Consider the following 111,898-nt stretch of genomic DNA (forward strand, 5'->3'; position numbering starts at 1 on the left):
ATCATCCATCAGGCCGTTTCAGCGGCCTGGCTTCAGAGGCGGGTACCGGGCGAAGATCGCTTCTCAGAAGTTTTTCTTCGTTGCCCCGGCGCGAGACATAACTATACCCATGTTCCACGGGAGTGCCAACTCGAAACGGTGTGTGCCCGGTCTCAGAGTCCGAGGGGGTCGATCCGGGGCCTCGAGCGGGGTCTCGAGCCGTGCCCGGCCGTCGGCCGCAGAGGGTCCGAGCCTCCTCCCCCGTCCCTCCTCTCTCCGCTCCCCTCTCTCTCCGCTCCCGCTCCCCTTCTGCACCGAGCCCCCTTCCGCCACCGCCCCGGTCCGTCCCGCCCCGCCTCGGCCGGACCGCTCGACGGTTCCGGTGCTGCCGCGGCGTCGCGGCGTGGGGTCGATCAGCGTCGGGAGCCGTCGGCGGAGAGAAGGCATCCGGTGAGGAGCGGAGGAACCCCCGGAGCAAGGTCGCCGAGCGGCCGCACGCGGGGAGACCGAGCTGCGGCGCGGCCGCGCCTCGATGCGCCTCTCTCCTCTACCCCTCACTTCACCTCTCCCCTCCTCTCCCTCTCTTCCCTCCTCCTCCCCGAACGACGACGACGGCCGCCGACTGTGCAGTGCGCACAGCCGACGGCCGTCGGACGAGAAGGGGCGGACCCGAGCATGCAGCCCGGACCCTCCGCCGATCAGATGACGCCGAAGGCGATCATCGCGTCGGCGACCTTGCGGAAGCCGGCGACGTTGGCGCCGACGACGTAGTCGCCGGGGCGCCCGTACTCCTCCGCCGTCTCGAGGCAGGTGGAGTGGATGTTCTTCATGATCTGGGTGAGGCGCTCCTCGGTGTAGGAGAAGCTCCAGGCGTCGCGGGACGCGTTCTGCTGCATCTCCAGGGCGGAGGTGGCCACGCCGCCGGCGTTGGCCGCCTTGCCGGGGCCGAACGCGACGCCGGCCTCGCGGAAGACCTCGACGGCCTCCGGGGTGCAGGGCATGTTCGCGCCCTCGGAGACGGCGAGGACGCCGCTCTTGACGAGCGACTTCGCGTCGTCGCCGGAGAGCTCGTTCTGCGTGGCGCAGGGCAGGGCGATGGTGACAGGGGCGTCCCAGACGCTGCCGTCGGCGACGAAGCGGGCCTTGCCGCCGCGGCGCTCGGCGTACTCGGCGATGCGTCCGCGCTCGACCTCCTTGATCTGCTTCAGCAGCTCGAGGTCGATGCCGTCCTCGTCGATGACGTAGCCGGAGGAGTCCGAGGCGGTGATGGCGACGCCGCCGAGCTGGGAGACCTTCTCGATCGCGTAGATCGCGACGTTGCCGGAGCCGGAGACGGCGACCTTGCGGCCCTCGATGGAATCGCCGCGGGCGGCGAGCATCTCCTTCGCGAAGATGGCCGCGCCGTAGCCGGTGGCCTCCTTGCGCACGAGCGAGCCGCCCCAGTCGAGGCCCTTGCCGGTCAGGACGCCGGCCTCGTAGCGGTTGGTGAGGCGCTTGTACTGGCCGAAGAGGAAGCCGATCTCGCGGGCGCCGACGCCGATGTCACCGGCGGGGACGTCGGTGTACTCGCCGATGTGGCGGTGCAGCTCGGTCATGAAGGACTGGCAGAAGCGCATGACCTCGCCGTCGCTGCGGCCGCGCGGGTCGAAGTCGGAGCCGCCCTTGCCGCCGCCGATGGGCAGGCCGGTCAGGGAGTTCTTGAAGATCTGCTCGAAGCCGAGGAACTTCACGATGCCCAGGTTGACGCTGGGGTGGAAGCGCAGGCCGCCCTTGTACGGGCCGAGGGCGGAGTTGTACTCCACGCGGAAGCCGCGGTTGATCTGGACGGTGCCCTGGTCGTCGACCCACGGGACGCGGAAGATGATCTGGCGCTCGGGCTCGCACAGGCGCGTGAGGATGCTGTGCTCGGCGTACTCGGGATGCTTGCCCTGGATGACCTCGAGCGACTCGAAGACCTCGCGGACGGCCTGATGGAAGACGGGCTCTCCAGGGTTGCGGTGGAGCACCTGGTCGTACGTAGCCTGCAGAGTCGAATCGAGCATCGACGGCCTTTCTGGGACCCCGGAGGAGGGGTCGGTAATGGCCCCTTACGGAGGGGTCAACCGGACACGAACCTCGGCCAGGGTACGGACCGCTCCCTGGGCGCACGAGGGACGTCCGGCATGAGGACGCCCCTGAGACGCCTGCGAGGCGCCTGCGAGGCGCCGGGAAGCCTCGCGCGGGCGCGACGAGCGCGAGCCTCGCGCGCGCCTCGTCAGGGCCGTCCCGCCGCCTCGCCACCCCACGATCCGCATGCGTACACTCGTACGCATGAATGGCTCCTCCTCGCCGTCGCCGGGCCTGTCCGCTACCCGCCGTCCGCCGTCCGTCGTCGACCGCCGGGCGCGCGGCGCCGTCGCCGCGATGTTCCTGACCAACGGGGCGCTCCTGGCGAACCTCATCCCCCGCTACCCCGAGATCAAGGAGTCGCTCGGGCTCGCGAACTCGACCTACGGCCTCGCTCTCGCCGCGTTCCCCGCGGGCGCGATCCTTGCCGGACTCGGCGCCGCGACGCTGATCCGCCGCATGGGCTCGGGACGGCTCGCCGCCGCCGGCACGATCCTCACCGCGATCTTCCTGTTCGCCGCGGCCTGGGCGCCGTCGGCCGCGCTGCTCGCGCTCGCCCTGCTGGCCGCGGGCGCCTTCGACGCCATCACCGACGTCGCGCAGAACGCCCACGGCCTCCGGGTCCAGCGCCGCTACGGGCGCTCCATCATCAACTCCTTCCACGCCGTGTGGTCGATCGGCGCGGTCCTCGGCGGCTCGATGTCGGCCGCGGCGATCGCGCTCGGGCTCCCGCTGCGCGTGCATCTGGGGATCTCGGCGGTGCTGTTCGCGGTGGTCGCGCTCGTCGCGCTCCGCTTCGCGCTGCCCGGCACCGACGACGAGGCGGCCGACGGTGCGAACGCCGGTGCCGGTGCCGACGCCAGAGCCGGTGCCGACGCCGGTGCCGCCGACGTGGGCATCGAGGTCGGGACATCCGCGGAGGGCGCCTCCACGACGCCCGCGAGCTCGGCCGCGCCCGGCCTGTCGGCGACGCCCGCGCGCCTCCCCCTCCTGCTCGCAGCCCTCGTCCTCATCGCGATCGGCGGGACGCTCGTCGAGGACGCCGGGAACTCGTGGGCGACCCTCTACCTGGGACGGGACCTCGGCGCGAGCGCGCAGATCGCCGCCGCCGGGTACATCTCCCTCGTCGGCGCGCAGTTCGTCGGCCGCATTCTCGCCGACGGGCTGGTCGACCGCTTCGGCCAGCGCGCCGTCGCGCGCGCGGGCGGCGCGATCATCGCCGTGGGCATGGGCGCCGCGCTCGCGGTGCCGACGGTGCCCGGCACGATCGTCGGCTTCGCGCTCGCGGGCTTCGGCAGCGCGAGCCTGGTGCCCGCGGCGATGCAGGAGGCCGATGACCTCCCCGGTCTGCGCCCCGGCACCGGGCTGACCGTGGTCTCCTGGCTCATGCGGCTCGGCTTCCTGGTCTCGCCGCCGATCGTCGGCCTCGTCGCCGACTCCGTCGGCCTCCGCGCCGGCCTGCTCGTCGTGCCGCTCGCGGGGCTGCTGGTGGTGCTGCTCGCCGGGGTCCTGCGCGGGCGCGCGGCATCGTCGGCCGACGATGGGTCCTCGCGCTCCGCGGCCGTCGAGGCCCACGCGGACGCGGTGGTCCGGGCCGACGCGGCCGCCGAGCCCAGCGCCGCTCCGGCCGTCGAGCTCAGCGGGGATCCGGCCGGCGCCGACCGCTGAGGCGATCGACCGCCTCGCTCGCGAGCCCGGGCTCCGGGACCGTGAGGTGGAGGGCCCGATGGATCGTGAGGCCCTCGATCATGGCGTCGAGGAGCACGGCCGTCGTCGGGTCCAGGTAGGGCGCCATCGTGGCGCGGGTGCGCCCCATCCAGGTCGACGTGATGTCGCGGAACTCGGGCCGACGCGCGGCGAGGGTGTAGAGCTCGAGGGTCAGCACGAGGTCGCGCTGCGAGGCGAAGACGTCCTGCTCGATGTTCGCGGCGAAGGCGTCGAGGGCCCCGTCGCGGTCGACGGCGTGGGCGAGGCGCTCCTCCGCCCGCGTCGCGACCTCGTCGGCGAACCGCTGGAAGGCCTCCCGCAGGAGCTCGTCCATCCCCCGGAAGTGATAGGTCATGGACCCCAGCGGGACGTCCGCCGCGGCGGCCACCCGACGATGCGAGGTGCCCGCGACGCCGTGCTCGGCGATGACGTCGAGGCAGGCGTCGATGATGCGGTCGCGGCGATCGGGATCGTGGCGACGGGGCCGAGGGACGGTCATCGTCCGAGCGTAGCGGGCCGCGCGGAGCTCGCAGCCGATCGTCTCCGACGGTCAGTCGCGCAGCGGACGGAGGTGGACGGCGGGGAGATCGAGCGTCCGGGCCGCCGTCATGTCCGCCGTGAGCGCGACATGCACGGAGCTCGAGGCGACGGCGGGGGCGACCGTGACGCTCCCGCTCGCGATCTCCACGATGCGCACGCGCACGGGCTCCTCTCCCGGGAGCGCCAGGAGCCAGTCCTCGGCGAGCATGCGCAGCCCGATCTCGTCGAGGACCGCCTCGGCCGCATGGAGCTCCATCGGCTCCCCGCGCTGCACGCGCAGGAGGTCGAAGGGGATGAAGAGGTCGTCGTCGGTCATCTCGAGGTAGCCGACGTGCTCGCCGTCATCGCTGCGCCGGTGGTCGAAGACCGTGGGCCCGACGGGCTCGACGGGCGTCGTGCCACGCGCCGGGTCAAGGGCCGGCACGACCGCTCAGCCCTCCTGAGCCCCGCCCCGGGCGTCCAGCTCGAGCTGCACCCAGGCGGGGTCGTCGGTCGTGATGGTGTCGGCGCCGCAGGCGAGCGCCACGGCGAGCTGCTCGGGCCGGTTGATCGTCCAGGGGTTCAGGCGCAGTCCCGCCTCCTTCACGGCGGCCGCGGCGGCGAGGCTGAGGCCGTCGATCGCGGGGCCGATCCCGTCGGCGCCGATCCGGACGGCCGTGCGGACGTCCTCCTCGGTGATCTGCCCGACGAGGTACGAGATCGGGGTGGCGGGGCTGCCGCGCCGGATCGCCTCGAGCGCCTCGGCGTGGAAGGAGATGACCGTCGACGCCTTCGCCGGGGAGTCCTCGGGCAGCTCCGCGAGGAGCGCGGCGACGGCCTCGCCGGCGGCCGCGACCTTGACCTCGACGAACAGCGGCACCGTGGTCGCCGCGAACAGCTCGGTGAGGTCGGGGACCCGCTCGCCGCCGTCGAGGACGACCTCGTCGAGCTGCGCCCGCGTGAGGTCGGCGAGGGCTCCGGTGGTGATCGGTGAGGAGGCGTCCGCGGTGCGGTCGATCGTCTCGTCGTGCATGACGACGACATGCCCGTCGGCGCTCAGGTGCACATCGCATTCGAGCAGCAGCGCGCCGTCCTCGAGGGCGCGGCGGAACGAGCCGAGCGTGTTCTCCGGGGCGTGGGCGGCGGCGCCGCGATGGCCGACGATCGTCGGCCGAGCGCCCGGGACTGCGGCGTCGGCCGGGGCGCTGGTGCCGGCCGGGGCGGGGGCGGTCTGCTGCGAGGACATGCGGGGCTCCTGACGGATGGAGGGACGGGCGAGGCTGCGGGGCGAAGGGGCTGCGGGGAGAGACGACGGGGCGGGAAGCGGGCTGTGCGGCGGGACGGGAAAGCGCTGCGACCACCGACGGTCGACGGGGCCGGTGCCCTCCGTCACACTAGTCGGAGGCGTCTCGACGCCGAGGCGCCGGAAGGGGAGGAGCCGACATGGACGGCCACCGGAACCATGACCACCGCGACGACCTCGCGATGACGGACCCTGCGCGCGGGGTGCGCGGGCGTGCGCTCGCCGCGGCCGCCGCCCTCGCACTCGCCGGCTCCCTGCTGGCGGGCTGCGGATCCGACGCGGCGGACGAGGCCGACACCGGCACGACGACCGTCGGCCAGGGCGAGGACGCCACGACGCCCGAGGAGGAGGGCACAGCCTCGGACGGGGCCGACGACGCGACGGACGACGACGCGTCGGACGACGACGCGGCAGAGGACGACGCGGACGGCGACGACACGACGGATGACGACGTCGCCGACGACGCGACCGACGACGCAGCGAGCGACGATGACGATGCGGACGACGCGGATGATGCTGGGGACGATGCGGACGACGGCTCGTCCGCCGGCACCGTGAACCTCTTCGAGGGCAGCTGGGGCTTCGGCCATGACACGAAGGTCCTGACCTCCGACGAGCTCGCCGACGTGGTCGAGGAGGCCGCCGAGGAGCGCGGGCCCGCCGAGATGTCCCTCGAGGTCGAATGCCAGGACGGCGTCGACACCGCGGCCGGGGACGACGAGGCCGAGTGCATCGCCTTCGCCGACGAGGGCGTCCAGCACCTGTGGAGCATCAGCGTCGGCCCCGCTGACTCCGGCCTCGAGATCGAGGTGACGAACGGCTGAGCCGACGGGCGCGCGCACGACCGGGCCAGCGGGCGGGTGCAGGAGCAGGCGCGGGACGGGCGCGCCGACGGGCATGCGCTCATGCCCCGCTGAGGTGCTCCTCGACGACGCGACGGGCGCGCGCCGGATCGTCGGCGCCGATCTCGGGGGCGCCGAGGTCGACGGCCCGTCGGACCTCGTCGTCGGTGCGGGCGACCCAGGCCGACGGCACCAGGCCGACGCCGCGGATGCGGTCGAAGTCCCCGTCGCGCAGGTCGCTGAGCCGCACGCCGAGGATCTCCGCCTTCGTGCGCATGGCGTCGTCGAGCGCCTCCTCGGTCAGCGTGGTCGCGATGAGCCCGCGGGGGATCTGCGGGGCCGTCGCGAGGGCGATGTCGAGCGCCTCGGGATGCGGGGAGATGATCCGCGCGGGGGCCGGGCCCTCGCTCCCCCACAGATCGGGGTCGAAGGCGTCCAGCAGGATCCGCGCGGCGAGCTCGGCGGCGGCCGGGGCCTTGATCTCCACCAGCACCGGCAGCCGGGTCCCGTCGGGCCGGACGGCGACGTCGAGGACCTCGCCGAGGGTCGGGATGTGCTCGCCGTCGCCGACGAGCACCTGGTCCAGCTGCGCGCGCGTCAGGTCGGCGACCTCGCCGCTGCGCAGCGGGGAGGCGTCCTCGGCGGTGCGGTCGATCGCGGTGTCGTGGATGACCACGTCCCGGCGGTCCCGGCTCAGGTGCACATCGCATTCGAGCTGGTCGGCGCCGGCGGCGACGCCGCGACGGAACGCCTTGAGGGTGTTCTCGGGGGCGAGGGCGGCGGCGCCGCGATGCCCGATGATCATCGGCTTCAGCCGTCGGGGGCGGATCACGCGGAACCTCCTGCAGGGGTCGTGAGGAAGGGGTCGATCGGGGCGGAGCCGCCGGTCAGGGCGGGGCCGGACGCTGCGGGGCCGGTCGGAGGGAGGAAGGCCGACGGGCCGTCCTCGAGGGGCCCGGAGAAGGCGACCTCGTCGGCCGCGATCTGCGCGAGGCGATCCCGCGCCCAGGCGGGATCGTCGACGGTCAGGGTGTCGCAGCCGAGCTCGAGGGCGCGCTCCAGCTCCTCCGCGCTGCGCGCGGTCCACAGGTTCAGCTGGAGGCCGAGCCGGGCGCAGGTCTCGACGTCGGCCTGACGGGCATCGGCGATCCGCACGCCCACCTGCGTCGCGCCGACGGCGACCGCGGCCTCGAAGAACTCCGGGGTGGTCGACGTCGTCGTCAGGCGCCGCGGGATGTGCGGGGCGCGCTCCGCCGCGATCCGCAGCACCTCCGGATGGAAGGAGATGATCCACGCCGGGGCGACGGGCGCGGGCGGAGCGGCGGGGGCGTCGCTCGCGGGGCGCTCGGCGGGCTCGGCGACGGGCTCGGCGGCGGGCTCGGCGCCGGCCGGCTCGGTGATGCCGAAGCGGTCGCCATCGCCGAAGCGGTCGGCGAGGATGCTCAGCACGCGCTCGGTCACGGCCTCGACCTTGACCTCGAAGAGCACGGGCACCCGGGTGCCGTCCTCGCGGACGGCCTCGTCGAGGACCCGCTCGAGGGTGGGGATGTGCTCGTCGGCCCCGACGAGCACCCGATCCAGCTGCGCGCGGGACAGATCGGCGACCGCGCCGGTGCGCAGCGGGGAGTCCGCCTGGGCGGTGCGATCGATGGTCGCGTCATGGATGACGGCGTCCAGCCCGTCGGCGCTCGGGTGGACGTCGCACTCGAGCAGCGCGGCACCCTCCTCCACCGCGCGACGGAACGCCGCGAGCGTGTTCTCCGGAGCCAGGCCCGCGGCCCCGCGATGGCCGACGATCGCCGGCATCGGACGCTGCGCGCGCTGGAAGCCGCGCACACCGCGCACACCGATCCCCCGACGCCCCATCGAACCGCTCACCGCCCGCCGTCGACGGCGAGGGCCGAGCCCGCACCGGACCCGGCATCCGCACCGACCGCAGCACTCGCGACGGCCGCAGAGCTCGCGACGACCGCTGCGTTCGCCCCGGCTGCAGCGTTCGCACCCGCGCAGAGGCCGACGACCGTCCGCGGCGAGCGGCAGCGGGCGGAGGAGGGGGGCGGGGTCATGGATGCTCCTGGGGTGGGGAGGCGGCGTCGCGGCCGACGTGAGCGCACCCATCGCCGGAGGTTCGCGTTCATGCCGACGGCCCCACCGTAGGGAGCTTCCCCGCGCCCCGCCAGGTCCCTGCACTGCAGGTGAATGGATCATGAACGCCCCCTATCCCTGCAGGTCGGGAGGCTTTTCGCGACGAGGAGGCACCCGTGCTCGCCGATGGCACCTGCACGCGTCAGACAGCGCCGTCCGGGCGTTCACGATGTGTTCCCCGTACGTACAGGAAACGTTCCCCCTCCCCTGTCCGCGGCCATCCGAGTCGTCCCGAAACTTCATCCTGGCGTCACCTCGACGCGACAGAACGGGCATCTTCCTCCGCTAGTCTCCCCGGCCCGCTGGGCTGGCGGGTCTGGCGGCTCGGCGGGCCTCGCGGACCTGGCGGGCCGGAGGTTCGTGACCTACGCTCCGCGCCATGGCTCGCTCACCGAAGACCGGCCCCACCGACGTCGACCCCGCGGAGTACTGCGCCGGCCTGCCCGCCGCCCGGCGCCGCAGCGAGGGCGCACGCCTGCTCGCACTCTTCGGGGAGGTCACGGGCACGACGGCGGTGATGTGGGGGCCGAGCATGATCGGCTACGGCGCCGACGAGAACGTCTCCGCGTCCGGCGGCTCCCGCGGCACCTGGTTCCGCGTCGGCTTCGCGCCGCGGGCCTCCGCCCTCTCGCTCTACGGCCTGCAGTGCCACGACGGTTCCGCCGCCCTCCTGGACCGCCTCGGGAAGCATCGCCTCGGCGCGGGCTGCGTCTATGCGAACAGCCTCGCGGACGTCGACGAGCAGGTGCTGCGGGAGCTGGTCGCCCTCGCCTGGGCGTCGGCGCCCGACGGCCGCGGCTGACCGGCGGCGGGCGCGGCGCTGATGGGCGGAGAGTGCGGCGCCGACAGGCGGGAACAGGTTCCGCCAACCACCCGGGGGCGTATCCATTTGCGACGAAAGCGCAGGTGAGGCTTCACTTTTCACGATTTCTGAGGGAAGCCTCGCCATGGCTGACAAGTCCGCCGAAGGGGTCTACCCTCGCTGGCATGAAGCTCTCCAACGACCTTGAGAAGAAGTTCCAGGACCAGATCACGCTCGAGTTCGCCGCGTCGATCACCTACCGCCAGCTGGCCATCGAGGCCGACGAGCAGGACCTCCCCGGCATCGCCGCGTGGCTCCGCCACCAGGCCGACGAGGAGATCGTCCACGCCAACAAGTTCATCCAGCACGTCTCGGACCGCGGCAACCACGCCTCCATCGGCACGATCAACGCGCCGGCCGTGAAGCCCGGCCTGTCCGTGCTCGAGATCTTCGAGGCCTCCCTCGCCCACGAGGAGAAGGTCTCCGAGTCCATCCGCGAGCTGTACCGCAGCGCCGACAAGGAGGGCGACTACGACTCCCGCCCGCTGCTGAACTGGTTCGTCGACGAGCAGATCGAGGAGGAGGCCACCGTCTCCGAGATCATCGGCCGCGTGAAGCTGATCGGCGACGACGGCTCCGGCATCCTGCGTCTCGACGCCGAGCTGGGCCAGCGTCCCGCCGGCGGCACCGAGGCCGACGACGAGTGACCCACGGCGGGGGCCCGGCGATCACGCCGGGCCCCGCTCTCGCCGGGCCCCGCCCCGGGTGGACAGCAGGACCCGCCTGTTATAACTTTGGTTATGAACGGAGGTGGTCGGTGTGTCCATCCAGCGCGAGAGCACGCACGGGGGGTCGGCCCTGCATGAGCTGATGGTGGCCCGGTCGCGCGTCGAGGTCGCCGAGCTCCAGTACAAGCGCCATCTCAAGAAGCTCCGGCGCACCCCGGACAAGCTGGTCTCGCAGTCCGTGGTCGCACGCCGCCTGCACATCTCTCAGCCCGCCCTGTCCAAGGCGCTCAAGGGCTCGGAGGACATCGCGGATGTCCCGGAGGGGTTCTCCGGCGCCTCACCTCGCGAGATCTGCCAGCTCTACGCGATCGGCGAGCTCAGCCGGGAGCAGCTCATCGACGAGCTCTCGCGGTGGCCCTACCCCGCGCCCGTCACGCTCGACGACGCGTGGGACGCCCTGAGCTTCTCCCCGCCCGGCTCATGGGATGAGGTCGAGCGTGCAGCCGATGATGGCCTGATCGACGACGACCTCCTGGATGACGTGATCGACGCACTTCCGGAGGACGACTGACCACGACGATCTCGGGGGAGACACCACGTGGACGACGCAACGCAGCGGCACATCGATCTCGTCCGTGAGCTCTCGCGCCCAGGGCGGCCGCTCGCGACCGACTCGCCCTACGCCACCGTCAACCATCCCGAACGGTTCAAGCGCAGCGGCGGAGGAATCGTCAAGCCGCTCGGGGCGCATCGCCGGATGCATCGAGAGATCCGCACCGAGTACCGCGAGAAGTTTCCCGATGCCCGAGTCGACGGGAAGGCCATCGTCCTGGCCGGCCCTCCCGGCGCCGGCAAAGGCAGCATCCTCACGTCGGTGCTCGGCGAGGCGGAGCGCGACTACCTCCGCCTGGACGCCGACCGGGTCAAGGAAGCTCTCCTGCTGCGGCACGTGCACGGCGGCGAGACCTATGGGGCCGCCATCAAGCCTCCGGAGATCCGGGACCTCGAGCGCTCAGGCGAGACGATCCATCCCCTGGAGATGGCCCCTCTGGTGCATGAGGAGTCCTCGATGATCATCCGCCGGCTCCGCGACTCCGCCATGTCCGACGGCACCAACCTCATCATCGACGGCGTCCTGGCCAATCCCGAGGGCGCTCGGCGGCTCGGAGAGGAACTCGCCCGTGCCGGCTACGACATCACCATCGTGGATGTCGAGGTTCCCTACGCGGTCTCCGAGGAGGCCATCCGCCGGCGCTGGGCGGAGAAGCACATCCAGGCCCGCGATGGCCAGGCAGGCGCTCTGGGCGGCCGATGGGTTCCCAGCAGCCTCGTGCGCGACCTCTTCGACGGCCCCGACGGTCGCTCCCGCTCCGAAGCCGTCGCCCGCGAGCTCGCTCAGGACAACGGCTCCGTCAGCAGCTACCAGGTCTGGCGTCGCGGCTCCGCCGCTGAAGCAGCCCACCGCGACACCCATCTCGGTCGCCCGCACCGGGATGGACCCCTGATGGCCTCCGAGGCCGCCGAGGCGCTCCGTGCCGCATCCCGGGATGCGCAGAGACGCGAACAGAGCTGACTTGAGGCCGTCCGCGTCCCGCCGGCGGTCGGACCTCCCGCCGCGCCCTGCCCGTGCGGAGCTCCGCGCCCCGTGCCACACTGTGCGCGGCGGCAGGATCGCCGCCTGTCGACGTCAAGGGAGACCGACCATGGCCGCACCGCAGTTCAGCCCCTACATCAGCTTCCCCGGGAATGCCGCCGAGGCGTTCGAGGAGTACCGCGAGCTCTTCGGCGGGGAGCTCGAGATCATGACCTATGACCGGTTCGGGGATCTCTCGGGTTTCCCGTTCACGCCGCCGCCCGGGGCGGTGGCGCATGCTCAGCTGCACGGCGGCCTGGTCACCCTCGCCGGGGGCGACGGGATGGCGGCGGCAGGGGATGAGCTGCCGCCGCTGGGCTCGGACGTGTACTCGTTCCTCATCGGTCTGGACACGGTCGAGGAGGCGCGGGCGCTCATCGAGAAGCTCGTCGCAGCGGGCGGGGGCGTGGCCATGCCCTTCGAGCTGGCGCCCTGGGGCGACCACTACGGCCAGGTCAAGGACCGCTTCGGAGTGCTGTGGGCGATCGTCGTGGGCGGACAGCAGCAGGGCTGACACCTCTGCACCGACACCCCGACGCGATCGCCCCTGCGCCGACGCCCCGACCCCGCTGCCCGTGGGTCGGCCCCGACCTCAGTCGCCCGATGCCGCCGCGTCGTGCAGGCGGGCGAGCATGCGCGCCGCGGCGCGCTCGCGGCCGGCGGCGGTGCGGGCGGAGAGCACGGGGTGCAGCACGCTGTAGCGGGCGCTCCCCCGCAGCGCGTCGAAGGCGGCGCGCGCGGCGGGGTCCCGGTCGAGGAGCGCGGTGAGCTCGGCGGGGACCTCCGCGGTGGCGGCGCCGGGGTAGGCGGCGTCCCAGCGGCCGTCGGCCCGGGCCCTGTCCACCTCGGCGCGTCCGCGTTCGCGCATCCGACCCTCGGCCTCGAGGCGGGCGATGATGCCGACGTTGCGCGCGGACCAGATCGATCGCGGCCGACGGGGCGTGAAGCGCTGCAGGAAGGTGGCGGCGTCGCGCGAGCGCTTCTGCCCGTCGATCCAGCCGCTGCACAGCGCCTCCTCGAGCGCCTCCTGGTAGGAGAGCGTCGTCGGCTCGTGCGTGCCCTTCTTCGCGAGCACGAGCCAGATGCCGTCGCTGGTGCCGTCGTGCGCTCGCAGCCATGCCGACCAGGCGGCGCCGTCGGCGACGACGAGGGGGTCCTGCGGGGTCGTCCCGTTCATGGGGGCAAGCGTCCCACACCCCACCACTGGTGCAACTTTCAATCATCGCGTACTGTGAAGCCATGCGAGCCTTCGGATTCCTCAGCTTCGGCCACTACGGCGGCAGCCCCGCCCAGGGCGGCATCAGCGCCCGGCAGATGCTCCACGACGCCATCGACATCTCCGTCGGCGCCGACGAGCTGGGCGTCAACAACGCCTCCTTCCGCGTCCACCACTACGCCCGCCAGTCGGCGTCGCCCATGCCGCTGCTGTCGGCCGTGGCCGCGCGCACGCAGCGGATCGAGGTGGGCACGGGCGTGATCGACATGCGCTACGAGAACCCCCTCTACCTCGCCGAGGAGGCCGCCGCGCTGGATCTCATCGCCGACGGCCGCGTCGCCCTCGGCATCTCCCGCGGCGCCCCCGAGGCGGCCGAGCGCGGCTGGGAGTCCTTCGGCTACACGGGCTCCACCGACCCGCGCGGCGCGGACATCGCCATGGCCAAGTTCGAGACCTTCCTGCAGGCCATCCAGGGGCATCCGATGACGCGCGCGGCCGCGCAGCCGTACATGTCCGACGCCGCCCCGCATGCGCCGCTCGCGATCGAGCCGCAGTCCGCGGACCTCATCCGCCGCATCTGGTGGGGCGCCGGCTCTCGGGCGACGGCCGAGCGCACGGGCGCGCAGGGCCTGAACATGATGAGCTCGACCCTGCTCACCGAGGCGACGGGCGCCGCCTTCGGCGACCTCCAGGCCGAGCAGATCGACGCCTTCCGCACCGCCTTCCGCGAGGCCGGGCACACGCACGCCCCGCGCGTGTCGGTCTCCCGCAGCGTCTTCCCCATCGTGACCGAGCAGGACCGGATGCTCTTCGGGGCCCGACCCGGCGAGGGCTCCGACCAGATCGGCATCATCGACGGCACCCGCTCGACCTTCGGCCGCACCTACACGGGCGAGCCCGATCAGCTGATCGAGCAGCTGAAGGCCGACGCCGCCGTGCAGTCCGCCGACACCCTCATGCTCACCATCCCGAGCCAGGCCGGCGTCGACCTGAACCTCCACATCCTCGAGTCCTTCGCGCAGCACGTGGCGCCCGCGCTCGGCTGGAAGCCCAACACGGAGGGGCCGGCCCAGGGGGACCCTGTCCGCTGAGACCCGCTGGGCGGACGGGACCGACGGGGTCGACGAGCCGGCCGGCTCAGCCGGGCACGACCTCACAATCCGACGACGGCGCCGCCCCCGGGTCCGTCGTGCGCGCCGCGCGGAAGACGCGCGGCGAGGTGCCGGTCTCCTCGCGGAAGCGCCGGTTGAAGTTCGAGAGGTTCGAGAAGCCCGCGGCGTAGCAGACGTCGGCGACGGCGAGTTCGGTCCGCTGCAGCAGGCGGCAGGCCTCGGAGACCCGCAGCCGGATCACCGTGCGGGCGAAGCCGACGCCCGTCGCGCGCGTGAACAGCCGCGAGACGTGCGTGGGGCTCAGGTCGAGCTCAGCGGCGACGTCCTCGAGCCGCAGCGGATCCTGCAGGCGCTCGTGGACGAAGGCGATCGCCCGATCGAAGACCTCGGAGTCGTGCTGGCCGAGGGAGGAGTCGATCGCCCGCTCACTCAGCAGCTCGCGCTCCGCCGGAGGGGCCGTGACCAGCACGTCCAGCAGGTCGAGGAGGCCGGCGAAGCGGGCGGCGCCGCGCCGTCCGGCGACGTCCATCAGCACTTCGGCGGCCCGCTCGCGGGTGCGCCCGTGGTACTGGATCCCGTGCCGGGCCGCCTCCAGCAGCGGCGGGATGTCGGCGAGGTCGGGGACCTGCTCGGCGAGCCGCACGAGCAGCGCCGGATCGGCCTGGATGAGCGCATCGCGGCCGACGACCGTCTCCCCCGGCGCGATCGAGGACACCCAGTTGTGCGGGAGCCCCGCACCGATGAGATAGAAGTCCCCGGGCCCGAAGGCGCGGGCCGCCCCGCCGATCTGCGCGATCCCCGAGGAGCCCGTGATCAGGTGCAGCTCGATCTCCGGGTGGTGGTGCCAGCGCGCGAGCGGATGCGGATAGTCGTGCTGGAACCAGCGCAGCGCGCTCGAGCGATCCATGACGATGAGCTCGCGCACGGCCACGGAGGGATCCGATGCACCGACCATGGCCCCTCCGCCCTCCGCTCCTCGCCAGCCCCTCGCCTGCCCGCCGACTATAGACCGGGGCCGACGCCCGCCCGTCGACCCCGGTCGACAGCCCGCCCGTCGACCCCGGTCGACAGCCCGCCCGTCGGCCGGATCAATCCTCGCCGACGACGATCTGCAGCTTGGTGTCCGTCGGGCGCCCCTCGGCGCCGCGGTCGAAGGCGGCGAGTGCGTCCTCGAGGGCGAAGGTCTCGGTGACCAGGGGCGAGAGGTCCACGCCGGAGCCCGCGGCGAGGTCGATCGCCTTCTGGTAGACGTTCGCGTAGCGGAACACGGTCTCGATGCGCAGCTCCCTGACCTGGGCCTTCGTGGTGTCGAAGGAGACGGGCCCGCTGGGCATCCCGACCACGACGAGCACGCCGCCGGGGGCGGGGACGTCCCAGATGGTCCGGTAGGAGCCGGCCGCGCCGGAGGCCTCGAACACGGCCTGCGGGCCCCAGCCGCCGGTCTCGCGGCGCACGCGCTCGCCGAGGTCCTCCTGGGAGGCGTCCACGGGGATCAGGCCCGGGATGTCCTCGATCAGCGCGAGCTTCTCCGGGGAGATGTCGGAGACGTAGACGCGGGAGGCGCCGCCGGCGAGCGCGGCCAGCGCGATGACGATCCCGATCGTCCCGCAGCCGACGACCGCGGCGATGTCGCCGGGCTTCAGACGGGCCTTGGTCGCGGCCTGCATGCCGACGGCGAACGGCTCGATGAGCGCGCCCTCGGCGTAGGAGAGGGAGTCGGGCAGGAGGTAGGTGTACTCGGCGGGGTGGATGACCTCCTCGACGAGGCAGCCGTCGTACGGCGGGGTCGCCCAGAAGCGCACTGCCGGGTCGACGTTGTAGATGCCCTCGCGGGCGGCGCGGGAGCGGGGGTCCGGGATGCCGGGCTCCATGCAGACGCGGTCGCCGACGGCCAGGTGCTCGACGCCCTCGCCGACGGCGACGACGACGCCGGAGCCCTCGTGGCCGAGGATCATCGGCGCCTCGACGACGAAGTCGCCGATGGATCCGTGCGTGTAGTAGTGCACGTCGGAGCCGCAGATGCCGACGGTGCGCATCGAGATGCGGACCTCGCCGGGGCCGGGCTCGCCGGGCCGCGGCACGTCCTCGAGGGTGATGCGGCCCTTCTCCTGGAGCACGACGGCGCGCATCGTCGCAGACGCAGCAGACGCAGCGGGCGCCGCAGCGTCAGAAGCAGCGTCAGAAGCAGCGGCGGGCGCAGCGGCACCCGTGGCAGCGGCGGAGGCAGAGGAGCCGGGGGTGGTGGTGGACATGGGCACTCCTTCGTGCGGCGGGGAGACGACGGCCGGACGACGCCAGCGTGGCAGGTCGGCGCGGGGCCGGTCCAGCACGATCGATGCCCCGAACCGATACTTTCCTGCGCTCGCACCAGCTGCATCGACCTCTGCGACCAGGCCGGGCACCCGAACGTCACCACCCGTGCACGCCGCAAGGTATCGGCCGACGATCGGACTGCTCGCCCCATCGACACCCCTCTACGCTCGGGGCATGCTCCGCATCGCCACCGCCAACGTCAACGGGATCCGCGCCGCGCACCGCCGGGGGTTCGGCGACTGGCTCGCCGGGCGCGACTGCGACATCGTCGCGCTGCAGGAGGTGCGCGCGCAGGCCGACAGGCTGCCGGCCGGCGCCTTCGGCGACTTCCATGTCGCCCTGGACACCGGCACGCTCCCCGGCCGCAACGGCGTCGCCGTGCTGACGCGCCGGGCCCCGCAGGCGGTGCGCACCTGGAGCGGCACCGCGCTCGTCGGCCGCCCCGAGGGCGAGACCGATGCCGAGCCGGCCGACGGCGGCACGGTCGACGGCGGCACGGCCGTCGGCCCCGGCCTCGTCGAGATCCCCGCACAGGACCGCACGGCGCTCGCCCGCGGGCTCGGCCCCTTCGTCCGCGAGGGCCGCTACCTCGAGGTCGATCTCGCCGACGCGCCGCTCACGATCGCCTGCCTCTACCTGCCCAAGGGCGGTCTGCCCGCGCACCTGCAGCGTCCCGAGCGGATGCGCGAGGCGCCCGACGGCGGGGCCCGCTACGAGCGCAAGATGCGCTTCCTGGCCGGCTTCTCCCGGTATCTGACGCGGACGCGCCGCGCGGCCGCCGCCGACGGCCGGGAGTTCCTCCTCATGGGCGACCTCAACATCGCGCATACGCGCCAGGACCTCGCCGCCTGGCGCCGCAACCAGCAGACCGACGGCTTCCTCCCCGAGGAGCGGGAGTGGTTCGGGGAGCAGCTCTCGCCGCGCACCCTCGTGGACGTGGTCCGCCGCCTGCACCCCGAGGAGGACGGCCCCTACTCGTGGTGGTCCTGGCTGGGGCAGTCCTTCGCGAACGACTCGGGCTGGCGCATCGACTACCACCTCGCCACGCCCCGCCTCGCGCGCAGCGCGGTGAGCGCCGAGGTCGACCGCGAACACCGCGGCACGCGGCTGTCGGACCACTCGCCCGTCGTCGTGGACTACGACCTCGGAGGCCTTGAGAACCCTCGGATGTGATCCAGCACGCATAGGCGCCCGCGTGTCGAGTGCGCAGGTCACGTACAGTGTGTCCGACGGGCGCCGAGGGGTGCGCCTGCGCCGCCTCGCCCTGTCCCGGAGGACGCCGATGCCCACGCCGCGACTCGCCGCCGTCCCGGCAGCGCCCGCGGCACCCCTGCTCGCCAGCCCCGACGCCACCGTCTCGGCGACCCCCGGCATCGCAGCCCCAGCAGCTCCGGTCATCGCAGCCCCCGCGGCCCCCGGCATCACGGCGCCCGCCGCCCCTGACGTCGCCGCGACCGCTGCCCCGTCGTCGGCCCGGACCGGCTCGTCGGCCGCGCGCAGCGCCTTCACCCCCGACGCGCCCGAGCAGGCGATCACGCTGTGGGGCTCCTCCTCGATGAACTCCGAGGGCGGCGCCGACGGCACCCCGCTGCCGATCCGCATCCACGAGCATCTGGCGCTCGCCGCGGATCCGGCGATCGTCCACGCGTACGGCGTCGGCGCGACGCGTTCGCAGCACACGGTGCTCATGCGCGGGCTCGACACGCCCCTCGCGTCCCCGGTCGAGGACCCGGATCCGGAGACCGGCGCGGTCGCCGTCTCCCTCGACTCGGGCCTCGCCCCCTACGGGCCGATCAACGTGCCGGGCACCCTCGGCGCTGTCGCCGGCACGCTCGACGGCACCTCCGGGACCTGGATCTTCACGCCCTCGACCCCGGAGACGGAGGTCGTCGAGGGCACCTTCGTCTCCGCCCTGCGGGAGATCGCCGCGGGCGCCCGCCAGATCCTGTGGGTCGGCAAGAACAACATCGGCGACGTCGACCGGGTCCTCGCGGACACCCAGCGGATCTGGGATGCGGCCGACGACCCCGAGCACGACACCATCGTGCTGGGCCAGTGGGCGACGGAGAACGACCCCGTCGGCTCCACCACGGCGACCGCCCTCGCGCGCGTCAACGCCGAGCAGAAGGAGCGCTACGGCGACCGCTTCCTCGACGTCCAGACGCTCCTGACCAGCGAGGACGGCCTCGGCTGCTCGCCCATCGCCGGGCTGGCCGTGCTCGAGCAGGGCGCCTCCCAGGACGCCCTCGAGCGCGGCGTCGTGCCGCCGATGCTGATCGCCTCCGATGCCATCCACCTCAACGGCTGGGGCAACCTCGCCGTCAGCTGGGCGCTCGTGCGCCGGATGCGGGAGCTGAGATGGCTCTGAGACGACCCGTGGCCCCGCGCCTCACCCCGCAGGATGCCCCGGAGGCCCCCGCGCCGGACGAGCCCGCGCAGAGCACCCCGGCGCAGGCCGCGGAGCCGACGCCCGCTCCGGCTCCGGTCCTCCCGCCGTCTCCGCTCCCGCCGCTCCCCGCGCCCGCCCCGGATGCCGCTCCCGCCGCCTCCGCCGCTGCCTCCGCCGCCGCCCCGGCCGCCGCACCCGACGCCGCCGCCCGCCGGTCGCATCGGCCCCGTCGGCGCGCCGTCCTGGCGGCCGGCGCCGCGGCGGCGGTCGCGGTCCCGGCCCTCGCACTGGTGTGGCTGAAGCTCGACCCGGCCGGGGTGTCCGCGCTGGCCGCGCTGGGCATCGGCGGGTCCGGGGACAGCGAGTTCCCCGATGTCGACACCGACGATCCGGCGCTCGAGGCGATCCGCTGGGCGCACGAGACCGGCGTCCTGCCCGCGCTCGACAGCGGCATCTACGATCCCGACGGCGTGCTCGCGCGCACCGACCTGCTGCTCGCCCTGCACCGGCTCGCGGGCGCGCCCGAGGTCGACGTCGATGCCGCGCCGCAGGTGTTCGTCGACCTCGAGGACTCCGATCCGTGCCGCGAGGCGGCGCTGTGGCTGCACGGCCGCGCCGTCCTCTGGGGCGACACGGAGCTGCGCATCCGCACCGCCGACACCGCCACGGGCGCCCAGGCCGCGGCGATGCTCGCGGATCTGGTGCGTCCGGCGCTCGTGTCGCTGGGCGGGGACTGGGACGAGGTCGCCCCGAGCATCGTGCTCGACGGCGCGGAGCTCACCCGCCGGGCCCTCGCCGCCGCGCTGCACACCGCCGACGCCGCGATCTCCGACGCCCTGGGCTGAGTCGCACCGGGAGCGCTCCCGTCTCCCGCCGTCATCTCCATGACGCCCGTCACGCCCCGGGATTACCCTGGCAGGCATGACCTCTGCTGCGCTCCCCGCCCATGCCGCCTACCTCCGCCACCCCGATGTCCACGGCGGCAGCGTCGTCCTCACCGCCGCGAACGACCTCTGGATCGTGCCGCTGACCGGCGGGAACGCCTGGCGGCTGACGAACGAGGGAGCCCCCGTCGCCCATCCGCGCTTCTCCCCCGACGGGTCGCTGATCGCCTTCACCTCCCGCGCCTCCGGCAGCCCTGAGGCATGGGTCGTCGCCGCGGACGGCTCGACCGCTCCGCGCCGCCTGACGGTCTGGGGCAAGCCGTCGACGAAGACCGTCGGCTGGCTCCCCGACGGGCGGGTCCTCGTCGCCTCGAGCTACCTGGCGCCCCAGTCCCGCGACCTGCAGATCTGGGCGGTCGACCCCGGGGACGACGCCGAGAGCGCCTCCGAGCTGCTGCCGCTGGGCCGCTCCCGCGAGGTGGCGTTCCATCCCTCGGGCGCGACCGTCGTCGGCACCCCGTACAACCGCGACCAGGCCGGCTGGAAGCACTACCAGGGCGGCACCGCCGTGAAGCTCTGGATCTCCCGCGAGGACGTGCCGCTGGACGCCCCGGCGTCGGCCCACGGCGAGCGCCGCTGGGAGCCGCTGCTGGACGAGCTGCTCGCCTCGAAGACGCGGATCGCCTGGTACGGGGACCGTCTGATCTTCGCCTCCGACACCCCCGGCGCCGGCGCCGCCCGCACGGACCGCGCCACCGCGAACCTCTGGTCCGTCGCCCTCGACGGCTCCGACCTGCAGGTCCATACGCATCTGCGGTCGGAGGACGGCTACCTGCGGGAGCCCGCGACCGACGGCACGACGATCGTCTACACCTCCCGCGGGCGCCTGTTCGCCCTCGACTCCCTCGATGCGGAGCCCCGCGAGGTCGAGGTCCGCACGACCGGCGTCGGCGCCGCCCGGCTCCCGCGGACCTCGCCGCCCGCGCGCCGTCTGCTGTCGATGCGTCCGGTGCACGACGCCCGTGCGAGCATCGTCGAGCTGCGCGGCAGCGTCCATCTGCTGACCCATCGCGGCGGTCCCTCGCGCCTCCTCGGCGGCACCTGCGGGCTGCGCCTGCGCGAGGCCCGTCCCCTCGGCCGCTCCCCCTTCGCCATGTTCATCAGCGACGTCGAGGCGGGCCACGACGTGGTCGACGGCGGCGTCGGCTCCGACGTCCTCGTGCTCCGGCGCCTCGACGCGGGCGCCCCGGAGATCCGCTACGACCTCGGCGAGATCGGCCGCGTGCTGCACGCGATCCCCTCGCCCGACGGCTCCCGCATCGCGCTCTCCACCTCCGACAACACGGTGCGCCTGGTGACCCTGCGCGGCCTCGTCGACCCCGCAGGCACCTCCGCCGCGGGATCGTCGGCCGACGAGCCGGCCGCGCCCGTGCTCGACTCGGTGCGCGAGGTCGGCCGCTCCACGGGCGGCGAGATCCGCGATCTCGCCTGGTCGCCCGACGGCCGCTGGCTGGTGTGGACACAGCCGGACTCCTGGCAGCTCTCGCGCCTGATGATCACCGACGCCGAGGATCATGAGCCCACGGGCCGCGCCCTCACCTCCGGGCGCTTCCAGGACTCCTCCCCCGCGTTCAGCGCCGACGGGAAGCACCTCGCGCTGCTGTCCCTGCGCACCTTCGAGACCCAGTACGACGACATGGTCTTCGACCTCGGCTTCGTCAACGCGCAGCGCCCCCACCTGATCCCGCTCGAGCGCACCACCGCGGATCCCTTCGGCCCGCACCCCGACGGCTGGGGCGCCGCCGAGGAGAAGACCCCCGCGACGTCGGCATCGACGTCAGCGTCAGCATCGGCGTCGGCGTCGGCGTCGGCCGGTTCGTCGGCCGACGCCGGGGCCGTCGCCGCGAGCGCCGGTGCGGAGCCGGCCGCGAGCGCCACGAGCCCCGCCGGGGCCGACGATGCGTCGCGGGCCCCGCGGACCGTCGTCGACCTCGAGGCCGTCGAGTCCCGCCTCGTGCCCTTCCCCGTCGCCTCGGGCTCCTACTCGCACCTCACGGCCGTGACCGGCGGGTTCGTGTGGCTGCGGCATCCGCAGCCCGTCGTCCTCGGCTCGTCCCGCGCGGGCGTCGAGGGCGAGCCGCCGGCGCCGACGCTCGAGCTGTGGAGCCTCGCCGACCGCAAGCTCACGGTCCTCGCCGAGGGCGTCACCGATCTCGCGGCCTCCGGCGACGGCGAGACGCTGGTCGTGAAGCAGGGCGAGAGCTGGGTGCAGATCCCCGCGACCCGCAAGGCCGAGGACGAGGACCCCGCGCGCGTGGTCATCGACATCGACCGGCTGCACCTGACCGTCGACCCCGTGCTCGAGCGCCGCGGCATGCTGTGGGACAGCTACCGGATCATGGCGCAGCAGTACTGGCGCGCCGACATGGACGGCCAGGACTGGCACGCCATGACCTCCTGGTACGACCCGGTCATCGGCCGCGTCGTCACCGACGACGACTTCCACGACCTCATGTGGGAGGTCGTCGGCGAGCTCGGCACCTCCCACGCCTACATCATGGGCGAGCCCTTCCAGCCGACGACCCCCATGGTCCCCGGCTATCTCGGCGCCGACCTCGAGCTCGTCGACGGCCGCTGGCGCATCGCCCGCATCCTCCCCGGCGACTCCTCCGACCCCGACGCCCGCTCCCCGCTGCTCGCCCCCGGCGTCGCCGCGGAGGTCGGCGACGTGATCGTCCGGATCGGCGGGCGCAAGGTCTGGCCCGAGGGCGTCGGCCCGCTCCTCGCCGGCCGCGCCGGGAAGCCCACCGAGCTGGTCCTCGAGCGGGCCGACGACGGCGATGCGGGGGCCGACGGCGGCGACGCCGGTTCGCCCCGTGTCACCGAGCGTCGCGTCGTCGTCACGCCCCTGGCCAGCGACGACGCCCTGCGATACCAGGACTGGGTGGCCTCCCGTCGTGCGCTCGTCGCCGAGCTCTCCGACGGCCGCCTCGGCTACGTGCACATCCCCGACATGGTCTCCTCCGGCTGGGCGCAGCTGCACCGCGACCTCCGCGAGGCCTCGACCAAGGAGGGCATCGTCGTGGACGTCCGCTACAACAGCGGCGGCCACACCTCGCAGCTCGTCACCGACCGTCTCGCGCGCCGCGTCCTGTCCTGGGACTACCCGCGCCACCAGACGCCCGGCACCTATCCGTCCTTCGCACCCCGCGGAGCGGTCGTGCTGGTGACCAACCAGGAGGCCGGGTCCGACGGCGACATCGTCAACGCGGTCGCGAAGTCGATGGGCATCGGCCCGGTGATCGGCACCCGCACCTGGGGCGGCGTGATCGGCATCGACGGCCGCTACGACCTCGTCGACGGCACCGGCATCACCCAGCCGAAGTACGCGAGCTGGTTCGAGGGCCAGGACTGGGAGATCGAGAACTACGGCGTCGACCCCGACATCGAGGTCCCCCTCCCGCCGAACGCCTGGGTCGCCGGCGAGGATCCTCAGCTCGCCCGCGGCGTCGCCGAGGCCTTCGCGCTGCTCGAGCAGACGCCCGCCGCCGTCGCCCCGCCGCTGCCCGCGCCCCGCTTCGGCCGCGCGGACGGCTGACCAGGCGGCTGAACAGGCGGCTGAGCGTCCGCAGGCGGCCGACGAATCTCCGTCGGCCGCCGCAGAGCCGGGCGCAGTGCGCCCGGCTCCCGCTCCTCGGCGGTGCGGACCATCGGGACGAGCGCATCCGGCTGCAGCGTCGCCAGGAGCCGGCCGGCGCCGCGGGCGTAGGCCTCGGCGGGGGTGAGGGCCCGCTCCTCCGGCATGCCCGCCGCCCGGGCGGCGGCGGCCGGGTCGTCGTCGGCCGGGCCGCCGACCGGCGGATCGCCGATGCGCGAGCGGCCGTCGGCCCCTGACGGCGGCGGGGCGAGGCGGCCCAGCAGGAGCGTGCCCAGGACGCCGAGGCCGACGGGGACCGCGGCGATCACGAGGATCGCGACCAGGCCGATGAGCAGGTCGGGGAGGGGGAGCGCGGTGCCGTCGGCGGGAGTCATGCCTCGATCCTGCGGACCATGACCCGGTAGGACAAGCGAACATTCATGATGGACTGTTCAGTCCTGCTGTCGCATTCTGCGGGCTCGCCGCCCTAGGGTGGGACGCATGCTCGATCCCGTGAAGCTGCGCGTGCTGCGCTCGGTCGCCGAGACCGGGAGCATCCGCGCGAGCGCCGAGGCCCTGGGGTACACGCCCTCGGCCGTCAGCCAGCACCTGTCCGCCCTCCGCCGGGACACCGGGGTCGCGCTCGTCGAGCGCAGCGGGCGCGGCATCGTCGTCACCGCCGCCGGGCATCGCCTCGCCGAGCGGGCCGGCACCGCCCTCGAGGCCCTCGACGACGTCGACCGCCTCGCCCGCGAGCTCGCGAGCGGACGCACCGGCACCCTCGGCCTCGGCTACGCCACCTCCGTGGCGGCCACCTGGGTGCCGCGGGTGGCCAGCGACGTCCGCCGCGTGTTCCCCGACCTGCAGCTCGAGCTCATGCACCGCGACTGCACGATGCAGGAGGCGGGGCAGCGCTACGACGTGATCATCGCCGACGCCGACTCCCCCGACTTCGGCCCCGAGTGGACCGGCCTCGATCTCGTCGAGGAGGTCTACTCGGTGCTCGTCGCCGCCGACCATCCCCTCGCCGCCCGCGACGGCATCGCCCTGCACGAGCTCGCCGACCTGGCCTGGGCGACCGACGACCCGCTGGACTCCTGGTGGTTCGCGCGGATCCTCGCGGCCTGCCGCGCCGCCGGCTTCGCGCCCCGCGTCGAGGTGAACCCGTCCGACTTCGCGACCGTCGGCGGCTTCGTCGCGACCGGCGACTGCATCAGCGTGCAGCCCTCGCTCATCGCCGCGACCCCGCTGCCCGGCGTCGCCGCGATCCCGCTGCGGCGCCCGTGCCCCGAGCGCCGGGTCCAGGTGCGGGTGCGACGCTCCGCGGCCGACAGCCCGGCGACCCGCTTCATCGTCCGCCGCCTGCACGAGATCGCCGACGACACCGCCGCGACGGTCCCCGGCGTCACCGCCCTGCGGGGCTGAGAGGCTGGGGGCTGGGGGCACGCAGCACGCCGGAGAGGGCGCCGATCCCGCATCGGGCCCTCCCGCGCCGCCCGTCGCAGGAGCATGATGGAGGGACAGCCCAGCGACGGAGGATCCCACCATGGCCGACGACGGCACCCAGTCCACCAGCACCGACGCATCCGACAGCGGCCGTGGCACCGACAGCAGCCGTGGCACCGGCGTCGACATCGACCGGCGCATCCGCGAGCTGTCCGTCTGGGCGACGATCGCCGACGACACGCTGATCATGGAGGTCGACATCGCCGGCAGCGAGGACGAGCTCTGGCGCGCCCTCACCGACCCCGAGCAGCTCGCCCGCTGGTCCCCCGTCGTCCCCGACCGGCCGCTGACGACCGTCGGCCCCGCCCTCGCGCGCGAGAACCCCGACGACGAGCCCGTCGCCGCCGACGTCCTCGCCGTCGCCGGCGAGCACGCCGTCACCCACCGCTGGGGCGATGCGACCGTCGGCTGGATGATCGAGGAGGGACGCCTGGACCTGCAGGTCGGGCTCCCGCGCCTGGAGGACGCCCAGTACTTCGCGGCCGGCTGGCAGGTGTGCCTCGCCGTCCTCGACGCGCAGCTGCAGGGCATCGAGCAGGAGCGGATCGTCGGGCGCGACGCCCTCGACCACGGCTGGGAGGAGCTGCGCCGCGGCTTCGCCGAGGAGTTCGGCCACGAGCTCGGCGAGGCGAGCGGTGACTGACCGCCCGCCCGGGGCCGGGGCGACCGGACTCGCAGTCGCGGTGCGCGGATTGACCGTGCGCCGCGGACGCCGCGACGTGCTGCACGACGTCGACCTGGAGGTCGCGTGCGGCACGATCTGCGGGCTCCTGGGCCCCTCCGGCAGCGGGAAGACGACGCTGATCCGGGCGATCGTCGGCTCGCAGCGGATCACCGGCGGCACGATCGAGGTTCTCGGCGAGCGCGCCGGCTCCGCGGGGCTGCGCTCGCACGTCGGCTACGTGACGCAGGCGGCGAGCGTCTACGACGACCTCACCGTCGGCGAGAACCTGACGTACTTCGCGCGCCTGCTGCGCCGGCCGGACCGCGTGGCGCCGACGCTCGCGGCGACCGAGCTCGCCCCCTATGCCGGCCGGCGCGTCGACGCCCTCTCCGGCGGCCAGCGCTCCCGCGTGTCGCTCGCGGTGGCGCTGCTGGGCGAGCCGGAGCTGCTGGTGCTCGACGAGCCGACCGTCGGCCTCGACCCGCTGCTGCGGGCATCGCTGTGGGCGATGTTCGCGCGCCTCGCGGCCGACGGGACGACGCTGCTGGTCTCGAGCCATGTCATGGACGAGGCCGCGCACTGCACCGACCTGGTGCTGCTGCGGGAGGGCCGCACGATCGCGCAGGGCGCCCCGTCGGCCCTGGTCACGCGCACGGGCGCGGCCGATATCGAGGGCGCGTTCATCGCGCTCGCGACGAGCGGGGCGGCCAGCGCGGCCAGCGCGGCCGGCGCCGACGGCTCGGCGCAGTCCGCGGACGGGCCGGGGGCTCGGCCGTGACCCCGCGCGCGACGCTCGCGACCGCCGAACGGGTGCTGCGGCAGATCCGGCACGACCGTCGGACCCTCGCGCTCCTGCTCGTCGTCCCCTCGCTGCTGCTGATGCTCGTCGCCTGGATCTTCTCCGACACCCCGGTGTTCGACGGGATCGCCCCGTCGCTCATCGCGATGTTCCCGTTCATCACGATGTTCCTGGTGACCTCGATCGCGACCCTGCGGGAGCGCCGCTCGGGGACCCTCGAGCGGCTGCTGAGCATGCCCGTCGGGAAGGGCGACCTGATCATCGGCTACGCGCTCGCCTTCGGTCTGCTCGCGGTGGTGCAGTCGCTCGTGTGCGTCGGCGTCGCGGTGTGGGTGTGCGGGGTCGACATCGGCGAGCATCCGACCCTGCTGCTCCTCGCGGCCGCGCTGAACGGCGTGCTGGGCACCTCGCTCGGCCTGTTCACCAGCGCCTTCGCCGCGACCGAGTTCCAGGTCGTCCAGTTCATGCCGGTGTTCGTGTTCCCGCAGATCCTGCTGGCGGGCCTCTTCGTCCCCACGGAGGATCTCCCGACGGGCCTCGAGCAGCTCTCGCGGATCCTCCCGATGACGCACTCCTTCGAGGCCCTCGCCGAGCTCGCCGCCCCCGACGCCGATCTCTCCGCCGCCGGCGCTCACATCGCTGTGATCTGCGGCTTCACCGTCGCGTTCCTCGTGATCGGCTCGCTGTCGCTGCGCCGTCGGACGGCGTGAGGAGAGAGCGGGAACCCGGAACCGCGGAGCCCGCTCACACCCCGCTGATGTGCAGGTCGACGGTGACGGCGTCGCCCGGGCCAACGCCCTCGGCGCGCTGCACGACGACCTTGATCGGCACGAGATAGCCGCCGTCCCGGGGGAACAGCGAGGTCGTGAACTCGGTGCCGCCGACACGGGCCGACACCGGGATGCAGCCCCAGCCGTAGGTGACCTCGCGCGCGACCGCGGCGATCGCGCCGGCCTCCGGGGCGGGCACGGGCACGAACACGTACGGCGCCGGGCCGCGCCACGCGATCGCCTCGGCGGTGAAGAGCAGGTCCATGCCACGGCAGGGTAGTCCGCACGGCAGGGCAGGGCAGGGCAGGGCAGGGCAGGGCAGGGTCACCCAGGGCGGCCTGCACGGCACGGCGTCCGCACGGCACAATGGTGGCCATGTCCTCGAGCCGATCCCCGCTGCGCCTGCTGCGCGGCGGCGCCGCCGCGACGATCGCCACGGCGGTCGCGCTCAGCGGCCACGTGATCGGCGGCGGCGACATGCCCGGCTGGCTCGGGGTCCTCGTGCCCTGGTGGCTGTCCGTCGCGGCCTGCACCGTGCTCGCGGGCTCCCGGTTCTCCCCGGCGAGGATGTCGGCCGCGGTGCTGACCAGCCAGGTGCTCTTCCACGGCCTGTTCATGGCCGGCACCGTCACGGACTCCGCGGTGGTGCTGCAGGCGCCTCCCGGCAAGAGCCTCGACCACCATGCGCACCTGATGGGCGGCACGGCCGCGTCGTCGGCTGCGTCGTCGGCCGGCTCATCGGCCGGTTCGTCGGCCGCGAGCCATGCCGCGCATACGCCGACGGGCGGGGCGACGGGATCGTCGGACGCGTCCGTCCACACGACCCACTCGATGCTCGAGCATGCGCTCGGCGGCGTCGGCGGATGGCCGATGATCATCGGCCACCTCGCGGCCGCGGTCGTGACGATCGTGCTGCTGCAGCGCGGCGAGACGATGCTCTTCCGCTGCTTCGGCCTGGCGCGGACGCTGCTCGCGTTCCTGCGGCCCGTGCGCGTCGTCGTCCCGACGTTCGTGCTGCCGGCGCCCCGACGCGTCGGCCCCTCGACCGCGCGCGTGCGGCGCGTCCGTCGCGCGGTCCTCTCTCCGCAGCTGAGGCGGGGACCTCCGGTCGTCCTGGCCGCCTGACCAGCACTGCTGGTCGTCCCGTCTCTCCCGCGCGCTGCGTGACGACGGGCCGACGTGCGCTGTCCGCGGCCGCTCCCGGACCGATCACCCCCCTGCTCGACGCCCGGCCCGACCGGATGCGACGCCCCTCCCAGCGACCCCGCCCCCGCGCGGCGGCATGCCGCGGAGCCGCGCCGTCCCGTCCGGTCCCGCCGTCACCGGGCCCCAGCGCCCGCGCGCCCCTGCGCGCTCCGCGTCGAGCCTCCCCGAGAGGACTCCCCTGTGCACCGCACTGCCCGCGCTCCCCGCATCTCCCCTGCCCGCAGCCCCTTCGTCTCCCGCCGCGCCGCCCTGGCCGGCCTCCTCCTCGCCCCTGTCGCCGGCCTCGCCCTGACCGCCTGCTCCTCCGACACCGCCGACGATGCCGATGCCGACGGCGGCGCCGCCTCGGACGGCGGGACCTCGGGCGGCACGACCGATGCCGACGCCGCCGACGGGGCCGGCATCACCATCACCGACCCCTGGGCGAAGGCCGCCGAGTCCGGCATGACCGCCGCCTTCGGCACCCTCACCAACACCACCTCCTCCGACGTCACCCTCGTGTCCGTCACCAGCGACGTCTCCGACATGGTGCAGCTGCACGAGACCTCCGCCGACGGCTCCGGCGGCATGAGCATGCAGGAGAAGGAGGGCGGCTTCGCGATCCCCGCGGGCGGCACCCTCGTCCTCGAACCCGGCGGGAACCACATCATGCTGATGGACCTCGCCGAGCCGCTCCTCGCCGGCGACGTCCTCGAGCTGACCCTCGTCTTCGCCGACGGCGCCGAGGTGCCGATGTCCGCCACGATCAAGGACTTCACCGGCGCCGACGAGAACTACGGCGACGACATGGACCACGGCGACATGGACGACATGGATCACGAGGACGCCGAGGACGATGGGGACGCCGGCCACGGCGACCATGCGGCCTCCGACGGCGGTGAGGCATGAGCCCCCGCGAGACGCCCGGCGGCCGGAACTCTTCGGGCGGGCGGTCAGCACCCGCCGGTGGGTCGGCGCCCGTCGATCGCGCCGATGCTCGAGCCCGGCGCCGGCCCGGTCGCCGTCAGCTGCTGCTGGCGGGGACGGCCGGGGCGGGCGCCGTGGGCGTCGGCGCCGCCGCGATCGGGTTGGACCGCGCCCTGGGATCGGGGGGCGGGTCCTCGGCCTCCGACGCGTCCGGCGCGTCCGACGCGTCCGCGGCGCTCCTCCACGGCGGGGCGACCGTCCCCTTCCACGGCGAGCATCAGGCCGGCATCGCGACGCCCGCGCAGGGCTTCGCGTCGTTCATCGCACTGGACCTGCGCGAAGACGTCGACCGCGAAGGCATCATCCGGATGCTGCGCCTGCTCACCGACGACGCCGCCCGCCTCACCCAGGGGCGCGCGGCCCTCGCCGACACCGAGGAGGAGATGGCGGAGGATCCTGCGAGCCTCACGGTCACCGTCGGCTTCGGGCCGGGCCTCCTCCAGCGCGCGGAGCGGGAGGTCCCGGCATGGCTCGCCCCGCTGCCCGCCTTCGAGATCGACGAGCTCGAGGACGCCTTCATCGACGGCGACCTCCTGCTCCAGGTCTGCGCCGACGATCCGCTGACCCTCGCGCACGCCGCCCGCATGCTCCTGAAGGACGCCCGCTCCTTCACGACCGTGCGCTGGGTGCAGCAGGGCTTCCGCCGCGCCTGGGGCACCCAGCGCCCCGGCACCACCCTGCGCAACCTCTTCGGCCAGCTCGACGGCACCGCGAACCCGCTCCCCACCGGCGCGGACGGCGGGGAGGCCGACGGAGCTGACGCCGGCGACGCGGACTCCTTCGCCCGCACCGTGTGGATCACCGAGGGCGACTTCGCCGGCGGCACCTCGATGGTGATCCGCCGGATCCGCATGGACCTCGACGAATGGGACCGCGTGGACCGCACCGCACGCGAGGAGTCCACGGGCACGCGGCTCGCCGACGGCGCCCCGCTGACCGGCGGCACCGAAGGCTCCGACCCGGACTTCGAGGCGGTCTCGGAGAACGGCTTCGCGGTCATCGCCGAGTTCTCGCACATGCGTCGGGCACGGGGTGTGGACGAGGCCGGCAGCGGGTCGGGCAGCGAGTCGGGCGGCGGGGAGACGATCTTCCGCCGGCCCTACAACTACGAGCTGGCACCGGAGATCGGATCCGAGGAGCTGTCCGACTCGGGGCAGATCTTCGTGTCCTTCCAGGCCGACGTGCTGGGCCAGTTCGTGCCCATCCAGCAGCGTCTCTCCGACCTCGACCTGCTGAACCAGTGGACCACGCCCATCGGCTCCGCGGTCTTCGCGATCCCGCCGGGCTGCGCCGAGGGCGAGTACCTGGGCCAGACGGTGCTCGAGTAGCTCCTCCTGGTCGCACAGCGCCGGAGCCAGACCGAGCAGGCCTGAGATCAGGACAATTCGCCGGTTCGTCCTCCGGCCGATCGGAGGTGCGTCCACGAACGGGATCTGAGCGGCATCTGCCCTGCATATAGCAGGGCAGATGCCGCTCACGTCCCCTTCACGTTCAGCACCCCCGGCGAGGGGCGCGACATCCCGGCCAGTGTCCCGGCGAGGGGCGCGACATCCCGGCCAGTGTCCCGGCGAGGGGCGCGACATCCCGGCCAGAACCCCGGCGAGGGACGCGACGACGGCAACCGGAGCCCCACCGGCGGCAACCTCGCGCGCCGGCCCTCCCACCACCGCCCGGATCATGGCAACCGGACAGCTCTCGGTGGCAACCGGCGGCGTCATCCTCCTGCGGCGGGCGGGCGCTCCCTATCCTGGGCCGTGACCGCTCCCCCGGCGCGGGTGCCCGACGACGCGCCGCCGACCCGCAGGAGACCCTCGTGACCCCCCGTTTCAGCATCCCCACCGACGATGCGCAGGCCCCCTTCGTCATCGGTCTGGACATCGGCTCCGGCGGCACGCGCGCGGCGGTGTACGACGCGAGCGGACGCGAGGTCGGTCAGCGCCACCACAAGGTCGCGCACACCTTCACCTCCGAGGCCGACGGCACCTCCACGATCGATGCCGACCAGATCGTCGACGAGCTGCGCACGGCGATCGGCGCGGTGCTCGACGAGCGCCTCGCCGGCCCCGTCCTGGGGATCGGCTTCGACACCTTCGCCTCGTCCCTCGTCGCCGTCGACGCGAGCGGGAACGCGATCACCCCCTGCATCACCTATGCCGACACCCGCTGCCGCACCCAGGTCGCCGCGCTGCGCGAGTCCCTCGACGTCGATGCCCTGCATGAGCGCACCGGCGCCCGCCTGCACTCCTCCTACACCGCGCCGCGCCTGGCCTGGCTGCGCGAGGCGCACCCCGACGTCTTCGCCCGCACCGAGCGGTTCATGGCGCTGGGCGAGTACGCGGCGTTCAAGCTGCTGGGCACGCCCGCCCTCGGCACGGCGTCGGCCGCCTGGTCCGGCATGATCGACCGGCGCACCGGCGAGTACGTGCCCGAGCTGCTCGAGGCCGTCGGCGTCGCGGAGTCGGCGATGGGCCGTCCGCTGGATCCGTCGCAGGGCGTCCCCGTCGGCGGGACCCCGCTCGCCGCGGAGTTCCCGCAGCTGAGCGATGCCGTGTGGGTCCCGGTGATCGGCGACGGCCTCTCCGCGAACCTCGGCATCGGCGCGCTCGGCGGCGCCACCTGGGGCATCTCCACGGCGACCTCGGGGGCGATCCGCCAGCTGATCCCCACGCACGACGGCACCCTGCCCAGCGGCCTGTGGGCGTACCGGGTGGATGCGGCCCGCACGCTCGTCGGCTCCGCGATGAGCGACTGCGGCCGCGTGCTCGACTGGGCCCGCTTCCAGCTGGCGATCCCCGAGGACATCTCCCTCACGGACACCGCCTCCCTGTTCTCGGCGCCCCCGTCGGAGGGCACGCCGATCGTGATCCCGTTCCTCTCCGGGGAGCGCGGCACGAAGTGGCGCGACGGCGCCCGCGCGATGTTCGCGAACGTGTCCGCGTCCACCACCGCCGAGGACATGCTCCGCGGCGCGATGGAGGGCGTGGCCCTGTCGTACCTGCGCATCGCCGATCAGATGCGCGAGATGAGCGGCGAGCCCGAGCGCATCGTCCTGTCCGGCGGCATGACCGAGGCGATCCCCGGCTGGCTGCACCTGCTGGCCGACGCCCTCGGCGCCCCGATCGACCATGTCGCCGTGTCCCGGTCGACGATGCGCGGCTCCGCCGTCCTCGCCCTCGAGCAGGTCGCGCCCGACGCGCCGTCCGTGGAGATCCCCGTGCTGCGCCGCGTCGAGCCCGTCGCCGCGCACGCCGACTACTACCGCGAGCGGCTCGAGCGCTTCGAGAAGCTGTCCGACCTGGCCTGAACGGGGACCGCGCATCGGGCTCGCGGGGCATCTGAGGGTGGACGTCGATGAACGCGCAGATCAGCGATCTCGGCGGTCGGCTCCGACAGCAGCGGCATCGCACCCGGGCCGATCCGCTGATCCCCCCGAGCGTCGGGCCGGTCGCTCCACTGCTGCCGCGGAGTTGGCTACCTTGGCCTCATGTCTGTCTCCGAGCTGTCGACCAGCGCCCAGAACTATCTCAAGGCCATCTGGAGCCTCGGTGAGTGGTCCCAGGAGCCGGTGACGGTCTCGGCGATCGCGGAGCGGGTGGGAGTGCGTCTCTCCAGCGTGTCCGACGCGCTGCGGAAGCTCGGCGAGCAGGGCCTGGTCGAGCACACCCGCTACGGTGCGATCGCGCTGACCGAGCCGGGGCGCGGACATGCGCTGGCCATGGTGCGTCGGCACCGTCTGATCGAGACGTTCCTCGTGCGCGACCTCGGCTACGGCTGGGAGGAGGTCCACGACGAGGCCGAGCAGCTCGAGCACGCGGTCTCCGACCTGCTCGTCGAGCGGCTCGACGCCCATCTCGGCCGGCCTTCGCGCGATCCGCACGGCGATCCGATCCCTGCGGCCGACGGGTCCGTCGACCGGCCCGATGCGCAGCTCCTCTCCGCCCTGCCGGCGGGGACGCGGGCCCGCGTGGAGCGGATATCCGACGCGGACCCGCGCCTGCTCACCTTCTGCGCCGCTCAGGGCATCGTGGTCGGGGCGGAGCTCGAGATCCGCGAGGGGCCGGAGTTCTCCGACGCCCTCGAGGTGTCGATCCTCGGCTCGGACGCCGCGGTGCCGCTGGGACGCTCGGCGACCGAGTCGATCTGGGCATCGGCCGCGCCCTTCCCCGCGGGCTGAGCCCGTCCGTCGCCGCGCCGTTCCCGGCGCCGGGCCAGCAGCCCGTAGCGGGGCGCGAACAGGTGGACCAGCGCGTACAGCACCCCCTGCACGAGCACGATCAGCCCGCCGGAGGCGGCGTCGAGCCAGTAGCTGAGCAGGATCCCGAGCGCTGACGCCGCGACCGACAGGGACGGGGCGATCAGCAGCATGCGGGAGAAGCGATCGGTGAGCAGGCGTGCCGTCGCGCCGGGGATGACCAGCATCGCGACCACCAGGATCACCCCCACCACCTGCAGCGCGACCACCGCGGTGAGGGCGAGCAGCCCCAGCAGGAGGGCGCCGAGCCGGCGCGGGGACAGGCCGATCGCCCGGGCGTGCGTGGGATCGAAGGCATAGAGGGTGAGGTCGCGCCTCCGCATGAGCAGCAGCACCAGCACGATCCCGGCGAGCACCGCGATCTGCACGAGGTCCGCCTTCGAGACGCCGAGCACGCTGCCGAAGAGGATGTGTCCGAGGTCGGTGTGGCTCGGGGTGATGGAGACCAGCACGAGCCCCAGCGCGAACAGGGTCGTGAACACGATCCCGATCGCGGCGTCCTCCGCCACCCGGCGCGACGCGCGGACCGCGCCGATCAGCACCACCGCGAGGATCCCGAACACGATCGCCCCGAGCGCGAAGGGCAGGCCCAGCGCGTAGGAGAGGACCACGCCGGGCAGGACGGCATGCGAGACCGCGTCCCCCATCAGCGACCAGCCGATGAGCACCAGCCAGCAGGACAGGAGAGCGCAGACCACCGCGGCGAGGGAGGTGGCGGCGAGCGCGCGCAGCATGAAGTCGTACTGCAGCGGCTCGGCGACCAGGTCGAGCGGGCTCATCGCGCGGCCGCCTCCCGAGCCATCGGGTCCAGGCCGAAGGCGCGGGCGAGCATCGCCGGCTCCAGGGCTTCGACGACCGGGCCGTGGAACAGGAGCCGGCGCCGCAGCAGCACGGCGGAGTGGGCGAGCTCGGGCAGCGCGTGGAGGTCGTGGGTGGAGACGAGCACGGTGCAGCCGTCGGCCGCGAGCTCGCGCAGCACGCCGACGAGCAGGGCCTCGCTGCGCTTGTCGACCCCGGCGAAGGGCTCGTCGAGGAGGAGGGTGCGGGCGCCCTGGGCCAGGCCTCGGGCCACGAAGGCGCGGCGTCGCTGCCCGCCGGAGAGCCGTCCGATCGGCCGACGGGCGAGGTCCGTCAGCTCGACCCGTTCGAGCGCCTCGGCGACCGCGCGACGGTCCGCGGGGCGGGGCCGACGGGTCAGGCCCTGGTGGCCGTAGCGGCCCATCATCACCACATCGGCCACGCTGACGGGGAAGGCCGCGTCGATCGCCTCGCCCTGCGGGACGTACCCGATCGCTCCGCGGCGGCGGGCCCGGACGGGCGCCTCGTCGCCGAGGAGGATCCGGCCGGAGGCGATCGGGACGGTGCCCATGATCGCGCTGAACAGGGTGGACTTCCCGGCGCCGTTCATACCGACCAGGCCGGTCACCTCCCCGGCCGCGACGTGCACGCTCAGGCCATCCAGGGCGGTGACCTCGCCGTACCGGACCGTGAGGTCGTCCGCATGGATGCTCATGCGGCGGCCTCCGTCCCGGTCAGGCCCTCGACGATGACGTCGGCATCGTGCCGGAGCAGGTCGAGATAGGTGGGGACGGGGCCGCCCTCCTCTGAGAGCGAGTCGACGTAGAGGGTGCCGCCGAAGCGGGCGCCGGTCGCCTCGACGACCTGCTGCATGGGGGCGTCGGAGACGGTCGACTCGCAGAACACGGCGGGGACGCCCTGGTCGCGGACGGTCTCGATGATCGCGGCGATCTGCTGCGGCGTGGCCTGCTGCTCGGCGTTGACGGGCCAGATGTAGTGCTCCTCGAGACCCACGTCGCGGGCGAGATAGGAGAAGGCGCCCTCGCAGGTCACGAGCGCGCGTTCGTTCTGAGGGAGGGAGCCGACGGTCTCGACGAGCTCGTCGTGGATCTGCTGGAGCTGCCGGGAGTAGGCCTCGCCGTTCCGCTCGTAGTCCTCGGAGTGCTCGGGGTCGAGCGCGCTGAAGGCCGTGACCATGTTCTCGACATAGACCTGCGCCGCCTCGGGGCTCATCCAGGCGTGAGGATTCGGCGTGCCCGGGCTCCCGGCGATGTCGAGCACCTCGACCCCGTCGGAGACCACCGCATGGGGGACATCGGCCGTCTCGACGAACTGGGCGAACCAGGCTTCGAGGTGCAGGCCGTTGTCGAGGATCAGGTCCGCCTCGGAGGCCTTGGCGACGTCACCGGGGGTGGGCTCGTAGCCGTGGATCTCGGCACCGGGCTTGGTGATCGACTCGACGCGGAGATGGTCTCCGGCCACGTTCTGCGCGATGTCCTGCAGGACGGTGAAGGTGGTCAGCACCATCGGACGCCCCTCTCCCGCCGTGCTCCCGGCCCCGCTCGGGCCGCACCCTGCCAGCAGCAGCATCAGCGTCGCCACCACAGCGACCGCTCCTGTCCCGCCTCGTGCTCCTCGCCTCACGGCGCCACCTCTTCGCTTCATCTCTCGTCATTGTTCGGCATGCCTAACTTTGTAGATGGCACTGTCTCACAACGGATGCCCGGAGTCACGCGACCGACGCGTGCGCCGGGCGATACGGGCGCGTCGCCCCCTCCCCTCCGCGGCAACCTGCTGATCGCCCACTCCGTCGTCGAGGACGACGAGGTCACCGGCGTCATCGCCTGGCCCGAGGGCGCCCCCGGGGAGCGCCTCGCCCTCAGCCCTCGACCGTCGTCGACCGCCCCACCACTCCGACGACTGGTCCCCCCGACGCTCCGGATCGGGGATCCTCGGGGCATGTCTTCTCCCCTGCCTCCCATCCCGACGTCCCCCTCCGAGCCGCCGTCGGGCGACCCGGCGACGCACGGTCACCGTGCGGGCGGCGCTCCCGTGCCCGGCAGACCGTGCGGGCGGCGCTCCCGTGCCCGGCAGCACCGGCCATCCCGGCATTGCCGGCACCAGCGGCAATCCCGGCAACAGCACCAACAGCACCAACAGCACCAACAACGTCTTGTACGTCGTCGCGTCGGTGCTGTTCCTCGTCGCAGCCGGCTTCTTCTTCCTCGCGGGCATCCCCCAGCTCAGCCTCGTGTTCCTGAGCCTGAGCCTGGTGTTCGTCGTCATCGCGGCCGTCTCCGCCACGAAGCGGGCCGACGACGGATCCGCCCCGGGAGGGCCGCCGACGCGCTGAGCCCCGGGCCTTCGACGGCCTCTCCGCGGCCCGTCGCCTCGGCACGATGTCCCGGGCACGACGCCCCCGGGCGCGACGCCCCCGGCACGTCGCCCCCGGGCACGACGCCCCCGGCACGACGCCCCCGGCACGACGCCCCCTGAACGCCGCCCGAACGACATCGTGGGTGCGACCCCCTGTCGGGAGGTCGCACCCACGATGCTTCTGTCAGTCGGCGCGTCGGTCGAGCGCCGATCAGGCGCCCAGCGCCTCTCAGGCGCGAGGCAGTCGCTGCTCCTCGCGGACGACGGCGGCGACCAGCGGGTCGCCGGCCTCGACGCCCAGGAGGGCGAGGAGGGCGGTCACGCGGGCGACGTCGGCCGCCTCGTCGGACGCGCCGGCGCCAGCAGCACCGGCACCGCCGCCGACGGCCGCGGCGATGTCCGCGGAGCGGGGGTCGGAGACCTCGTGGCCGGCGCGGACGCGGTCGGTGACCCAGGCGGTCCAGGCGGCGACCGCGGAGACCTCGCCGGGGGCGTTCTCGGGGCCGCCGCGCTCGGCGATGACCGGGAGCGCGCGGACCGGGAGCTTGACGGTGCCGTCGGCGGCGATGCGGATGAGGTTGTCCGCGAGGCGCGGGTTGCGGAAGCGCTCCTCGAGGGCCGCGGTGTAGGCGTCGAGCTGCTCGACGGGGAGGTCGAGGGTGGAGCGGGCCTCGGACCAGAGGGCCTCGACGAGGGCGCGCACCTCGGGGTGGGCGATGGCCTCGTCGACGCGCTCGACGCCGGCGACCTGCCCGGCGTACGCCATGAGGGTGTGGGCGCCGTTGAGCAGGCGCAGCTTGCGCAGCTCGTGGAGCTCGATGTCGTCGGTGAACTGGGCGCCGGCCTTCTCCCACTCGGGGCGTCGGCCGCGGAAGGAGTCCTCGAGGACCCATTCGCTGAAGGGCTCGGTGACGACGGGGACGGTGTCGGCGAGGCCGGTGCGCTCGGCGACGAGGGTGGAGGCGCCGTCGTCGGCCGAGGGGGTGATCCGGTCGACCATCGTGGAGACGACGTCGACGTGATCGTCGAACCAGGCGCGGGTGTCGTCGTCGGCCGCGGCGAGGACGGCCTCGCGCAGCACCTGGCCGTTGCCGGTCAGGTTGTCGCAGGCGACGAGCGCGATCGTGTCCTCGACGCCGGCCTCGCGGCGGGCCCTGAGGCCGAGGGCGAGACGGGCGGGGGCCGAGACCGCGGGATCGTTCCCGGCGGCGTAGCCCTTCTCCGTGATGGTGAGGGTGACGACGGCGGTCAGCGGGTCGGCGACGAGGCCGACGAGCGCGTCGACGTCGGAGGCCGGGAGGACCTCGTCGAGCACGTCGATGATCTCGACGGCGTCGTCCTCGGCGCCGCGCACGATGAGCCCGTACTTCCCGCCCTGGGCGGTGAGGGCGTCGGCCATGGCGGCGGAGCGGCCGGTGAAGGCGCTGACGGTCCAGCCGCCGGCGCGCTGCGTCATCAGCAGGGTGTGGGCGCGGGCGAAGTTGCCGATGCCCAGGTGGACGAGGCGGCCCTCGGGGGCGGGGTGCGCGGGATGCGTCGGGGTCGCAGTGCTCATGCGGCGTCCTCCTGGTCGAGGCGGAACACGTGGCGGGGCTGCTGCTCGGGGAGGGTGTCGGCGATCGCGGCCGCGTCCTCCTCGCGCATGCGGTGCTCGGCCACGAGGCCCGCGAGATGCGTGGCGTCGAGGCGGCGGGCCATGTCGTGGCGGGCCGGGATGGAGCAGAAGGCGCGGGTGTCGTCGATGAAGCCCGAGGTGCGGCTGTAGCCGATGGTCTCGGAGACGGCGCGGCGGTAGCGGAGGATCGCGTCGGGCGCGTCGATGAACCACCAGGGCGCACCGGCGTACACCGACGGGTAGACGCCGGCCAGCGGGGCGATCTCGCGGGAGAAGACGGTCTCGTCGATCGTGAACAGCACCGAGCGGAAGCCCGGCTCGAGGCCCACGTCGTTGAGCATCGGGCGGATGCTGTGGACGTAGTCGACGGAGGTCGGGATGTCGAAGCCGACGTCGGCGCCGTACTTCGCGAAGATCGCGTCGTTGTGGTTGCGGTCGACGGCCGGGTGGATCGTCATGACCAGGCCGTCCTCGGAGGCCAGCCGCGCCTGGTCGGCGAGGAGGTGGCGGCGCAGCGCGACGGCCTCGTCGGCCGTGACGGTGCCGGCCAGGGCCGACGCGTAGATCCGGCGCGCGTCCTCGATCTCGAGGCGCTGGGTGCCCGGATCCAGGTGCGCGTGGTCGGAGGAGACGGCGCCGTGGTCGCGGAAGTAGAGGCGGCGCGTGCGCATGGCCTCGAGGTGGCCGTCGTAGCTGCCGGTGTCGACGCCGGCGGCGGCGCCGAGGGCCTCGACGAGCTCGCGGAAGTCGGCGCGGCCGGGCTCGAGGTACTTGTCGGGGCGGAAGGTCGGCAGGACCTCGCCGGTGAAGGCGTCGTCGGCCGCGAGGGCGGCATGGGGGGCGAGGTCGTCGGTCGGGTCGTCGGTCGTCGCCATGACGCTGATCCTGAAGCGCTCGAAGAGGGCGCGGGGACGGAACTCCGGCTGCGCGAGCTTCGCGGAGATCTCGTCGAACATGGCGTCGGCGGTCTCGGGGGAGAGCACGGTGGTCAGGCCGAAGACCTCGTGGAACTCGTGCTCCATCCACAGGCGGGAGGGGGTGCCGGCGTAGGCGTGCCAGTGCTCGGCGAGGAGGCGCCAGGCGGCGCGGGAGTCGGCCTCGTCGAGGGGGCCGCGGCCGACGCCGAGCTCCGAGAGGTCCACGCCGCGCGAGAACATCAGCCGGTTGACGTAATGGTCGGGCGTGATGAACAGCGAGGTCGGGTCGCGGAAGGGCTCGTCGTCGAGCAGCAGTCGCGGATCCACGTGACCGTGGGGGGAGATGATCGGCTGCTCGGCCATCCGCGCGTAGAGGGAGCGCGCGATGTCGCGCACGGCGGGGTCGGCGGGCAGCAGTCTGTCCTGATGGGGAACGTAGGCCTCGTTGCTCATACCGGCATGATGCGTGCCCGGCCCGGATCCTGCTCGTCGTTGTCGTCGGTTGCCGAATCTGGCAACCGCGTTCCGACCTGCGGAATCGGGTGCGGCCGACGGGCGGGCGGCCGACGGACGGCCCGCCGGCGGGTGCGCGGCCGGCGGAGGTTGCCGACGGGTGCGGTCCGCGCCTTCCGGCTCAGCGCCCCTAGCGGGGCCCGCTCGAGCCGCGGGGCACGAGCTTGACCGGGAGCGACCCCTCGACGGGGGTGCGGTGCGCCGACGGGTTCTCGATGCGGCGCACGAGGCGCTCGACGGCCGCGCGGCCCTGGGCGCGCTTCGGGGTGACGAGGGTGGTCAGGCCGCCACCGACGAAGCGCGACAGCGGGATGTCGTCGTGGCCGACGACGGAGAGGTCCCCGGGGACCCGGACGCCGGCGCGGACCGCCGAGACCAGGAAGCCGAGGGCGATCAGGTCGTTGTAGCAGATCACGGCGTCGGGGACCTCGGGGATCTCCGCGAAGGCCTGCTCGCCGCCGAGGGCGGTGGGCGAGTACGGCCCGTGGCGGACGATGTGCAGGCCGTGGGCGCGGGCGGCGGTGCGGGCGGCGCGCCAGCGCTCCCCGTCGGACCAGGAGTTCACCGGGCCGGCGATGTAGGTGACGGTACGGGCGCCGGTGGCGGCGACATGCGCCATCGCCTGGCCCATGCCGTGCTCGTAGTCGGGGGTGACGGAGTCCAGTCCGGCGACGCGCCGGTTCAGGACGACGACGGGCAGTCGCTTGGTCAGGTGGTTCAGGACGGCGTCGGGCAGCCGCGTCCCGGCGAGGACGACGCCGTCGACCACGTTCACCGCGCTCTCGAGGCTCTCGCGCTCTCGCTCCTCGTCCTCGACGCTGTCGAGCAGGAGCAGCAGGTAGCCGTGCTCCTTCGCCGCTTCCTGCATGCCGGAGATGAGCTCGGCGAAGTACGGGTTGGTGAGGTCGGGGATCTCGATGCCGAGACGGTGATGGCGCTGGTCGCGCTCCTGCGAGGCGGGCGCCGAGGTGCGATAGCCGAGCTCCTTCGCGGCCGCCATGACCTTCGCGTGGGTCGCGGCGCTGACGCGGCCGGGCCGCGAGAACGCCCGCGAGACCGTGGACGGCGCGACCTCGGCGAGCTTGGCCACGTCGTAGATCGTCACGCGCTCGTCGTCGGTCACATCGGTCTCCTTCGTCGTCCTCGACGTCCGGGCGTCACCGCCCTCGATCCGGTCGTCGGCCTCCCGCCGCTCGGCCCTGCGGCCGATCGGCCGTCCGGCCGCCTGGGCAGAACCATACCGCCGAATCAGGCAACTTCTGGCAAGACTCCCGGTCACAGGCTTCTCCGTCGGCCGACGGACGGGACCCGCCACCCGTCGTCCCACCCGTCGTCCCACCCGTCATCCCACCCGTCGCTCCACCGATCCCGACGATGTGACCCCCGTCTCTCCCATCGCTCCCCCGCACTCCTTGCGGAATACCCCAAGGGGGTATAGCGTCCTGTCTCGTAGCGATACCCATAGGGGGTATCCGGAACCGAGGAGGACCTCCATGAGCGCGAACGAGTACCAGGTGACGGGCATGACCTGCGGCCACTGCGAGATGTCGGTCCGCGAGGAGGTCGGCGAGATCTCCGGCGTCACCGACATCCAGGTCAGCGCCCAGACCGGCAGGCTCGTCGTGACCGGCCCCGCCGAGATCGACGATGCGCTGGTGCTGGCCGCCGTCGAGGAGGCCGGATACTCGGCGGTGCGCATCTGATGAAGGCGCCGACCAGGCTCGCGGTCTACGGAGCGGGTCTCGTGGTGGCGTTCGGCGGAGCCTTCGGGCTCGCCGGCGTCGTCATCCCCGAGAGCGTCGTGACCGCCTGGGCCGCCAGCAGCGCGGCGAGCTCGCACGACGAGGGCGACGTCGCGGGCCACGCCGCGTCCGTCGAGTCCCCGGAGTCGCGCACCGACGAGGTCGACGGGTACACCGTCGCCCTCGAGGGCGAGCTCACCGCCGGATCCCCGAGCGACCTGACGGTCACCGTGGAGCGCGACGGCGAGCCCGTCACCGCCCTCGAGCCCTACCTCGGCGCGTTCGGCCATCTGGTCGCGCTGCGTGAGGACGATCTCGCCTACCTCCGCATCCACCCCACCGGCGACGCGCCGGCCGCGGGCGAGACCGGGGGCCCGGAGATCGGCTTCCGCACCGAGGCCCCCACCGCGGGCCGTTACCTGCTCCACCTGGACTTCCAGGTCGACGGGGAGGTCCGCACCGCGCAGTTCGCGGTCGACGCCGCATCAACAGGAGAGGACACGCAGTGAGCACGCTAACGGCAGCGGACACCGGAGCGCCGCTGATCGCGGACGCCGGCATCGAGCTCGAGATCGGCGGGATGACCTGCGCCTCCTGCGCGAACCGGATCGAGCGGAAGCTCAACAAGCTCGACGGCGTCAGCGCCACGGTCAACTACGCGACCGAGAAGGCCAAGGTCACCGTCCCCGCGGGCTACGACCCGGCGCTGCTGGTGGCCGAGGTCGAGAAGACCGGCTACACCGCCGCGCTCCCGAAGCCCCCGAAGGCCCAGGGCTCCGGCGGCTCCGGCGATGCCGACGACGACAGCGCTGACGCCTCCGATCCGGAGCTGACCGCGCTCCGCCACCGCCTGATCGGCGCGATCGTGCTCACCGTCCCGGTGATCGCGATGGCGATGATCCCCGCGCTCCAGTTCACCTACTGGCAGTGGGCGTCCCTGACGCTGGCCGCGCCGGTGATCGTGTGGGCGGCCTGGCCGTTCCACAAGGCCGCCTGGACGAACCTCAAGCACGGCGCCGCGACGATGGACACGCTCATCTCGATGGGCACGAGCGCCGCCCTGCTGTGGTCGCTGTACGCGCTGTTCCTCGGGACCGCGGGCACTCCGGGCATGACGCACCCCTTCGAGTTCACGATCGCCCCGTCGGACGGCGCCGGCAACATCTACCTCGAGGCCGCGGCCGGGGTCACCATGTTCATCCTCGCGGGCCGCTACTTCGAGAAGCGGTCCAAGCGGGAGGCGGGCGCCGCGCTGCGGGCCCTGCTCGAGCTCGGCGCGAAGGAGGTCGCGGTCCTGCGCGACGGCGTCGAGGTCAGGATCCCGACCTCGGAGCTCCAGGTGGGCGACGAGTTCGTGGTCCGGCCCGGCGAGAAGATCGCGACCGACGGCGAGGTCGTCTCCGGCACCTCCGCCGTGGACGCCTCGATGCTGACGGGCGAGTCCGTGCCGGTCGAGGTCGCCCCGGGCGACCCCGTGACCGGTGCGACGGTGAACGCCGGCGGCCGCCTCGTCGTCCGCGCGACGCGCGTCGGCTCCGACACGCAGCTCGCGCAGATGGCGAAGCTCGTCGAGGACGCGCAGACCGGCAAGGCCGAGGTCCAGCGCCTCGCCGACCGGATCTCGGGGATCTTCGTCCCGATCGTCATCGTGATCGCGGTCGTCGCCCTCGGCGCCTGGCTGGGAGCCGGCTTCCCGGTCTCCGCGGCCTTCACCGCCGCCGTCGCGGTCCTCGTGATCGCCTGCCCGTGCGCCCTGGGTCTCGCGACCCCGACCGCGCTGCTCGTCGGCACCGGCCGCGGCGCGCAGATGGGCATCCTCATCAAGGGCCCCGAGGTCCTCGAGTCCACCCGGAAGGTCGACACCGTCGTGCTCGACAAGACCGGCACCGTCACCACCGGGAAGATGACGCTCGTCGACGCGATCGTCGAGCCCGGCACCGACCGCGCCGCGCTGCTGCGCCTCGCGGGAGCCCTGGAGGACGCCTCCGAGCACCCGATCGCCCAGGCCGTCGCCCAGGGCGCGGTCCAGGAGATCGGCCAGCTCCCGACCGTCGAGGGCTTCGCCAGCATCGAGGGCAAGGGCGTGCGGGGCGTCGTCGACGGGCACGAGGTGCTCGTCGGCCGCGAGTCCCTGCTGGCTGACGCCGGCCAGCGGCTCTCCCCCGCGATCGCCGCCGCGAAGGCGGCCGCCGAGGGCGAGGGCAAGACCGTCGTCGCCGTCGGCTGGGACGGGCGGGCGCGCGGGATCCTCGTGATCGCCGACGCCGTCAAGCCCACCAGCGCCGAGGCCATCCGCGGGCTGAAGGCCCTGGGCCTCACCCCGGTGCTGCTCACCGGCGACAACCGGGCCGTGGCGGAGCGGATCGCCGCCGAGGTCGGCATCGACGAGGTCATCGCCGAGGTCCTCCCCCAGGACAAGGTCGACGTCGTCACCCGCCTCCAGGGCGAGGGCAAGGTCGTCGCGATGGTCGGCGACGGCGTCAACGACGCCCCCGCGCTCGCGCAGGCCGACCTCGGCCTCGCGATGGGCACCGGCACCGACGTCGCGATCGAGGCCTCCGACATCACCCTGGTCCGCGGCGACCTGCGGGCCGCGGTCGACGCGATCCGCCTCTCCCGCAAGACCCTCGGCACGATCAGGACCAACCTGTTCTGGGCCTTCGCCTACAACGTCGCGGCCATCCCGATCGCGGCGCTGGGCATGCTCAACCCCATGCTCGCCGGCGCGGCGATGGCGTTCTCCAGCGTCTTCGTCGTCGGCAACAGCCTCCGCCTGCGCGGGTTCCGCAGCGTCGCCGAGCAGTGACGGGCATCCCGGCGGTCACGGCCGTCAGTCGTCGACCGCCGGGATCACACCCCTGACGGAATACCCCTAGGGGGTATATCGTTGATCAGATCGAAGGAACGAGGTCCGCTGGTGCGGGCGGCGCGCGGCACGACGGTCGCGGACGCCCGCCGCCGAGGCCCTCCACCGGTGGAGCACGACCCGACCAAGGGATGCAGAGCGATGACAGACCCGCACCACGACCACCACGAGCACGAGCACGAGCACGAGCACGAGCACGAGCACGAGCACGAGCATCATGCCGTCGCGACGTCGGCGCCGGAGCACAGCGACCACGCGAGCCATTCCGGCCACGGCGGCCACGGCGGCCACGGCGGCCACGGCGATCATGTCGCGCAGTTCCGGCGCCTGTTCTGGATCGATCTCGTCATCGCCGTCCCGGTGGTGGCGCTCTCGCCGATGTTCGCGATGCTGCTCGGCTACTCCGTGCCCGCCTGGGCGGGCTGGGTCGCCGCGATCCTCGGCACCGTCATGTACGTGCTCGGCGGGCGGCCGTTCCTCACCGGCGCCCGGGACGAGCTGAAGGCCCGCACGCCCGGGATGATGCTGCTGATCGCGCTCGCGATCACGGTCGCCTTCCTCGCGTCGTGGGCGGCGACGCTCGGCCTGGTCCACCATGAGCTCGAGTTCTGGTGGGAGCTCGCGCTGCTGATCGTCATCATGCTGCTGGGCCACTGGATCGAGATGCGGTCCCTCGCGCAGACGACGTCGGCGCTGGACTCCCTGGCCGCGCTGCTGCCCGATGAGGCCGAGCGCATCGAGGGCGATGAGGTCGTCCGCGTCTCCCCCGCCGATCTGCGCGTGGGCGATCTGGTGATCGTCCGGCCCGGCGGCAGCATCCCGGCCGACGGCGTGATCCGCGAGGGCCGCGCCGACATGGACGAGTCCATGATCACCGGCGAATCGCGCCCGGTCGCCCGCAGCGAGGGCGACGCTGTCACCGCCGGCACCGTCGCCACCGACTCCGGCCTGCGGATCGAGATCACCGCGACCGGGGAGGACACCGCCCTCGCCGGCATCGACCGCCTGGTCGCCGAGGCGCAGAGCTCCTCCTCGCGGGCGCAGCGCATCGCCGATCGCGCCGCCGCCTGGCTGTTCTGGTTCGCGCTGGTCGCCGCCATGATCACGGCCGTCGTCTGGGCGCTGAACGGCCAGCCCGACGACGCCGTCGTCCGCACCATCACCGTCCTCGTCATCGCCTGCCCCCATGCGCTGGGCCTCGCGATCCCGCTCGTCGTCTCGATCGCGACCGAGCGCGCGGCCCGCGGCGGCGTCCTGGTGAAGGACCGCCTGGCGCTGGAGTCCATGCGACAGGTCGACACCGTGCTGTTCGACAAGACCGGCACCCTCACCAAGGGCGAGCCCACCGTGACCGGCGTCGAGCCGGTCGGCGCGCTGGACGCCGACGCCGTCCTCGCCCTGGCCGCCGCGGCGGAGGCCGACAGCGAGCACCCGCTCGCCGCGGCCATCGTCGGCGCCGCCGAGGACCGCGGCCTCGTCCTCGAGCGGGCCAGCGGCTTCGTCTCCTCTCCGGCCGTCGGCGTGACCGCGACCGTCGGCGGGCACGAGATCCGCGTCGGCGGCCCCCGCCTCCTCGAGGAGACCGGCCAGCACGAGGTCCCCGCGGCCGACGCCTGGCGCGCCGAGGGCGCGATCATCCTGCACGTCCTGCGGGACGGCGCGGTCGTCGGCGGGCTCCGGCTCGCCGACGAGATCCGGCCGGAGTCCCGCGACGCGGTCGACGCCCTCCACGCGCTCGGCGTCGAGGTCGTCATGATCACCGGCGACGCCGAGGCCGTCGCCCGCGAGGTCGGCGACGCGCTCGGCGTCGACCGGGTCTTCGCGGGCGTGCGCCCCGAGGACAAGTCCGCGACCGTCGCCCGGCTGCAGGACGAGGGCCGGAAGGTCGCGATGGTCGGCGACGGCGTCAACGACGCTCCCGCCCTCGCCCAGGCCGACGTCGGCATCGCCATCGGCGCGGGGACCGACGTCGCGATCGCCTCCGCGGGCGTGATCCTCGCCAGCTCCGACCCGCGGTCGGTGCTCTCGGTGATCCAGCTGTCGCGCTCCGCCTACCGCAAGATGACGCAGAACCTGTGGTGGGCCGCCGGCTACAACCTGATCTCCGTGCCGCTCGCGGCCGGGATCCTCGCCCCGATCGGGTTCGTGCTGCCGATGTCCGTCGGCGCGATCCTCATGTCGGCGTCCACCGTCGTGGTCGCCCTCAACGCCCAGCTCCTGCGTCGCATCGACCTCTCGCCCGACGCCAGCACCCGCTCCGTCCTGGAGCACCGGAAGTGAAGGAAGCAGCCATGACCACCACCCCGTCCGTCTCTCCCGTCTCTCCCGCCACGCCCATCGCCCACGACGCGGAGGCCCCGCCGCACCAGCACGGCTACATCAGCGACAAGGACCGGTACCTCGGCCGGATGAAGCGCATCGAGGGCCAGGCCCGCGGCATCTCCCGGATGATCGACGAGGAGCAGTACTGCATCGACATCCTCACGCAGATCTCCGCCCTGACCCGGGCGCTGCAGGGCGTGGCCACCGGCCTGCTCGACGACCACCTCACGCACTGCGTCCTCGATGCCGCGAAGCTCGGCGACGAGGAGGCCCGGGAGAAGATCCAGGAGGCGACCGACGCCGTCCGTCGGCTCGTGCGCTCCTGATCCGACGGCCCCGGCTGTCGTCCGTGCCACCTCGTCACCTCTGGTCGACATCGCCGAGAAAAGCTATCATCGTTATTAGACGATGATTCGCATGATCCACTCGCGGCCGGAGCCGCGGAGGAGACGGAGGCGGCACGACATGGGCGCAGGGCACGGCCACAGCCACAGCCACAGCCACGGAGCAGCCGAGGCGGGCCGGCCCGGGGACTTCCGTCGGACGCTCTGGATCGCCTTCGGGATCACCGCGACGATCGTCCTCGCGCAGGCGGTCGGCTCCGTCGTCACGGGGAGCCTCGCGCTGCTCACCGACACGGCGCACGCCGTCGCCGACGCCTCCGGCCTGCTGGTCGCGCTGATCGCGGCGACGCTCATGCTCCGTCCGCCGAGCTCCCGGCGCACCTGGGGGTTCCGGCGGATCGAGGTGATCGCCGCCCTCGGGCAGTCCGCGCTGCTGCTCGTCGTCGGCACCTATGCGGCCGTGGAGGGCGTCCGACGCCTCGTCGCGCCCCCGGAGGTGCCGGCGGGCGAGCTCCTGGTCTTCGGCGTCATCGGCCTCCTGGCGAACATCGTGGCGATCGCGATCCTGTCCTCCAGCCGCGATGCGAACTTCAACATGAGGGCCGCCTTCCTCGAGGTCCTCAACGACGCCCTCGGCTCCCTGGGGGTGATCGTCGCCGCGATCGTCATCGCGACCACCGGCTTCCAGCAGGCCGACGCCATCGCCGGCCTGTTCATCGCCGCCCTGATCGTCCCGCGCGCGTTCTCGCTCATGCGGGAGACCGTCGGCGTGCTCATGGAGTTCACCCCGAAGGGCCTCGACCTCGATGCGGTCCGCGAGCACATCCTCGCCCTCGACCACGTGCAGGACGTCCATGACCTGCACGCCTCCACGGTCGCGACCGGCCTGCCGACGCTCACCGCCCACATCGTCGTCGACGACGAGTGCTTCACCGACGGCCATGCCGCCGAGACCCTCCAGGCCGTCCGCGACTGCGTCGCCGGGCACTTCGCGGTCTCCGTGCACCACTCGACCTTCCAGATCGAGACCGCGGACATCGCCGCGCACGAATCGGAGTCGGTCACCCACGAGTGAGGCCCGCGGTCGCCCGCGGGCGAGGTCCGCGGTCGCGCGCGAGCATGATCCGAGCCGCTCCATGAGAAGGAGTATCATCGCCATATGGCGATGGAGAGCTCAGAAACCGATGCCGCCCCCTGGGCGGACGAGATCGACGAGATGACGGTCGTGGCATCCCTCTTCCACAGCGTCAGCGACCCCTCGCGCCTCGTGATCCTGCGCCACCTCCGCCTCGGGGAGCACCGCGTCGTCGACCTCACCGAGCACCTCGGCCTCGCGCAGAGCACGGTGTCCAAGCACCTCGCGAGCCTGAAGGAGACGGGGCTCGTCGTCTCGCGGCCGGAGGGCCGCGCGTCGGTCTACTCGCTCAAGCATCCCGAGGCGCTCCGCACCCTGTTCGCCGCCGCGGAGACGCTGCTCGCCCTCACCGGCGACGCGGTCCGCCAGCAGAGCCGGCGAGACCCCCAGGGCTGAGACCCCGCAGATCAGAGAGTCGGCAGATCAGAGAGCCTGCAGATCAGGGAGTCGGCGGCGGCGCCCAGCGCGCGATCTGCGCGGCGAGGTGGCCGGCGCCGTAGCCGTTGTCGATGTTGACGGTGCCGATGCCGGGGGCGCAGGCGGAGAGCATCGTGAGCAGGGCCGTGCGCCCGCCCTCGGCGACGCCGTAGCCGACAGAGGTCGGCAGGGCGACGACCGGCGCGGCGATCTGGCCGGCGACGACCGTCGGCAGGGCGCCGTCCATCCCGGCGGCGACGATCACGCAGGCCGCCTCCCGCAGCTCGGGCAGCCGCGCGAGCAGGCGATGGAGGCCGGCGATGCCGATGTCGGCGATCAGCCGCACGGGCCGGCCGAGGTAGCGGACCGTCGCCTCGGCCTCGCGGGCGACGGGCAGGTCGGAGGTGCCGGCGCAGGCGACGATCACGAGGCCGCCGCTCGGGGCGGGCGGCTCCGCCGGCCAGGCGAGCAGACGGGCGACGGGGTCGTGGAAGGCCCCGGGCAGGGCCGCGAGGATCGCGGCGGCGCGCTGCTCGTCGGCCCGCGTGAACAGGACGGGCCCGAGGGCGGCACGGGCGTCGGCGCCGGGCCCCTCCGCGTCGGCGCTCCCTGCGTCGGTGCTCTCCGCGGCGAGACGGTCGGCGACCCGCGCGTACTCGCGGGCGATCTCCGCGACCTGCTCGACGCTCTTCGCATCGCACAGCACGGCCTCGGGGGCGCCGCGACGGCGCGCCCGGTCGAGATCCAGCTCGAGCATCCCCTCGATGCGCCCGTCGGCCGACGACGGACCGGAGCCCGACGACCCGTCGGCCGACGAACCGCCGCCCGTCGGACCGGAGCCCGACGCCCCGGAGCCGGGCTCAGCCACGGGGCCTCGCGCCGATGACCTGCAGCGAGAACAGGCCCGAGCGGATGCCGTCGAGGTCGATCGTGACGTGCAGGAAGCCGGCCTGCTTGCCGGCCTGCACGAGGGCGCCGCGGACCGCGGGATCGAGGGCGCGGGCGATCTCGCCGGTGGGCAGCTCGATGCGCGCGAGCTCGCCGTGGTGGCGGACCCGGCAGTCGCTGAAGCCCTGCTCGTAGACGGCGTCCTCGAGGTCGTCGATCTGGCGGAGCTTCTCGGGGGTGACGCTCTGCCCGAAAGGGACCCGGGAGGCGAGGCAGGGCGCGGCCGGCTTGTCGGCGACGGGCAGGGACATCGCCCGCGCCACATCCCTGACCTGGCTCTTCGTCATGCCGACGACGGACAGCGGCCGCAGCACGCGATGCCGGGTGGCCGCTCCCGCACCGGGGCGGTCGTGCTTCTGCGCGTCGTCGGCGTTCTCGCCGTAGGCGACGGCGTCGAGGCGGTGCTCGGCGACGATCTCGGCGTCGATCCGCGTGAACAGCTCGTCCTTGCAGTGGAAGCAGCGGGAGGCGTCGTTCTTCTGGTACTCCGGGTTCTCGCCCTCATGGGTATGGACCTCGACGACCTCGGCGCCGATCACCTCGGCGGTGCGCAGCGCCAGACGGTGCTCGCGCCGGGCGAGCGACGGGGAGACCCCGAGCAGCGCGACGACGTTCTCAGCACCCAGGCTGCGCACGGCGAGCGCGAGCAGAGTCGCCGAGTCGACGCCGCCGGAGTAGGCGACGCCGAGCCGGCCGACGCCCGCGAGCTCGCGGTCCACGGCGTCGGCGAGAGCGAGGGTCTCGCCCTCGAGGGCCTCCGGGGTCATGGCGGCGACGCCGAAGCCGCCGTAGGCCGGATGGAAGAGCGAGGTCGGAGCCTCGGCCGACGGGCGGTGGTCGGCCGAGGGGCGGTGGTCGGACAGGGGATGGATGGTCACAGGGGCTGACGCTCCTCGGCGAGTCGGAACAGCACTTCGCCCGCGTGGTCGATCACGAGGGTGTCGGGGTCGGCGCGGAGGGCGTCGAAGTCGAGGCTGTCGGGGTCGACGTAGGTGACGTTGTACTCCTCGCACACCTCCTTCGGGATCCGGGTCGCGAAGGAGCGGCGCACGCGCTGGGTCTCGACGCCGGTCTCGGGGTCGTAGGTGCCCAGGCCGGTCACGTGCGTGGAGTGCGCGAGCTCGCCCCACGGGTGGTCCTTGAAGCGGTCCCACTGCTTGGTGAAGTACTCGATGTTGTGGTAGCCGATCTCGCGGATCCCGGGGTGCATGGCCGCGACCTCGGTGATGTGCGGGGCGTAGATGATGACCTCGCCGCCGTCGGCGCACACGGGCTCGGACTTGTAGAAGCCCTTGGCGCCGGTCCAGATGTCGTCGTACATCTCGGGGACGATCGCGACGATCCGCTGATAGGGCTTGTCGACATAGGTGATGTGGGTGAGGGCGGAGACCTTCGCCATCGCGGCCCAGGCGGCCTGCGGGTCGCCGAAGGCGATCGCGCCGAGGTCCTGGCCGCCGGAGGCGACGTCCATGGTGAAGCAGAGCTTCTCGGTGGGGACGAGCTCGGTCGCGGCGTCGATCAGCTGGCGCACGGGCGTGATCCCGAGGGTGCCGATGATGCGGCTGGCGGTGATCAGCGCGCCCACCCAGTGGGAGACGTCGATGACGTCGTGCACGGAGCAGCCGGGGAAGAAGTACTTGTTGCCGCCGGAGAAGCCGACGACCTCATGGGGGAAGACGGGGCCGACGACGATGTTCACGTCGCTCTCCGCGCACAGGCGGTTGATCTGCACGCGCATCGGGGTGTTCGTGAGGAGTCCGCCGCTGAGGCGGGAGATCTCCTCCGCCGAGATCTCGCCGAGGTCGGCGATCTGCGACTCGTCGTGCCAGGCGTGGTTGAGGACCTCCCAGCCCGGGTAGGCGGCCTCGACGCCCTCCTCCTCGGCGCCGAGGAGCGTCGCGATCGCCGACTCGCTCATCGCCGCGTGGGTGCCGAGCGCGATCAGCACGGTCACGGAGGACGCGCGACCGGCGAGCGCCGCATGCAGGGGGCGCATGACCTTGGGCAGCGGCACGGAGCGCGTCCCGTCGGGGATGATCACGCAGACGGACTTCCCGTCGATGTCGGCCCCGGCGATCTGCTCGGCCACGAAGCCGCTGATCTGCTCCTCGGTGAGGATCCCCTCGGGGCCGCCGAGGGTCGCGGCCTGCTCGGCCAGGCCCTCGGGGATGGGATGGATGGTGGGGATGTGCGTGGGCGCCTGCGTCGTCGGAGTCTGCTCGCTCATCGCCCCATCATGCGCCGCGAAGTGCACGGTTGCCAACGGGCGCGGCTTGTTGCCATGGGGTGCCGGGGGGCGCTGGCGGGTCGACGGGAGGAGGCGGGCGACAGATCGCCGGAGGGCAGCCTGCGCTCGTCCGGCGCCGTCCGCTCTCTGAGCTCGTCACTCTGTTCAGTGACGCCATCACTCGATGAAGTGGGACCGTCACTCGATGCAGTGAGCCCATCACTCGATGCAGTGAGGCCGGCGCCGCCGAACTGAACCGGGCATCATCTCCATCCGCCCTTGTCCGGCGCCTGCCCGGCGACTCCCCGGCGCCACCCGGCCCGATGCCGGCCGTCCTTCCCCAGCACCCCCGGCAACGAAGGGGACGTGAGCGGCATCTGCCGTGCATATAGCAGGGCAGATGCCGCTCACGTCCCGTTGATGGACACCCCCACCCGCCCCACCCGCCCCGGACACCCCAGACACCCCGAACACCCCGCCGAGGGTCCTCGCTAAGCTTCCCAGCATGCGCACCGACGGTTCCCCGCCCGAGCACGAGGACCCTCTGCAGGCCGAGCTGGCGGAGGCGCTGCGCATCGGCGATGTCCCCGCCGCCCGCCGCACGGCCAGCGCCCTGGTCGAGGACGGAAGAGCAGGGATCGCGCTCGACGCCCTCGCCCGCCATGTCGCCGCCCGGAGCGCCGCCCAGGGCACCACGCAGGGCACCGCTCAAGGCACCGCCCAGGGCACCGGGCAGGGCACCGCCCTGGACACCACGGCCGCGACCGACCGCGCCCTGCTGGAGCTGCTGATCGAGACCCTCGACGCCTCCCGCGTCATCCACGGCTTCGCGGGCGCGGTGCTGCTGGACCGCACCGCCGTCGACGACGTCGCGCAGGAGTCGCTCATCTCCGTCGTCGGCTCAATCTCGGGGTATCGCGGCCAGGGGAGGTTCACGAGCTGGGTGCATCCGATCGTGAAGCGCCGCGTCGTCGATCATCTGCGTCGGCAGCGGGAGACGTCGGCGCCCCTCGAGGACGAGCTGCTGCCCTCGCAGCGGATGAGCTCGATGATCGCGACCCGCGAGAGCGTGCGGGCGTCCCTCGATCAGCTGCCGGAGCTGTACCGCGACCCCGTCGTGCTGCGCGACATCGAGGGCCTGCCCTATGCGGAGATCGCCGCGCGCCTGGGCCGCAAGGAGGGCACGGTGAAGGCGCAGATCAGCCGCGGGCGAGCGATGGTCGCCGGCCTCCTGTCCGATCTGGCCCCGGACTCCGATCAGGCCTCAGATCGGGCCTCCGATCGGGCCTCCGATCGGGATCCCGCGACGGACCCGCGGGGATGAGCACGCAGCTCGGTCCCTACACGCTCGGGGAGGTGATCGGCTCCGGGTCCTTCGCGACGGTGCATCGGGCGACCGACGAGCGGTTCGGCACCGCGGTCGCCGTGAAGATCCTCGCGGACGACCACACCCTGGACCTGGATGTCCGCGAACGGTTCCTCGGCGAGGCCCGGGCGCTGCGCCGCATCGGCAGCGATCACTGCATCCTGGTCCATGACATCGGCGAGACCCCGGGACGGCATCAGCCGTACCTCGTGATGGAGCTGGCCGATCGCGGGACGCTCGATGCGCGGGTCGCATCCCTGCGCACCCATGGTTGGCGCGCGACCCGCGGGGACCTGCTGATGTTCGCGCGCTCGCTGGCCACCGGGGTGGACGCCGTGCACAGCGCGGGCCTCGTGCACCGCGACCTCAGCCCCGGGAACCTGCTGCTGACGGCCGGTCGCGGGGACACCGGCGTCAGCGTCCGCACGGACCTCCGGGCCGACGGCGCGCCCGTCGGCCGGATCGCCACGACGCTGATCGCGCCCGACGAGCGGCTGCTGCTCGCCGACCTGGGACTGTTCAAGGACCTCGCCCAGCACTCCGGGCTCACGGTCGGGGCGGGCACCTCCGGCTTCCGCCCGCCCGAGCAGGAACGCCTGGGCATGGTCGACATCCGCGCGGACGTCTGGGCGATGTCGGCACTGCTGGCCTGGCTCGCCGACGAGGCGCGCCTGACCGCCGAGCAGTCCGAGCGGCTCGGCGCGATGCTCGTCCGCGGCACCGCGGCCTCCCCCGACGACCGCCCGTCGGACGCCGCCGCCTGGCTCCGGGAGGTCGAGGACGCCCTGCGCCACGACCCTCCGCCGACGGACGCTCCCGGCGTCGGCGCAGGATCCGGCATCGGCGCGGGCACCAGCACCGGCACCGGCACCGGCACCGGCACCGGCACCGATGCTGGCACCGGCGTCGGCCGACGCCGCTCGCGGATCATGCGCAGCGCGATGGCCGCGGCGCTCGCCCTCGCCCTGCTCGTCGGCGGATGGGCCGGCTGGCGGCTGGGCGATGACACCCCGCCGGCGGCCGCCGACGGCGCCTCCGTGGCGATCAGCGGTCCCAGCGAGGTCGCCGTCGGCGAGACGGCCGTGTTCACGGCCGAGGTCGAGGGAGCGGACTCGTGGGCGTGGACGCTCCCGACCGGCCGCTTCGTCGCCGACCGGGAGCAGGTCTCGGTGACGCCGACGAGCGCGGGCCGCGCGGTGATCGTCCTGCGGTCCACCGCGCCCGACGGGACGGACATCCGGGCGACCTACAGCTTCCGGGTCGTCGCGGAGTAGAGGGGAAGAGGGAGGAAGAACGAGGGGCTCGTCGGGATCCGCTGCAACCGACAGGGCGTCCGCGACGACTCATGGTCGTCACCGCTTCGGCATCCCCTCCTCCCCCTCCTCGAAGGACGCTCGACATGGACGGCATCACCTCCTCCCTCATGGCCATCGGCTCGGGCTCCGCGTCGGGTCTGCGCCCCTACCTGACGGTCCTCATCCTGAGCATCGCCGGCATGACGATCCCCGACGACGCCCCGCTGCTGATCGGCGTCGCCGCGGCCCAGATCCCGCCGCTGCTGGCGAACCCGTGGGTCGCGGGGCTCTGCGCGCTGCTCGCGATCGGCGACTGCGGCATCGACAAGGTCCTCGGCCTGAACCTTCCGTTCGAGGCCCTCAACCAGATCATCCGGCCGATCTTCGGCGCGCTCGTCGGCATGCAGCTCGGGTCGACCGCGGGGCCGGAGTTCGCCGTCCTGAACACGATGCTCGGCGTCGGGACGGCGACCCCGGTGAGCCTCGGCAAGGGCAGTCTGACGGCGGGCCTCACCGCCGCCTTCCCGGAGCCCGTCTCGCAGGTGGTCCGGAGCGTCCTCTAGGACCTGAGCGCCTTCGCCCTGATCGTCCTCGCGATCCTCCTGCCGTTCATCGCGGCCCTCCTGGGCATGCTGGCCGTCGCCTGCGGCATCGCCCTGTTCTTCCTGTTCCGCTCGGCATACCGCTCGATGCGCACGAAGCTCTCGCAGTTCCGGACCCGACGCGCCGAGCTGAAGGCCCTGCGCGCGCAGCAGATCGCCGCCGGGGAGCGCGTCAGCGCCCTCCAGGCCCTGCGGAACCTCTCCGCCGGGCTCTCCGCCGGAGCCGCCCCGTACGCCGCCGCCGGTCGCGATGCGTACGGGCGGTGGCGCGGCCCCAGCGCCGGGGCGACGCCGATGGCGCAGGGGCCGTGTCCGGTTCCGGAGCAGGCGCAGCCGCCCTACGGCACCTCGGGCGGGGAGAAGTAGTCCAGGCGCAGCATGAGGGTGCGCGTCCTCGGCTCCGCATGGACCGAGACGGTGCGCGGGTCCAGGAGGTTCCCTGGGATCCGGGCCTGCGGCGTCGCCCCGATCTCGGCGGCGAGCTCCTCCGGCGTCATCCCGTCGGGCGGGCTGACCGTCGCCTCGACCCAGCAGCCGCCGCTCGCGCACTCCGTGGTCTGACCGAGGACCTCAGTCCCCGCCGGCAGGCCCACCGCAGCGATCGAGGGGACATCGCCTTCGGTGGCCATGGCCAGGAGCCAGAGCACCCGCCCTCCGTAGAGCACGGCGGCGAGGATCAGCAGGGGGACGACGATCCGCAGGATCGTCGTCCCCCGCGCGCGCCCCATCCCGCTCGTCCCGCTCATCCCGTTCACCCCGGTTCCTCCGCCCGTCCGCCGCGCCGCTCAGGCCAGTGCGGCATCATCGCATCGGTCGAGGTCGACCTCCACCGGTCCGCTCACGGAGACCTGGACCCATCCTCCGCCCTCCAGGATCGTCAATCGGCCGCCATGGCCATTCGTGCTCTCGAGCCCGGACCAGCCCCCTGGGGCCTGGTAATCCTCCGGAGCATCGAATCCGTGCTCGGCGAGCGGCCCCGTGAGCTCGTCGGCCAGGGCGCGCACGCGCGCCGCCTGGCTCGTCCCCTTCTTCTCGGCGTCGTAGGCGGAGGCCGCCTCGTCGAGAGGGAGGGCGCCGGAGCGCACCCGCTCAGCGCGAGGGCGGCCAGGGCCGTGGACAGGCTCGCAGAGAGGACCGCGGCACGGCGCCGCCGGTTATCCACATGTCCCGGAGAGCGTTGCTGTGATGGCGTCATCCGGCAAGCATGCAGGGGTGAGGAGCCGGGCCAGCACTGTTGTGGATGGAGAGGACGCACGACGGATTCTCTCCGCGCCGCCCTCCGGCTCAGGAGTCGCCTGATTCCGGATCGCCGACGGATCGGGACCCGAACCTCCGCAGCATCGGACTGAGCACCCCCACCAGTGCGGTCCCCACGAAGCCCGCGCCCGCGATGCACAGCGCCCAGGCTCCGCCGAGAGTCCCGGCGAGCAGACCGCCGAGCAGCGGGCCGAGCGGCGAGAGCAGCATGCTCGCGACGCGGAGCAGAGCGCCGACGCGGCCGAGCATGTCCGCGGGGACGAGCTGCGCGGTCACGGCCCCGGCGGCGACGTTCAGCGCGGGCGTGACCAGGCTGAACGCGAGGATCGGGAAGAACGGCCACCAGGGGGCGAGGGGCAGCGCCGCGAGCATCAGGCACCCGCCGAGGATCGCAGGGACGCCGATCGCGAGCCGTCCTGCAGGCACGCGTCCGGTGATCCACCCGGAGGCGAGAGCACCGAGCAGGCCGCCGATGCCGATGCCGGTCAGCACCAGCCCCGCGAGCGACTCGCCGCCGCCGAGCGCGGTGATGCGCACGATGAGCGCGAGGGTGACACCACCGCCGAAGAAGTTCATCGCCATGATCACGAGCGTCAGCTCGCGCAGGCCCGGTCGTCCGACGAGCCAGCGCAGCGCCTCCCCCGATTCCGCGAGCATTCCGCGCGCGCCGCGCGACGGGGCGCCGGGGACTCGCTGGGACGTCCCGGTCACCGGCCCCGCTCCGTCGGACCGTCGCGGGATCCGCGCGAGCAGCGCGAACAGCCAGGCCATGGCCACGCTCGCGGCCATCGCCAGATACGGCGCGAGCATTCCCGCGGCGAAGAGGGCGCCGCCGAGGGCCGGGCCGACGACACGGCCGGCATGCGAGCGCGCCTCCTCCTGGGCGAAGGCGCTGTGCAGCTGGGAGGCGGGGACGACGGAGCGGATCGCGACCTGGCGCACCGGCCCGAGGAACGCCTGGCAGACGCCGTCGACCACCGCGAAGGCCAGGAAGCTCACGAGGCCGGCGCCGCCGATGGCGAGACCGATGAGCAGGACGAGGGCGTTGAGCACCTGCACCGCCTGCGCGATCAGGAGGATCCGCCGACGGTCGTGGCGGTCCACCCAGATCCCGGCGGGCATCTGCGCGATCAGCATCGCGGCGGTGAGCGTCGCGGCGACGAGCCCCGCGCGCACGGCACTCCCGGTCGTGGCCAGCAGGATCAGCGGCAGGGCGACCCGGTTGATCTCCGTGCCGAGCGTCGAGAAGGCCGCGCCCGCCCAGAGGAACTGGAAACGGGCGTTGCGGCGCAGCGGGAGCACGTCGGCCCCCGGGGCGGCCGATCGAGGGTCCGACGAGCGGTCCGCCTGTTGCCCCGTCGGCTGCCCCGTCGGGCGCTCCGTCGGGCGCTCCGTCGGACGCTCCGTCGGACGCTCCGTCGGACGCTCCGTCGAACTGCGAAGCATTCGTTTCACAGCTGTGAAGGTACTGCTTCAGATCACCCCTGGCAACCTACGATGGGCTCATGGACCCGCAGCCCGCCCGCTTGGATGATCTCGAGCGCATGCGCGTCGTCAGCCACCCCGCACGCTGGCGCGTTCTCCAGGAGCTCTGGTCCGGACGTTCCCTGACCAGCACCGACGCCGCCTCCCTGGTGGGACTGACGCCGTCGGCGATGAGCTACCACCTGCGGCGGCTCGCGAAGCTCGGGCTCGTCGAGCAGGCGGATTCCGCCGACGGCCGCGAGCGCCCCTGGCGCGCGAGCACCGACGGCATGCGCATGACCGGCCAGCCCGACGCCGCGGTCGGCGGCACGATGATGCAGAACCTCCGCACGGACCTCGACCGCGCGCTCTCCGTCCCGCCCCCGCCCGAGGGTGATCCGCGGCCCTGGCCGGCCGGCTTCAGCCATCGCGGCCTGCGCCTCACGCGCGCCGCGGCGAAGGAGCTGCACACGCGGATCGACGCCCTCATCGAACAGGCCCGCGACGCCGACTCCGCGGCAGACTCTTCGACGCCGGACTCCCCCGTCACGGACTCCCCTGCCACGGGCTCCTCCGCAACCGACTCCCCCGCAGAGGTCTTCGACTATGAGGTCTTCTGGGTCTCCGCCGCCGTGCGGACCCGGCCTCAGACCCCGGCCTCGGACAGCGCCGAGGCCGACGCCCCGACGGGCACCTGAGCCGACGCCCGGCTCCGCACCGGAGCGGCGGTCCGAGATTCCGTCCGAGCTTCCATCCGATCCCCCGTCCGAGCGGTCTCCACGAGACGCCCGTCGACGACGGTGACGAGATCGTCGAGCGCGTCGCGGTGCACGAGATCGTGCGTGACCAGCATCGTCGCGGTGCCGCGCTCATGCGTGAGACGCGCGATGAGGTCCATGATCTCCGCGCCCCGCTCCTGGTCGAGGGCGCTGGTGGGCTCGTCGACGAGCAGCACCGACGGGTCGTGGACGAGCGCTCGGGCGAGGGCGATCCGCTGCCGCTGACCGCCGGAGAGCTGGGCCGGGCGACGGTCCGCCTGGGCGGCGAGGCCGACGGCGTCCAGCAACTCATCGGCCCGGGCCCGCAGCACGGCGCGCCGACGACGCCCGCCCCCGACGCCTCCGCGTCCGCCACGACCGCCGCGTCCGCCGAGTTCGCCCATGACGAGGAGCTGCTCGCGGGCGGTCAGCGAGGGCACGAGGTTCGCCTGCTGGAAGACGATCCCGATGCGCTCGCGGCGCAGGGTCGTCGCCTCCGCCGGGGACAGCTGCGCGGCATCGACGACGCCCGCCCCGCCCGTCGGCCCGGACGCACCGAACCCGTCGGACCCGTCGGACCCGCTGGACCCGTCGGCCCCGCTGATCAGCACGCGCCCCGAGTCGGGGCGGATGAGGGTCGCGGCGACGGCGAGCAGGGAGGACTTCCCCGAGCCGGAGGGGCCGGTGACGCCGACGACGCGGCCGGCGGGGACCGTGAGGGTCACGTCGTCGACGGCGGTGAGGCGGCCGTCGCCGTCGGGGTAGGTGAGGGTGATGCGGTCCAGGGTGATCATCGAGCGCTCCCGAGGGCGGTGAGGGGGTCGGCATGGGTGACGGTGCGCAGCGCGACGGCCGCGCCGGCGAGGCCGAGGACCGTCATCACGGCGCCCGGCAGGAGGGTGGTCAGGGGGCTCAGCACGAAGGGCAGCACGCCGCTCGCGAGGAGGCCGAGGCCGAGGACGGCGAGCAGGCCCGTGCCGATCCCGACGACGAGCACCACGAGCGCCTGCCCGAGGGCGTCGCGGACCAGCGCCGCGGTGGACGCGCCGAGGGCCTTCAGGACGGCCACGTCGGCGCTGCGCTGCATCGTCCAGACGGTGAAGAACGCGCCCACGACCAGGGCGGACACCCCGAACAGGAGGGCGATCATGAGGCCCAGCGAGCCGATCTCGGAGCGGAAGGTCTCGAGGGCGCCGAGGCTCGCGAGCGGGCTCGCGGCCTGCGTCCCGGTCTCGGCGGCGAGCGCGTCCCAGTCGGGGCTGCCGGTCACCGCGAGGACGGTCGGCTCGCCGGTCCCGCCGAGGCGCTCGGAGGCCGATGCCCAGGCGTCGGACGTGAGGACGACGACGGGGGTGTGGCTGTACCAGGCGTCGGCGCCGATGCTCTCGACGCGATAGTCGCTGCCGGCGATCTGCACGCTGTCGCCGACGGCGACGCCCAGGTCGTCGGCGGCGCCGGCGGAGAGTCCGATGGCGTCGTCGGCCGACGGCGCCAGCGCGACGATCGGCGACGTGGAGGTGCCCGCGGCATCGCCTGCGGAGGTTCCGGCAGAGCTTCCGGCGGGGACTCCGAGGATCGCGACCGCGGTGTCGTCGGCCCGGCCCTGGAGGATCCCGATCGGGGTCGCGGACTCGACGCCGTCGGCATCGGTCCAGGCGGTGACGGTCGCCTCGTCGAGCGAGGACTGCGCGAACGAGGCGGTGCCGTCGGCGTCCTCGGCGAGGACGAGGCGGTCGCCGGGCAGGTCCAGCACCGCCGAGACGTTCTGCTCGGCGAGGCCGCCGGTGAGGCCGGCGAGGAAGCCGACGAGCAGGGTGATCAGCGCGACGACCGCGCCGATGAGGGCGAAGCGCCCCTTGGCATGGCGGAGATCCCGCCAGGCGACGAACACGATGTGCTCCCTTCCGGCGCCGCGGACCCTCCCCGACGCCGGGATCCACCTTCGTCGTCGCGGCCCGAGGATCCATCGCCCGCAGGAGCGGTCCTGCGATCGAACTTTCGATGGATACGCCGCCGCCCGCCGCGTCCTAGGCTGGATGCGCCATGCCGCATCGCACCCTCGCCCCCGTCTTCCTCGGCCTCCGCATCGGACTGCACACGCTCGTCGCCGCGCTGCTCGTGCTGACCGCCGTGCGCGCCGCGATCGTCGGCGGACCGCGCACGACGACGGCCGCGATCGTGCTGGTCGCCGCCTTCGCGATCGTCTACGTGCTCGGCGGGCTGACGGCGCGGGTGCGCCCCGCGCGCCCGGAGCGCCGCGGTTCCGGCGGTGCGCTGCGGGCGGCGGCGCCGTGGGTGCCCGCGCGATGGGCGGCGGCGCTGTGGGCGGCCGTGCTGACGCTGCTGTGGATCGGCATGCTCCTGCTCGTCCCCGACGCCGCCTATCTCGCCTTCCCGCTGTTCTTCCTGTACCTCCACGTGCTGCGCTCCCCGCTGGGCGCGATCGCGGTGGTGCTCACGACGGCCATCGCGGTCCTCGCGCTCGGCGCGCATTCGGGATTCAGCGTCGGAGGGGTCGTCGGGCCTCTCGTCGGCGCCGGGGTCGCCCTCCTCATCGGCCTCGGCTACCGGACCCTCGCCCGCGAGGCCGCGGAGCGGGAGGCCCTGCTCGCCGAGCTCCTCGCGACCCGCGACCGCCTCGCCGCCGCCGAGCGCGAGCAGGGCGTCCTCGCCGAGCGGGCGCGCCTCGCCCGGGATCTCCACGACACCGTCGCGCAGTCGCTCTCCAGCATCAGGATGCTCCTGCACGCGGCCGAGGCCGCCGACGGCGAGCGCCCCGGCATCGAGCACCTCCGCCTCGCCCGCTCCACCGCGGCGGACGCCCTCGCCGACGCCCGCGGCCTCATCCGCGAGCTCGCCCCGCCCGCCCTCGACGCCGGCCTCGGCCCCGCCCTGCAGCGCCTCGCCGCCCAGTGGCAGCGCCCCGACCTGCGGATCGAGGTCGCGCTCCCTGCGGAGGAGGCCGGCGGGGCCGGTGGGGCGGGCGCGACCGGCGGGGTCGGCGATGATCCGGTCGCGGCGCTCCCGATGGACGTGCAGACGGCCCTGCTGCGCATCGCCCAGGGGGCGCTCGCGAACGTGGCCCAGCACGCTCGGGCGTCGACGGCCCAGATCACGCTCGCGGTCGACGGCGGGCGGGCACGGCTCGAGGTCCGCGACGACGGCATCGGCTTCGACCCCGCGACCGTCCGCGCCGACACCGGCCGCGGCGACTCCTTCGGCCTGCGCGCGATCCGCGAACGGGTCGAGCAGCTCGGCGGCACCCTCGAGATCACCAGCACCCCCGCCGACGCGCCGGTCGCCGCCGGAACCTCGCTCGGCGCCGGCACCTCGCCCACCGGCACCCCGCCTACCGGCGCCTCTGCCGGGGGCACCTCGCTCGTCGTCACCCTGGAGGTCGATCCCGCATGATCCGCCTGGTCATCGCCGACGACCACCCCGTGGTCCGCGCCGGCCTGCACGCTCTCCTCGACACCGCCCCCGATGTCGAGGTGATCGGCGAAGCCTCGACGCCCGACGAAGCTGTCGCCCTCGCCGCCGAGCTCAACCCCGACCTCGTGCTCATGGACCTGCAGTTCGGGCCCGTGGGCAGCAGCACCGGCGGCGCAGGCAGCGCAGGCAGCGGTGCGCACGGTGCGAACGGGGGTGCAAGCGGGGGTCTCGCCGGTGGCGCCGACGCGACGCGCCGGATCCGCGCCGACGAGGCCGCCCCCTATGTCCTGGTGCTCACGAACTACGACAGCGACGGCGACATCCTCGGCGCCGTCGAGGCCGGGGCCAGCGGGTATCTCCTCAAGGACGCGCCGCCGGAGGAGCTGCTCGCCGCGGTGCGCGCGGCGGCCGCCGGGGAGAGCGCCCTGGCCCCTGCCGTCGCGAGCCGGCTGATGGCGAGGATGCGGTCCCCGCGGGTCAGCCTGTCCGCGCGGGAGATCGAGGTCCTGCGCCTGGTCGCGGCCGGTGCGTCGAACAGCGAGGTCGCCGAGCGTCTGCACATCACCGACGCGACCGTGAAGTCGCATCTCGTGCACGTCTTCTCCAAGCTCGACGTCTCCTCCCGCACCGCCGCGGTCTCCGCCGCCCGCGACCTCGGCATCCTCCGCTGACCAGGGCTCCTGAAGCCTGTTCCGGCCCCGCCCTCGACCCCAGTCCCCGACGCCCTGTCCACGAAGGGGACGTGAGCGGCATCTGCCCTGCATATAGCAGGGCAGATGCCGCTCACGTCCCGTTGGCGGACACCCCTCCCCCTCACCTCCCGAGCACTCCCCCCGCGAACAGCCCCCAACAGCCCCCGGCCCCCGGCCCCCGGCCCCGACTTCCCCCGAACACAGCCCCCAACCCCAAACCCCCACCGCCCCGAGGCATCACCGCCGTTCAGGGCCGGATCCACCCCGTCCGACAGCCGCGCCGCCGATGCCAGCGCCCGAGGCCGTGGAAGACTCTGGATGCGGAGTCCGTGTCCCGGCGCCGCCATCGACCAGCAGGAGGCCCCTTCATGCCCGAGCCCGCCCCCACCTCCGACTCCGGCGATCCCACCGGCGCCACGGGCGCCACCGCCAGCACCGGCACCACCGGGGTCGACGCCGGATCGACCGGAAGCAGCATCGGCACCGCTGCCGCAGCTCCGAGCGGTCGGGCGCTCCAGCGGGTGACGCTCTACTGCGGTTCGGCGCTCGGGTTCTCCCCGGTGTATGCGGAAGAGGCGGCGAAGGTGGCACGGGCGATCGCGGAGGCGGGCCTCGGGGTCGTCTACGGCGGTGGACGCGTGGGGCTGATGGGCACGATCGCCGATGCGGCGCGGGCGGCGGGCGGCGAGGTGCTCGGGGTGATCCCGCAGGCGCTCATGGACAAGGAGGTCGGGCATCAGGGGCTGACCGGTCTCGAGGTCGTGCCCGATATGCATACGCGCAAGCAGCGGATGGCCGATCTGGGCGATGCCTTCGTGGCGCTCCCCGGCGGTCTCGGCACCCTCGAGGAACTCTTCGAGGTGTGGACCTGGCAGCAGCTCGGCTATCACGCGAAGCCGGTCGCGCTCCATGACGTCGAGGGCTATTGGCGCCCGCTGATCGCCGCGATCGATGCGATGACCGAGGCGGGGTTCCTCGCCGAGCGGTTCCGCTCCTCCGTGATCGTCGTCGATGAGCCGCAGGCGCTGCTGGAGGCTCTGCGCGGCTGGGAGGCGCCGGTCGCGAAGTGGTCCGGGGCGGCCGACGTCGCCGAGGCCTCGGGGATCCGGCCGACGGATGCCTGAGCGACCGACCGCTCGGCCGACGAGCGCACCGGCCACCCCGACCGAATCGGCCACCCCGACCGGCCTCCGCGAGAGGTGCTGGCCCTGGGCGCGTCTGGCCGCGGCCGTGCTGTGCGCGGGGGCGGTGCTGATCCAGCTGGGGATGCTGATCGCGAGCATCCCCGTCGAGTACCCCGGGCAGGGGCCGACGGCCGTCGCGAACTTCTTCAGCTACTTCACGAACCTCTCGAACCTGTCCGCCGCGGCCGTGCTGGCGATCGCCGGCATCCGCGCGCTGCGCGGCCGGCACCGCGCCGCTCCGGCCAGCGCCTCCGACGCGTCCGACACCTCCGACGCGTCCGACGAGCCGGCCTGGCTGACCACGGCGCTGATCTGCGTGAGCACGTACATGATCGTGACCGGGGTGGTCTACAACCTGCTGCTGCGGGATGCGTCGATGACGGGCTTCTGGTGGCTGGCGACGAATGAGGCGGTGCACACCGTCGGCCCGCTCTTCCTGCTGGCGGACGTGCTGCTCGCGCCCCGTCGGCGGCGCCCGCGGTGGGCGGCACTGGGTGCGGCAGCGGCGTTCCCGATCGTCTGGGCGGTCTACACGATGGCGCGGGCGCCCTTCGTCACCTCGCCGACGACCGGCGAGGCCTGGTGGTACCCGTATCCGTTCCTCGACCCGCATCTGGTGCCCGGCGGATTCGTCGGCGTCGCGGGGTACATCGTGGGGATCGCGGCGATCGTCGTCGGCCTCGCCGCCGGGATCATCGCGATCGGCCGACGCCGCACGCGGAGCATCGCCCCGGTTCCTGACCCCGCACCCCGCTGATACGGGTCACGGCACGGCAACTGCGGTCCCTGCGCTGGCGCCTCCGCGGCCGACGGACGCATGATCGGCGCATGTCCGTGAGCACTTCCCCCGACGTCGGCCCCTCGACCGACTCCACTCCGACCGCCGACGCACGCCCCGCCGACGCGCATCCCGCCGACGCACGCGCCGACGCCCTCCGCATCGGCCGCGCCGATCTCGACGATCCCGGTCTGCAGGCTCTGCTCGCGGAGCACGTCGCCGACATGCACGCGATCACCCCGGCGGAGGAGAGCTGCCATGTGCTCGATCTCGATGCGCTGCGGAGGCCGGAGGTGCAGCAGTGGGAGGCGCGGATCGGCGCGGACGTCGTGGGCACCCTCGCCCTCGTCGATCTCGGCGGCGGGCACGAGGAGCTGAAGTCGATGCGGACCTCGTCCGTGCATCGCGGCCGGGGGATCGCCCGACGCATGCTCGAGGCGGTGCTCGCCGACGCGCGGGAGCGCGGCGTCGTCCGGGTCTCCCTGGAGACCGGCACCGAGGACGCCTTCGCCCCGGCCCGTGCCCTGTATCTGAGCAGCGGCTTCGTCGCCTGCGACCCCTTCGGCGACTACGTGCCGGATCCGCTGAGCGTGTTCCTGACCCGGGACCTCAGCGCCTGACCGCTGCCGGCCCGGGGATCTGCTCAGCGATGGCCTCCGGGATCGGGAGACTGATGATCGAGAGGCCGGGGAAGGTCGAACCGGGTCGTCCCCGGTCCGACCTCGCGGTCGATCCCCGCGCAGCGCACCCGAGCGGTCGTGTTCGCGGGGATCTCGACGTGCAGGAGACCGCCGACGGCCCGCCCGTCGGGCCGCCCACCAGCCCGCTCGCCAGCCCGCCCGTCGGCCCGTTCGAGGCGCACGCGCACGTCGCCGCGGATCGTCGGCACGGTGCCGTCGATCCGGGTCAGCGGTCCGGGCTGCGGGGCGATCTCGAGGCGCGCGGCGCCCGGCGCGACGACCCGTACGCCGAGCACCCAGCGGGCGATGACGTTGACGGGGGCGGTCCCCCAGGCATGCGAGTAGGTCATGTTCGGCTTCAGGCCGGGGTCCCAGGCCTCGGGGACGATGCTCGCGCCGAGGTCGTCGATCAGGTGCAGCCAGGAGCGCTCCCCGCGGGCGGTCATCAGCGCGATCGCCGCGTCGGCCCGGCCGAGCGCGAACAGGCCGTCGAGCAGCAGCTGCGCCCCGTAGACGCTCATGCGCATGCCGCCGGCGGCGAGCGCCTCCGCGACCGCGTCCGCGCGCTCGGCGGGGACGAGGCCGAGGGCCGCGGGGACCGCGTTCGCGTGCTGCGCGGAATGGTCGGTGCCGAGGCCGTCGCGGTAGGTGCCGTCGGGCCGGACCAGGTGCTCCTCGACGCCGGCGCGGAGCCGTGCGGCGACACCGGCGTGATGCGCCGCGACGTCGGACTCCTCGAGGGCCGTGCCGATCTTCGCGAGCGCCTCGTGCGCGGCGGCCTGGAAGGCGTTCAGGACGGTGTTCACGGGGGTGAGGATGTAGCCGTCGCGGCAGGTCTCGGGCCAGTCCACGAGGTCGGCGTCCCACGCGCTGGAGACGCCGGGGTCCTTGTGCAGGAGGCCGTCGGGCTCGAGGAAGCGGTCGTAGTTCGCCGCCCGCCAGAGCTCGAGGTCGCGGCGCAGCAGGGCGTCGTCGCCGGTCGCGAGGTACTCGTCCCACGCGTTGAGCACCGGCATCAGGTGGTATTCGGCGGGCCAGGTGGGGCGGCGCGCGAGGTACGAGGTCGTCGCCCGACCGAGCGCGTACGACCGCTCGCACGCGTACTGCGAGCGCTGGTTGACGAAGGCGTCGCCCTCGTAGGGCAGCCGCTCGCGCGCCGGGGTGTCGAGATAGAGGTCCAGCGCGGTCGCCTCGATCGAGTACCGGCACAGCTCGTGCACGCGGTCGAGATCCGCCTCCGACGAGGCGAACGCACCCGTATGACGATGCGGGGAATGCAGGATCATGGGCGTGACCTGCACGGATGCGAGGAGATCGGAGGCGAGAGCCGCGTCGGAGGCGCTCGTTCGCCCCGCAGCGTCCGCGCCATACGCGCCATCCGTTCCACGCTCCTCCTCGAGCAGCTCGAGCTCGCCGTAGCGGAACGCCCGGTACCCCCAGTGCTCGACCTCCTGCGCCCCGGCGCGCAGGGTCCAGGTCTCCTCGTAGAGATTGCCCGTGGGCATCGGCGAGACGACGCGCCCGTCGGCGTCCCGCTGCTCGCCGAGCCGCACCGCCAGCCGGGCGCCGCCGCGCCCGTCGATCCCGCCGCACCCGTCGCGCCCGTCGGCCCGATCGCGCCCGTCGGGGGCGGTCAGGCGCACCCGGAGGCCGCCGACGATCTCGCGCCCGAGGTCGAAGGACAGGGTCCGCGGGCCGACGGCGACCAGCTGCGCGTCGGCTCCCGCCGTGAGGCCGAGGCTCACGGTCGCGGGCACGGGCGGCGCCGGCAGGGGATCGGCGGCCGACGCCGGGACCCAGCCGCGCGCCGCCTCGGAGGCGGATCCGACGGCGGGTTCGTCGACGCCGAACCCGGGCTGGGTCCAGCCGACGGGCTCCTCGCGCAGGTCCCAGTCCTCGGCGGGCGCGAAGTACCACCAGCCGCCGACGTTCCCCTCGCCCGGCAGCAGCGCCGACCCGGGCATCGCCTGCCAGGTGTCGGGGCCGGTCAGGTGCTCGATGCGGGTGCCGTCGGCGAGGACCACGACGAGCCGCGCGGCGAACTGCCGACCGTGCTGCGCCCAGCAGAGCGCGGCGATCGCGTTGCGTCCCGGGCGCAGGTGCTCGGCGACATGGTGCGTGTGCAGGCGCGGCCGCTCATCCTCGCTGCGGACGCTGCCGAAGCCGACGACCTGCCCGTTCGTCCAGAGCTTGTAGACGTGCTGGCGTCCGCCGCGCGGCCCCGGAGCGGACTCGTCGACGCCGGCATCGACGCCGGCGTCGGCCGCATCGTCGGCCGACGTCCAGGGCCCGCCCTCGGGGCCGCCGTCGGGCGAGAGGCCGATGGCCTCGATGAAGGCCGCGCGGACGGGCACGTCCGGCAGCTCGATCTCGGTGCGCAGAAGAGCCCAGTCCGGGATGGCAGCGGACGCGGACGATGCGGCGGGCGCCGCGGCCCAGATCGGCGTCGCCGGCCAGTCCGACGGCGCGGTGGTGAACAGTGCGGGCTCCGACCACCTGCCGGTCTGCGACGTCTCCACGCGGACCCGCCACCAGTAGGGGGTGGCGGGCGCGAGCGGCACATCCTCGACGAGCACGCCGGTCGAGCGGTCGGAGGCGACGTCCCCGGAGTCCCAGACCGTCGTGCCAGCCACGTCGGCCACGTCGGCCACGTCGGCACCGGAGTCCGCAGGATCCGCAATTTCCGCAGGATCCGCGAGGATCTGCAGGCGGTAGGTGCGCTGGCGGGCGTCGCCGAGCATCGGCACGATCCAGGAGAAGCGCAGGGCCGCGCCGTCGACGCCGGCGGCCCGCTCCTGCAGGTCCAGCAGCAGTCCCGTCGGCCGGAGGTCACTCATCTGCCGCAGCTCCTTCGCTCGCGTCGTCATGGCCTCCGCAGGCTATCGGAGCGGGGCACGGCGAGAACGGGCCATTCACCTCGCGGCCGATGCTCCTCCATGGGCCGCCGTCCCCACCGAGACAGACAGCCTCGCACCTGTCGGCGCAGGGTTGCCGGAGCATTCGCGACGGGACGATCCACCCACAGGGGGACGCCGACCATCCCCGGGGTGGATCCGACGACGACGCCCTCGTTCCTACTGTGTAGTCATCAGCCCGGAAGACCGGGCGGACCTCCCCCGCGGACGCGGGGATCCACGCAGAAGAGAGAACCGACGTGACTGTCCACAGCACCATCGCCCACCACGGGACCGGCAAGGGAACGGCCAGCCTCCTGCTCGGCATCTGCTCGCTCCTGGCGGGCTGGGTGCTGATCGCCCCCACCGCCGGGCTCATCCTCGGCCTCAGCTCGCTCGGCAGCGAGCCCGACGCCCGCGGCCGCGCCGGCTGGGGCATCGCCCTGAACCTGCTGGCCATGGTCGGCTGGATCATCGTCTTCGTCGCCCTCGGCGCCGCGGGCCTCGGCCTGACCGCGCTGAATGGCGACCTCGGCTCCGTGCTGGGCTCGATGATCGGCTGACCTGAGCCGGCACCCCTCCCCGCATGGCAGCGGCCGGGCACCCGGTAGGGTGCCCGGCCGTCACTCCCCCGGCCGACGCGATCTTCCTGCTGGTCGAGGGCTGCATGGCGACCGCAGGGCTCGAGGGCGACGCGGGATCCGCCGTGCAGGCGAAGGACGCGGCGGCCCGGCTGCTGGCCCTCTGACTCGATGGGAGCGGAGCCGCGCCTCATCGCGCGGTGAACCCGCACCCTGAGCTAGAGGAAGGCCGCACCCGTCATTCGGCACAACGACGGGCACCTTCCCGAATCCCCCGCTCCGGCGATGATGTTGACCTTGACGTCCGAGCGCGCTCTAATGGTGATGCCGCCTCCCGCTGGGAGGATGGAAGTAGAGGCCAGGACGCCCGCGGTTTCGTGGGGCCTGGCCTTCGCGTTGCTCATACTGGGATGTATATCCGGGTGATGAGCGCACTGGCGCGATGCCCGATGTCGACCTCGTCGCGGTACGCGTCGCCGACCATGCCGAGCACGTCATCGGGCACCCAGAGCATCGGAACCTCTCCGCCGGGTCTCCACTCGACCCTCATCTCCCGCGAAACGATCATTCGGGACCGCAGACCATCGACCCTTCTGAGGTCGGACCGGTCCTGACGATCGGATCGGGACTCGACGACCACGTCCTGCACGCTCCGTCGTTCGAGCTCCCATAGCAGGCGTTCGAAGCAACGGCCCCTGGCGCGCTCCTGGCCACCAGGCGTCAACGGCGAGGCGATGACGATGACATGCTGAATCTCCTCGGTGAGGATCTCACGGGCCACGGCCGCCCGACCACGTTCACCAAGGTCCCGCCAATGCAGCTTTCCACCCCGAGGAGCGAGGCGCCGGAGCCGGTCTACGAACGGCGTGACATCCTTCCGTGCGATGGCCGCTCCGAGCAGATACACCGGGACAGGCACTCCCGTGGCACGCATGCTCTCGTCCACCCATGCATGCAGCTCCCCCATCGCCCGATCCTACGGATGATCCCGCTCTCCGGCAGTGGAGGGTGCGCTCTTTGTGGATATTGTGTCGCCTCCCCCGCCGAACCGCTGCCGATACTCGGCCGGCGAGATCCCCAGAGCGCTCGCGAAGTTCTGCCGCATCGTCACGGCACTGCCGAACCCGCAGCTCGCAGCGATCCTCTCGATCGGCAGCGCGGTCGTCTCGAGGAGCCGACGGGCCTCGTCGAGGCGGCGGGTGCGCACCCAGGCGGCGGGCGTGGTGCCGGTCGCGGCGCGGAAGCGGCGGAGGAAGGTGCGGGTGCTGAGGTGGGCGCGCTCGGCGAGGCGGGCGACGACGAGGTCCTCCTCGAGGTGCGCGTCGATCCATTGGAGGGTGCGGGAGACGGCGTCGTCGTCGGACTCCTCGGGGACCGGGCGCTCGATGTACTGCGCCTGCCCGCCCTCCCGGTGCGGGGCGACGACGAGGCTGCGGGCGACGCGGTTCGCGGCGTCGGCCCCGAGGCGGTCGCGCACCAGGTGCAGGCAGGCGTCGAGCCCGGAGGCGGTGCCCGCCGAGGTCAGCACGTCCCCGTGGTCGACATAGAGCACGGTCGCGTCGAGCTCCACCTCGGGGTGCTCGCGGGCGAGCCGCGCGAAGGCGTCCCAGTGGGTGACGGCGCGCCGGCCCGCGAGGAGGCCCGCCTCGATGAGCGGCAGCGCGCCCAGGCAGAGGCCGACGACGGTCGCGCCGCGCGCATGCGCCGCGAGCACCGCGCGCTCGGCCGGGCGTCCGAGCGGACGACCGTCGGCGAACCAGGACGGGACCACCAGGACGTCGACGTCGGCCGCGGCCGCCAGGCCCTCGAGCCCGGAGACGCGATAGCCCTCGGCGGTGCGGATCGACCCGCGCCGGTCGCCCAGCAGCACGGTCTCCCAGGGGGCGATGCCCTGCCGCGCGACCTCGTCGAACACCATCTGCGGCACCGCCGCATGGAACATCGTGATGCCGTCGAAGACGTAGATCCCGATCCTCATCCGCTCCCGCTCCTCTCCGTCCCCCGCACGTCGCACGTCGCACGTCGCACGTCGCACGTCATGGCGCAGATCCATCGGAGGACGGCATCTGCGCCACTGTCATGATGGCACGGCGAGCGCCGAGGATGGCAGGGCGCCGACGAGCTCGTCGGCCGGGTCCCGCCTCATCGCGGCCCGCCCCGCCGCTTCACCAGGAGTCACCATGACCGACCGTCCCGTCCCGTCCTCGCCCGCCGATGCGCCGCGTCGCGCGCTCATCCTGGTCGACGTCCAGCAGGACTACTTCGACGGCGTGCTCGAGATCCGCCATCCCGCCCCTGCGGACTCGCTGCCGGTGATCCTCGCGGCCATCGATGCGGCGACCGCCGCGGGCATCCCGATCGTGGCCGTGCAGCACGACGGCGGCGTCGGCTCCCCGATCTTCGACCCCTCGACCCCGGGCTTCGCCCTGCACCCGGAGATCGAGGCGCGCCGCACCGCGGACTGGATGATCGTGGTGAAGCCCTTCGGCTCGGTCTATGCGGGCACCGGTCTCGCCGAGCAGCTCCGCGAGCGCGGCGTCGACACCGTCGCCCTCGTCGGCTACATGACCAACAACTGCATCCTGGCCTCGTCCGTCGAGGCCGAGGGCCTGGGCCTGACCACCGAGGTGCTCCGCGACGCAACCGGCGCGATCCACCTGGCCAACGCCGCGGGCGCCGTCGACGCCCGCACCGTCCACGAGACCCTCATGGTCATCCTGCACTCGAACCTGGCCGCCGTGGCCACCGCCGCCGACTGGGCCGACGCCCTCGCGACGGGGACCGTGCTGTCCCGCAGCAACCTCGTCGAGTCCGCCCTCGCCGGTGCCGACGCCGCCTCCTGAGGTCCGGCTCCACGGACGACGACGGCCGGGCCCCGTGCAGGGGCCCGGCCGTCATACGTCCGTCGGCGGATCGTCCGTCCGCCGGCGGGTCGCGCGTCCGCTCAGAGGACGTCGTCGCGGATGCGCACGAGGCGCTCGGTGCCCCGCTCGGAGAGCTCGACGACGTCGTCGAAGTGCTTGAGGAAGTCCGAGAAGGAGCGGAAGCCGAGCGCCTTCTCGCTGAACGACGGGTCCATGCGGCGCATGTACGTCTTCACGGCCGAGCTGTGCAGCCACTCGGACTCGTCGGGGTCGCTGAGGTGCATGGCCCGCTCGAGCAGGCGCGCGGCGACCTCGTCGAGGTCCTCGTCGTCCCGGTCGTCGTCATCGCCGAGATCGTCGTGATCGCCGTGCCAGGTCAGGTCGACGGCCTCGTCCTCGCGGCGCCCGCGCCCGTCGTCGAACTGCAGGGCGTAGCTCGTCGACGCCTCGCCCGACCCGTCTCCGCCGCGCGCCGGACCGTCCTCGACAGCGCCGGTCTCCTCCGTCTCCTCGGGCTTCGTCCGCGTCCGACTGCGGCCACGGCCGCGGCCCGACGTCTGCCCGTCGGCCTTCTGCTCGCCGGTCTTCTGCCCGTTCTTCGCGTCGGACTTCTGGTCCGCCTTCTGGTCCGACGCCTGGTCCGGCTTCTGCTCGTTCTTCGCATCGGCCTTCTGGCCGCCGCCCCGACGTGACCCGCCGCCCTGTGCCTGCTGCCTGTCCTGGCGGCCGCCCTGGTCCTGCTTGTCCTGGCCCTGCTTGTCCTGGCTCTGCTTGTCCTCGCCCGCCGCGGCATCCGCCTGCTGTCCGGCGCCGTCCTCGCGGGCTCCGCCGCGGCCCTTGCGCCCGCCGTTGCGCTTGGCGGCGACGGCCGCGGCCTTCTCGGTGCCGCGAACGCCCGGGAGCGTCTCGTAGGAGTCGAACTCGTCGCAGGCCGCGGCCAGGGACTTCGCCGTCGACCCGGCGACGCCGACGCCGATCACGCGGCGGCCCAGGCGCTTGCACCGCTGCGCGAGGGGGACGTAGTCGGAGTCGCCGCCGACGATCACCACATGGGTCAGCGCGGGGATGCGGAACATGTCCTCGACGGCGTCGACGGCGAGGCGGATGTCGGCGCCGTTCTTCGCGTAGGCGGCGGCGGGGAACAGCTGCACGAGGTCGACGGCGCGGGCCACGAGCTGCGAGCGGTACTCGGCGTTCACGGGCGCCGACCAGTCGGCGTAGGCACGGGTGAGCATGAGGGAGCCGAAGGAGGCGGCGTAGTCAATGATCGCGCCGACGTCGACGGTCGCGGCGGCGAGCCGCTCGGCGATCTCCGGCTGGGTGGGGTCCTCGGCGATCTTCTGCCGGTCCCTGCTGTACGCGCTGCGCCCGTGGACGCGGTCGTACCAGGACATGACGATGTTGTCGAAGTCGAGGTAGACGGCGACGCGGGGATCCGGGGTGTCGGTCATGCCCCCAGTCTGCCAGCCGCGTCCGGCCGGGTCAGCCGAGGGGCCCGGCTCCGCGAGCGAGGACACGGCCGACCAGCGCGCGGGCCGTGCGGGCCCGCTGGTCGATCTGCGCGGGCGCCCGGTCGAGCGCCCAGCGCACCAGGTCGAGGGTCTCGAGGACCTGCAGCGCCCGGGCCTGCGCGAGCAGCGCGTCGACGCCCGCGTCCCCCGCATCACCTGCGTCCCCTGTATCCCCCGCGCCCCCTTCATCCCCGGCGAAGCCCGTGAGGAAGGCGCGGATCCCGTCGGCGCCCGGATCCCCGTCCTCCACGCCGAGCAGGTGCACCGTCTCCTGCAGCGGCACCGGCCCCGTGCGGACGCTCCCCCAGTCGATGAGCACCGCCTGCCCGTCGGCGTCGAGGAGGACGTTGCGCAGGGCGAGGTCCCCGTGCAGGAGCCCCTGCTCGACCGGCGCCCCCGCACCGGCGCTCCCACGGGCCCTCCCGTCGGCCGTCCCGCCGGCCGTCCCGCCGATCCCGGCGAGGATCTCGCGGAGCCGGGAGCGGTCCTCGTCCCGGTAGACGCCGAGGCCGACGAGCGGATCGCCGGGGGCGAGCTCGTCGAGCCCGTAGGCGTGGTGCTGCTCCCAGGCCGCGTCGAGGTCGCGGCCGAAGCGGCTGAAGAGCCCGTCGGGCGCGCCGGCGAGATCGAGGCGGGCGATGCGGCGGGAGAGGCGCCCGAGCTCGCGCCACACGGCCGACGGGTCCGCCGCATGCTCCCCCAGGGTGCCGTCGACCAGCTCCTGCACCGACCACGCCCAGCCGTCGGCGGACCCCGCGTCGAGGTCCCCGCCGTCGGCGGGCCCAGCGTCGACGAGGTGTCCGACGGCGAGGATCCGGGGCGTCGGGATCCCGGCGGCCCGGGCGGCGTCCGACGCCCAGCGCTCGCACTCGAACTCGGCCGCGTCCGGCGCGCGCTGGCAGCGGACGACGACCTCCGCCCCGGCGGGCCCGACGATCGCCACGCGGTTCACGACCCCCGCCCGCTCCGGGGAGCGGACGGGGGCGTCGGGCATCCCCAGCTCCTGCAGGATCCGCGGCAGGGGCGGGGCGGGCTCGTCGTCGAGGGGGCGCGGCGCGGTCATCGCCCTATCGGATCACACGGGCGGATCGCGCGGGCGCCGGCCCCGGCCGGCGAGGTCACCGGGTCGGCGTCGTCCGAGGACGCAGCAGGCGCATGCCGTTGGCGATCACCAGCAGCACGGAGGCCTCGTGGACGAGCATGCCGATCGCCATGGTGACCCCGCCGAGCATCACCCCGGCGAGCAGCGCCACGACCGTGACCAGGGCGATCACGATGTTCTGGCGCATGACGGCGACGGTGCGGCGGGCGAGGCCGATCGCCGCGGGCAGCGCCCGGAGATCGTCGGCCATGAGGGCGATGTCGGCGGTCTCGATGGCGACGCCGCTGCCGGCCGCGCCCATCGCGATGCCGATGTCGGCGGTCGCGAGCGCGGGGGCGTCGTTGACGCCGTCGCCGACCATCGCCACCGTGCGCCCGTCGGCGCGGAGTCCGCGGACGGCCGCGAGCTTGTCCTCCGGCAGCAGCTCGGCGCGGACCTCGTCGATCCCGACCTCCCGGGCGACCGCCTCGGCCACGGGCCGGGCGTCGCCGGTGAGCATGACGACCCGGTCGACGCCGACGGCGCGGAGGCGTCGGACCATCTCGGCCGCCTCGGGGCGCAGTCGGTCGGCGACGCCGAGGACGCCGATCGGACGGGAGTCCACGGCGACGATCATCGGGGTCCGCCCGGCCTCCGCGAGCCGCTCCGCCTCGTGGCGCGCACGGTCGAGGTCCGCGGATCCGGCGGCCGGAGCTCCGTCGGCCGACGGCCCGGCCGCGCCGACGGGTCCCGTCGCCTCGGCGACGGCAAGCAGCCCCAGGGTGCCGACGGCGACGCGGCGCCCGTCGATCGTCGCGAGGATGCCGCGGCCGGGCACGGGCTCGGTGCTCTCGGGGAGGCCGACGACCCTCAGGCCCGCCTCGTCGGCCGCCTCGAGGACGGGCCGCGCCAGGGGGTGCTCCGACCCAGCCTCGGCGCGCGCGGCCCAGAGGAGCACCTCGTCGCGGTCGACGGCGGGATCCAGGACGATCACGTCGGTCAGGCGCGGGCGGCCCTCCGTCAGCGTGCCGGTCTTGTCGAGCGCGACGGCGTCGATGCGGGCGCTGGTCTCCAGGTGCTCGCCGCCCTTGATCAGCAGGCCGTCGCGCGCGCCGCGCCCGATGCCGGCGACGATCGCGACGGGGATCGAGATGACCAGCGCGCCGGGGCAGCCGATCACGAGCAGGGTCAGCGCGAGCACGACGTCGCCGGTCAGGAGCCCGGCGACGAGGGCGAGGACGATGATGCCCGGGGTGTACCAGGCGGAGAAGCGCTCGAGGAAGGACTGGGTGCGGGCGGTCGCGTCCTGCGCCTCCTCGACGCGGCGGATGATCCGCGCGAGCGTCGTGCTCGCGCCGACGTCGACGGCCTCCACCTGCAGCAGTCCGCCGGTGGAGACGGTCCCGGCGAACACGCGGTCGCCGACGCCCTTCTCGACGGGGATCGACTCGCCGGTGATGGACGCCTCGTCGAGCGCCCCGGCGCCGCCCCGCACGATGCCGTCCACGGGGGCCTTCGCCCCGTTCTTGACCAGGACGGTCTGCCCCGGTCGCACCTCTGCGGCGGGCACCTCGCGCTGCCTGCCGTCCTCCAGCACGACGGCGAGGTCGGGCGCGACGGCGACGAGCTCGGCGAGCGCGGAGCGGGTGCGATCCATCGTGCGCGCCTCGAGCGCATGGCCGACGGCGAACAGGAAGGTCACCGCGGCGGCCTCCCAGTGCTCGCCGACGACGAGGGCGCCCAGCGCCGCGACCGAGACCAGCAGGTCGATCCCGACGGTGCGGACACGGAGCGCGCGCACCGCCGCCACCAGGATCGGGGCGCCGGCGACGACGGCGGCCGCGATCATCAGCAGGTCCGCGAGGACGAGCGGGAGGGGCCGGTCCAGCGCCAGGCCCAGCTCCCCGTGGCCGCCGCCGAAGGGGTTCGTCCCGGCGGCGAGCGAGAGCGCCGCCGAGGCGAGGATCAGCAGGCCGGCGACGGCCGGGACGCGCCAGGGTCCGCGCAGGAACCGGCTCAGCCGCGGCGTCCGCGGCCGCTCCGGCGGCGAGACGGACGGCGAGACGGACGGCGACGGAGCCGTGGTCGGGGACTCCGACGCTGACGGGGACTCCGACGCGGACGGGGGTGCTGACGGGGACACGGGCGTTCCTCTCCTGAGAGCGGGCGATCGGGATGCGGGGCGGGCCGGGCGGGCCCGGCGGAAAACGGGGCGGGCGTCAGAAGGCGGAGGGCACGGCGGTGTAGCCGGCCTTCGCGATCGCGGCGACGAGATCGTCGGTCGTGGCGACCGCGGGGTCGTGGTCGACCTCGACGCGGCCCGAGGCGAATCGGACCTCGACGCCCTGGACGCCGGGCAGGCGGCCGACCTGCTTCTCGATCTTCGCGACGCACGAGGGGCAGCTGAAGCCCTGGGCGCGGAGGGTCGTGCGGACGATGCGGGGGCTGGTGCTGGCGGTCATGGCGGGCCGTCCTTCCGGGATGTCCCCGGGGCGTCTCCCCGGGTGATGGCCTCACCGTAGGGAGGTCCGGGGCGGCGTCCCATGACGGCCGTCAATCGTCCGCACAGCCGTCCCCCCCCACGCGTCCGGAGAGCTGGATAGTCTGCTGCGACCAGGCCGGGTGCCGCGCTGCGCGCGCCGCACCGGCGAGGGATCCGAGGCAGCGGAGGACGCCGTGACGGTGCAGGACGAGCAGCAGCGGGCCGATCGGCCGGGTGCCCGGCGCACGATCCCGCTGCGGGAGATCACGCTGCCGCACGAGTGTCCGCAGCCCGTCCGCCTCACGGTCCTGGACCGCACCCCGTACTTCCGCGGCCTCGGCGAGGAGACGCTGCTGCGCGTCGACTCCCTGCTGCGGACCCGCACCTTCGCGGCCGACGAGCCGATCTATCGCGCCGGCGAGCCCGCCGACGCTCTCTTCGTCGTCGCCGAGGGCCGGGTCAAGCTGTCCCAGCTGACGCCCGACGGCACCGAGACCGTCACGGATCTGCTGGTGCCGGGCGAGCTGTTCGGTGCGATGGGGACCCTCGGGGAGCCGCATCATCGGCAGTCGGCGATCGCGCTCGTCGGCACGTGCGCGCTGCGCATCGGCCAGGCCGACTTCCGCACGGTGCTCATGGAGCAGCCCGTGGTGGCGCTGCGGGTGCTCGACGACGTCGCCGCCCGTCTCGCCCGGGCCCGCGCCGACATCGGCGGACAGGTCACCGAGACGGTTCCGCAGCGGGTCGCGATGGCGCTGCTCCGCCTCGCGGGGAAGCTCGGCGAGGATCGCGGCGCCGACGGGATCCTGCTCGAGGTCCCCCTCTCCCGCGCCGATCTCGCGGGCCTGGCCCGCTCCACGCCCGAATCCGTCTCCCGGGTGATGAGCCGCTGGAAGCGGGAGGGCATCGTCGACTCCGGTCGCCGCTGGACCTCCCTGCACGATCTGGACCGGCTCCGGCGGGAGGCCGACGGCGGCTGAGGAGACCCTTCCGTCATCCCCTCCTCCGTGCCTACGATGCGCGCGGGCCCGCTGCCGGATCCGTGGCGGCGCGCCCGGGACACGACGACTCCGAGGAGCACACCATGCCTGCAGGACTCCATCCCTATCTGAACTTCCCCGGCACCGCCCGCGAGGCCCTCGAGTTCTACGGCCGCGCGCTCGGGGGGACGCCGACCTTCGCGACCTTCGGCGAGTTCCATGCGGTCCCCGAGGGCCACCCGGCGACCGACCTGATCATGCACGGGAGCCTCGAGGTCTCCGACCTCATCAGGCTCTACGTGTCGGACTGGATCGAAGGCATGTCGCCGGAGCCGTTCACCCCCGGATCGAACATGACGCTCGCGCTCATGGGCGACGACGAGCAGCTGATCCGCTCGGCCTTCGAGGCCCTCGCCGACGGCGGGCAGATCACGATGCCCCTCGAGAAGCAGATGTGGGGCGACGTCTACGGCGCCCTCACCGACCGCTACGGGATCCGCTGGCAGGCGAACATCAGCGCCCCGCAGGAGGGCTGACCCCGTCGGCCGATCCCGAGGGACGCCCTGCGGGCCGCCCGCCCGTCGGCCTCGGCATCGCCCTACGATCGATCCATGACCTCGACCTCCGCCCTCTCCCCTGCCGCAGCGCCGCGGCGCCTCGCCTACATCGACGCCACCGCGGGCGTCGCGGGCGACATGCTGCTGGCGGCGCTCATCGACGCCGGTGCCGATCTCGACGGCGTCCAGCGGGTGCTCGACGCCCTGGTCCCCGGCTCGGTGCGCTTCGTCCTGCGCCGCGTGGACCGGGGCGGGCAGGGGGCCGCGAAGGTCGACGTCGAGGTGCTCGCCGCGGATCCGCCGCACCGCACCTGGGCGTCGATCCGTGCGCTCCTCGAGGGCGCCCGCGGGAGCGCCGACGTCCCCGAGCGCACGATCGACCTGGCCCTGGCGGTCTTCGGCCGTCTCGCCGAGGCCGAGGGCGAGACCCACGGGGTCCCGGCCGACGACGTCCACTTCCATGAGGTCGGCGCGCTCGACTCCCTGGCCGATGTGATCGGCGCCTGCGAGGCCTGGCGGCAGCTGGGCGTCACCGACGGCGCGGGCGGCGCCATCGCCGTCGGCTCCGGCCGGATCCGCGCCGCCCACGGCGACATCCCGGTCCCGGTCCCGGCGGTGGTCCGCCTCGCGATCGGCTGGCCGACGGTCGCCGGCGAGCTCCTGCCCCCGCGCGGCCACGCCCCCGCGCACACCCACGACCACCCGCATCCGCACGAGCACCCGCACGATGCCGACCACGCGCACGAGCACGGCCCCGCCGTCGAGCACACGCACGAGCACCCGCACACCCACGATCACGACCACGCTCACTCCCATGCGCATCCGGTCGAGGTCCCGGATTCCGACGCCGACCTGCCCGCGCACATGGCCGGCGGCCCGCATGAGCACGGCGGCCGACGGGTTCCCGCGGGTGTCGCCCCCGGCATCGGCGAGCTCGCGACCCCGACGGGGGTGGCGCTCGTGCGGGGCCTGGCGTCGGTCGCGGGCCCGCAGCCGGCGATGACCCTCGAGGCGGTCGGCATCGGCGCCGGCACCAAGGACACCCCCGGCCGCCCGAACGTGGTGCGGGTGCTCGTCGGCCGCCCCGGCGTCCCCGGCGCAGCGGCACCGGCACCGGAGTCGGCGTCGGCACCGGAGTCAGCGTCGGCGTCGGCCGACCACGCCGCGCTGCCGGCCGGCACGATCCCGGCACCGGCCGACGCGCATGCGACCCCGGAGTCCGCGATCCAGCTCGAGGCGAACGTCGACGACCTCGACCCGCGGCTGTGGCCCGGCGCGGTCGACGCGCTCCTCGCCGAGGGTGCGCTCGATGCCTGGACCACGCCGATCGTGATGAAGCGCGGACGCCCCGCCGTGACGATCCACGCGCTGGTCAGGGAGGGGTCCGCGGAGCAGGCGGCGCTGCGGATCATGGATCTCACCGGCAGCCTCGGCGTGCGGATGCACCGGGTGGAGCGGGTGATCCGTCGGCGGGACTTCGAGAGCATCGCGGTGCGGGGCCAGCGGATCGCCGTGAAGGTCGCGCATGCGGCCGACGGCACAGTGGTCCGCCGCGAGCCCGAGTTCCGCGACGTCGCCGCGGCTGCCGCCGCGCTCGGCCTCAGCGAGCGCCAGGTCCTCGCCGAGGCCCGCGCCCTCGCGGATCCGCCGTCGGCCGACGATCGGTCCGACGACGGTTGGGGCGCGGAGCCCGCCGCGGTTCCGCCGATCGCCTGACGCGGACCGCGCGCTGGCGGATACTGGGCGCGTCACCCCGACACGACCAGGAGGTTCCCATGGCTGCCCTGTCCGACGAGATCCAGAAGGTCATCGACCAGGCCCGCAGGTCCGAGCACGGCCGGCACGCCGAGCTGCTGGTCAACGACGGTCCGCTGCGCCAGACGGTCATCGCCCTCATGCAGGGCGTCCGCCTCGCCGAGCACAACTCCCCGCCGGCCGCATCGATCCAGGTGATCCGCGGTCGGGTCCGCGTGACCGGCGAGGAGGCCGTCGAGCTGGCCACGGGCAGCCTCGAGGCGCTCACCCATCACCGGCACTCGGTCGAGGCGCTCGACGACTCCGTCTTCCTGCTGACCACGGTCACGAGCATCCCCGGCAAGGAGTCCCACGGCGACGACGCGGCCTGATCGCCGCCCGACGCCCGTCGTCGGGCGACGGCGAACGACCGCCGGACGGCGCGTCCGGCGCCCGCGCTCAGCCGTGCACGAGCACGGCGACGAGGAAGTCGTCGTCGGCGGGGCGCAGATCCCAGGACGCGAACCGCTGCTGGATCCGCAGGCCCGCGGCCGCGGTGTCGGCCGCGAAGTCCTCGGCCGAGTAGCCGCGGGCGAGCCCGAAGCCGACGACGAGCCGACCGTCCGCGGCGAGATGCGCGGCCAGGCGCTCGAGCGCGGGGCGACGCTCGTCGAGCGCCAGGAAGGTCATCACGTTCCCGGCGCTGACCTGCAGGTCGAACCGCAGGGGCTGCCCGTCCTCATCGCGCAGATCGAGGGTCGCGAGGTCCTGGACCTCCCAGCGGGACCCGGGATGGTCCGCCTCGGCGACGGCGATCAGCTCCGGGTCGAGGTCGACGCCGACGACCTCGTGCCCGGCCGCCGCGAGGTAGCCGCCGATGCGGCCGGTCCCGCAGCCGGCGTCGAGGATGCGGGCGCCGCGACCCGCCATGGCGTCGATCAGCCGCGCCTCGCCGACGATGTCCTGCCCGGCCGCGGCCATCCGCCGCCAGCGCTCGGCGAACGCCTGCGCATGCTGGGGGTTGCGCTGCACCGCCGCCGTCCACACGTTGGTCGCGGGCCCCTCGGGCCCGGACGGGACGGGCGGCACGATCGATGCGGAGGCGGAGGGGTCGGGCGTGGAGGCCGACGGGCCGAGGGGGATGCTCATCCCCCTATGGTGCCGCCTCCACGGCGACCCGGCGAGGACGGAAGGTCGCGGCGAAGCCCGCAGAGCGCCCCGTGGAGGAGGCTCCGCGGGCCCGTCGGCCGGATCGGACCAGCACCGGATCAGGCGGCCAGGCGGGAGTCGTCCCGGATCTGGCCCACCAGCTCCTCGAGCATGTCCTCGAGGGTGACGATGCCGATGACGGTCCCGCCCGCGTCGGTCGCGGCCGCGAGGTGCGCGCCGGAGGCCTGCATGCTGGTCAGCGCCTGCCGCAGGGGCTGCTCGGCGCCGACCTCGGGCAGATGCCGGATGCGGGCGGACGGGATCGGGAGCTCGCGATGCTCGGCGTCGGCCTCCAGCAGGTCCTTGATGTGGACGTAGCCGGTGAGCTCCCCCGACGCGGCGCGCACGGGGAAGCGGGAGTAGCCCTCGACGGCCGCGGCCTCGGCGGCCGCGGGGGTCACGCCCTCGGGGAGGGTCGTGACCTGCGCGAGCGGGATGACGAGGTTGGCGACGCTGCGCTGCTCGAAGCTGAGGGCGCCGAGCAGGAGCGCCTCGTCGTTGTCCTCGAGGAGGCCGTCGTCATGGGACTCGCTGACCATCGCCGCCACCTCGTTGCGGGTGAAGGCGCTGGTCACCTCGTCCTTGGGCTCGATGCCGAGGATCCGCAGCGTCAGGTTGCCGGCGGCGTTGAAGCTCCACAGCACCGGACGCAGGATGATCGTGAAGCCCATCAGCACCGGGGTGAGGATGAGGGCCATCCGCTCCGGGCCCGCGAGCGCGATGTTCTTGGGGACCATCTCGCCGAAGACGACGTGCAGGTAGGTCACCAGGGACAGGGCGATCGCGAAGGAGATCGGATGCTGGAGCGCCTCCGGCACGCCGATCGCCTCGAAGGGCACCTCGAGCAGGTGCGCGATCGCGGGCTCGCTGATCGCGCCGAGCGCGAGCGAGCACACGGTCACGCCGAGCTGGGCCCCGGCGAGCATGAGGGAGACCTGCTCCATCGCCGAGACGGTGATCTTCGCGGCCCAGCTGCCCTCGAGGGCCTTGGGCTCGATGATCGATCGGCGCGCGGAGATCAGCGAGAACTCGGCGCCGACGAAGAACGCGTTGGCGAGCAGCAGCACGATGGTCAGGGCGATGCCCCCGTAGTCGCTCATCGGTCCGCCTCCGGCCGGTCCTCGTCTTGCGCGGCACGCGCCTCGCGGCGCTCCCGCTTCTCGCGCTTGCCGCGCTTCCCGTTCTTGCCGTTCTTGCCGTTCCTCCCGCTCTTCCCGGGCTCGCCGTCGCCGTCGGCCGCGGCGTCCGCCGCGCTCTCGGAGCCCGACGTGCTCTCGGAGCTCTCGGAGTCCTCGTCGTCGGGCATCGCCTCGACCTTCACGTGGACGGTCTCGATGCGGAGGCCGTCGATCTCGCGGACCTCGATGCGCAGGCGCGCGGGGTCCTCGCCGGGGACCGGATCGGTGTCCACGACGATTTCGTCGCCGACCTCGGCCAGACGGCCGAGCTCGAGGGTGACCAGGCCGCCGAGGGTGTCGTAGTCCTCGTGCTCGGGGACCGTGACGCCGAGCCGCTCAGCGGCCTCGTCGGGCCGCAGGCGCGCGTCGAGATCCCAGGAGCCATCGGGCTCGGGATGGTCGTCGGTCTCCTCGTCGTGCTCGTCGCGGACCTCGCCGACGATCTCCTCGACGAGGTCCTCGAGGGTGATGAGGCCGGCATGGTCGCCGAACTCGTCGACGACGACGGCCATCTGCAGGCCGCCGGCCCGGAGGGTGTCCATCAGGTCGTCGAGCGGGACCGTGTCCGGCACGAAGGTGGCGGCGTCCATGATCGCGTCGACGCGCGCCTCGCCGCGCTCGGCGAAGGGCACCGCGAGGGCCCGCCGGATGTGCGCGATGCCGGCGATCTCGTTCTCCTCGGTGAGCACCGGGAAGCGCGAATGGCCGGACTCGCGGGCGAGGTCGAGCATGTCCTCGACCGTGTCGTCGACGTCGAGGGAGTCCATGCGCCCGCGCGGGACCATCGCGTCATGGGCGCGCCGGTCGCCGAAGGCGAGGGTGCGCTGGACCAGATGCGCGGTCTCCGCGGCGAGCGCGCCCTCGGCGGCGCTGCGGCGGACCAGGGCGGAGAGCTCGTCGGCGCTGCGGGCGGAGCTGAGCTCCTCCTGCGGCTCGATGCCGAAGCGGCGCACGATCGCGTTGGCGTTGCCGTTGAACAGCCGGATCGGCAGCGCCAGGATCGTCGAGAACGCCCGCTGGTAGCCGACGACGGCCTTCGCCGTGCCGAGCGGTCTCGCGATCGCGAGGTTCTTGGGGACGAGCTCGCCGAAGACCATGGTGAGGCCGGTGGCGAGGATCAGGGCGATCGCGACGGACACCGAGCGGGCGGCCACGGCGTTCAGGCCGAGGTCCTCGAGCGGCGGCGCGATGATGTCGGCGATGGCGGGCTCTGCGAGGAAGCCGATCGCCAGGTTCGTCACCGTGATGCCGAGCTGCGCGCCCGAGAGCTGCGTGGACAGCGTCCGCATGCCGTGCAGGACGCCCTGGGCGCGCTTGTCGCCCTTCGCGGCGGCCGCCTCGACGTCATTGCGGTTGACGGTGATCAGCGAGAACTCGGCGGCGACGAAGCCGCCGCAGGCGGCGATCAGCAGCAGGCTGGCCGCGAGGGAGAGGAGGATGCCGATCAGTTCCATCGGCGGTCCTGCTCGGGAATTCGTGCCCGGTCGGAGCGGAGTCCGACCTCGGGACTATGCCCCTCCTCGGGGGCTTCTCCGCCATCGGCATCGTCGCCGCAGGTCAGAGAGTCCCCTTGGGGGGAGGTGTTCGGTGTCAGGCCCGTAGGCCCGGGACTGTCACAGGGGGCGTCGCCGACGGCGCTCATGATCTCCTGGTGCTCCTCATGGCCGTCGCGTCCTTCGCGACGGAATGACGGAATGCTACAGCCCGTTCCCTGGGCGGCGGCATGGTCCTGTGGGCAACGGCTCCGCCGTCTCAGGAACCGGTTCCGGCGGCGTCGGCGCGCTCGTCGGCGCGGCGCTGGAGGAAGGCCGCGATGGCCCGCAGCTCGACCTCGTCGACGGCGTGCCCGTGGGAGGGCCGGCGCTCCTCCTCGAGGGTGAAGTGGGCGTGCATGAACGCGCGGATCGCGTCCTCCCGCTCGGGTCCGAAGTGCGGGTCGAGACCGCCGTGGCCCCACAGCGCGCGCGGCGAGGCCTCGGCGAGCGCGGCGTCGCCCGGCAGGGGGGCGGGGAAGGGGAAGCCCGAGAGCTGCACGATCCAGTCGAGGGCCTGCGGGTCCTGCCGCAGCAGCTGGAGGGCGAGGCAGGCGCCCTGGGAGAAGCCGATGGCGCCGACGACGGGCGCGTCCTGCGCGGCGATCCAGCGCGCGACGGCGGCGGCGGAGGTCTCCACGGACGTCGGATCCTCGGGGTCCAGCGGCCAGTCCATCCAGGCGTAGCCCTGGCCGTAGGCGTAGATGCCGCGCAGGGAGACGTAGCGGAAGTCCGTCGGCAGGAAGGGCGTGAGGCCCACGAGGTCGCGCTCGTGGCTGCCGAGGCCGTGGAGGAGGACGACGAGCGGGGCGTCCTGGCGCGGTCCGGGGACGCGGACGACGGCGCTCTCGTCGATCGTCGGCGCGATGAGCGCGACGGCGGGGGTCGGCGGCTGCACGGGCGAGGACTGGCTCATGGTGCGAGCGTATCGGCCACCGCGTCTGGGCAGGGGCAGACCCGCAGGTTGCGCATTCGCGCTGGTCGGCTGGACGAAGGCCGACCCCTGCGGGTCCGGGCAGCTCGGTGGTATTCGCTGCGGGTCCGTCGATCTGAAGGTCCGCCGGAGCGGATCAGGTCGATGGTCGCCTCAGCGGCGAGCCACCTCACATGTCCGATGGGAAATCATTCCTCGGATCACCTCCTTCCTTGTGTGCCTCCACGCTAGACCCGGCCCGCGCAGGGGGCAACGGATTATTCGGCGAGCGATCCGGGCGGCGCTCCGGGCGCGCCGCGGCCCCGTCGGCCGGGAGGGCCGACGGGGCCGCGGATGCACCCGCAGACGGCAGCGGTCCGGCGCCGCCGCCTGCGGAGTCCTGGGAGGGTGCGCCAGCGCTCAGGCGCTGGGACCGGGGTCCGTCCGCGGCACGGAGCCGGGTGCCGCGCCGGGACCCGACGGGGCCGACGGCGCCGAGCCCGGGGCCGACAGCCCTCCGTCGGGCGAGGAGGCGAACCCGGAGCCGGCGCCGGCCGGCGCCTTCCCCTGCTGGGCGTGCTCGAGCTTGGCGAGCTGGCGGGCGGCGGCGTCGCGTCCGCCGAGGCCGAAGGCGAGCACGGCCGCGGCCGCACCGCCGATGACGAGGGCGCCGAAGGCCATCTCGATGATCGAGTCGGCGACGCCCATCGACTGCAGGCCCATGGCGATGAACAGGATGATGATCGCCCAGCGGACGACGACGGAGACGGTGCCGGAGAGGATCTTCCCGACGATCATCGCCAGGAAGAAGCCGGCGGCGATGATCGCACCGCCGAAGAGGACGCTGCCGCCGAGCGCCAGGATCTCCGAGAGGATCGCGGTGATCTGCGGGAACCCGAGGACCTGCGCGCCCATCACGGCGAAGAACAGCACGACGGCGATCTCGACGATGCGCAGCACCACCGGGGTGGCGGAGGAGCCCTCGGGGAGGATCTCCTGCTTGACGAGCCAGGCGTCGATCCCGGACGCGTCCAGGATCGGTCGGAACAGGCCCGAGACGAAGCGGGCGATGAGCACGCCGAGGCCCACGAGGACGACGGCCGCGATGATGTTGGGGATCGCGGTGAACACCGCGGTGAGCATCGCGGCGGCAGGATCCGAGATCGAGGCGATGCCGAGGATCTGCAGCGCGGCGATCGACACGACGATCATGATCAGCGCGAACACGACGGAGCCGAGGATCTCGGGCACCTGCGAGCGCTGACGGCCCGCTGCGGCCGGATGCCCCTGCTGGCCCGGCTGACCGGCGGGGGCCTGCTGGCCATGCTGGCCGGCGGGGGCCGACGGGTGGGCGCCGGCCGGGCTCGCGGCGGGAGCGGCGGAGGCGATGCCCCCGGTCGCCCGGTCGAGGCCGGACTGGGCGGTGCCCAGCAGCTTCCCGAAGTCGACGGCGTTCAGCGCGGTGACGATGAGCGCCTTGACGATCTTGGCGATAGTCAGGCCGATGACGAACACGAAGATCGCGCCGACGATGTTGGGGATGAAGGAGAGCGCCTGCTCGAGCATTGTGGTGACGGGGCTGAGGACGCCGGAGAGCTGGAAGATCCCCAGCACGACGATCAGGCCCAGGAGCCAGATGAGCATCGAGGCGATGGTGCCGAGCGCGTTGCCGATGCCGGCGCCGTCGGCACCGGGTCGCCGCAGGGCGGGGACCTTCTGCGTCAGCTTCGCGACGCCGGCTCTGACGAGCATCGCGAGGATGGCGGTCAGGATGATGACGACGACGGCGGCCAGGATCTTCAGGCCCAGCCCCGCCCAGTCGTAGGACTCCAGGGGATTCACGGTCTTCTCCGATGCTCGGGATCGACGGTCCGGCCGTCGGCCCGTCTCCGGTCCGACGACGACGAGGAACCCCCTGCGGAGCACTCCCCGGGCGCTCCTCGCCCCGCCAGCATGCACCGATCCGAGTGTGACGTCCACCACTTCACGGGAAATGCGGCGGGTCGTCAGGTCCCGCAGTAGGTCACGAATCCGTCGTCGTCGCCGCTGCCGCGCTCGAGATGCTCGAGCCCCGGCAGGCGCTCGAAGGGCCGACGGACGGCATCCATGAGCGCCTCGAACGGACCGAGGTCTCCCAGGTGAGCGGCCCGCAGGGCGCTGTCGAGCGCGAGGTTGCGGGGGATGTGGACCGGGTTCGTGCGGAGCATGCGCGCGACCGCCTCCTCGGCGTCGGCCGCGGGCGCCCGGGAGCGCAGCCGCTCGAGCTCCTCCCGCCAGGCGTTGAAGGGCGCCGGCTGCGCGAACAGGGCGGCGGCGCCGTCGGCCGGGGCGTCGCCCTGCATCCCGGGCGCCCCCTCCGCGAGCGCCTCCTCCGCGGGTGCCTCCTCCGCGAGCGCCCGGAAGAAGCCGGTGCGGTCGATCCCCTGCGCTTCGAGCAGCGCGGAGAGCTCCTCCCCCAGCGCATGCACCTCCTCCAGCAGCGCCGCGTCGTCGGCCGCCTCCCGCGGGCCTGCCGCCACGGGCCCGGCCGTCGCGGCCGTCGCGATCCCGAGCTTCGCGGCGAGCCCGCGGGCGTGCGCGCGCCGATAGCGGGGGGCGAAGTCCTCGAGGACGGCGGTCGCGGCGTCGACGGCGGCGTCGGGCTCGGCGGGGTCGATGAGCTCGAGCAGGGCCTCGGCGAAGCGGGAGAGGTTCCACAGCGCGATGCCGGGCTGGTTGCCGTAGGCGTAGCGGCCCTCGCGGTCGATCGAGCTGAAGACGGCGCCGCGGCGCTGGACGCCGAGGAAGGCGCAGGGCCCGTAGTCGATGCCCTCCCCGGAGAGCGTCATGTTGTCGGTGTTCATGACGCCGTGGACGAAGCCGACGAGCATCCACTGCGCGACCAGCTCCGCCTGCGCCTCCATGACGGCCCGCAGCAGCGCCAGGGGCGGGTTCTCGGCGTCCCGGGCGGCGGGATGGTGGCGCTCGATCGCGTGGTCGACGAGCGCGCGGCGCACGTCGAGATCATGGTGCCAGGCGGCGAACTGGACGGTCCCGACCCGCAGGTGGCTCGCGGCGACGCGCACGAGGATCGCCCCGGGCTCGGGGACGACCCCCTGCCGGGGCGGGATCCGCTCCCCGGTCGCGAGCACGGCGAGGGCGCGCGTCGTCGGGATGCCGAGCGCGTGCAGGGATTCGCCGACGATCGCCTCGCGCAGCATCGGCCCGAGGGGTGCCTTCCCGTCGCCGCCGCGCGCGAAGGGCGTGCGCCCGGAGCCCTTGAGGTGCAGGTCCCGGCGGTTCCCGAGGGTGTCGACGAGGTCGCCGAGGAGCACCGCGCGGCCGTCGCCGAGCCGGGGATTGGGGCTGCCGAACTGGTGGCCGGAATAGGCCTGCGCGGTCGTGAAGGGCGGCTCGGGGGCGGCCGCGCCGGGAGCGCGCGGACCGCCGTCCCCGTCGACCTGCCCGGCGAGCAGGGCGATGCCGTCCGGCGTGCGCAGGCCCTCGGGGTCGAGGCCGAGCTCCCGTGCGAGCTCCTCGTTCAGCCACAGCAGGCACGGCGCGGACGGCGCCTCGGCCGCCCAGGGGACGGAGAGCTCGGGGACGGCGGCGGCGTAGGTCTGATGCAGCGCGGGCCAGGGCATGCTCCTCACCGTAGCCCCGCCCGCACCCGCGCGGCCCGCGGAGGTGGACGGCGGAGGGCCGACGGACGACGAGGGGCGGCGTGTCGCCCTGTGAACCTCCAGGAACGCGTAGGGTCGACCCATGACGGAACGCACCACCTTCCTCCTGGTCGACGGCGAGAACATCGATGCGACGCTCGGCGTCTCCGTCCTGGGGCGCCGCCCCCAGCCCGATGAGCGTCCGCGCTGGAACAAGCTCCTGTCCTACGCCGAGGAGACCTGGCAGCAGGAGGTCCGCGGCCTGTTCTTCCTGGCCGTCGGCGACTCCCTGCCGATGAGCTTCGTGCAGGCGCTGCTGGCGCTGGGCTACAAGACCATCCCGCTGCGCGGCGAGGGCAAGGTCGTGGACATCGCGATCCAGCGCACCGCCGAGGCCCTCGTCGAGCGCGATGCCGACGTCATGCTGGTCAGCCACGACAGCGACTTCGCCCCGCAGATGACGCAGCTGGCCGAGGACCCCGAGCGCCGCACCGGCATCGTCGGGTTCCAGGAGTTCATGTCCAACGAGCTGCGGACCGTCCCCGGGATCGAGTTCTTCGACCTCGAGTACGACGTCTCCGCGTTCACCGGCCGCCTGCCGCGCGTCCGGATCATCGAGATCGACGAGTTCGACCCGCTCGAGTTCATCCTCTGACACGGCCGACGGGCCCGCGCCGACGATGCGACCGTCGGCGCGGGCCCGTTCTGCATCCCCGTCGGGATCAGACCCTCTGCGGCTCCTTGGCGGGATCCGACGGGTCCGCGGGATCCGACGGGTCCGCGGGATCCGTCGGGTCGGCCTCGCCCGTCAGGCCCTTCCCGTCCGCAGCATCCACGGCGGTCCCGCCCAGGTCCTCGCCGAGGACGGCCTCGCCGCGGGCGACCAGGCCCGTCTCGTGCGAGAGCGGGATCTGGCGCAGGAACAGCGCGAGGATCAGGGCGGCCACGAGGAACGGCAGCACATACCAGAACACGGGCGTGAGGGCGTCGGCGTAGGCGCCGACGATGCCGTCGCGGACCGCCTCGGGCAGCTCCGACATGCTCGCCGGATCGATCGTCGCGGCCGCCGAGGCCGCGTCGCCGCCGCTGGCCCCGGACTCGGAGAAGACGGCGATCAGGCGCTCGGTCAGGCGCGTGGTGAACACGGTGCCGAAGACCGCGGTGCCGAGGGAGGCGCCGACCTCGCGGAAGTAGTTGTTGGTGCTGGTGGCGGTGCCGACCTGCGTCGCCGCCACGGAGTTCTGCGCGACCAGCACCATGATCTGCATGATCAGGCCCATGCCGGAGCCGAACACGAACAGGTAGGCGCAGATGACCCAGATCGGGGTCTGCGCGGTCATGGTCGCGAACAGCAGGGTCCCGATGATCATGACGGCCGCGCCGACGATCGGGTAGACGCGGTACTTCCCGGTCTTCGCGACGAGCGCGCCGGACAGGATCGACATGCCCATCATCCCGGCCATCATCGGGATCAGCAGCAGACCGGACTCGGCGGCGGAGGTGCCGGAGGCCATCTGCAGGAAGGTGGGCATGAAGCCGATCACGGAGAACATGCCGATGCCGAGGGCGAAGCCGATCAGCGTGGCCTGCATGAACAGCCGGTTCCGGAACAGGGAGAGCGGGATGATCGGATCCTCGGCGCGCGACTCGATCAGCACGAAGGCCGCGGCCGCGACGAGGAAGGCGGCGCCGAAGAGCCAGGTGGTCGCCGCGTCCCAGCCGTGCGCGTCGTCCCCGCCGAAGTCGGCGAAGAGGATCAGCGAGGCCGTCGTGATCGACAGCGCGACCACCCCGGGGATGTCGATCCTCCGGGTCGCGCGCTTCGTCGGCAGCTTCATGGCGACGACGCCGACGATGAAGGCCGCGATGCCGACGGGGATGTTCACGTAGAACGCCCAGTTCCACGTCAGATGATCGACGAAGTAGCCGCCGAGCAGGGGCCCGGCGACCGCGGACAGGCCGAAGACGCCGCCCATGACGCCCATGTACTTGCCGCGCTCGTCGGCGGGCGTGATGTCGGCGATGATCGCCTGCGAGAGGATCATCAGCCCGCCGCCGCCGAGGCCCTGCAGACCGCGGAAGATCACGAACATCCAGAAGTCGGTGGCGACGGCGCATCCCACCGAGGCCAGGGTGAACAGGCCGATGGCGATGAGGAACAGGTGGCGGCGCCCGAGGACGTCGCCGAACTTGCCGTAGATCGGCATGACGATCGTCGTGGCGAGCAGGTAGGCGGTGGTGATCCACATCTGGTGGTCCACGCCGCCGAGCTGGCCGACGATGGTGGGCATGGCGGTGGAGACGATCGTCTGGTCCAGGCTCGACAGCAGCATGCCGGCGAGCAGGGCCGCGAAGATCGTCCAGACCCGACGTCGGGTCAGCACCATGGGTGCGGCGGTGGTGGTCATAGGGCCTCGGTTCCGATCGACGCGCTGCAATCTGCAGTCTCTGCAGTCGGGAACTTTAGTCACTGCATCTTTGTGCGTCCAGCAGGGTGTGGCGCGCCGTACTGTGGGGGCATGAGCGAGAAGTCCGCCCCGGCAGCGAGGACCCGCGGCGAGCGCACCGCCGACGCGATCGAGAGGGCCGCCGTCGACCTCGTACTCGAGCACGGGTACGACGAGGTCACCGTCGCGATGATCTGCGACGTCGTGGGCATAAGCCAGCGCACATTCTTCAACCACTACCCGGCGAAGGAGGATGCGCTCCTCGGCCGCCACATGCCGCACATCGACGAGTCCGCGGTGCGGCGGTTCATCGTGGGGGACGGTCCGATGCTCCTCGAGGCGATGGGGATCGTGACCGCTCCGCCGGACGTCGAGGCGGTCTCCCTCGACGAGCGCCTGCAGGTGATCAGCTCGCATCCGACGCTGATGACGGCGCAGATGCGGCGGATCCTGGCCCTGGAGGCCGATCTGCGCGAGATCATCGAGCTGCGGGTGCGACACCAGCACCCCGACCGCGGCGAGGCGGAGATCCGCGACATCGCCGTGGTGGTCACCCATCTGATGGCCGGCATGATCCGCGTCGTCGGCACCTTCTCCCATGAGCGGTCCGCCCACGCGGCCGCCGCGGAGGCGAGCGGAGCCTGCACGGAGGCGGGCGGAGCCTGCGCGGAGGCGGGCGGAGCCGCCGGCTATGCCGACACGCTCGAGCATGCGCGCGCGATGCTGCGGATCGTCCTGGACGACGCGGCCCGCTGATCGCGCCCGCGCCTCCGGACTGCTGCGCGGCGCGGGCCGCCAGGAGACCGAGAGGCCCCGGGGACCGACGAGCCCGACGACCGAAGCGCCCGACCACCGAAGCACCCCGGCATGACAAAAGTCCCCATGGTCAGCATTTCTGCTGGCCACAGGGACTCTGCCTGCGGTGCGCGAGGGGGGAGTTGAACCCCCACGCCCTTTCGGGCACACGGACCTGAACCGTGCGCGTCTGCCTATTCCGCCACTCGCGCATATCTTCGACACCAGGCTGTACACACCAACGCCGAAGGTTCCTCAAGATTACCCTGCAAGAACCCGACGAACAAACCGGAACGGGCCAACGTAACGCACGCCACGTCAGCATCCTGCCCGTCGGCCGGACGGGGCGCCGGACTCAGCCCAGGAAGCCTCCGCGCGAGCTCCGCTCGTAGTCCTCGATCGTGTCCTTGGCCTCCTTGAGGCCGACGCCGGTGTGCTCGCGGTAGAGCTTGATCGCCTGGATCTTCGCGCCCTGCGCGAGGGCCTGGTCGATCTCGGCGGTCATGCCCGGTCGGGCGCTCCCGCGCATCGCGGAGAGCTCCGCCTCGCCGACGCCCGCCCGCCGCGCGAGCTCCGTGACGAGGCCCTCGAGCGACCTGATCCGGCTGCGCAGGGTCTCGTTCTCGCGTCGCAGCTGCTTCGATTCTCCGAACATGGCTCCAACCTATCCGGTCGCCGCCCGACGGGCTCAGCGCGCCGGCCCAGCCCGCCGGCTCAGCGCATCGACTCGGCTTCGGCGAAGGCCTCGTCGACGTCGGCCGGGTCGATCCGGCGGCGGGCGACCGCGACGTACAGGACCGTCGCGACGATCACCGCGGGGATCCCGACCATCGCGGCGACCTGCATGCTCTCGCGCACGAAGACGGTCGCGAAGACCGCGAGCAGGCCGATGATGCCGACGCAGGCGGTCACGATCCCCCCGGGCATGCGGAAGGTCGCGCCGTCGACCCCGGAGCGGCGGAACGCGATGTAGGTGATGAGGATGAGCAGCCAGACGGTGATCACCGCGAACACGACGAGGCTCATCATGTAGCCGAACACGCCGCCGACGCCGCTGAAGGCGAGCACCGCGGCGCCCACGATGCCGATCGAGCTCGCGCCGATGCCGACCAGCGGCACCCTCCGCGCCGTCGTGCGGGCGGCGATCCGCGGGGCGAGGCCGTCGGAGGCGAGGGAGTGGAGCATGCGGGAGCCAGCATACAGGTTCGCGTTGGCGGCCGAGAGCGCGGCGATCAGCACGATCAGGTTCGTCACCGAGGCCGCCCCGGGCACGCCGATGCGGTCGAAGACCATGACGAAGGGCGAGGTGGCGACCTCTCCGCCGGAGGAGGCGGCCTCGCGCCAGGGCACCAGGGCGAGCACGATGCCGATGCACAGGACGTAGAAGAAGGCCAGGCGCACGATCGTCGTGCGGGCCGCGGTGCGGATGGAGCGAGCCGGATCCTTCGCCTCGGCGGCGGTGATCGACAGCAGCTCGATCCCGCCGAAGGAGAACATGACGACCGACAGCGCCACCCACACGGATGACCAGCCCATCGGCAGGAAGCCGCCGTCGGACACGAGCCGGTGCAGCCCCGGGGCGCTCTGCTCGGGCAGGCCGAACACCACCAGGAACAGGCCGATCGCGATGAACACGAGCACGGCGACGACCTTGATCGAGCTCAGCGCGAACTCGACGACGCCGAAGGAGCCGACGCTCGCGAGGTTGATGCCCACGATGATCGCCGCGAACACCAGGATCCCGGCCCAGATCGGCACCGCCGAGAACCAGTAGGCCAGATAGGCGGCGCAGGCGACCAGCTCGGTGCCGGTCACGCCGACGGTCACGATCCAGTACAGCCAGCGCGCGAGATACCCCCAGTAGGGCGAGAGGTAGCGGGCGGCGAGGGTGCCGAAGCCGCCTCGGACGGGATGCCGGGAGGCCATCTCGCCCATCGCCAGCGCGATCGTCGCGGCGATCACGGAGCCGAGCGCGAAGGAGAGGATCGTGGCCGGGCCGGCGTAGCCGATGGCCTCGCCGGAGCCGAGGAACAGACCCGTGCCGAGCGCGGAGCCCATGGCGATCATCGCCATCTGGCCGTGCCCGAGCGAGCGGGCGAGCGCATGGCCGCCCGCACCGTCGGAGGACGGCGGAGCGGCCGACGGATCCGTCGGCGGGGTCGCGGGGTCGGGGAGGGGAGTGCTCACCCTGCAGGAGCCTAATCCGCGGCGACGGGCTCCTCCGGCAGCGGCGCGTCCCGACGGCGCACGGCGAGCGTGGTCCACGGCAGCACATGGTGGACGATCGGGCCGATGCCCAGGGCGTACACGATCGTCCCGAGGCCGACGGGCCCGCCCAGCAGCCAGCCCGCCGCCAGCACGGCCACCTCGATCACCGCGCGGACGGGACCGATCCGCAGGCCCCAGCGATGGTGGATGCCGGTCATGAGGCCGTCGCGGGGGCCCGGGCCCAGCTGGGCGCCGATGTAGACGGCGTCGGAGACGGCGTTCAGGACGAGCCCGCCGACGAGCAGCGCCACCCCCGCGAGCGCGCTCTCGGCGGGCGGGACCAGGCGCAGCGTGAGATCCATGGAGACGCCCACCCAGATCGCGTTGGCGAGGGTGCCGATGCCCGGCTGCTGCCGCAGCGGGATCCACGCGAGCAGCACCAGGAAGCTCGTGATCACGGTGACGGTGCCGATGGTGAGCCCGGTGCGCTCGGCGATCGCGACCGACAGCACGTCCCAGGGGGCGGCGCCGAGGCCGGCCCGCAGGATCAGCGCGATGCCCGCGCCGAAGCCGGTCAGGCCGAGGGCGAGGGTGAGCAGGCGCAGGGGAAGGCGGTCGAGACGCAGCTGCTCGCGCAGCGGGACGTTCTGGAGGGGAGCGGGCATAGGAGCATCCTGCCGGCATCTGGCCCCGTGCCATAGGGCCAATCATGGTTCACTGGCCCCGTGGCCTCCCCGCTCTCACCCCTCTCACCCCCCTCACCCCTCGCCCCGCTCCCTGCTCCGCCGCTGGTCCCGCTGCTCGGCGCGCCGCCGGCGGAGGGCCGCACCGAGTGGCTGACGGCGCGCCTCGTCGCGCTCGCGACCGAGGGACGGCTGGCGCCGGGGATGCGTCTGCCCTCGGAGCGTCGCCTCGCCGAGCAGCTCGGGCTCTCCCGCGGCACCGTCGTGCGGGCCCTCGACGCGGCCCGGGACCGCGGCGTCCTGGCCTCCCGCCAGGGGTCGGGGCGGGTCGTCCTCGCGCCGCCGGGGCGGTCGCGCCCGGTCGAGTCGCTCACCGCCCGCACGCAGTCGCCGCCCGCCGGGACCGTCGACCTCCGGGCGACCGTCCTGCCGCCGCATCCGCGCCTGCAGGAGGTCGCGGAAGCGGCCGTCGGCGACCTCGTCGACGATGCCGCCTGGGGCAGCGTCCCGGCCGACGGCCTGCCCGAGCTCGTCGAGGCGATCTGCGCGCACTACGCGCGGCGCGGGCTGCCGACGGAGCCCGAGCAGGTGCTCGTCACGACCGGGGCCGTCAGCGGACTGCACCTGGCCCTGCGGGCGGTGACCTCCCCGGGCGCCCGGGTGGGGACGGAGAACCCCGGGTACCCCAACACCGCCCGGGTGATCGCCGCCGCGCGTCGGCGCCCGGTGCCGCTCGACGTCGCCGACGCCCATGGCGAGGTCCTCGTCCGGGCCGTCGGCTCGGGCGCCCTCGACGCCGCGGTGCTCACCCCCGACTTCCACAATCCCGGCGGCCGCCTGCTCGGGGCCGCGGACCGCTCGCGCCTGCTGCGCGCCGCGGCGAGCACGGGGACGCCGCTCCTGATCGACGAGACCCTGACCGGCATGGCCTGGCGCCCGGGCATCCTGCCGCCGGCGCCGGTCGCCGGCTCCGGGGCGCGGACGGTGCTCGTCGGCTCCGTCTCGAAGTCGCTGTGGGCAGGTCTGCGGATCGGCTGGATCCGCACCGCGCCGGAGATCGCCGACGCGATCTCCCGGATCCGCCTCGGCGTGGACCTCGGGGCCCCGCCGCTCGAGCAGCGCATCGCCGCCCGCCTGCTCTCCGCCCCGGATCCCGACGTCGACGTCGACGACGACGCGGGCCGCTCGCCCGCCGTCCCCGCCCATCGCGCGCACATCGCCGCCTCCTACGAGGTCGCGGCGGGGATCCTGCGGGAGCGGCTCCCGCACTGGGAGTGGCGCGAGCCCGACGGCGGCCTCTCGATCTGGGCGACCGGCACCCGGCGTCCTGCCGCGGAGCTCGTCGAGGAGGCCGGCCGACGGGGCGTCGCGCTCAGCCCCGGCGCGCTCTTCTCCCCGAGCGGCACGGGCTGGCCGCATGCGCTCCGCATCCCCTTCTCCGGGCGCGCCGACGAGCTGCGTCGCGGCCTCGAGGTGCTCGCCGAGATCGAGGCGGAGGGGCCCGGCCGCTGACGTCCGGCCCGACCGCCCGATCCGACGGCCCCGGACATGCAGGAGCGCCCCGCACCTCGGAAGGTGCGGGGCGCTCCGGGAACGGCGCGAGGCGCCGTTCAGGGCAGGCTGATCGCAGGGATCAGGCCTTGGCGCCCTTCGCGGCGACGACCTGGACGACCAGGTTCGCGAAGATGTCCTCGTGCAGGCGCACGGTGACCTTGTGCTCGCCCAGCGCCTTGACGGGCGTGGGGAACTCGACCGTGCGACGGTCGATCTCGCGGTCGAACGTCGCCTTGACGCCGTCCGCGATCTCCGAGGAGGTCACGGCGCCGAAGAGGCGGCCGTTCTCGCCGGCGCGCTCGGCGACGACGATCGGCTTCGACTCGAGGGCGGCCTTGAGGGACTGGGCGTCCTCGATGCTGGCGATCGCGCGCTTGCCGCGCGCGGCGCGGATCTGATCGAGCTGACGCTGTCCGCCCTTGGTCCACGGGGTCGCGAGGCTGCGCGGCAGCAGGTAGTTGCGCGCGTAGCCGTCCTTGACCTCGACGACGTCGCCGGCGGCACCGAGGCCGGAGACCTCGTTGGTGAGGATGAGCTTGGTGGTCATGTGCTTCCCTTCCTCGCTCAGCGACCGGAGGTCGAGTAGGGCAGCAGGGCGATCTCGCGGGCGTTCTTCACGGCCTTGGCGATCTTGCGCTGCTCCTGGACGGACACGCCGGTGACCCGACGGGCGCGGATCTTTCCTCGGTCGGAGATGAACTTGCGCAGCAGCGCAGCATCCTTGTAGTCGACCGTCTCGAGGCCTGCGGCCTTCAGCGGGTTCTGCTTCTTCTTCGGCTTGCGAAGAACAGGCTTAGCCATCGTGGTGCTCCTTCTTCCTAAAGGGAGCCCGGGCATGCACCCGGGATGGATTGATGTTGTCGATGATGCGGTGCGGGGTCAGCGGCGCGTGCGATGCACGGCGCGACGCCCCCGTCGCCGATCAGAAGGGCGGGTCGTCGTACCCGCCCTGGTTGCCGCCGCCGGCCCACGGGTCGGCGCCCGCACCCTGGGGTGCGCCGCCGCCGTAGCCGCCCTGGCCACCGCCCTGCGGGGCGCCGCCGTAGCCGCCGCCCTGCTGGCCGCCCTGCTGGGCGCCGTAGCCGCCGCCCTGCTGGCCGCCGCCGAAGCCGCCGCGTCCGCCGCCCCCGCCGCCGCGCTGCACCTTGACGGGCTTCGCGGTGGCGTAGCGGAGGGCCGCGCCGACCTCCTCGACGTCGAGCTCGATGGACGTGCGCTGGTTGCCCTCGCGGTCCTGGTAGGAGCGCTGCTTGAGACGGCCCTGCACGATGACGCGCGAGCCCTTCTCGAGCGACTCCGCCACGTTCTCCGCGGCGTCGCGCCAGATCGAGCAGCGCAGGAACAGGGCCTCGCCGTCCTTCCACTCGTTCGCCTGACGGTCGAAGGTGCGGGGGGTCGACGCGACGGTGAACGACGCCACTGCCAGCCCGGACTGCGTGAAACGCAGCTCGGGGTCGGCGGTGAGGTTGCCGATCACCGTGATGACGGTGTCATTCGCCATGGATGCTCCTGTGCTCCGAGGTCGGATGGGTGGTGCGGGTCGGTCGCCGCCCGAGGGGGCGCGACCGGCGATGGTGCCCGCGCCTCAGGCGACGGGCGAGGTGCGGGGCGCCCTGCCGCACTGCGACGCGGCGCCCCCGACGATCACTTGGACTCGGCTCGCATGAGCTTGGTGCGCAGGACGGACTCGTTGAGGCCGAGCTGGCGGTCGAGCTCCTGGGCGGTGGCGGGCTCCGCGGTGAAGTTCAGGACGATGTAGATGCCCTCGGACTTCTTGTCGATCTCGTAGGCGAACTTCCGCTTGCCCCAGACGTCGACGTTGTCGATGGTGCCGCCCTCGGTCGGAACGACCTGGACGAGCTTCTCGAAGGTCCCGCTGACGGTCCGCTCATCGACGGACGGGTCGAGGATGACGACCATTTCGTAAGCGCGCATGTTCTGGTACCCACCTCCTGTGGTCTCTGCGGCCACGGTCTCTCCGTGGCAGGAGGGTTCATGCCGTCCGCGGCGCTGCGCCGGCGGCGCATGTCACGGACCGTCCAACCCTACCCGGCGACACGCGTACCGGCCAGGGCCCCTGTGGACGTGCGCGGGGGATCACAGGCGGATAGCGTGCCGCCATGGAGCCCACCGACATCGAGCTGCTCACCGCTCTCTCGCGCCCGTCCCTCGCCCCCGACGGCTCCTTCGCCGTCCATGCGTCCTCCCGCCCCGACCTGCGCGCCGATCGCGCCGTCGGCCAGATCTGGCGGACTGACCTGCCCGCCGCCGGTCCCGCCGGATCCGCCGGTCCCGAGGCGTCCGACGATCGTCCCGCGCCGCGCCGGCTGACCCGCGGCGTCCACGACACCGCGCCGCAGGTCTCGCCCGACGGCGAGACCATCGCCTTCCTGCGCCCCGACGACCGCGACCGCCCGCAGCTGCACCTGCTCGACGCCCGCGGCGGCGAGCCGCTGCGGCTGACGGACGAGCCGCTGGGCGTCTCCGCCTTCCGCTGGGCGCCCGACGCCTCGCAGCTGGTCATGCTCGCCCGGGTGCCCGAGGCGGGCCGCTACGGGAGCGTCGAGGGGCTCGCCGCCGCCGCGGAGTCCCCGCGCCGCATCACGACGGTCCGCTGGCAGGCCAACGGCCTCGGCTACGCGACCGACCGCACCACGCAGGTGTTCGTGCTGGACGTCCCGTCCCTCGAGGATGAGCCCGCCTACGCGTCGGCCCCGCAGCCCGACGGCACGCCGGCGTCCCCCGCCCTCCTGCCCACCGAGCCGCTGCAGCTGACCGAGGAGGGCGCCGAGCACTCGTCGGCCGTCTTCACCGCCGACGGCTGGGCGGTGCTCGCGATCCGCGAGGAGTTCGAGACCGACCGCCGGGACCTGCGCAACCAGCTCGTGTCGATCCCGCTCGACGGGGAGGAGGAGACGATCCTGCTCGATGCCGAGGACGGCTTCGCGATCTCCTCGCTCGCCGTCGCGCCCGACGGCGCGATCCTGCTGCTCGCCTCGACCCCCGCCGAGGGGCGGAACTTCGTCGCGCCCGACACGGCGCTCTGGATCCTCGAGCCGACCGACGCCGAGGACGCCCCGATCCCGGGCTTCACGGCGCCCCGCCGGCTCACCGATCCCGCGGTCCACGAGGTGGGCGGCACGGGCATCGGTCCCGTCGCCCTCGACGAGGACGTGCTCGTCGGCCTCCTCTCGCGGGGCCGCACGCACCTGCTGCGCGTCGACCGCGCGGGGACTACCGCGACGATCCTGGACGGCGACGTGCAGGTCACGGGCATCGATGCCGTGCGCACCTCCGACGGCGACCGCATCCTCGCCGCGCTCACGGCGCCGGCCTCGCCGGGACGCCTCGACCTCCTGGACCTGCCCCTCCCGGCCGCGGACGCGCCGCCGGCCGGATCCGCGGCCGGCGAGCCGGTCGGATCCGCGGCCGACGGTCGTGCCGCCGCGCGGACCCTCGTGGACATGGGCGCGGCGCTGGACGGCGTCGAGCTGGCCGCGCCGACGGAGCTCGAGCTGACCGGACGCTCGGGATACCCGGTGCACGGCTGGGTGGCCGCGCCCGAGGGCGAGGGCCCGTTCCCGACGATCCTGCTGATCCACGGGGGCCCGCACGCCGCCTACGGCGTCTCCCTGTTCGACGAGGTCCAGACCCTCGTCGCCGCCGGCTTCGCGGTCGTGTACGGCAATCCCCGCGGGTCCGCGGGCTACGGCCGCGAGCACGGCCGCGCGGTCCGGCGCGGCTTCGGCACCGTCGACGCCGACGACGTCCTCGACCTGCTCGAGGGCGCGCTGGCCGACGACGGCCGCCTCGACGCCGAGCGCCTGGGCATCATGGGCGGCTCCTACGGCGGCTACCTCACCGCCTGGACGATCGCCCACGACCACCGCTTCCGCGGCGCGATCGTCGAGCGGGGCTTCCTGGATCCGCTGAGCTTCCAGGGGACCAGCGACATCGGCAGCTACTTCGGCGACGAGTACATCGGCACCTCCGCCGAGGACATCGCCCGCCAGAGCGCCTTCGCGATCGCCGACCAGGTGCGCACGCCCACCCTCGTGATCCATGCGGAGCAGGATCTCCGCTGCCCCCTCGAGCAGGGGACGCGCTACTACGCGGCGCTGCGCCGCGCGGGCGTCGACGCCGAGATGCTGATCTTCCCCGGCGAGGACCACGAGCTCACCCGCAGCGGACGGCCCCGCCATCGCATCGAGCGCTTCGAGGCCGTCCTGGGCTGGTGGGAGCGCATCCTCGCCGACTGACCGCCGGCGGGCGGCCGAGGGGCGGCCGAGGGGCGGCCGACGAGGGTCGGCCGCCCGGGCGTCAGCCCCCGGTGGTCTGGCCGGAGCCGTCGCCGGCCGCGGTGCCCGAGTCGCCGCCGCTCGAGGACCCGTCGCCGGACCCGCCGCTCGAGCCGCTGTCGCCGCCGCCGGAGGTCGAGCCGCCATCACCGCTGTTCCCGGAGCTCCCGCCGCTGCTCCCCGAGTTCCCCGAGTTTCCCGAGTTGCCGGAGTTCCCTGAGTTGCCGGAGTTCCCTGAGCTGCCGCTGTTCGAGCTGTCGTCGCCGTCGCCGGATCCGTCGTCCCATCCGCCGTCGTCCTCGGGCTCGGTGGTCTCCTGCTGGGTGGGCTCCTCGGTGACCTCGGGCTCAGGCTCGGTGGTGACCTCGGGCTCGGGCTCCGTGGTGGCCTCCTCGCTGGGCTCCTCGGTGGGCTCCTGGGTGGCCTCCGTCGTCGTCTCCTGCGTGGGCTCGGAGGTCCTCGGAGCGGACGTCGTCGGCGTCTCGACGACGCGCTCGTTGGGGAGGTCCACCTCGTCGGCGAAGTCGATCTGCTCCTCGCCCGCGAGGGCCTGGGACATGATGCCGCCCCAGATCGCCGTCGGATAGGAGCCGCCGGTGATGTTGGTGTAGCCGCCCCAGGCGGTGAGCGGCTCCTCGGTGCTGCCGTCCTCGGAGGGCTGGAACATGCCGACCGCGGTCACCAGCTGCGGCGTGTAGCCGACGAACCAGGCCGAGCGGAAGCTCTCCGAGGTGCCGGTCTTGCCGGCGACCTCGCGCCCGTCCATCATGTCGACGAGATCGTCGGCGGAGCCCGTCGAGGGCGGCCCCTGGAGCGCGACGGTCGCGTTGGTGGCGACCTCCTCGGAGATGACCTGCTCGCCGTCGTCCTCGTGCTCGAAGTCGACGGACCCGTCGGAGGCGACGACCTTCTCGATGTAGTAGGGGTCGTGGTGGATGCCGCCGGAGGCGATCGTCGCGTACGCCTCGGCCATGTTCATGACCGTCGGCGAGGCGGTGCCCAGCACGTTGGAGGCCTCGGCGTTCAGGCCCGTGGTGTCCTCGGGCAGGCCGAGCGTCACCGCGGTCTCCTGCGTGCGCTCGGGGCCGATGTCGATGTTCAGCTCCGCGTACGCGGTGTTGACCGAGTGCGTGGTCGCCTTCGAGAGGGTGATCCGGCCGTAGCTGGTGGAGCTGAAGTTGTTGACCGTCCAGGTGCCGTCGTAGTACGTCTGCGGCGAGTTCCCGTTCAGCCGGGTGGTCAGCGGATAGCCGTCCTCGAGGGCGGCCACGAGCGTGAACGCCTTGAACGTCGAGCCGCCCTGCATCTTGGACTGCGAGGCGTCGTTGATCGACTGCGTGACGTAGTCCGCACCGCCGTACATCCCGCGCACGGCGCCCGTCGAGGGATCGATGGTGACGGTGCCGACGCGGTTGCGCTCGGGACGCTCGCCGATCCCCTCGACGCCGTCGACCGTGGCCTGCTGCACGTCCTTGTCGAAGGTCGAGACGATCGTGTAGCCGCCGGTGTTGAGCTCGTCCTCGGTGTAGCCCTGGTTCAGGAGCGTGTTCTTGACGGCCATGATCAGGTAGCCGTCGGTCCCGCCGAGCGAGTTCGAGGTGGTGGTCGCGACCGTCTCGGGGAACTCGAGCGCGTCGGCCTCGGCGGCGGTCAGGAAGCCGGTGTCGTTGACCTGGCGCTCGATGACGCGGGTCCACAGCTCCGAGGCCTTCTCGGCGTTGACCGCGGGATCGTAGATCGACGGGCCGGGGATCACCGCGACCAGGAGGGCGGCCTCCGCGTCGGTGAGGTCGGCGGCGTCCTTGCCGAAGTACGCCTGGGCGGCCTCCTGGACGCCATAGGCGCCGCGGCCGAAGTAGATGGTGTTGAGGTAGCCGGAGAGGATCTCGTCCTTCGACAGCTGCTGGTCGATCTTGATCGCCATGAACATCTCCTGGACCTTGCCGAAGTAGGAGGTGTTCGTGCCGGTGTAGTAGCGCTCGACGTACTGCTGGGTGATCGTCGAGCCGCCCTGGCGGGAGCCGCCGGAGAAGTTGTTGACGAGGGCGCGGATGATGCCCTTCGGGGAGATGCCGCGGTTCTCGTAGAACGTCGAGTCCTCGCTCGCGACGACGGCATCCTTGATGTTGTCGGGGATGTCGTCGTCGTCGATGACGGTGCGGTTGATGTCGCTGAAGTGGCCCAGCTCCGTCTCGCCGTCGGAGTAGTAGACGCGGGTGGTCTGCGCGAGCGCGAAGTCGGAGGCCTCGGGCACATCGGTGGTGTTGTACAGCCAGACGGTCGCGCCGAGCCCCGCGAGCACGAACAGCGCCATCGCGCCGACGATCATCCGCAGCGAGGGGATCCAGCGCCAGGGGTTGCGCGCGTTGGCGCGCGGGTAGTTCAGGAAGTTCTTCGGCGCCTGCTTCTGCTTCCGGCCGCGCGACCCCGCGGCGGCGCGGGAGGTCGATGCGGCGGCCGTGCGGGACCCGGCGGCGCCGGTCCCGGCGTGGCGGGCGTTGACCGAGGTGCGGTTCGTCGAGCGGCCGCCGCTCGCGGCCGACGCCCTCGCCGCCGGTGCCGCCGACCGGCTCCCGGCGGAGGACGAGGAGGCGCTGGCGCTGCGGCTCGTGCCCGCCCCGGCTCCGCCGGTGCGGGCCGTGCGCGAGGTGTGCTTCGACGGCGGCTGCGCGGACGACGAGGAGCTCGCGGCGGATCGGGTCGCCGACGGGCCCTGCGTGCGGCGCACTCCGGCCGCGCGGCGTGCTCCGCCGTTCGACGATCGGTTCGATCGCCGCGACGAGCGTCCGGAATCGCTCATGACTGCTGCTCCTGGTGCGTCGGGGGCACGGACGGGCCCGCCGGAAGGCGGCGGGCGGCGCCCGCCGGGCGGCGGGGCGACCCATAAGTATGAGCAGACGGACCTGTGTCCGGAACGCGGCGGCGGCGAAGGACACACGGTGTCCACGTCAGGCCGCGGACCCTCACATCTCCCTCACGTCCGCCGCGACACGGATCGCAGCGGCCGCGGATCAGCCCTCCGCGGTCCCCGTCGAGCGAGCCTCCCACCAGGCGCGCAGCTCCGCCTCGGCGCGCTCCTCGCCGAGCGGGCCGTGCTCCATCCGCAGCTCGAGCAGATGCTGGTAGGCCTGGCCGACCTCGCGCCCGGGCGCGAGACCGAGGATCTGCATGATCCGGTTCCCGTCGAGGTCGGGGCGGATCCGGTCGATCTCCTCCTGCTCGGCGAGCTCGGCGATGCGCTGCTCGAGGTCGTCGTAGGAGCGGGAGAGGTGGCGGGCCTTGCGGCGGTTGCGCGTGGTGACGTCGGCCCGCGTGAGCCGATGCAGATGCTCGAGCAGGTCGCCGGCGTCGGCGACATAGCGGCGCACGGCGGAGTCGGTCCAGGGCGCGTCCGCGTAGCCGTGGAAGCGCAGGTGGAGCTCGACGAGGCGGGCGACCTTCTTCGTGGTGTCCTTGTCGAAGGTCAGCGCGCGCATCCGCTTCGCCGCCATCTTCGCACCCACGGTCTCGTGGAAGCGGAAGGTCACGGCCCCGCCCTCCTCGAAGCGGCGGGTCGCGGGCTTGCCGATGTCGTGGAGGAGCGCGGCCAGGCGCAGGATCAGGTCGGGGCCCTCGCAGGGGCCGCCGCTGCCGGCCGGGCTCTCGAGGTCGATCGCCTGCTCGAGGACCGTCAGCGAGTGCTCGTAGACGTCCTTGTGGCGGTGGTGCTCGTCGAGCGTGAGGCGCATGCCGGGCAGCTCGGGCAGCACGTGGTCGGCGAGGCCCAGCTCGACCATGAGCTCGAGGCCGCGGCGGGGGGCGACGCCCAGCAGGAGCTTGGTGAGCTCCTCGCGGACCCGCTCCGCCGAGACGATGGTGATGCGCTCGGCGAGGTCGGCGATCGCGGCGGCGGTCAGCGGCTCGATGCGGATGTCGAGCTGCGCGACGAAGCGGACCGCGCGCATCATCCGCAGCGGGTCGTCGTCGAAGGACTGCTCGGGGGCGACAGGGGTGCGCAGCACCCCCTTGGCGAGATCGGAGAGGCCGTCGAAGGGGTCGACGAGCTCGAGGGACGGGATCCGCACCGCCATCGCGTTGACCGTGAAGTCGCGCCGCGAGAGATCGCCCTCGAGGGTGTCGCCGTAGGCGACCTGCGGCTTCCGGCTCGAGGGATCGTAGGACTCGGTCCGGTAGGTGGTGATCTCGACCTTCACCCCGTCGCGGATGCCGCCGAGGGTGCCGAACTCGCGGCCCATGTCCCAGATGCCGCCGTCGCGGGTCCAGGTGCGCAGGATCGCCTCGGTCTGCTCGGGGCGCGCGGAGGTCGTGAAGTCGAGGTCGGCGCTCGACCGGCCCAGCACGGCGTCGCGCACGGGCCCGCCCACCAGGGCCAGCTCATGGCCGGCGGCCTCGAAGCGGCGGCCGAGATCATGGATCTCCTCCGGCAGCGCCTCGAACATGGAGGTCGCGCGGGTGCGGGCGATCTCGAGCCGCCGGGCGGCCTCGGCGGCCGGGTCGGCGGCGGCATCGACGGCCGGGTCGCCAGCGGCATCGACGGATCCGACGGCGGGGTCGGGGGTGCTCTCGGCGGAGGGGGCGGCAGGCTCGGTCACGGGCGATCCTCGGGGCGCGAAGGGGGCGGGCCGCGGGCCGTCCGGCTCGGGAGACGGCACGCAGGTCCTCTACGGTAGCGGCCGCTTACAGTGTCCCCATGCCCACGCCCCTGTCGCCGTCGCGTCCGCTCCTCGCGGTCCTGCTGGCGTTCCTGATGCTCGCGGGCCCGGCGCTCGCGGGAGGGCTCGTGCCGGCGCTCGCACCGAGCGCGATGGCATCGGTGAACACGCAGGTCACAGCCGCATCGGGCACGGTCGCGAGTCCGGCGGCGCCGGATGATGGGGAGGCCGACCACGGGACTGCGAGCTCTGACGACGCCCCCGTCGCGCTCGACCTCGTGTCCCTGGATCCGACCTCCCTCGCCCCGGGAGGCACCCTCACCGCCGTCGTCGCCGTGACCAACACCTCGTCGCAGCCGATCGAGGCGGCCGCACTCGAGCTGCGCACCCGCAGCTCGCGCGTCACCGATCGCACCACCATCGCCCAGTGGCAGGAGGCGACGGGGCCCGACGAGGTCGGCGAGGCCGCCGCCGTCTCCGACCCCTCCGGCAGGATCGCCCCCGGCGCGACGGCGCAGCTGACCGTGTCCGTCGCCGCCGACGACCTCGGCTTCTCCGCCGAGTCCTACTACTGGGGCACCCGCCGCATCTCGCTGACGGTCGTGACCGGCGAGCTCGTGACGGTCGAGGCCGACGACACCGACGGCTCGACGGACTCCGAGAGCGCATCCGCCGCGGACGACGCCTCCGGCGCCGGCACCGCCGTCGACGGCACGAGCGGCGGGACGAGGACCTCCGTCGCGGGCGAGGCCGTCGCCTCGCTGCGCACCTTCGTGGTGTGGCGGCCCTCAGGCGCGACGGACGCGATCACGCAGTCCGTGCTGCTGCCCGTCGCCGCCGAGGATCCGGGAGCGGCGGTCGTCGACCCCGATGCCCTGGCGGCCTCCGCCGAGAACGGGGCCCTCGCGACGGTGCTCGCCCTCGCCCCGCGCGACGACGTCGACTGGTGGCTCGACCCGGCCCTCCTGGACCCGCCGATCACGGCCGAGAGCACCACCGGCTCCGGCGACGGCACCGACACCGACACCGACACCGACGAGGGCACCGGCGACGGTTCCGCCGATGGCACCGGCGAGGAGGCCGGCGGCAGCACGGACGACGGGTCCGGAGACGACTCGCTCGCCTCCGACGCGGGCGGTGCCTCCGACGCCGGGGGCGCCGACGACGCATCCGGTGAGTCCGGCGAGGCGGCCGGCGACGGCGGCACCGACGGCGAGGGTGACACGGACGGCGAGGACGGCACCGACGGCGAGGGCGACAGCGGCGAGGGCGATGCGTCCGATGGCCCGACGGTCTATTCCGAGGACGCGCTCTCGGCGCAGATCGCCGACCAGCTGGTCGCGGCCGTCGGCGACCGGACCGTGCTCGCCATGCCCTACGCCCGGGCCGATGTCGAGGGCCTCGAGAGCGCCGGGGCCGACGACCTCCTGTCCGTCCTCACCGACCGCGCCGAGGCGACCTGGGCGTCCACGGGAGTGTCGCCGCAGCTCACAGCCCTCTCCGTCGACGGCGCCGCGGCCGATGCGGATGCCCTCGAGACGGCGTCCGCGGCGGGCGCCGAGGCCGTGATCGTCCCGTCGGCCTCGATCCGCACCGACCTCGCCTCGACCGTCACCCCCAGCTCGGCGACCGTCTACCGGTCCTCCGAGGATGCCGACCCGCTGACGCTGCTGGCCCCGGACTCGGGGCTCTCCGCCCAGCTGTCCTCCCTGACCTCCGACGCGGACGCCGAGCTCGTCGTGCAGCGGATGCTCGCCGAGACCGCGACCGTCGCCTCGGAGTACGCGACGGCGCCGCGGCACCTGCTGCTCAGCACCCCCACCCTCGCCGGTCTCGACGCGGACGCCGTGGCCGCCGCCCTCGACGCCTTCGACGAGGCCCCGTGGATCACGGAGGGCAGCACCGCCGATCTGCTCGACGCCGCCGCGGAGGACGGGATCACGACCGACGCCCTCTCCGAGGACGGCGGTCTCTTCGGGACCGCGGAGGTCGGCCCCGAGGAGGTCGTGCCGTCGGCCGTCGGCGCCGACGGCCTGCCCGCGCATCTCGACGAGTCCGCGGCCGCGGAGGCGGGTGCCGAGCATGTCGACCGGAGCCTCGTCGCGGCCGTCGAGGGCACCTGGGACAGCCTCGACCTGCTCGCCTCGACGATGGAGGACGCCTCCTCGCTCGAGCCCGCGCGTCGGGCGCTGCTGACCTCCGTCTCGTCGGCCCTGCTGGAGGAGCCGCAGGCCGGCGCGGACCGTGCGGCGGCGGCCGCGGCCGAGACCGCGGAGCTCTTCGACGCCCTGCACGTCGTGCCCGCCTCGGGCTACAACCTGATCTCGGATGCGGCGGGCGTCCCGATCACCATCACCAACGATCTCGACTCCTCGGTCACGGTGCGCATCGCGGTGGAGGCCGACCGTCCGCTCGTGCAGATCACGGACCGGCCGGTGGTGACCGTCCCCGCCCACGGCCGGGTCGAGACCACGGTGCCGGTCGAGGCGATCGCCAACGGCACGGTCACCCTGACCACCCGCCTGACCACGGAGGACGGCCGGACCCTGACCGATCCCGTCGAGGTGCCGCTGACGGCGAACCCGGCCTGGGAGAACTGGACGACGATGCTGCTCGTCGTCGGCATGGGCCTGCTCGTCGTCGTCGGCGTGCTGCGCGCCCGCCGCGTCGGCGCCTCGACCCGCGCCCCGGCCGTCCACGGCCCCGAGGACCCGGTCGCGCTGTCGGAGACGGGCGTATCCCGCCCCGCGGGGGAGGCCGACGACGGCCCCGCACCGCCCACGACCTCCGAGAGTCCGACGTCCGCGACCCCGACCCCGACCCCGACCCCGACCACCGAGATCCCACCGCCCGACAGCCCGCCGACCGAGACCCCGGAGGAGAGGCCATGAGCGACGACAGCACGCTGCGCTCCCATCACGTCCCCCGGCATCGCCGGCGCGGGACCCCGTCCTCGCGCTCGCGCCTGATGCAGGCGAGCGTCCTGATGGCGTCGGGCTCGATGGTCTCGCGCCTGCTCGGCTTCGTGCGGAACTACCTGTTCGGCATGGTCCTCGCCGGATCGGCGACCTCCGCCGCGAGCGCCTTCAGCGCCGCGAACGCGCTGCCGAACACGGTGTGGCTGCTCGTCGGCGGCGGCACGCTGAACGCGATCCTCGTGCCCGCGATCGTCCGCGCCGTGAAGCAGCCGGACCGCGGCAGCGAGTACATCTCGAAGCTCATGACGCTGGTCGTGACCGCCTCCGCGGCGCTCACCGCCGTCTGCATCGTCGCGGTCCCGCTGCTGCTGGTGCTGACCAGCGGCGTCCTGCCCGCGGAGACGTACGCGCTGGCGGTCCAGATGGGCTACTGGATGATGCCGCAGATCCTGTTCTCGGCGCTGTACGTGATGTGCGGGCAGCTGCTGAACGCCCATGACTCCTTCGGGCCGTACCAGTGGGCGCCGGTCATCAACAACCTCGTGGCGATCGTCGGTGCGCTGCTGTTCCTGGGCCTGTGGGGCGCCGCCGGCGACCCCTCGCAGTGGACCCTCGGGATGATCATCGCGATCGCGGCGATCAACGTCGGCGGGTCCGCCTCCCAGGTCGTGTTCCTGACCTGGTACGTGAAGCGGCTCGACCTGCGCCTGCGGCCCGCCTGGGGCCTGCGGGGCCTGGGGCTCGGCAAGCTCAGCCGGCTGGGCCTGTGGACCCTCGCGATGCTGGGCCTCGGCCAGATCGGCGTGTGGGCGGCGCGCTGGTCCACCGGCGGTGCGGTCGCGATGACCGAGCAGCTGCAGGGCCGGCCCGAGGAGGCCGCGCGGTATCCGGCGCTGCTGTCCCTGGACTGGGCCTATCTGGCGTTCATGATCCCGCAGGGGATCATCGCGGTCTCCCTGGTCACCGCGACCTTCCCGGCGATCTCGCGGCATGCGGCCGAGGGGGCGCACCGGTCCGCGCTCGACGGCTATGCGCGCACCAACCGCCTGCTCGCGATGCCGATGCTGCTGTGCACGGCGATCTTCATCGCGCTGTCCGGGCCCATCATGTGGGTGATCGGCGGCGGCACCGGCGAGATCGCGGCCCGCGCGAACGGGACCGTCCTGGTCGCCTACATGCTGGGGCTCGTGCCGTTCGCGGCGCTGTACCTGGTCAAGCGCGTGTTCTACGCGTACGAGGATGCCCGCACCCCGTTCATGGTGCAGATCCCCATCACGGTGCTCGCGCTGATCGCGGTGCCGATCATCCTGTTCGCGGTCGACCCGCGGTACGCGGCGGTGAGCGCCGCGGGCGTGTCGAGCCTCGGGAACCTGGTGGCCTGGCTGCTGGGCCTGTGGGTCCTGCGCCGGCAGTCCGCGCTGCGGGGGACCCCGATGGCCCCGCTGCGGGAGGGCCTCGTCCTGGGCGCCCGGCTGCTGGGCACGACGGTCGCATCCTGGCTGGTGGGGACGCTGATGGTGCTCGCGGCCGACGATCTGATCTGGTCGCACCGCGGCATGGCGGTCGTGATCGGCGCGGTGGTCGGGGTCGTGATGTCCGGAGTGTTCCTCGGCGTCGGCTGGCTGCTGAAGGTCGACGAGGTCCGCTGGGTCATCGGACTCGGCGGCACGGCTCTCCGCCGTCTGAGGGGCAGGACCTCGTAGCATGGAGAGCGCTCGAGGCGGTTCCACGCCGCCCGGACGAGGAGAAGGACGGTCCGTGAACAGCTTTCCGCATCAGGATGCCCTGCTCTCCCGGTGGACTCTGGAGGGCGGCATCCCCCTGTCCGGCGTCGCGGCCGACGCCGCCTGGCAGCGCGCGCGCTCGGTGAGCACGGGCGAACCCGTCGCCCTGTTCATCGTGTGGGGGCCGACGGCGCTCGAGACCGCCGACGCGGTCCGTCGCGCGGCCCTCGTGGAGGACCCCCGGCTCCTCCCGGTGAAGGACGTGCTCGTCCTCGGCGCTCCCGGCGAGGGCGCCCCCTCGGCCGACGGCTCCGGTCCGGCCGCCGGAGGTCCGGCCGACGGCTCCGGCCTGCCGACGACGACCGTCGTCGAGTACCCGATGCCGACGTCGCCGCCGCTCGCCGCGATGCTCAGCCACGGCCCCCTGCATCCGGAGACGGCGCGCGCGATCATCGGCGAGGCCGCGAGCGGCCTCGAGGTCGGCCGACGACGGGGCCTGCGCCACCGGCTCCTGGACTCCAACCGCATCTTCGTCGACACCGCCTCCGGGCAGGTCACGGTGCTGGGCATCGGCGTCGAGGCCGCCTCCCGCGCGGACCTCGAGGGCAGCGACGGCGCCGGGTCCGACGACGCCTCCGCCCTCGTCGCGCTCCTGTACCGCTGCCTGACCGGCCACGGTCCGCGCCGCGACGCCTCCGGCCGCGTGCCCCGCCCCTCCGTGCGGCTCGGCGCGCCCCTGCCCGAGGACCTCGACCTCCTGTGCGACCTCGTCCTGAACGGCGCCGGCGCGGACGCGCCCGACTCCACGCGCGGCCTCGTCGCCGCGCTCGCCCCCTGGCAGTCGATCCCGGTGACCCTCCAGGCGTACACGGATCGCCCGCCGAGCTCCGCCGACGGACCGGACGTCGCCGACACCGTCCTGCGGCCCCGCCCCGGAGCCGACGCCGCCTCCGGCTCCCTCGCGGGCTCGCCCTCCGGATCCCTCGCGGGGTCGCCCTCCGCACCCCTCGCGGCCGCACCCGACACGGCGGACACCGTGCTGCGGCCCTCCGCCGCCCAGGCGCGCGCTGCGACGCCCCCGCCGTCGGCCGACGCCGCGGCCGCCTCCGCGGCGGACGCGAGGGCTCTCGTCGACGACCTGCACCTCACGCAGCGTCGCACCCGCAGCGCCTTCCCGGGCCACCTCGAGACCGGCCAGCATCCCGTCGTCCCGTCCGCGCCGTCGGCCGCCCCGGCCGCGGTCTCCTTCGCCACCGCCGGGCAGGGGCAGGATCCGGCCTCGGCTCCCGCACGACCGCTGGCTCCGTCGGCGCAGCCGTTCCCGCCCGCGCACTCCGCGCCGACCGGGCAGCCCGTCCCGTCGGCCCCGCAGCAGGGGGCACCGCAGCAGGGGGCACCGGCGAGCGTGCCCCCGGGCGCGCAGGGGGCGACGCCCGCCGACACGACGCCCGCGCAGGCGCCGTCCGCCGCCCAGCCCTTCCTGACTGCTCAGCCCGTCCCGTCTGCTCAGCCCGTCCCGTCCGCGCAGCCGGCGGCGCCCGTGATCCACCAGGGGGCCGCCGTCTCCCCGCCGGGACCGGTCGCGGTCACCGGTCGCGTCGACCGGGTGACCCCCGACGCGGCCGACGGGCCCATCCTCGTCCCCGGACGCTCCCGCTCCAGCACGGAGGACGAGGAGACCCGGCTGACGCCGGCGACGGCCTCCCGCAGCACCCTGTTCCGCGAGGTCGTCGGCGTCGCCGTCGACAACGGCGACCCGGACACCTTCGCCCTCGGACCCTCGCAGCCGGCGGAGCGCTCACGGCAGTCGCAGTGGATCATCATCGGTGCGGTCCTGCTGGTCATCGTCGCCCTCGTCTTCGCCGTCTCGACGATCACCTCGGGCCTGCGCGACCGGGTCGAGAACCCGCTGGCCACGCAGTCCGCCGAACCGTCGGCCACCGCCTCGGCGGAGCCGACGGAGGAGCCCACGACCGAGGAGCCGACGTCGGAGGAGCCCACCCTGCCGGCCGCCCAGCTGGACGGCGTGGAGGAGTTCTCCCCGAACGGCGACAACCTCGACCACCCGGAGCAGACGGGCACCATCACCGACGGCGACCCCGAGACCTTCTGGTCCACGAAGATCTACCAGAGCCCGCAGTTCGGAGGGCTCAAGGACGGCACCGCCCTGAAGCTCACCTTCGCGGAGGACTCCACGCTGACCTCGGTGACCGTGACGACCGCCCGCAACAGCGGCGGCACGATCGAGCTGCGCGC

The 111,898-nt window shown here is 73.5% G+C and carries 101 protein-coding genes, 1 tRNA gene and 2 pseudogenes (1 of these 104 cut by a window edge); 53 read left to right on the plus strand and 51 right to left on the minus strand.

The genetic code is table 11. The annotated features are described in order from the left end of the window. Window positions 1–677: 677 nt before the first annotated feature. A complete protein-coding gene (gene gdhA / locus ACXET9_RS12405; protein ID WP_457886935.1) occupies window positions 678–2,021 on the minus strand; it encodes an NADP-specific glutamate dehydrogenase in 1,344 nt (447 codons plus the stop codon). A gap of 268 nt (window positions 2,022–2,289) precedes the next feature. Between gdhA and ACXET9_RS12410 the strand changes: the two genes are divergently transcribed. After that, window positions 2,290–3,753, plus strand: coding sequence for an MFS transporter (locus ACXET9_RS12410; protein WP_457886936.1), 1,464 nt, complete (start codon window positions 2,290–2,292; stop codon window positions 3,751–3,753). On the opposite strand, the gene ACXET9_RS12415 is transcribed toward ACXET9_RS12410, so the two are convergent. Genes ACXET9_RS12415 through ACXET9_RS12425 form a run of 3 tightly spaced genes read right to left on the minus strand, consistent with a single transcriptional unit; the run spans window position 3,722 to window position 5,557 of the window. After that, window positions 3,722–4,291 carry a TetR/AcrR family transcriptional regulator gene (locus tag ACXET9_RS12415; protein ID WP_457886938.1) on the minus strand — a complete coding sequence of 190 codons (570 nt, stop codon included), beginning with the start codon at window positions 4,289–4,291 and terminating at the stop codon, window positions 3,722–3,724. The genes ACXET9_RS12410 and ACXET9_RS12415 overlap by 32 nt on opposite strands. A 51-nt stretch (window positions 4,292–4,342) precedes the next feature. Continuing rightward, on the minus strand, window positions 4,343–4,756 hold the full coding sequence (locus ACXET9_RS12420) for a serine/threonine protein phosphatase (RefSeq protein ID WP_457886940.1): 414 nt from the start codon (window positions 4,754–4,756) through the stop codon (window positions 4,343–4,345). Window positions 4,757–4,762: 6 nt separating this feature from the next. After that, a complete protein-coding gene (locus ACXET9_RS12425) occupies window positions 4,763–5,557 on the minus strand; it encodes a glycerophosphodiester phosphodiesterase (protein WP_457886941.1) in 795 nt (264 codons plus the stop codon). A 197-nt stretch (window positions 5,558–5,754) separates the two neighbouring features. On the opposite strand from ACXET9_RS12425, the gene ACXET9_RS12430 reads away from it, so the two are divergent. Then, window positions 5,755–6,438: a hypothetical protein gene (locus ACXET9_RS12430; RefSeq protein ID WP_457886942.1), complete on the plus strand. Its 684-nt coding sequence runs from the start codon at window positions 5,755–5,757 to the stop codon at window positions 6,436–6,438. Window positions 6,439–6,517: 79 nt separating this feature from the next. Here the strand turns inward: ACXET9_RS12430 and ACXET9_RS12435 are convergent, their stop codons facing one another. Genes ACXET9_RS12435 through ACXET9_RS12445 form a run of 3 tightly spaced genes read right to left on the minus strand, consistent with a single transcriptional unit; the run spans window position 6,518 to window position 8,522 of the window. Next, entirely contained in the window at window positions 6,518–7,288 is a 771-nt protein-coding gene (locus ACXET9_RS12435) for a glycerophosphodiester phosphodiesterase (RefSeq protein ID WP_457886943.1), read from the minus strand. Beyond that, window positions 7,285–8,301, minus strand: a complete 1,017-nt coding sequence (locus ACXET9_RS12440) for a glycerophosphodiester phosphodiesterase (RefSeq protein ID WP_457886945.1) — start codon at window positions 8,299–8,301, stop codon at window positions 7,285–7,287. The genes ACXET9_RS12435 and ACXET9_RS12440 overlap by 4 nt, the downstream gene beginning before the upstream one ends. A gap of 29 nt (window positions 8,302–8,330) precedes the next feature. Further along, window positions 8,331–8,522 carry a hypothetical protein gene (locus ACXET9_RS12445; protein ID WP_457886946.1) on the minus strand — a complete coding sequence of 64 codons (192 nt, stop codon included), beginning with the start codon at window positions 8,520–8,522 and terminating at the stop codon, window positions 8,331–8,333. Between the two features lie 458 nt (window positions 8,523–8,980). On the opposite strand from ACXET9_RS12445, the gene ACXET9_RS12450 reads away from it, so the two are divergent. The 5 genes from ACXET9_RS12450 (at window position 8,981) to ACXET9_RS12470 (ending at window position 12,278) form a co-directional block, all read left to right on the plus strand. Then, window positions 8,981–9,403: a DUF1801 domain-containing protein gene (locus ACXET9_RS12450; protein ID WP_457886947.1), complete on the plus strand. Its 423-nt coding sequence runs from the start codon at window positions 8,981–8,983 to the stop codon at window positions 9,401–9,403. A gap of 185 nt (window positions 9,404–9,588) precedes the next feature. After that, window positions 9,589–10,110 (plus strand): ferritin, encoded by a 522-nt coding sequence (locus ACXET9_RS12455; protein WP_457886948.1) that lies wholly within the window; start codon window positions 9,589–9,591, stop codon window positions 10,108–10,110. Between the two features lie 112 nt (window positions 10,111–10,222). Next, complete coding sequence (locus ACXET9_RS12460) at window positions 10,223–10,702, plus strand: helix-turn-helix domain-containing protein (RefSeq protein WP_457886949.1); 480 nt, start codon at window positions 10,223–10,225, stop codon at window positions 10,700–10,702. Between the two features lie 27 nt (window positions 10,703–10,729). Continuing rightward, on the plus strand, window positions 10,730–11,704 hold the full coding sequence (locus ACXET9_RS12465; RefSeq protein ID WP_457886950.1) for a zeta toxin family protein: 975 nt from the start codon (window positions 10,730–10,732) through the stop codon (window positions 11,702–11,704). Window positions 11,705–11,834: 130 nt separating this feature from the next. Next, a complete protein-coding gene (locus ACXET9_RS12470) occupies window positions 11,835–12,278 on the plus strand; it encodes a VOC family protein (RefSeq protein WP_457886951.1) in 444 nt (147 codons plus the stop codon). A 78-nt stretch (window positions 12,279–12,356) separates the two neighbouring features. Here ACXET9_RS12470 and ACXET9_RS12475 read toward each other — a convergent pair whose 3' ends face one another. Continuing rightward, on the minus strand, window positions 12,357–12,941 hold the full coding sequence (locus ACXET9_RS12475; protein WP_457886952.1) for a YdeI/OmpD-associated family protein: 585 nt from the start codon (window positions 12,939–12,941) through the stop codon (window positions 12,357–12,359). 62 nt (window positions 12,942–13,003) lie between these two features. On the opposite strand from ACXET9_RS12475, the gene ACXET9_RS12480 reads away from it, so the two are divergent. Then, a complete protein-coding gene (locus ACXET9_RS12480; protein ID WP_457886953.1) occupies window positions 13,004–14,071 on the plus strand; it encodes an LLM class flavin-dependent oxidoreductase in 1,068 nt (355 codons plus the stop codon). Between the two features lie 46 nt (window positions 14,072–14,117). Here ACXET9_RS12480 and ACXET9_RS12485 read toward each other — a convergent pair whose 3' ends face one another. Together ACXET9_RS12485 and ACXET9_RS12490 are read right to left on the minus strand one after the other, a co-directional pair. Further along, window positions 14,118–15,047 carry an AraC family transcriptional regulator gene (locus ACXET9_RS12485; protein ID WP_457886954.1) on the minus strand — a complete coding sequence of 310 codons (930 nt, stop codon included), beginning with the start codon at window positions 15,045–15,047 and terminating at the stop codon, window positions 14,118–14,120. A gap of 133 nt (window positions 15,048–15,180) precedes the next feature. Continuing rightward, window positions 15,181–16,344, minus strand: coding sequence for an NAD(P)-dependent alcohol dehydrogenase (locus ACXET9_RS12490; RefSeq protein WP_457886955.1), 1,164 nt, complete (start codon window positions 16,342–16,344; stop codon window positions 15,181–15,183). A 235-nt stretch (window positions 16,345–16,579) separates the two neighbouring features. On the opposite strand from ACXET9_RS12490, the gene ACXET9_RS12495 reads away from it, so the two are divergent. From ACXET9_RS12495 to ACXET9_RS12510, 4 genes are all read left to right on the plus strand, one after another. Next, complete coding sequence (locus ACXET9_RS12495) at window positions 16,580–17,578, plus strand: exodeoxyribonuclease III (RefSeq protein WP_457886956.1); 999 nt, start codon at window positions 16,580–16,582, stop codon at window positions 17,576–17,578. Window positions 17,579–17,687: 109 nt separating this feature from the next. Next, on the plus strand, window positions 17,688–18,773 hold the full coding sequence (locus ACXET9_RS12500) for a hypothetical protein (RefSeq protein WP_457886957.1): 1,086 nt from the start codon (window positions 17,688–17,690) through the stop codon (window positions 18,771–18,773). Beyond that, on the plus strand, window positions 18,764–19,639 hold the full coding sequence (locus tag ACXET9_RS12505) for a hypothetical protein (RefSeq protein WP_457886958.1): 876 nt from the start codon (window positions 18,764–18,766) through the stop codon (window positions 19,637–19,639). Before ACXET9_RS12500 ends, ACXET9_RS12505 begins: the two co-directional genes overlap by 10 nt. 76 nt (window positions 19,640–19,715) lie before the next feature. Next, window positions 19,716–23,276, plus strand: a complete 3,561-nt coding sequence (locus ACXET9_RS12510) for a S41 family peptidase (RefSeq protein ID WP_457886959.1) — start codon at window positions 19,716–19,718, stop codon at window positions 23,274–23,276. On the opposite strand, the gene ACXET9_RS12515 is transcribed toward ACXET9_RS12510, so the two are convergent. Continuing rightward, window positions 23,171–23,710 (minus strand): hypothetical protein, encoded by a 540-nt coding sequence (locus ACXET9_RS12515; RefSeq protein WP_457886960.1) that lies wholly within the window; start codon window positions 23,708–23,710, stop codon window positions 23,171–23,173. The genes ACXET9_RS12510 and ACXET9_RS12515 overlap by 106 nt on opposite strands. A 106-nt stretch (window positions 23,711–23,816) precedes the next feature. Between ACXET9_RS12515 and ACXET9_RS12520 the strand changes: the two genes are divergently transcribed. From ACXET9_RS12520 to ACXET9_RS12535, 4 genes are all read left to right on the plus strand, one after another. Beyond that, the gene (locus ACXET9_RS12520; RefSeq protein ID WP_457886961.1) at window positions 23,817–24,740 is read left to right on the plus strand and encodes a LysR family transcriptional regulator; all 924 of its coding nucleotides are present in this window, start codon (window positions 23,817–23,819) and stop codon (window positions 24,738–24,740) included. A gap of 121 nt (window positions 24,741–24,861) precedes the next feature. Further along, window positions 24,862–25,464: a hypothetical protein gene (locus ACXET9_RS12525; protein ID WP_457886962.1), complete on the plus strand. Its 603-nt coding sequence runs from the start codon at window positions 24,862–24,864 to the stop codon at window positions 25,462–25,464. After that, a complete protein-coding gene (locus tag ACXET9_RS12530; protein ID WP_457886963.1) occupies window positions 25,457–26,263 on the plus strand; it encodes an ABC transporter ATP-binding protein in 807 nt (268 codons plus the stop codon). The genes ACXET9_RS12525 and ACXET9_RS12530 overlap by 8 nt, the downstream gene beginning before the upstream one ends. Further along, window positions 26,260–26,994 carry an ABC transporter permease gene (locus ACXET9_RS12535; RefSeq protein ID WP_457886964.1) on the plus strand — a complete coding sequence of 245 codons (735 nt, stop codon included), beginning with the start codon at window positions 26,260–26,262 and terminating at the stop codon, window positions 26,992–26,994. The genes ACXET9_RS12530 and ACXET9_RS12535 overlap by 4 nt, the downstream gene beginning before the upstream one ends. A gap of 34 nt (window positions 26,995–27,028) precedes the next feature. Here the strand turns inward: ACXET9_RS12535 and ACXET9_RS12540 are convergent, their stop codons facing one another. Next, complete coding sequence (locus ACXET9_RS12540) at window positions 27,029–27,319, minus strand: DUF1905 domain-containing protein (protein ID WP_457886965.1); 291 nt, start codon at window positions 27,317–27,319, stop codon at window positions 27,029–27,031. Window positions 27,320–27,429: 110 nt separating this feature from the next. Between ACXET9_RS12540 and ACXET9_RS12545 the strand changes: the two genes are divergently transcribed. The 5 genes and pseudogenes from ACXET9_RS12545 to ACXET9_RS12565 all read left to right on the plus strand — a co-directional run. Then, window positions 27,430–28,179 (plus strand): hypothetical protein, encoded by a 750-nt coding sequence (locus ACXET9_RS12545; protein ID WP_457886966.1) that lies wholly within the window; start codon window positions 27,430–27,432, stop codon window positions 28,177–28,179. 261 nt (window positions 28,180–28,440) lie between these two features. Further along, window positions 28,441–29,148: a copper chaperone PCu(A)C gene (locus ACXET9_RS12550; RefSeq protein WP_457886967.1), complete on the plus strand. Its 708-nt coding sequence runs from the start codon at window positions 28,441–28,443 to the stop codon at window positions 29,146–29,148. Further along, the gene (locus tag ACXET9_RS12555) at window positions 29,145–30,554 is read left to right on the plus strand and encodes a Dyp-type peroxidase (RefSeq protein WP_457886969.1); all 1,410 of its coding nucleotides are present in this window, start codon (window positions 29,145–29,147) and stop codon (window positions 30,552–30,554) included. Before ACXET9_RS12550 ends, ACXET9_RS12555 begins: the two co-directional genes overlap by 4 nt. Before the next feature lie 485 nt (window positions 30,555–31,039). Further along, window positions 31,040–32,530: a gluconokinase gene (locus ACXET9_RS12560; RefSeq protein WP_457886970.1), complete on the plus strand. Its 1,491-nt coding sequence runs from the start codon at window positions 31,040–31,042 to the stop codon at window positions 32,528–32,530. A gap of 180 nt (window positions 32,531–32,710) precedes the next feature. Next, a pseudogene (locus ACXET9_RS12565) lies at window positions 32,711–33,310 on the plus strand (metal-dependent transcriptional regulator); the annotation flags it as partial. Here ACXET9_RS12565 and ACXET9_RS12570 read toward each other — a convergent pair. Genes ACXET9_RS12570 through ACXET9_RS12580 form a run of 3 tightly spaced genes read right to left on the minus strand, consistent with a single transcriptional unit; the run spans window position 33,241 to window position 35,866 of the window. After that, window positions 33,241–34,257 (minus strand): metal ABC transporter permease, encoded by a 1,017-nt coding sequence (locus tag ACXET9_RS12570; protein ID WP_457886972.1) that lies wholly within the window; start codon window positions 34,255–34,257, stop codon window positions 33,241–33,243. The pseudogene ACXET9_RS12565 and the gene ACXET9_RS12570 sit on opposite strands and share 70 nt — an antisense overlap. Continuing rightward, entirely contained in the window at window positions 34,254–34,991 is a 738-nt protein-coding gene (locus ACXET9_RS12575) for a metal ABC transporter ATP-binding protein (RefSeq protein WP_457886973.1), read from the minus strand. The genes ACXET9_RS12570 and ACXET9_RS12575 overlap by 4 nt, the downstream gene beginning before the upstream one ends. Then, window positions 34,988–35,866, minus strand: a complete 879-nt coding sequence (locus ACXET9_RS12580) for a metal ABC transporter substrate-binding protein (protein WP_457887089.1) — start codon at window positions 35,864–35,866, stop codon at window positions 34,988–34,990. The genes ACXET9_RS12575 and ACXET9_RS12580 overlap by 4 nt, the downstream gene beginning before the upstream one ends. 493 nt (window positions 35,867–36,359) lie before the next feature. Between ACXET9_RS12580 and ACXET9_RS12585 the strand changes: the two genes are divergently transcribed. Further along, complete coding sequence (locus ACXET9_RS12585; protein WP_457886974.1) at window positions 36,360–36,629, plus strand: hypothetical protein; 270 nt, start codon at window positions 36,360–36,362, stop codon at window positions 36,627–36,629. 252 nt (window positions 36,630–36,881) lie between these two features. Here the strand turns inward: ACXET9_RS12585 and ACXET9_RS12590 are convergent, their stop codons facing one another. From ACXET9_RS12590 to ACXET9_RS12600, 3 genes are all read right to left on the minus strand, one after another. Next, window positions 36,882–38,207: a mannitol dehydrogenase family protein gene (locus ACXET9_RS12590; RefSeq protein ID WP_457886975.1), complete on the minus strand. Its 1,326-nt coding sequence runs from the start codon at window positions 38,205–38,207 to the stop codon at window positions 36,882–36,884. Then, window positions 38,204–39,637: a glucuronate isomerase gene (gene uxaC, locus ACXET9_RS12595; RefSeq protein ID WP_457886977.1), complete on the minus strand. Its 1,434-nt coding sequence runs from the start codon at window positions 39,635–39,637 to the stop codon at window positions 38,204–38,206. Before uxaC ends, ACXET9_RS12590 begins: the two co-directional genes overlap by 4 nt. Before the next feature lie 190 nt (window positions 39,638–39,827). Then, a complete protein-coding gene (locus tag ACXET9_RS12600) occupies window positions 39,828–40,820 on the minus strand; it encodes a LacI family DNA-binding transcriptional regulator (RefSeq protein ID WP_457886978.1) in 993 nt (330 codons plus the stop codon). Between the two features lie 370 nt (window positions 40,821–41,190). On the opposite strand from ACXET9_RS12600, the gene ACXET9_RS12605 reads away from it, so the two are divergent. The 7 genes from ACXET9_RS12605 (at window position 41,191) to ACXET9_RS12635 (ending at window position 48,502) form a co-directional block, all read left to right on the plus strand. Next, the gene (locus ACXET9_RS12605) at window positions 41,191–41,400 is read left to right on the plus strand and encodes a heavy-metal-associated domain-containing protein (protein WP_457886979.1); all 210 of its coding nucleotides are present in this window, start codon (window positions 41,191–41,193) and stop codon (window positions 41,398–41,400) included. Continuing rightward, window positions 41,400–41,948, plus strand: coding sequence for a hypothetical protein (locus ACXET9_RS12610; RefSeq protein WP_457886980.1), 549 nt, complete (start codon window positions 41,400–41,402; stop codon window positions 41,946–41,948). The genes ACXET9_RS12605 and ACXET9_RS12610 overlap by 1 nt, the downstream gene beginning before the upstream one ends. After that, window positions 41,945–44,245, plus strand: a complete 2,301-nt coding sequence (locus ACXET9_RS12615) for a heavy metal translocating P-type ATPase (protein ID WP_457886981.1) — start codon at window positions 41,945–41,947, stop codon at window positions 44,243–44,245. Before ACXET9_RS12610 ends, ACXET9_RS12615 begins: the two co-directional genes overlap by 4 nt. Window positions 44,246–44,446: 201 nt before the next feature. Further along, window positions 44,447–46,585: a heavy metal translocating P-type ATPase gene (locus tag ACXET9_RS12620; RefSeq protein WP_457886982.1), complete on the plus strand. Its 2,139-nt coding sequence runs from the start codon at window positions 44,447–44,449 to the stop codon at window positions 46,583–46,585. A gap of 11 nt (window positions 46,586–46,596) precedes the next feature. Then, a complete protein-coding gene (locus tag ACXET9_RS12625) occupies window positions 46,597–46,953 on the plus strand; it encodes a metal-sensitive transcriptional regulator (RefSeq protein ID WP_457886983.1) in 357 nt (118 codons plus the stop codon). A gap of 139 nt (window positions 46,954–47,092) precedes the next feature. Continuing rightward, a complete protein-coding gene (locus ACXET9_RS12630) occupies window positions 47,093–48,046 on the plus strand; it encodes a cation diffusion facilitator family transporter (RefSeq protein WP_457886985.1) in 954 nt (317 codons plus the stop codon). Window positions 48,047–48,187: 141 nt separating this feature from the next. Beyond that, window positions 48,188–48,502 (plus strand): ArsR/SmtB family transcription factor, encoded by a 315-nt coding sequence (locus ACXET9_RS12635; RefSeq protein ID WP_457887090.1) that lies wholly within the window; start codon window positions 48,188–48,190, stop codon window positions 48,500–48,502. Between the two features lie 43 nt (window positions 48,503–48,545). On the opposite strand, the gene larB is transcribed toward ACXET9_RS12635, so the two are convergent. From larB to ACXET9_RS12650, 3 genes are all read right to left on the minus strand, one after another. Next, window positions 48,546–49,280, minus strand: coding sequence for a nickel pincer cofactor biosynthesis protein LarB (larB, locus tag ACXET9_RS12640; RefSeq protein ID WP_457887091.1), 735 nt, complete (start codon window positions 49,278–49,280; stop codon window positions 48,546–48,548). Between the two features lie 103 nt (window positions 49,281–49,383). Further along, entirely contained in the window at window positions 49,384–50,349 is a 966-nt protein-coding gene (gene larE, locus ACXET9_RS12645; RefSeq protein ID WP_457886986.1) for an ATP-dependent sacrificial sulfur transferase LarE, read from the minus strand. Further along, on the minus strand, window positions 50,346–51,698 hold the full coding sequence (locus tag ACXET9_RS12650; RefSeq protein WP_457886987.1) for a lactate racemase domain-containing protein: 1,353 nt from the start codon (window positions 51,696–51,698) through the stop codon (window positions 50,346–50,348). Before ACXET9_RS12650 ends, larE begins: the two co-directional genes overlap by 4 nt. 505 nt (window positions 51,699–52,203) lie before the next feature. On the opposite strand from ACXET9_RS12650, the gene ACXET9_RS12655 reads away from it, so the two are divergent. From ACXET9_RS12655 to ACXET9_RS12670, 4 genes are all read left to right on the plus strand, one after another. After that, window positions 52,204–53,022, plus strand: coding sequence for an RNA polymerase sigma factor (locus ACXET9_RS12655; protein ID WP_457886988.1), 819 nt, complete (start codon window positions 52,204–52,206; stop codon window positions 53,020–53,022). Next, window positions 53,019–54,338 (plus strand): protein kinase domain-containing protein, encoded by a 1,320-nt coding sequence (locus tag ACXET9_RS12660; RefSeq protein ID WP_457886989.1) that lies wholly within the window; start codon window positions 53,019–53,021, stop codon window positions 54,336–54,338. Before ACXET9_RS12655 ends, ACXET9_RS12660 begins: the two co-directional genes overlap by 4 nt. A 125-nt stretch (window positions 54,339–54,463) precedes the next feature. Next, a complete protein-coding gene (locus ACXET9_RS12665; protein WP_457886990.1) occupies window positions 54,464–54,922 on the plus strand; it encodes a DUF4126 domain-containing protein in 459 nt (152 codons plus the stop codon). Window positions 54,923–54,988: 66 nt separating this feature from the next. After that, window positions 54,989–55,327: a hypothetical protein gene (locus ACXET9_RS12670; protein WP_457886991.1), complete on the plus strand. Its 339-nt coding sequence runs from the start codon at window positions 54,989–54,991 to the stop codon at window positions 55,325–55,327. Here the strand turns inward: ACXET9_RS12670 and ACXET9_RS12675 are convergent. From ACXET9_RS12675 to ACXET9_RS12685, 3 genes are all read right to left on the minus strand, one after another. Beyond that, window positions 55,300–55,707, minus strand: coding sequence for a hypothetical protein (locus ACXET9_RS12675; protein ID WP_457886993.1), 408 nt, complete (start codon window positions 55,705–55,707; stop codon window positions 55,300–55,302). The two genes, ACXET9_RS12670 and ACXET9_RS12675, sit on opposite strands and share 28 nt — an antisense overlap. A 39-nt stretch (window positions 55,708–55,746) precedes the next feature. Beyond that, window positions 55,747–56,046: a hypothetical protein gene (locus tag ACXET9_RS12680; protein WP_457886994.1), complete on the minus strand. Its 300-nt coding sequence runs from the start codon at window positions 56,044–56,046 to the stop codon at window positions 55,747–55,749. Window positions 56,047–56,245: 199 nt separating this feature from the next. Continuing rightward, entirely contained in the window at window positions 56,246–57,520 is a 1,275-nt protein-coding gene (locus ACXET9_RS12685; RefSeq protein WP_457886995.1) for an MFS transporter, read from the minus strand. A gap of 203 nt (window positions 57,521–57,723) precedes the next feature. Between ACXET9_RS12685 and ACXET9_RS12690 the strand changes: the two genes are divergently transcribed. Continuing rightward, complete coding sequence (locus ACXET9_RS12690) at window positions 57,724–58,380, plus strand: ArsR/SmtB family transcription factor (RefSeq protein ID WP_457886996.1); 657 nt, start codon at window positions 57,724–57,726, stop codon at window positions 58,378–58,380. Here ACXET9_RS12690 and ACXET9_RS12695 read toward each other — a convergent pair. Both ACXET9_RS12695 and ACXET9_RS12700 read right to left on the minus strand, forming a co-directional pair. Beyond that, window positions 58,329–59,234 carry an ABC transporter ATP-binding protein gene (locus ACXET9_RS12695; protein WP_457886997.1) on the minus strand — a complete coding sequence of 302 codons (906 nt, stop codon included), beginning with the start codon at window positions 59,232–59,234 and terminating at the stop codon, window positions 58,329–58,331. The genes ACXET9_RS12690 and ACXET9_RS12695 overlap by 52 nt on opposite strands. Further along, window positions 59,231–60,331 carry an ABC transporter permease gene (locus tag ACXET9_RS12700; protein WP_457886999.1) on the minus strand — a complete coding sequence of 367 codons (1,101 nt, stop codon included), beginning with the start codon at window positions 60,329–60,331 and terminating at the stop codon, window positions 59,231–59,233. Before ACXET9_RS12700 ends, ACXET9_RS12695 begins: the two co-directional genes overlap by 4 nt. A 152-nt stretch (window positions 60,332–60,483) precedes the next feature. Between ACXET9_RS12700 and ACXET9_RS12705 the strand changes: the two genes are divergently transcribed. The 5 genes from ACXET9_RS12705 (at window position 60,484) to ACXET9_RS12725 (ending at window position 65,146) form a co-directional block, all read left to right on the plus strand. Then, window positions 60,484–61,851, plus strand: coding sequence for a histidine kinase (locus ACXET9_RS12705; RefSeq protein ID WP_457887000.1), 1,368 nt, complete (start codon window positions 60,484–60,486; stop codon window positions 61,849–61,851). Continuing rightward, a complete protein-coding gene (locus ACXET9_RS12710) occupies window positions 61,848–62,543 on the plus strand; it encodes a response regulator (protein ID WP_457887001.1) in 696 nt (231 codons plus the stop codon). Before ACXET9_RS12705 ends, ACXET9_RS12710 begins: the two co-directional genes overlap by 4 nt. Before the next feature lie 389 nt (window positions 62,544–62,932). After that, complete coding sequence (locus ACXET9_RS12715; protein ID WP_457887002.1) at window positions 62,933–63,688, plus strand: LOG family protein; 756 nt, start codon at window positions 62,933–62,935, stop codon at window positions 63,686–63,688. Next, window positions 63,681–64,505, plus strand: a complete 825-nt coding sequence (locus ACXET9_RS12720) for a Pr6Pr family membrane protein (RefSeq protein WP_457887003.1) — start codon at window positions 63,681–63,683, stop codon at window positions 64,503–64,505. The genes ACXET9_RS12715 and ACXET9_RS12720 overlap by 8 nt, the downstream gene beginning before the upstream one ends. A 71-nt stretch (window positions 64,506–64,576) precedes the next feature. Beyond that, entirely contained in the window at window positions 64,577–65,146 is a 570-nt protein-coding gene (locus ACXET9_RS12725; protein WP_457887004.1) for a GNAT family N-acetyltransferase, read from the plus strand. Between the two features lie 23 nt (window positions 65,147–65,169). On the opposite strand, the gene ACXET9_RS12730 is transcribed toward ACXET9_RS12725, so the two are convergent. Further along, window positions 65,170–68,043 (minus strand): alpha-L-rhamnosidase-related protein, encoded by a 2,874-nt coding sequence (locus ACXET9_RS12730; RefSeq protein WP_457887005.1) that lies wholly within the window; start codon window positions 68,041–68,043, stop codon window positions 65,170–65,172. Window positions 68,044–68,360: 317 nt separating this feature from the next. Between ACXET9_RS12730 and ACXET9_RS12735 the strand changes: the two genes are divergently transcribed. Beyond that, window positions 68,361–68,663, plus strand: coding sequence for a hypothetical protein (locus ACXET9_RS12735; protein WP_457887006.1), 303 nt, complete (start codon window positions 68,361–68,363; stop codon window positions 68,661–68,663). 23 nt (window positions 68,664–68,686) lie between these two features. Beyond that, window positions 68,687–68,848, plus strand: coding sequence for a hypothetical protein (locus ACXET9_RS12740; RefSeq protein WP_457887007.1), 162 nt, complete (start codon window positions 68,687–68,689; stop codon window positions 68,846–68,848). A 233-nt stretch (window positions 68,849–69,081) separates the two neighbouring features. Here ACXET9_RS12740 and ACXET9_RS12745 read toward each other — a convergent pair whose 3' ends face one another. Further along, complete coding sequence (locus ACXET9_RS12745) at window positions 69,082–69,648, minus strand: hypothetical protein (RefSeq protein WP_457887009.1); 567 nt, start codon at window positions 69,646–69,648, stop codon at window positions 69,082–69,084. Between the two features lie 9 nt (window positions 69,649–69,657). Then, window positions 69,658–70,659, minus strand: coding sequence for a GlxA family transcriptional regulator (locus ACXET9_RS12750; RefSeq protein ID WP_457887010.1), 1,002 nt, complete (start codon window positions 70,657–70,659; stop codon window positions 69,658–69,660). 202 nt (window positions 70,660–70,861) lie between these two features. Between ACXET9_RS12750 and ACXET9_RS12755 the strand changes: the two genes are divergently transcribed. Beyond that, complete coding sequence (locus ACXET9_RS12755) at window positions 70,862–71,524, plus strand: isochorismatase family protein (protein WP_457887011.1); 663 nt, start codon at window positions 70,862–70,864, stop codon at window positions 71,522–71,524. Between the two features lie 101 nt (window positions 71,525–71,625). On the opposite strand, the gene ACXET9_RS12760 is transcribed toward ACXET9_RS12755, so the two are convergent. From ACXET9_RS12760 to ACXET9_RS12780, 5 genes and pseudogenes are all read right to left on the minus strand, one after another. Continuing rightward, on the minus strand, window positions 71,626–71,973 hold the full coding sequence (locus ACXET9_RS12760; protein ID WP_457887092.1) for an OST-HTH/LOTUS domain-containing protein: 348 nt from the start codon (window positions 71,971–71,973) through the stop codon (window positions 71,626–71,628). A gap of 428 nt (window positions 71,974–72,401) precedes the next feature. Then, a pseudogene (locus ACXET9_RS12765) lies at window positions 72,402–72,996 on the minus strand (NYN domain-containing protein); the annotation flags it as partial. 31 nt (window positions 72,997–73,027) lie between these two features. Continuing rightward, window positions 73,028–74,119, minus strand: coding sequence for a phosphotransferase (locus tag ACXET9_RS12770; protein ID WP_457887012.1), 1,092 nt, complete (start codon window positions 74,117–74,119; stop codon window positions 73,028–73,030). 55 nt (window positions 74,120–74,174) lie between these two features. Further along, window positions 74,175–76,157, minus strand: a complete 1,983-nt coding sequence (locus tag ACXET9_RS12775) for a heavy metal translocating P-type ATPase (protein ID WP_457887093.1) — start codon at window positions 76,155–76,157, stop codon at window positions 74,175–74,177. Between the two features lie 199 nt (window positions 76,158–76,356). Beyond that, the gene (locus tag ACXET9_RS12780; protein ID WP_457887013.1) at window positions 76,357–76,599 is read right to left on the minus strand and encodes a heavy-metal-associated domain-containing protein; all 243 of its coding nucleotides are present in this window, start codon (window positions 76,597–76,599) and stop codon (window positions 76,357–76,359) included. A gap of 214 nt (window positions 76,600–76,813) precedes the next feature. On the opposite strand from ACXET9_RS12780, the gene ACXET9_RS12785 reads away from it, so the two are divergent. The 4 genes from ACXET9_RS12785 to ACXET9_RS12800 all read left to right on the plus strand — a co-directional run bounded on the left by ACXET9_RS12785 (window position 76,814) and on the right by ACXET9_RS12800 (window position 80,282). Then, on the plus strand, window positions 76,814–77,599 hold the full coding sequence (locus ACXET9_RS12785) for a Crp/Fnr family transcriptional regulator (protein WP_457887015.1): 786 nt from the start codon (window positions 76,814–76,816) through the stop codon (window positions 77,597–77,599). Window positions 77,600–77,703: 104 nt separating this feature from the next. Continuing rightward, entirely contained in the window at window positions 77,704–78,135 is a 432-nt protein-coding gene (locus ACXET9_RS12790) for a VOC family protein (RefSeq protein WP_457887016.1), read from the plus strand. A gap of 75 nt (window positions 78,136–78,210) precedes the next feature. Next, on the plus strand, window positions 78,211–79,872 hold the full coding sequence (gene larC, locus ACXET9_RS12795) for a nickel pincer cofactor biosynthesis protein LarC (protein ID WP_457887017.1): 1,662 nt from the start codon (window positions 78,211–78,213) through the stop codon (window positions 79,870–79,872). Window positions 79,873–79,931: 59 nt separating this feature from the next. Next, window positions 79,932–80,282, plus strand: coding sequence for a hypothetical protein (locus tag ACXET9_RS12800; protein WP_457887018.1), 351 nt, complete (start codon window positions 79,932–79,934; stop codon window positions 80,280–80,282). A 67-nt stretch (window positions 80,283–80,349) separates the two neighbouring features. Here ACXET9_RS12800 and ACXET9_RS12805 read toward each other — a convergent pair whose 3' ends face one another. The 6 genes from ACXET9_RS12805 to ACXET9_RS12830 form a co-directional block, all read right to left on the minus strand. Next, entirely contained in the window at window positions 80,350–81,039 is a 690-nt protein-coding gene (locus ACXET9_RS12805) for a class I SAM-dependent methyltransferase (protein ID WP_457887019.1), read from the minus strand. 119 nt (window positions 81,040–81,158) lie between these two features. Next, window positions 81,159–82,199, minus strand: a complete 1,041-nt coding sequence (locus ACXET9_RS12810) for a hemolysin family protein (RefSeq protein ID WP_457887020.1) — start codon at window positions 82,197–82,199, stop codon at window positions 81,159–81,161. Then, a complete protein-coding gene (locus ACXET9_RS12815) occupies window positions 82,196–83,731 on the minus strand; it encodes a hemolysin family protein (protein ID WP_457887021.1) in 1,536 nt (511 codons plus the stop codon). The genes ACXET9_RS12810 and ACXET9_RS12815 overlap by 4 nt, the downstream gene beginning before the upstream one ends. A gap of 298 nt (window positions 83,732–84,029) precedes the next feature. Then, window positions 84,030–84,725 (minus strand): alpha/beta hydrolase, encoded by a 696-nt coding sequence (locus tag ACXET9_RS12820; protein WP_457887022.1) that lies wholly within the window; start codon window positions 84,723–84,725, stop codon window positions 84,030–84,032. A gap of 417 nt (window positions 84,726–85,142) precedes the next feature. Next, window positions 85,143–86,564, minus strand: coding sequence for a mechanosensitive ion channel (locus tag ACXET9_RS12825; RefSeq protein WP_457887024.1), 1,422 nt, complete (start codon window positions 86,562–86,564; stop codon window positions 85,143–85,145). A 164-nt stretch (window positions 86,565–86,728) separates the two neighbouring features. After that, on the minus strand, window positions 86,729–88,345 hold the full coding sequence (locus ACXET9_RS12830; RefSeq protein WP_457887025.1) for a protein adenylyltransferase SelO: 1,617 nt from the start codon (window positions 88,343–88,345) through the stop codon (window positions 86,729–86,731). A 121-nt stretch (window positions 88,346–88,466) separates the two neighbouring features. Between ACXET9_RS12830 and ACXET9_RS12835 the strand changes: the two genes are divergently transcribed. Continuing rightward, window positions 88,467–89,018: an NYN domain-containing protein gene (locus ACXET9_RS12835; RefSeq protein ID WP_457887026.1), complete on the plus strand. Its 552-nt coding sequence runs from the start codon at window positions 88,467–88,469 to the stop codon at window positions 89,016–89,018. A 67-nt stretch (window positions 89,019–89,085) separates the two neighbouring features. On the opposite strand, the gene ACXET9_RS12840 is transcribed toward ACXET9_RS12835, so the two are convergent. Further along, window positions 89,086–90,771 (minus strand): MDR family MFS transporter, encoded by a 1,686-nt coding sequence (locus ACXET9_RS12840; RefSeq protein ID WP_457887027.1) that lies wholly within the window; start codon window positions 90,769–90,771, stop codon window positions 89,086–89,088. A 111-nt stretch (window positions 90,772–90,882) separates the two neighbouring features. Here ACXET9_RS12840 and ACXET9_RS12845 point away from each other — a divergent pair, with 111 nt between their 5' ends. Then, entirely contained in the window at window positions 90,883–91,566 is a 684-nt protein-coding gene (locus ACXET9_RS12845; RefSeq protein ID WP_457887028.1) for a TetR/AcrR family transcriptional regulator, read from the plus strand. Window positions 91,567–91,733: 167 nt separating this feature from the next. Here ACXET9_RS12845 and ACXET9_RS12850 read toward each other — a convergent pair. The 4 genes from ACXET9_RS12850 to yczE all read right to left on the minus strand — a co-directional run bounded on the left by ACXET9_RS12850 (window position 91,734) and on the right by yczE (window position 94,478). Then, window positions 91,734–91,817: transfer RNA gene (locus tag ACXET9_RS12850), tRNA-Leu, on the minus strand. Window positions 91,818–91,960: 143 nt separating this feature from the next. Then, window positions 91,961–92,260: a ribosomal protein L7/L12 gene (locus tag ACXET9_RS12855; RefSeq protein ID WP_457887029.1), complete on the minus strand. Its 300-nt coding sequence runs from the start codon at window positions 92,258–92,260 to the stop codon at window positions 91,961–91,963. 59 nt (window positions 92,261–92,319) lie between these two features. Further along, the gene (locus ACXET9_RS12860; RefSeq protein ID WP_457887094.1) at window positions 92,320–93,678 is read right to left on the minus strand and encodes an amino acid permease; all 1,359 of its coding nucleotides are present in this window, start codon (window positions 93,676–93,678) and stop codon (window positions 92,320–92,322) included. Window positions 93,679–93,803: 125 nt separating this feature from the next. Continuing rightward, the gene (yczE, locus tag ACXET9_RS12865) at window positions 93,804–94,478 is read right to left on the minus strand and encodes a membrane protein YczE (protein WP_457887030.1); all 675 of its coding nucleotides are present in this window, start codon (window positions 94,476–94,478) and stop codon (window positions 93,804–93,806) included. Between the two features lie 60 nt (window positions 94,479–94,538). On the opposite strand from yczE, the gene ACXET9_RS12870 reads away from it, so the two are divergent. Then, the gene (locus ACXET9_RS12870) at window positions 94,539–96,008 is read left to right on the plus strand and encodes an aminotransferase-like domain-containing protein (RefSeq protein ID WP_457887031.1); all 1,470 of its coding nucleotides are present in this window, start codon (window positions 94,539–94,541) and stop codon (window positions 96,006–96,008) included. A 121-nt stretch (window positions 96,009–96,129) separates the two neighbouring features. Here ACXET9_RS12870 and rplI read toward each other — a convergent pair whose 3' ends face one another. The 4 genes from rplI to rpsF form a co-directional block, all read right to left on the minus strand. Beyond that, complete coding sequence (gene rplI / locus ACXET9_RS12875) at window positions 96,130–96,597, minus strand: 50S ribosomal protein L9 (RefSeq protein ID WP_457887032.1); 468 nt, start codon at window positions 96,595–96,597, stop codon at window positions 96,130–96,132. 17 nt (window positions 96,598–96,614) lie between these two features. Further along, complete coding sequence (gene rpsR / locus ACXET9_RS12880; RefSeq protein WP_010533203.1) at window positions 96,615–96,851, minus strand: 30S ribosomal protein S18; 237 nt, start codon at window positions 96,849–96,851, stop codon at window positions 96,615–96,617. A 121-nt stretch (window positions 96,852–96,972) separates the two neighbouring features. Next, window positions 96,973–97,551 carry a single-stranded DNA-binding protein gene (locus tag ACXET9_RS12885; RefSeq protein ID WP_457887033.1) on the minus strand — a complete coding sequence of 193 codons (579 nt, stop codon included), beginning with the start codon at window positions 97,549–97,551 and terminating at the stop codon, window positions 96,973–96,975. Between the two features lie 143 nt (window positions 97,552–97,694). Beyond that, window positions 97,695–97,985: a 30S ribosomal protein S6 gene (gene rpsF / locus ACXET9_RS12890; RefSeq protein ID WP_457887035.1), complete on the minus strand. Its 291-nt coding sequence runs from the start codon at window positions 97,983–97,985 to the stop codon at window positions 97,695–97,697. Between the two features lie 185 nt (window positions 97,986–98,170). On the opposite strand from rpsF, the gene ACXET9_RS12895 reads away from it, so the two are divergent. Further along, window positions 98,171–100,309 carry a S9 family peptidase gene (locus ACXET9_RS12895; protein WP_457887036.1) on the plus strand — a complete coding sequence of 713 codons (2,139 nt, stop codon included), beginning with the start codon at window positions 98,171–98,173 and terminating at the stop codon, window positions 100,307–100,309. A 61-nt stretch (window positions 100,310–100,370) separates the two neighbouring features. Here ACXET9_RS12895 and ACXET9_RS12900 read toward each other — a convergent pair whose 3' ends face one another. Continuing rightward, the gene (locus ACXET9_RS12900; protein WP_457887037.1) at window positions 100,371–103,148 is read right to left on the minus strand and encodes a transglycosylase domain-containing protein; all 2,778 of its coding nucleotides are present in this window, start codon (window positions 103,146–103,148) and stop codon (window positions 100,371–100,373) included. A 211-nt stretch (window positions 103,149–103,359) separates the two neighbouring features. Further along, entirely contained in the window at window positions 103,360–104,787 is a 1,428-nt protein-coding gene (locus tag ACXET9_RS12905) for a CCA tRNA nucleotidyltransferase (protein WP_457887095.1), read from the minus strand. Between the two features lie 251 nt (window positions 104,788–105,038). On the opposite strand from ACXET9_RS12905, the gene ACXET9_RS12910 reads away from it, so the two are divergent. The 3 genes in view from ACXET9_RS12910 to ACXET9_RS12920 are tightly spaced (at most 55 nt apart) and all read left to right on the plus strand, a layout consistent with a single transcriptional unit that may run on beyond the window. Next, a complete protein-coding gene (locus tag ACXET9_RS12910) occupies window positions 105,039–107,891 on the plus strand; it encodes a DUF6049 family protein (protein WP_457887039.1) in 2,853 nt (950 codons plus the stop codon). Next, window positions 107,888–109,621: a murein biosynthesis integral membrane protein MurJ gene (gene murJ, locus ACXET9_RS12915; RefSeq protein ID WP_457887040.1), complete on the plus strand. Its 1,734-nt coding sequence runs from the start codon at window positions 107,888–107,890 to the stop codon at window positions 109,619–109,621. The genes ACXET9_RS12910 and murJ overlap by 4 nt, the downstream gene beginning before the upstream one ends. A gap of 55 nt (window positions 109,622–109,676) precedes the next feature. Continuing rightward, a protein-coding gene (locus ACXET9_RS12920; protein WP_457887041.1) for a hypothetical protein crosses the window boundary here: on the plus strand, window positions 109,677–111,898 show its 5' portion. The gene runs 187 nt beyond the window's last position; 2,222 of the gene's 2,409 nt are visible here — the first part of the coding sequence; its start codon is at window positions 109,677–109,679; its stop codon lies off the right edge, out of view.

Source organism: Brachybacterium netajii (SeqCode) (assembly GCF_054114245.1).

What these genes read in the sequence shown, in the direction of transcription:
- gdhA (WP_457886935.1), bottom strand. Translation starts at nt 2,021, where the DNA reads ATGCTCGATTCGACTCTGCAGGCTACGTACGACCAGGTGCTCCACCGC.
- ACXET9_RS12410 (WP_457886936.1), top strand. Translation starts at nt 2,290, where the DNA reads ATGAATGGCTCCTCCTCGCCGTCGCCGGGCCTGTCCGCTACCCGCCGT.
- ACXET9_RS12415 (WP_457886938.1), bottom strand. Translation starts at nt 4,291, where the DNA reads ATGACCGTCCCTCGGCCCCGTCGCCACGATCCCGATCGCCGCGACCGC.
- ACXET9_RS12425 (WP_457886941.1), bottom strand. Translation starts at nt 5,557, where the DNA reads ATGTCCTCGCAGCAGACCGCCCCCGCCCCGGCCGGCACCAGCGCCCCG.
- ACXET9_RS12430 (WP_457886942.1), top strand. Translation starts at nt 5,755, where the DNA reads ATGGACGGCCACCGGAACCATGACCACCGCGACGACCTCGCGATGACG.
- ACXET9_RS12445 (WP_457886946.1), bottom strand. Translation starts at nt 8,522, where the DNA reads ATGACCCCGCCCCCCTCCTCCGCCCGCTGCCGCTCGCCGCGGACGGTC.
- ACXET9_RS12450 (WP_457886947.1), top strand. Translation starts at nt 8,981, where the DNA reads ATGGCTCGCTCACCGAAGACCGGCCCCACCGACGTCGACCCCGCGGAG.
- ACXET9_RS12455 (WP_457886948.1), top strand. Translation starts at nt 9,589, where the DNA reads ATGAAGCTCTCCAACGACCTTGAGAAGAAGTTCCAGGACCAGATCACG.
- ACXET9_RS12470 (WP_457886951.1), top strand. Translation starts at nt 11,835, where the DNA reads ATGGCCGCACCGCAGTTCAGCCCCTACATCAGCTTCCCCGGGAATGCC.
- ACXET9_RS12475 (WP_457886952.1), bottom strand. Translation starts at nt 12,941, where the DNA reads ATGAACGGGACGACCCCGCAGGACCCCCTCGTCGTCGCCGACGGCGCC.
- ACXET9_RS12480 (WP_457886953.1), top strand. Translation starts at nt 13,004, where the DNA reads ATGCGAGCCTTCGGATTCCTCAGCTTCGGCCACTACGGCGGCAGCCCC.
- ACXET9_RS12485 (WP_457886954.1), bottom strand. Translation starts at nt 15,047, where the DNA reads ATGGTCGGTGCATCGGATCCCTCCGTGGCCGTGCGCGAGCTCATCGTC.
- ACXET9_RS12490 (WP_457886955.1), bottom strand. Translation starts at nt 16,344, where the DNA reads ATGTCCACCACCACCCCCGGCTCCTCTGCCTCCGCCGCTGCCACGGGT.
- ACXET9_RS12495 (WP_457886956.1), top strand. Translation starts at nt 16,580, where the DNA reads ATGCTCCGCATCGCCACCGCCAACGTCAACGGGATCCGCGCCGCGCAC.
- ACXET9_RS12500 (WP_457886957.1), top strand. Translation starts at nt 17,688, where the DNA reads ATGCCCACGCCGCGACTCGCCGCCGTCCCGGCAGCGCCCGCGGCACCC.
- ACXET9_RS12505 (WP_457886958.1), top strand. Translation starts at nt 18,764, where the DNA reads ATGGCTCTGAGACGACCCGTGGCCCCGCGCCTCACCCCGCAGGATGCC.
- ACXET9_RS12510 (WP_457886959.1), top strand. Translation starts at nt 19,716, where the DNA reads ATGACCTCTGCTGCGCTCCCCGCCCATGCCGCCTACCTCCGCCACCCC.
- ACXET9_RS12515 (WP_457886960.1), bottom strand. Translation starts at nt 23,710, where the DNA reads ATGACTCCCGCCGACGGCACCGCGCTCCCCCTCCCCGACCTGCTCATC.
- ACXET9_RS12520 (WP_457886961.1), top strand. Translation starts at nt 23,817, where the DNA reads ATGCTCGATCCCGTGAAGCTGCGCGTGCTGCGCTCGGTCGCCGAGACC.
- ACXET9_RS12525 (WP_457886962.1), top strand. Translation starts at nt 24,862, where the DNA reads ATGGCCGACGACGGCACCCAGTCCACCAGCACCGACGCATCCGACAGC.
- ACXET9_RS12540 (WP_457886965.1), bottom strand. Translation starts at nt 27,319, where the DNA reads ATGGACCTGCTCTTCACCGCCGAGGCGATCGCGTGGCGCGGCCCGGCG.
- ACXET9_RS12545 (WP_457886966.1), top strand. Translation starts at nt 27,430, where the DNA reads ATGTCCTCGAGCCGATCCCCGCTGCGCCTGCTGCGCGGCGGCGCCGCC.
- ACXET9_RS12555 (WP_457886969.1), top strand. Translation starts at nt 29,145, where the DNA reads ATGAGCCCCCGCGAGACGCCCGGCGGCCGGAACTCTTCGGGCGGGCGG.
- ACXET9_RS12570 (WP_457886972.1), bottom strand. Translation starts at nt 34,257, where the DNA reads ATGAGCCCGCTCGACCTGGTCGCCGAGCCGCTGCAGTACGACTTCATG.
- ACXET9_RS12575 (WP_457886973.1), bottom strand. Translation starts at nt 34,991, where the DNA reads ATGAGCATCCATGCGGACGACCTCACGGTCCGGTACGGCGAGGTCACC.
- ACXET9_RS12580 (WP_457887089.1), bottom strand. Translation starts at nt 35,866, where the DNA reads ATGCTGCTGCTGGCAGGGTGCGGCCCGAGCGGGGCCGGGAGCACGGCG.
- ACXET9_RS12590 (WP_457886975.1), bottom strand. Translation starts at nt 38,207, where the DNA reads ATGAGCACTGCGACCCCGACGCATCCCGCGCACCCCGCCCCCGAGGGC.
- uxaC (WP_457886977.1), bottom strand. Translation starts at nt 39,637, where the DNA reads ATGAGCAACGAGGCCTACGTTCCCCATCAGGACAGACTGCTGCCCGCC.
- ACXET9_RS12605 (WP_457886979.1), top strand. Translation starts at nt 41,191, where the DNA reads ATGAGCGCGAACGAGTACCAGGTGACGGGCATGACCTGCGGCCACTGC.
- ACXET9_RS12610 (WP_457886980.1), top strand. Translation starts at nt 41,400, where the DNA reads ATGAAGGCGCCGACCAGGCTCGCGGTCTACGGAGCGGGTCTCGTGGTG.
- ACXET9_RS12620 (WP_457886982.1), top strand. Translation starts at nt 44,447, where the DNA reads ATGACAGACCCGCACCACGACCACCACGAGCACGAGCACGAGCACGAG.
- ACXET9_RS12625 (WP_457886983.1), top strand. Translation starts at nt 46,597, where the DNA reads ATGACCACCACCCCGTCCGTCTCTCCCGTCTCTCCCGCCACGCCCATC.
- ACXET9_RS12630 (WP_457886985.1), top strand. Translation starts at nt 47,093, where the DNA reads ATGGGCGCAGGGCACGGCCACAGCCACAGCCACAGCCACGGAGCAGCC.
- ACXET9_RS12635 (WP_457887090.1), top strand. Translation starts at nt 48,188, where the DNA reads ATGACGGTCGTGGCATCCCTCTTCCACAGCGTCAGCGACCCCTCGCGC.
- larB (WP_457887091.1), bottom strand. Translation starts at nt 49,280, where the DNA reads ATGCTCGAGCTGGATCTCGACCGGGCGCGCCGTCGCGGCGCCCCCGAG.
- ACXET9_RS12650 (WP_457886987.1), bottom strand. Translation starts at nt 51,698, where the DNA reads ATGAGCGAGCAGACTCCGACGACGCAGGCGCCCACGCACATCCCCACC.
- ACXET9_RS12655 (WP_457886988.1), top strand. Translation starts at nt 52,204, where the DNA reads ATGCGCACCGACGGTTCCCCGCCCGAGCACGAGGACCCTCTGCAGGCC.
- ACXET9_RS12660 (WP_457886989.1), top strand. Translation starts at nt 53,019, where the DNA reads ATGAGCACGCAGCTCGGTCCCTACACGCTCGGGGAGGTGATCGGCTCC.
- ACXET9_RS12665 (WP_457886990.1), top strand. Translation starts at nt 54,464, where the DNA reads ATGGACGGCATCACCTCCTCCCTCATGGCCATCGGCTCGGGCTCCGCG.
- ACXET9_RS12670 (WP_457886991.1), top strand. Translation starts at nt 54,989, where the DNA reads ATGCTGGCCGTCGCCTGCGGCATCGCCCTGTTCTTCCTGTTCCGCTCG.
- ACXET9_RS12675 (WP_457886993.1), bottom strand. Translation starts at nt 55,707, where the DNA reads ATGAGCGGGACGAGCGGGATGGGGCGCGCGCGGGGGACGACGATCCTG.
- ACXET9_RS12690 (WP_457886996.1), top strand. Translation starts at nt 57,724, where the DNA reads ATGGACCCGCAGCCCGCCCGCTTGGATGATCTCGAGCGCATGCGCGTC.
- ACXET9_RS12695 (WP_457886997.1), bottom strand. Translation starts at nt 59,234, where the DNA reads ATGATCACCCTGGACCGCATCACCCTCACCTACCCCGACGGCGACGGC.
- ACXET9_RS12705 (WP_457887000.1), top strand. Translation starts at nt 60,484, where the DNA reads ATGCCGCATCGCACCCTCGCCCCCGTCTTCCTCGGCCTCCGCATCGGA.
- ACXET9_RS12710 (WP_457887001.1), top strand. Translation starts at nt 61,848, where the DNA reads ATGATCCGCCTGGTCATCGCCGACGACCACCCCGTGGTCCGCGCCGGC.
- ACXET9_RS12715 (WP_457887002.1), top strand. Translation starts at nt 62,933, where the DNA reads ATGCCCGAGCCCGCCCCCACCTCCGACTCCGGCGATCCCACCGGCGCC.
- ACXET9_RS12720 (WP_457887003.1), top strand. Translation starts at nt 63,681, where the DNA reads ATGCCTGAGCGACCGACCGCTCGGCCGACGAGCGCACCGGCCACCCCG.
- ACXET9_RS12725 (WP_457887004.1), top strand. Translation starts at nt 64,577, where the DNA reads ATGTCCGTGAGCACTTCCCCCGACGTCGGCCCCTCGACCGACTCCACT.
- ACXET9_RS12730 (WP_457887005.1), bottom strand. Translation starts at nt 68,043, where the DNA reads ATGAGTGACCTCCGGCCGACGGGACTGCTGCTGGACCTGCAGGAGCGG.
- ACXET9_RS12740 (WP_457887007.1), top strand. Translation starts at nt 68,687, where the DNA reads ATGGCAGCGGCCGGGCACCCGGTAGGGTGCCCGGCCGTCACTCCCCCG.
- ACXET9_RS12745 (WP_457887009.1), bottom strand. Translation starts at nt 69,648, where the DNA reads ATGGGGGAGCTGCATGCATGGGTGGACGAGAGCATGCGTGCCACGGGA.
- ACXET9_RS12750 (WP_457887010.1), bottom strand. Translation starts at nt 70,659, where the DNA reads ATGAGGATCGGGATCTACGTCTTCGACGGCATCACGATGTTCCATGCG.
- ACXET9_RS12755 (WP_457887011.1), top strand. Translation starts at nt 70,862, where the DNA reads ATGACCGACCGTCCCGTCCCGTCCTCGCCCGCCGATGCGCCGCGTCGC.
- ACXET9_RS12770 (WP_457887012.1), bottom strand. Translation starts at nt 74,119, where the DNA reads ATGACCGCGCCGCGCCCCCTCGACGACGAGCCCGCCCCGCCCCTGCCG.
- ACXET9_RS12780 (WP_457887013.1), bottom strand. Translation starts at nt 76,599, where the DNA reads ATGACCGCCAGCACCAGCCCCCGCATCGTCCGCACGACCCTCCGCGCC.
- ACXET9_RS12790 (WP_457887016.1), top strand. Translation starts at nt 77,704, where the DNA reads ATGCCTGCAGGACTCCATCCCTATCTGAACTTCCCCGGCACCGCCCGC.
- larC (WP_457887017.1), top strand. Translation starts at nt 78,211, where the DNA reads ATGACCTCGACCTCCGCCCTCTCCCCTGCCGCAGCGCCGCGGCGCCTC.
- ACXET9_RS12800 (WP_457887018.1), top strand. Translation starts at nt 79,932, where the DNA reads ATGGCTGCCCTGTCCGACGAGATCCAGAAGGTCATCGACCAGGCCCGC.
- ACXET9_RS12805 (WP_457887019.1), bottom strand. Translation starts at nt 81,039, where the DNA reads ATGAGCATCCCCCTCGGCCCGTCGGCCTCCACGCCCGACCCCTCCGCC.
- ACXET9_RS12810 (WP_457887020.1), bottom strand. Translation starts at nt 82,199, where the DNA reads ATGAGCGACTACGGGGGCATCGCCCTGACCATCGTGCTGCTGCTCGCC.
- ACXET9_RS12815 (WP_457887021.1), bottom strand. Translation starts at nt 83,731, where the DNA reads ATGGAACTGATCGGCATCCTCCTCTCCCTCGCGGCCAGCCTGCTGCTG.
- ACXET9_RS12820 (WP_457887022.1), bottom strand. Translation starts at nt 84,725, where the DNA reads ATGAGCCAGTCCTCGCCCGTGCAGCCGCCGACCCCCGCCGTCGCGCTC.
- ACXET9_RS12830 (WP_457887025.1), bottom strand. Translation starts at nt 88,345, where the DNA reads ATGCCCTGGCCCGCGCTGCATCAGACCTACGCCGCCGCCGTCCCCGAG.
- ACXET9_RS12835 (WP_457887026.1), top strand. Translation starts at nt 88,467, where the DNA reads ATGACGGAACGCACCACCTTCCTCCTGGTCGACGGCGAGAACATCGAT.
- ACXET9_RS12840 (WP_457887027.1), bottom strand. Translation starts at nt 90,771, where the DNA reads ATGACCACCACCGCCGCACCCATGGTGCTGACCCGACGTCGGGTCTGG.
- ACXET9_RS12845 (WP_457887028.1), top strand. Translation starts at nt 90,883, where the DNA reads ATGAGCGAGAAGTCCGCCCCGGCAGCGAGGACCCGCGGCGAGCGCACC.
- ACXET9_RS12855 (WP_457887029.1), bottom strand. Translation starts at nt 92,260, where the DNA reads ATGTTCGGAGAATCGAAGCAGCTGCGACGCGAGAACGAGACCCTGCGC.
- ACXET9_RS12860 (WP_457887094.1), bottom strand. Translation starts at nt 93,678, where the DNA reads ATGGCGATGATCGCCATGGGCTCCGCGCTCGGCACGGGTCTGTTCCTC.
- yczE (WP_457887030.1), bottom strand. Translation starts at nt 94,478, where the DNA reads ATGCCCGCTCCCCTCCAGAACGTCCCGCTGCGCGAGCAGCTGCGTCTC.
- rplI (WP_457887032.1), bottom strand. Translation starts at nt 96,597, where the DNA reads ATGACCACCAAGCTCATCCTCACCAACGAGGTCTCCGGCCTCGGTGCC.
- rpsR (WP_010533203.1), bottom strand. Translation starts at nt 96,851, where the DNA reads ATGGCTAAGCCTGTTCTTCGCAAGCCGAAGAAGAAGCAGAACCCGCTG.
- ACXET9_RS12885 (WP_457887033.1), bottom strand. Translation starts at nt 97,551, where the DNA reads ATGGCGAATGACACCGTCATCACGGTGATCGGCAACCTCACCGCCGAC.
- rpsF (WP_457887035.1), bottom strand. Translation starts at nt 97,985, where the DNA reads ATGCGCGCTTACGAAATGGTCGTCATCCTCGACCCGTCCGTCGATGAG.
- ACXET9_RS12895 (WP_457887036.1), top strand. Translation starts at nt 98,171, where the DNA reads ATGGAGCCCACCGACATCGAGCTGCTCACCGCTCTCTCGCGCCCGTCC.
- ACXET9_RS12900 (WP_457887037.1), bottom strand. Translation starts at nt 103,148, where the DNA reads ATGAGCGATTCCGGACGCTCGTCGCGGCGATCGAACCGATCGTCGAAC.
- ACXET9_RS12905 (WP_457887095.1), bottom strand. Translation starts at nt 104,787, where the DNA reads ATGTTCGAGGCGCTGCCGGAGGAGATCCATGATCTCGGCCGCCGCTTC.
- ACXET9_RS12910 (WP_457887039.1), top strand. Translation starts at nt 105,039, where the DNA reads ATGCCCACGCCCCTGTCGCCGTCGCGTCCGCTCCTCGCGGTCCTGCTG.
- murJ (WP_457887040.1), top strand. Translation starts at nt 107,888, where the DNA reads ATGAGCGACGACAGCACGCTGCGCTCCCATCACGTCCCCCGGCATCGC.